The 113497-nt window shown below is 68.6% G+C and carries 112 protein-coding genes, 1 tRNA gene and 1 pseudogene (1 of these 114 cut by a window edge); 75 read left to right on the forward strand and 39 right to left on the reverse strand.

The genetic code is table 11. From position 1 onward, the window contains the following. Positions 1-558 (reverse strand): hypothetical protein (locus M2317_RS16335; protein WP_429461974.1); only part of this gene is annotated, 558 nt, incomplete at its 3' end. On the opposite strand from M2317_RS16335, the gene M2317_RS16340 reads away from it, so the two are divergent. The 17 genes from M2317_RS16340 (at position 511) to M2317_RS16420 (ending at position 16968) form a co-directional block, all read left to right on the forward strand. Beyond that, entirely contained in the window at positions 511-1482 is a 972-nt protein-coding gene (locus M2317_RS16340) for a hypothetical protein (protein ID WP_429461975.1), read from the forward strand. The two genes, M2317_RS16335 and M2317_RS16340, sit on opposite strands and share 48 nt — an antisense overlap. Next, positions 1482-2513 carry an HAD-IIA family hydrolase gene (locus M2317_RS16345; protein ID WP_429461976.1) on the forward strand — a complete coding sequence of 344 codons (1032 nt, stop codon included), beginning with the start codon at positions 1482-1484 and terminating at the stop codon, positions 2511-2513. The genes M2317_RS16340 and M2317_RS16345 overlap by 1 nt, the downstream gene beginning before the upstream one ends. 9 nt (positions 2514-2522) lie before the next feature. Beyond that, the gene (locus tag M2317_RS16350) at positions 2523-2699 is read left to right on the forward strand and encodes a hypothetical protein (RefSeq protein WP_429461977.1); all 177 of its coding nucleotides are present in this window, start codon (positions 2523-2525) and stop codon (positions 2697-2699) included. Continuing rightward, positions 2696-3493: a TlyA family RNA methyltransferase gene (locus M2317_RS16355; RefSeq protein WP_429461978.1), complete on the forward strand. Its 798-nt coding sequence runs from the start codon at positions 2696-2698 to the stop codon at positions 3491-3493. The genes M2317_RS16350 and M2317_RS16355 overlap by 4 nt, the downstream gene beginning before the upstream one ends. Next, complete coding sequence (locus M2317_RS16360) at positions 3490-4410, forward strand: NAD kinase (RefSeq protein ID WP_429461979.1); 921 nt, start codon at positions 3490-3492, stop codon at positions 4408-4410. Before M2317_RS16355 ends, M2317_RS16360 begins: the two co-directional genes overlap by 4 nt. Further along, on the forward strand, positions 4407-6101 hold the full coding sequence (gene recN, locus M2317_RS16365; protein ID WP_429461980.1) for a DNA repair protein RecN: 1695 nt from the start codon (positions 4407-4409) through the stop codon (positions 6099-6101). Before M2317_RS16360 ends, recN begins: the two co-directional genes overlap by 4 nt. Before the next feature lie 14 nt (positions 6102-6115). After that, positions 6116-7810 (forward strand): CTP synthase, encoded by a 1695-nt coding sequence (locus M2317_RS16370; protein WP_429461981.1) that lies wholly within the window; start codon positions 6116-6118, stop codon positions 7808-7810. Then, positions 7803-8399, forward strand: a complete 597-nt coding sequence (locus M2317_RS16375) for an NUDIX domain-containing protein (RefSeq protein WP_429461982.1) — start codon at positions 7803-7805, stop codon at positions 8397-8399. The genes M2317_RS16370 and M2317_RS16375 overlap by 8 nt, the downstream gene beginning before the upstream one ends. Before the next feature lie 2 nt (positions 8400-8401). Continuing rightward, positions 8402-9304, forward strand: a complete 903-nt coding sequence (gene xerD / locus M2317_RS16380) for a site-specific tyrosine recombinase XerD (RefSeq protein WP_429461983.1) — start codon at positions 8402-8404, stop codon at positions 9302-9304. A 151-nt stretch (positions 9305-9455) separates the two neighbouring features. Then, positions 9456-10289 carry a ParA family protein gene (locus M2317_RS16385; RefSeq protein ID WP_429462422.1) on the forward strand — a complete coding sequence of 278 codons (834 nt, stop codon included), beginning with the start codon at positions 9456-9458 and terminating at the stop codon, positions 10287-10289. After that, positions 10273-11088: a segregation and condensation protein A gene (locus M2317_RS16390; RefSeq protein ID WP_429461985.1), complete on the forward strand. Its 816-nt coding sequence runs from the start codon at positions 10273-10275 to the stop codon at positions 11086-11088. Before M2317_RS16385 ends, M2317_RS16390 begins: the two co-directional genes overlap by 17 nt. Next, positions 11078-11689: an SMC-Scp complex subunit ScpB gene (gene scpB, locus M2317_RS16395; protein ID WP_429461987.1), complete on the forward strand. Its 612-nt coding sequence runs from the start codon at positions 11078-11080 to the stop codon at positions 11687-11689. Before M2317_RS16390 ends, scpB begins: the two co-directional genes overlap by 11 nt. Then, complete coding sequence (locus M2317_RS16400; RefSeq protein WP_429461989.1) at positions 11686-12498, forward strand: pseudouridine synthase; 813 nt, start codon at positions 11686-11688, stop codon at positions 12496-12498. The genes scpB and M2317_RS16400 overlap by 4 nt, the downstream gene beginning before the upstream one ends. Next, positions 12495-13613 (forward strand): prephenate dehydrogenase, encoded by a 1119-nt coding sequence (locus M2317_RS16405; RefSeq protein ID WP_429461991.1) that lies wholly within the window; start codon positions 12495-12497, stop codon positions 13611-13613. The genes M2317_RS16400 and M2317_RS16405 overlap by 4 nt, the downstream gene beginning before the upstream one ends. After that, positions 13606-14292 carry a (d)CMP kinase gene (gene cmk / locus M2317_RS16410; protein WP_429461993.1) on the forward strand — a complete coding sequence of 229 codons (687 nt, stop codon included), beginning with the start codon at positions 13606-13608 and terminating at the stop codon, positions 14290-14292. The genes M2317_RS16405 and cmk overlap by 8 nt, the downstream gene beginning before the upstream one ends. Then, on the forward strand, positions 14282-15805 hold the full coding sequence (gene der / locus M2317_RS16415) for a ribosome biogenesis GTPase Der (protein WP_429461995.1): 1524 nt from the start codon (positions 14282-14284) through the stop codon (positions 15803-15805). Before cmk ends, der begins: the two co-directional genes overlap by 11 nt. A gap of 86 nt (positions 15806-15891) precedes the next feature. Further along, entirely contained in the window at positions 15892-16968 is a 1077-nt protein-coding gene (locus M2317_RS16420) for a Glu/Leu/Phe/Val dehydrogenase dimerization domain-containing protein (protein ID WP_429461997.1), read from the forward strand. A 12-nt stretch (positions 16969-16980) separates the two neighbouring features. Here M2317_RS16420 and M2317_RS16425 read toward each other — a convergent pair whose 3' ends face one another. Then, on the reverse strand, positions 16981-17538 hold the full coding sequence (locus M2317_RS16425) for a nucleoside phosphorylase (protein WP_429461999.1): 558 nt from the start codon (positions 17536-17538) through the stop codon (positions 16981-16983). A 77-nt stretch (positions 17539-17615) separates the two neighbouring features. Between M2317_RS16425 and M2317_RS16430 the strand changes: the two genes are divergently transcribed. Next, positions 17616-18515 carry an NUDIX domain-containing protein gene (locus M2317_RS16430; protein ID WP_429462001.1) on the forward strand — a complete coding sequence of 300 codons (900 nt, stop codon included), beginning with the start codon at positions 17616-17618 and terminating at the stop codon, positions 18513-18515. A 108-nt stretch (positions 18516-18623) separates the two neighbouring features. On the opposite strand, the gene M2317_RS16435 is transcribed toward M2317_RS16430, so the two are convergent. The 3 genes from M2317_RS16435 to M2317_RS16445 are packed head-to-tail and all read right to left on the reverse strand — an operon-like array spanning position 18624 to position 20333. Next, on the reverse strand, positions 18624-19028 hold the full coding sequence (locus M2317_RS16435) for an RNA-binding S4 domain-containing protein (RefSeq protein ID WP_429462003.1): 405 nt from the start codon (positions 19026-19028) through the stop codon (positions 18624-18626). Beyond that, entirely contained in the window at positions 19025-19699 is a 675-nt protein-coding gene (locus M2317_RS16440; RefSeq protein ID WP_429462005.1) for a lysoplasmalogenase, read from the reverse strand. Before M2317_RS16440 ends, M2317_RS16435 begins: the two co-directional genes overlap by 4 nt. Before the next feature lie 40 nt (positions 19700-19739). After that, a complete protein-coding gene (locus M2317_RS16445; protein WP_429462007.1) occupies positions 19740-20333 on the reverse strand; it encodes a GNAT family N-acetyltransferase in 594 nt (197 codons plus the stop codon). 106 nt (positions 20334-20439) lie between these two features. Here M2317_RS16445 and M2317_RS16450 point away from each other — a divergent pair. Together M2317_RS16450 and M2317_RS16455 are read left to right on the forward strand one after the other, a co-directional pair. After that, positions 20440-20513, forward strand: a tRNA-Pro gene (locus tag M2317_RS16450). Between the two features lie 163 nt (positions 20514-20676). Continuing rightward, positions 20677-21399 (forward strand): group I intron-associated PD-(D/E)XK endonuclease, encoded by a 723-nt coding sequence (locus tag M2317_RS16455; protein ID WP_429462009.1) that lies wholly within the window; start codon positions 20677-20679, stop codon positions 21397-21399. Positions 21400-21625: 226 nt separating this feature from the next. Here M2317_RS16455 and M2317_RS16460 read toward each other — a convergent pair whose 3' ends face one another. The 12 genes from M2317_RS16460 to M2317_RS16515 form a co-directional block, all read right to left on the reverse strand. After that, positions 21626-22447, reverse strand: a complete 822-nt coding sequence (locus tag M2317_RS16460; protein WP_429462011.1) for a hypothetical protein — start codon at positions 22445-22447, stop codon at positions 21626-21628. 83 nt (positions 22448-22530) lie between these two features. Then, positions 22531-23850 (reverse strand): sensor histidine kinase, encoded by a 1320-nt coding sequence (locus M2317_RS16465; protein WP_429462013.1) that lies wholly within the window; start codon positions 23848-23850, stop codon positions 22531-22533. Beyond that, positions 23843-24520, reverse strand: a complete 678-nt coding sequence (locus M2317_RS16470; RefSeq protein ID WP_429462015.1) for a response regulator transcription factor — start codon at positions 24518-24520, stop codon at positions 23843-23845. Before M2317_RS16470 ends, M2317_RS16465 begins: the two co-directional genes overlap by 8 nt. 190 nt (positions 24521-24710) lie before the next feature. Next, a complete protein-coding gene (locus M2317_RS16475) occupies positions 24711-26177 on the reverse strand; it encodes a glycoside hydrolase family 5 protein (protein WP_429462017.1) in 1467 nt (488 codons plus the stop codon). Positions 26178-26229: 52 nt separating this feature from the next. Further along, positions 26230-27861 carry an FAD-dependent oxidoreductase gene (locus tag M2317_RS16480; protein WP_429462019.1) on the reverse strand — a complete coding sequence of 544 codons (1632 nt, stop codon included), beginning with the start codon at positions 27859-27861 and terminating at the stop codon, positions 26230-26232. After that, positions 27858-28946, reverse strand: coding sequence for a LacI family DNA-binding transcriptional regulator (locus tag M2317_RS16485; RefSeq protein ID WP_429462021.1), 1089 nt, complete (start codon positions 28944-28946; stop codon positions 27858-27860). The genes M2317_RS16480 and M2317_RS16485 overlap by 4 nt, the downstream gene beginning before the upstream one ends. Further along, complete coding sequence (locus tag M2317_RS16490; protein ID WP_429462023.1) at positions 28943-30016, reverse strand: ABC transporter ATP-binding protein; 1074 nt, start codon at positions 30014-30016, stop codon at positions 28943-28945. Before M2317_RS16490 ends, M2317_RS16485 begins: the two co-directional genes overlap by 4 nt. Next, positions 30013-31053: an ABC transporter ATP-binding protein gene (locus M2317_RS16495; RefSeq protein WP_429462025.1), complete on the reverse strand. Its 1041-nt coding sequence runs from the start codon at positions 31051-31053 to the stop codon at positions 30013-30015. Before M2317_RS16495 ends, M2317_RS16490 begins: the two co-directional genes overlap by 4 nt. Position 31054: 1 nt before the next feature. Continuing rightward, positions 31055-31963, reverse strand: coding sequence for an ABC transporter permease (locus tag M2317_RS16500; protein WP_429462027.1), 909 nt, complete (start codon positions 31961-31963; stop codon positions 31055-31057). 4 nt (positions 31964-31967) lie between these two features. Continuing rightward, positions 31968-33047 carry an ABC transporter permease gene (locus M2317_RS16505; protein ID WP_429462029.1) on the reverse strand — a complete coding sequence of 360 codons (1080 nt, stop codon included), beginning with the start codon at positions 33045-33047 and terminating at the stop codon, positions 31968-31970. After that, positions 33044-34687, reverse strand: a complete 1644-nt coding sequence (locus M2317_RS16510) for an ABC transporter substrate-binding protein (RefSeq protein ID WP_429462031.1) — start codon at positions 34685-34687, stop codon at positions 33044-33046. The genes M2317_RS16505 and M2317_RS16510 overlap by 4 nt, the downstream gene beginning before the upstream one ends. A gap of 158 nt (positions 34688-34845) precedes the next feature. After that, a complete protein-coding gene (locus M2317_RS16515; protein WP_429462033.1) occupies positions 34846-35442 on the reverse strand; it encodes a TetR/AcrR family transcriptional regulator in 597 nt (198 codons plus the stop codon). Positions 35443-35476: 34 nt separating this feature from the next. On the opposite strand from M2317_RS16515, the gene M2317_RS16520 reads away from it, so the two are divergent. Together M2317_RS16520 and M2317_RS16525 are read left to right on the forward strand one after the other, a co-directional pair. Continuing rightward, positions 35477-36418 (forward strand): DMT family transporter, encoded by a 942-nt coding sequence (locus tag M2317_RS16520; RefSeq protein ID WP_429462035.1) that lies wholly within the window; start codon positions 35477-35479, stop codon positions 36416-36418. A gap of 7 nt (positions 36419-36425) precedes the next feature. Further along, a pseudogene (locus M2317_RS16525) lies at positions 36426-36761 on the forward strand (glycosyltransferase family A protein); the annotation flags it as partial. A gap of 120 nt (positions 36762-36881) precedes the next feature. On the opposite strand, the gene M2317_RS16530 reads toward M2317_RS16525, so the two are convergent. Next, positions 36882-37778: an alpha/beta fold hydrolase gene (locus M2317_RS16530; protein WP_429462037.1), complete on the reverse strand. Its 897-nt coding sequence runs from the start codon at positions 37776-37778 to the stop codon at positions 36882-36884. 109 nt (positions 37779-37887) lie between these two features. After that, positions 37888-38460: a DUF1992 domain-containing protein gene (locus M2317_RS16535; RefSeq protein WP_429462039.1), complete on the reverse strand. Its 573-nt coding sequence runs from the start codon at positions 38458-38460 to the stop codon at positions 37888-37890. Positions 38461-38530: 70 nt separating this feature from the next. Here M2317_RS16535 and M2317_RS16540 point away from each other — a divergent pair, with 70 nt between their 5' ends. Beyond that, on the forward strand, positions 38531-39133 hold the full coding sequence (locus M2317_RS16540; RefSeq protein ID WP_429462040.1) for a TetR/AcrR family transcriptional regulator: 603 nt from the start codon (positions 38531-38533) through the stop codon (positions 39131-39133). A 15-nt stretch (positions 39134-39148) separates the two neighbouring features. Here the strand turns inward: M2317_RS16540 and M2317_RS16545 are convergent, their stop codons facing one another. Continuing rightward, positions 39149-39784, reverse strand: a complete 636-nt coding sequence (locus M2317_RS16545) for an FMN-binding negative transcriptional regulator (RefSeq protein WP_429462042.1) — start codon at positions 39782-39784, stop codon at positions 39149-39151. Between the two features lie 57 nt (positions 39785-39841). Here M2317_RS16545 and M2317_RS16550 point away from each other — a divergent pair, with 57 nt between their 5' ends. After that, entirely contained in the window at positions 39842-40156 is a 315-nt protein-coding gene (locus M2317_RS16550; protein WP_429462044.1) for a hypothetical protein, read from the forward strand. Between the two features lie 13 nt (positions 40157-40169). On the opposite strand, the gene M2317_RS16555 is transcribed toward M2317_RS16550, so the two are convergent. After that, positions 40170-40331: a hypothetical protein gene (locus M2317_RS16555; protein WP_429462046.1), complete on the reverse strand. Its 162-nt coding sequence runs from the start codon at positions 40329-40331 to the stop codon at positions 40170-40172. 185 nt (positions 40332-40516) lie between these two features. On the opposite strand from M2317_RS16555, the gene M2317_RS16560 reads away from it, so the two are divergent. Further along, positions 40517-40828 (forward strand): hypothetical protein, encoded by a 312-nt coding sequence (locus M2317_RS16560; RefSeq protein ID WP_429462048.1) that lies wholly within the window; start codon positions 40517-40519, stop codon positions 40826-40828. On the opposite strand, the gene M2317_RS16565 is transcribed toward M2317_RS16560, so the two are convergent. Together M2317_RS16565 and M2317_RS16570 are read right to left on the reverse strand one after the other, a co-directional pair. Next, on the reverse strand, positions 40809-41735 hold the full coding sequence (locus tag M2317_RS16565; protein ID WP_429462050.1) for a methyltransferase family protein: 927 nt from the start codon (positions 41733-41735) through the stop codon (positions 40809-40811). The two genes, M2317_RS16560 and M2317_RS16565, sit on opposite strands and share 20 nt — an antisense overlap. 68 nt (positions 41736-41803) lie before the next feature. Further along, positions 41804-42445, reverse strand: a complete 642-nt coding sequence (locus M2317_RS16570) for a DedA family protein (protein ID WP_429462052.1) — start codon at positions 42443-42445, stop codon at positions 41804-41806. Between the two features lie 120 nt (positions 42446-42565). Between M2317_RS16570 and M2317_RS16575 the strand changes: the two genes are divergently transcribed. From M2317_RS16575 to M2317_RS16585, 3 genes are all read left to right on the forward strand, one after another. Then, positions 42566-43192, forward strand: a complete 627-nt coding sequence (locus M2317_RS16575; RefSeq protein WP_429462054.1) for an SGNH/GDSL hydrolase family protein — start codon at positions 42566-42568, stop codon at positions 43190-43192. Positions 43193-43265: 73 nt separating this feature from the next. Continuing rightward, positions 43266-43475 (forward strand): hypothetical protein, encoded by a 210-nt coding sequence (locus tag M2317_RS16580; RefSeq protein WP_429462056.1) that lies wholly within the window; start codon positions 43266-43268, stop codon positions 43473-43475. A 39-nt stretch (positions 43476-43514) separates the two neighbouring features. After that, the gene (locus M2317_RS16585) at positions 43515-43895 is read left to right on the forward strand and encodes a hypothetical protein (RefSeq protein ID WP_429462058.1); all 381 of its coding nucleotides are present in this window, start codon (positions 43515-43517) and stop codon (positions 43893-43895) included. Between the two features lie 12 nt (positions 43896-43907). Here M2317_RS16585 and M2317_RS16590 read toward each other — a convergent pair whose 3' ends face one another. The 3 genes from M2317_RS16590 to M2317_RS16600 are packed head-to-tail and all read right to left on the reverse strand — an operon-like array spanning position 43908 to position 49581. Next, complete coding sequence (locus M2317_RS16590) at positions 43908-47297, reverse strand: error-prone DNA polymerase (RefSeq protein WP_429462061.1); 3390 nt, start codon at positions 47295-47297, stop codon at positions 43908-43910. Continuing rightward, positions 47297-48823, reverse strand: coding sequence for a DNA polymerase Y family protein (locus M2317_RS16595; protein WP_429462063.1), 1527 nt, complete (start codon positions 48821-48823; stop codon positions 47297-47299). Before M2317_RS16595 ends, M2317_RS16590 begins: the two co-directional genes overlap by 1 nt. Continuing rightward, positions 48820-49581, reverse strand: coding sequence for a hypothetical protein (locus M2317_RS16600; RefSeq protein ID WP_429462065.1), 762 nt, complete (start codon positions 49579-49581; stop codon positions 48820-48822). The genes M2317_RS16595 and M2317_RS16600 overlap by 4 nt, the downstream gene beginning before the upstream one ends. 132 nt (positions 49582-49713) lie before the next feature. Here M2317_RS16600 and M2317_RS16605 point away from each other — a divergent pair, with 132 nt between their 5' ends. From M2317_RS16605 to M2317_RS16630, 6 genes are all read left to right on the forward strand, one after another. Continuing rightward, entirely contained in the window at positions 49714-50187 is a 474-nt protein-coding gene (locus M2317_RS16605) for a prepilin peptidase (protein ID WP_429462067.1), read from the forward strand. An 18-nt stretch (positions 50188-50205) separates the two neighbouring features. Beyond that, positions 50206-50421, forward strand: coding sequence for a response regulator (locus M2317_RS16610; protein WP_429462069.1), 216 nt, complete (start codon positions 50206-50208; stop codon positions 50419-50421). Positions 50422-50423: 2 nt separating this feature from the next. Continuing rightward, positions 50424-51056, forward strand: a complete 633-nt coding sequence (locus M2317_RS16615; protein WP_429462071.1) for a CYTH domain-containing protein — start codon at positions 50424-50426, stop codon at positions 51054-51056. A gap of 75 nt (positions 51057-51131) precedes the next feature. Beyond that, positions 51132-52289, forward strand: coding sequence for a type III polyketide synthase (locus tag M2317_RS16620; RefSeq protein WP_429462073.1), 1158 nt, complete (start codon positions 51132-51134; stop codon positions 52287-52289). Beyond that, the gene (locus M2317_RS16625) at positions 52282-52986 is read left to right on the forward strand and encodes a methyltransferase domain-containing protein (protein WP_429462075.1); all 705 of its coding nucleotides are present in this window, start codon (positions 52282-52284) and stop codon (positions 52984-52986) included. Before M2317_RS16620 ends, M2317_RS16625 begins: the two co-directional genes overlap by 8 nt. After that, on the forward strand, positions 52979-54094 hold the full coding sequence (locus M2317_RS16630; RefSeq protein WP_429462077.1) for an FAD-dependent oxidoreductase: 1116 nt from the start codon (positions 52979-52981) through the stop codon (positions 54092-54094). The genes M2317_RS16625 and M2317_RS16630 overlap by 8 nt, the downstream gene beginning before the upstream one ends. Before the next feature lie 54 nt (positions 54095-54148). Here M2317_RS16630 and lpdA read toward each other — a convergent pair whose 3' ends face one another. Together lpdA and M2317_RS16640 are read right to left on the reverse strand one after the other, a co-directional pair. Continuing rightward, positions 54149-55546, reverse strand: a complete 1398-nt coding sequence (lpdA, locus tag M2317_RS16635) for a dihydrolipoyl dehydrogenase (protein ID WP_429462079.1) — start codon at positions 55544-55546, stop codon at positions 54149-54151. A 9-nt stretch (positions 55547-55555) separates the two neighbouring features. Further along, on the reverse strand, positions 55556-56221 hold the full coding sequence (locus M2317_RS16640; protein ID WP_429462081.1) for a copper resistance protein CopC: 666 nt from the start codon (positions 56219-56221) through the stop codon (positions 55556-55558). A 102-nt stretch (positions 56222-56323) separates the two neighbouring features. Here M2317_RS16640 and M2317_RS16645 point away from each other — a divergent pair, with 102 nt between their 5' ends. From M2317_RS16645 to M2317_RS16655, 3 genes are all read left to right on the forward strand, one after another. Continuing rightward, positions 56324-56809, forward strand: coding sequence for an FHA domain-containing protein (locus M2317_RS16645; RefSeq protein WP_429462083.1), 486 nt, complete (start codon positions 56324-56326; stop codon positions 56807-56809). Then, positions 56809-57501: a MerR family transcriptional regulator gene (locus M2317_RS16650; RefSeq protein WP_429462085.1), complete on the forward strand. Its 693-nt coding sequence runs from the start codon at positions 56809-56811 to the stop codon at positions 57499-57501. Before M2317_RS16645 ends, M2317_RS16650 begins: the two co-directional genes overlap by 1 nt. A gap of 99 nt (positions 57502-57600) precedes the next feature. Continuing rightward, positions 57601-58146 carry a MerR family transcriptional regulator gene (locus M2317_RS16655; protein ID WP_406245664.1) on the forward strand — a complete coding sequence of 182 codons (546 nt, stop codon included), beginning with the start codon at positions 57601-57603 and terminating at the stop codon, positions 58144-58146. A gap of 48 nt (positions 58147-58194) precedes the next feature. Here M2317_RS16655 and M2317_RS16660 read toward each other — a convergent pair whose 3' ends face one another. Then, on the reverse strand, positions 58195-59007 hold the full coding sequence (locus M2317_RS16660) for a ParA family protein (RefSeq protein WP_429462087.1): 813 nt from the start codon (positions 59005-59007) through the stop codon (positions 58195-58197). A gap of 92 nt (positions 59008-59099) precedes the next feature. On the opposite strand from M2317_RS16660, the gene M2317_RS16665 reads away from it, so the two are divergent. The 3 genes from M2317_RS16665 to M2317_RS16675 are packed head-to-tail and all read left to right on the forward strand — an operon-like array spanning position 59100 to position 65144. Further along, positions 59100-62507, forward strand: coding sequence for a pyruvate carboxylase (locus tag M2317_RS16665; RefSeq protein ID WP_429462089.1), 3408 nt, complete (start codon positions 59100-59102; stop codon positions 62505-62507). 40 nt (positions 62508-62547) lie between these two features. Next, a complete protein-coding gene (locus tag M2317_RS16670; protein ID WP_429462091.1) occupies positions 62548-64653 on the forward strand; it encodes an AAA family ATPase in 2106 nt (701 codons plus the stop codon). Beyond that, positions 64653-65144, forward strand: a complete 492-nt coding sequence (locus M2317_RS16675) for a peptide deformylase (protein WP_429462093.1) — start codon at positions 64653-64655, stop codon at positions 65142-65144. The genes M2317_RS16670 and M2317_RS16675 overlap by 1 nt, the downstream gene beginning before the upstream one ends. A 7-nt stretch (positions 65145-65151) precedes the next feature. On the opposite strand, the gene M2317_RS16680 is transcribed toward M2317_RS16675, so the two are convergent. After that, entirely contained in the window at positions 65152-66981 is a 1830-nt protein-coding gene (locus M2317_RS16680; protein ID WP_429462095.1) for an AMP-dependent synthetase/ligase, read from the reverse strand. 118 nt (positions 66982-67099) lie between these two features. On the opposite strand from M2317_RS16680, the gene M2317_RS16685 reads away from it, so the two are divergent. Then, on the forward strand, positions 67100-67798 hold the full coding sequence (locus M2317_RS16685) for a lysophospholipid acyltransferase family protein (RefSeq protein WP_429462097.1): 699 nt from the start codon (positions 67100-67102) through the stop codon (positions 67796-67798). A gap of 39 nt (positions 67799-67837) precedes the next feature. Beyond that, positions 67838-69178, forward strand: coding sequence for a class II 3-deoxy-7-phosphoheptulonate synthase (locus M2317_RS16690; protein WP_429462099.1), 1341 nt, complete (start codon positions 67838-67840; stop codon positions 69176-69178). A gap of 16 nt (positions 69179-69194) precedes the next feature. On the opposite strand, the gene M2317_RS16695 is transcribed toward M2317_RS16690, so the two are convergent. The 3 genes from M2317_RS16695 to M2317_RS16705 all read right to left on the reverse strand — a co-directional run bounded on the left by M2317_RS16695 (position 69195) and on the right by M2317_RS16705 (position 72770). Beyond that, positions 69195-69572, reverse strand: a complete 378-nt coding sequence (locus M2317_RS16695) for an HNH endonuclease (RefSeq protein WP_429462101.1) — start codon at positions 69570-69572, stop codon at positions 69195-69197. Further along, a complete protein-coding gene (pknB, locus tag M2317_RS16700; RefSeq protein WP_429462103.1) occupies positions 69569-71515 on the reverse strand; it encodes a Stk1 family PASTA domain-containing Ser/Thr kinase in 1947 nt (648 codons plus the stop codon). Before pknB ends, M2317_RS16695 begins: the two co-directional genes overlap by 4 nt. A gap of 79 nt (positions 71516-71594) precedes the next feature. Next, positions 71595-72770, reverse strand: a complete 1176-nt coding sequence (locus M2317_RS16705; protein WP_429462105.1) for a LysM peptidoglycan-binding domain-containing protein — start codon at positions 72768-72770, stop codon at positions 71595-71597. Positions 72771-72893: 123 nt separating this feature from the next. Here M2317_RS16705 and M2317_RS16710 point away from each other — a divergent pair, with 123 nt between their 5' ends. Further along, the gene (locus M2317_RS16710; protein ID WP_429462107.1) at positions 72894-73253 is read left to right on the forward strand and encodes an Rv2175c family DNA-binding protein; all 360 of its coding nucleotides are present in this window, start codon (positions 72894-72896) and stop codon (positions 73251-73253) included. A gap of 16 nt (positions 73254-73269) precedes the next feature. Here the strand turns inward: M2317_RS16710 and M2317_RS16715 are convergent, their stop codons facing one another. Continuing rightward, positions 73270-74358: a polyprenyl synthetase family protein gene (locus M2317_RS16715; protein WP_429462109.1), complete on the reverse strand. Its 1089-nt coding sequence runs from the start codon at positions 74356-74358 to the stop codon at positions 73270-73272. Positions 74359-74462: 104 nt separating this feature from the next. On the opposite strand from M2317_RS16715, the gene M2317_RS16720 reads away from it, so the two are divergent. From M2317_RS16720 to M2317_RS16850, 27 genes are all read left to right on the forward strand, one after another. Continuing rightward, positions 74463-74849, forward strand: coding sequence for a DUF3040 domain-containing protein (locus M2317_RS16720; RefSeq protein WP_429462111.1), 387 nt, complete (start codon positions 74463-74465; stop codon positions 74847-74849). A 281-nt stretch (positions 74850-75130) separates the two neighbouring features. Then, the gene (gene mraZ, locus M2317_RS16725) at positions 75131-75562 is read left to right on the forward strand and encodes a division/cell wall cluster transcriptional repressor MraZ (RefSeq protein WP_429462113.1); all 432 of its coding nucleotides are present in this window, start codon (positions 75131-75133) and stop codon (positions 75560-75562) included. 100 nt (positions 75563-75662) lie between these two features. Continuing rightward, entirely contained in the window at positions 75663-76601 is a 939-nt protein-coding gene (gene rsmH / locus M2317_RS16730; protein WP_429462115.1) for a 16S rRNA (cytosine(1402)-N(4))-methyltransferase RsmH, read from the forward strand. After that, complete coding sequence (locus tag M2317_RS16735; RefSeq protein WP_429462117.1) at positions 76598-77194, forward strand: hypothetical protein; 597 nt, start codon at positions 76598-76600, stop codon at positions 77192-77194. The genes rsmH and M2317_RS16735 overlap by 4 nt, the downstream gene beginning before the upstream one ends. A 10-nt stretch (positions 77195-77204) precedes the next feature. After that, positions 77205-79001, forward strand: coding sequence for a peptidoglycan D,D-transpeptidase FtsI family protein (locus tag M2317_RS16740; protein ID WP_429462119.1), 1797 nt, complete (start codon positions 77205-77207; stop codon positions 78999-79001). A 29-nt stretch (positions 79002-79030) separates the two neighbouring features. Next, entirely contained in the window at positions 79031-80446 is a 1416-nt protein-coding gene (locus tag M2317_RS16745) for a UDP-N-acetylmuramoyl-tripeptide--D-alanyl-D-alanine ligase (RefSeq protein ID WP_429462121.1), read from the forward strand. Continuing rightward, positions 80443-81555 (forward strand): phospho-N-acetylmuramoyl-pentapeptide-transferase, encoded by a 1113-nt coding sequence (mraY, locus tag M2317_RS16750; protein ID WP_429462123.1) that lies wholly within the window; start codon positions 80443-80445, stop codon positions 81553-81555. Before M2317_RS16745 ends, mraY begins: the two co-directional genes overlap by 4 nt. Next, on the forward strand, positions 81548-83083 hold the full coding sequence (murD, locus tag M2317_RS16755) for a UDP-N-acetylmuramoyl-L-alanine--D-glutamate ligase (RefSeq protein ID WP_429462125.1): 1536 nt from the start codon (positions 81548-81550) through the stop codon (positions 83081-83083). Before mraY ends, murD begins: the two co-directional genes overlap by 8 nt. Further along, positions 83052-84251 carry an FtsW/RodA/SpoVE family cell cycle protein gene (locus M2317_RS16760; RefSeq protein ID WP_429462127.1) on the forward strand — a complete coding sequence of 400 codons (1200 nt, stop codon included), beginning with the start codon at positions 83052-83054 and terminating at the stop codon, positions 84249-84251. The genes murD and M2317_RS16760 overlap by 32 nt, the downstream gene beginning before the upstream one ends. Continuing rightward, positions 84248-85327 carry a UDP-N-acetylglucosamine--N-acetylmuramyl-(pentapeptide) pyrophosphoryl-undecaprenol N-acetylglucosamine transferase gene (locus M2317_RS16765; RefSeq protein WP_429462129.1) on the forward strand — a complete coding sequence of 360 codons (1080 nt, stop codon included), beginning with the start codon at positions 84248-84250 and terminating at the stop codon, positions 85325-85327. Before M2317_RS16760 ends, M2317_RS16765 begins: the two co-directional genes overlap by 4 nt. A gap of 12 nt (positions 85328-85339) precedes the next feature. Next, the gene (gene murC / locus M2317_RS16770) at positions 85340-86740 is read left to right on the forward strand and encodes a UDP-N-acetylmuramate--L-alanine ligase (RefSeq protein WP_429462131.1); all 1401 of its coding nucleotides are present in this window, start codon (positions 85340-85342) and stop codon (positions 86738-86740) included. 3 nt (positions 86741-86743) lie between these two features. Next, positions 86744-87673 (forward strand): FtsQ-type POTRA domain-containing protein, encoded by a 930-nt coding sequence (locus M2317_RS16775; protein WP_429462133.1) that lies wholly within the window; start codon positions 86744-86746, stop codon positions 87671-87673. Positions 87674-87872: 199 nt separating this feature from the next. Next, on the forward strand, positions 87873-89018 hold the full coding sequence (gene ftsZ / locus M2317_RS16780; protein ID WP_429462135.1) for a cell division protein FtsZ: 1146 nt from the start codon (positions 87873-87875) through the stop codon (positions 89016-89018). Positions 89019-89037: 19 nt separating this feature from the next. After that, positions 89038-89715 carry a YggS family pyridoxal phosphate-dependent enzyme gene (locus M2317_RS16785; RefSeq protein WP_429462137.1) on the forward strand — a complete coding sequence of 226 codons (678 nt, stop codon included), beginning with the start codon at positions 89038-89040 and terminating at the stop codon, positions 89713-89715. A 41-nt stretch (positions 89716-89756) separates the two neighbouring features. Further along, positions 89757-90233 (forward strand): cell division protein SepF, encoded by a 477-nt coding sequence (locus tag M2317_RS16790; protein ID WP_429462139.1) that lies wholly within the window; start codon positions 89757-89759, stop codon positions 90231-90233. 3 nt (positions 90234-90236) lie between these two features. After that, positions 90237-90548 carry a YggT family protein gene (locus tag M2317_RS16795; protein ID WP_429462141.1) on the forward strand — a complete coding sequence of 104 codons (312 nt, stop codon included), beginning with the start codon at positions 90237-90239 and terminating at the stop codon, positions 90546-90548. A gap of 125 nt (positions 90549-90673) precedes the next feature. Continuing rightward, entirely contained in the window at positions 90674-91297 is a 624-nt protein-coding gene (locus tag M2317_RS16800; RefSeq protein WP_429462143.1) for a DivIVA domain-containing protein, read from the forward strand. Between the two features lie 9 nt (positions 91298-91306). After that, positions 91307-91999, forward strand: coding sequence for a signal peptidase II (gene lspA, locus M2317_RS16805; protein ID WP_429462145.1), 693 nt, complete (start codon positions 91307-91309; stop codon positions 91997-91999). A gap of 2 nt (positions 92000-92001) precedes the next feature. Beyond that, a complete protein-coding gene (locus M2317_RS16810) occupies positions 92002-92922 on the forward strand; it encodes an RluA family pseudouridine synthase (RefSeq protein ID WP_429462147.1) in 921 nt (306 codons plus the stop codon). A gap of 231 nt (positions 92923-93153) precedes the next feature. Beyond that, positions 93154-93741, forward strand: coding sequence for a GNAT family N-acetyltransferase (locus M2317_RS16815; RefSeq protein WP_429462149.1), 588 nt, complete (start codon positions 93154-93156; stop codon positions 93739-93741). Positions 93742-93772: 31 nt separating this feature from the next. After that, positions 93773-94378 (forward strand): RNA polymerase sigma factor, encoded by a 606-nt coding sequence (locus M2317_RS16820; RefSeq protein WP_429462151.1) that lies wholly within the window; start codon positions 93773-93775, stop codon positions 94376-94378. Next, a complete protein-coding gene (locus M2317_RS16825; RefSeq protein ID WP_429462153.1) occupies positions 94353-95402 on the forward strand; it encodes a hypothetical protein in 1050 nt (349 codons plus the stop codon). Before M2317_RS16820 ends, M2317_RS16825 begins: the two co-directional genes overlap by 26 nt. Positions 95403-95461: 59 nt before the next feature. Beyond that, on the forward strand, positions 95462-98980 hold the full coding sequence (dnaE, locus tag M2317_RS16830) for a DNA polymerase III subunit alpha (protein WP_429462155.1): 3519 nt from the start codon (positions 95462-95464) through the stop codon (positions 98978-98980). Between the two features lie 126 nt (positions 98981-99106). After that, positions 99107-100330 (forward strand): hypothetical protein, encoded by a 1224-nt coding sequence (locus M2317_RS16835; protein ID WP_429462157.1) that lies wholly within the window; start codon positions 99107-99109, stop codon positions 100328-100330. A 1-nt stretch (position 100331) separates the two neighbouring features. Then, positions 100332-101651 carry a histidinol dehydrogenase gene (gene hisD / locus M2317_RS16840; protein WP_429462159.1) on the forward strand — a complete coding sequence of 440 codons (1320 nt, stop codon included), beginning with the start codon at positions 100332-100334 and terminating at the stop codon, positions 101649-101651. An 18-nt stretch (positions 101652-101669) separates the two neighbouring features. Then, on the forward strand, positions 101670-102146 hold the full coding sequence (gene nrdR / locus M2317_RS16845) for a transcriptional regulator NrdR (RefSeq protein ID WP_429462161.1): 477 nt from the start codon (positions 101670-101672) through the stop codon (positions 102144-102146). Between the two features lie 10 nt (positions 102147-102156). After that, complete coding sequence (locus M2317_RS16850; protein WP_429462163.1) at positions 102157-103182, forward strand: quinone-dependent dihydroorotate dehydrogenase; 1026 nt, start codon at positions 102157-102159, stop codon at positions 103180-103182. 126 nt (positions 103183-103308) lie between these two features. On the opposite strand, the gene M2317_RS16855 is transcribed toward M2317_RS16850, so the two are convergent. Then, positions 103309-103872 carry a DUF3043 domain-containing protein gene (locus M2317_RS16855; RefSeq protein ID WP_429462165.1) on the reverse strand — a complete coding sequence of 188 codons (564 nt, stop codon included), beginning with the start codon at positions 103870-103872 and terminating at the stop codon, positions 103309-103311. 46 nt (positions 103873-103918) lie between these two features. Between M2317_RS16855 and M2317_RS16860 the strand changes: the two genes are divergently transcribed. The 5 genes from M2317_RS16860 (at position 103919) to M2317_RS16880 (ending at position 108962) form a co-directional block, all read left to right on the forward strand. Continuing rightward, entirely contained in the window at positions 103919-105334 is a 1416-nt protein-coding gene (locus tag M2317_RS16860) for a dipeptidase (RefSeq protein WP_429462167.1), read from the forward strand. A 74-nt stretch (positions 105335-105408) separates the two neighbouring features. Then, on the forward strand, positions 105409-105771 hold the full coding sequence (erpA, locus tag M2317_RS16865; RefSeq protein ID WP_429462169.1) for an iron-sulfur cluster insertion protein ErpA: 363 nt from the start codon (positions 105409-105411) through the stop codon (positions 105769-105771). Between the two features lie 95 nt (positions 105772-105866). Beyond that, positions 105867-106775, forward strand: coding sequence for an aa3-type cytochrome oxidase subunit II (gene ctaC / locus M2317_RS16870; RefSeq protein WP_429462171.1), 909 nt, complete (start codon positions 105867-105869; stop codon positions 106773-106775). A gap of 5 nt (positions 106776-106780) precedes the next feature. Continuing rightward, positions 106781-108526 carry an aa3-type cytochrome oxidase subunit I gene (ctaD, locus tag M2317_RS16875; protein WP_429462173.1) on the forward strand — a complete coding sequence of 582 codons (1746 nt, stop codon included), beginning with the start codon at positions 106781-106783 and terminating at the stop codon, positions 108524-108526. 1 nt (position 108527) lies between these two features. Beyond that, entirely contained in the window at positions 108528-108962 is a 435-nt protein-coding gene (locus tag M2317_RS16880) for a cytochrome c oxidase subunit 4 (RefSeq protein ID WP_429462175.1), read from the forward strand. A 67-nt stretch (positions 108963-109029) separates the two neighbouring features. Here M2317_RS16880 and thrS read toward each other — a convergent pair whose 3' ends face one another. The 4 genes from thrS to qcrA all read right to left on the reverse strand — a co-directional run. Continuing rightward, entirely contained in the window at positions 109030-110232 is a 1203-nt protein-coding gene (gene thrS, locus M2317_RS16885; RefSeq protein WP_429462177.1) for a threonine--tRNA ligase, read from the reverse strand. Between the two features lie 179 nt (positions 110233-110411). Then, positions 110412-110831 (reverse strand): rhodanese-like domain-containing protein, encoded by a 420-nt coding sequence (locus M2317_RS16890; RefSeq protein ID WP_429462178.1) that lies wholly within the window; start codon positions 110829-110831, stop codon positions 110412-110414. 134 nt (positions 110832-110965) lie between these two features. Continuing rightward, a complete protein-coding gene (qcrB, locus tag M2317_RS16895) occupies positions 110966-112780 on the reverse strand; it encodes a cytochrome bc1 complex cytochrome b subunit (RefSeq protein WP_429462180.1) in 1815 nt (604 codons plus the stop codon). Further along, on the reverse strand, positions 112777-113497 hold the 3' portion of the coding sequence (gene qcrA / locus M2317_RS16900) for a cytochrome bc1 complex Rieske iron-sulfur subunit (RefSeq protein ID WP_429462182.1). The gene runs 356 nt beyond the window's last position; 721 of the gene's 1077 nt are visible here — the last part of the coding sequence; its start codon lies beyond the right edge, outside the window; the stop codon is at positions 112777-112779. Before qcrA ends, qcrB begins: the two co-directional genes overlap by 4 nt.

A 113497-nucleotide genomic window follows, 5' to 3' on the forward strand; every position in this document is an offset into this window, starting at 1 on the left:
GGTGATCGTCCGTCGGGTGGGTACCAGCGTCGTGATGGTGATCGTCCGTCGGGTGGGTATCAGCGTCGTGATGGTGATCGTCCGTCGGGTGGGTATCAGCGTCGTGATGGTGATCGTCCGTCGGGTGGGTATCAGCGTCGTGATGGTGATCGTCCGTCGGGTGGGTATCAGCGTCGTGATGGTGATCGTCCGTCGGGTGGGTACCAGCGTCGTGACGGTGATCGTCCGTCCGGCAGTTACCAGAAGCGCGATGGCGACCGTCGTGAAGGCGGGTATCAGAAGCGTGAGGGCGGCTACGAGCGCCGTGACGACCGTGGCCGCAGCCCGCGTCCGACCCGTGGTGGCGCTGAGCGTCCGCACAACGACCGGCCCTATGACGACCGTCCGCGCCCCGAGCGCGGTCCCGACATTCCCGACGAGGTCACCGCTCGTGATCTGCAGGGGCCTGCACGCAACGAGCTCAAGACCCTGAGCAAGGAGAACGCCGAGCAGGTGGCTCGTCATCTGGCGATGGCGGCGAAGCTGATCGAAGAGGATCCTGAGCTGGCGCACGAGCACGCCCTCGCGGCATCCCGTCGGGCCGGACGCATCGCCATCGTCCGCGAGACGCTGGGCATCACCGCGTATGCGACCGGCGACTTCGCTCTGGCGCTGCGCGAATTGCGCACCTACCGACGGATCTCCGGCAAGGAGGATCAGATCGCGCTCATGGTCGACAGCGAGCGCGGCGTCGGCCGCCCCGATCGCGCGCTCGAGGCCGGTCGTGCCGTCGACCGTTCGGCACTGCCGGTCGACGTCCGCGTCGCTCTCGCCATCGCGATGTCCGGTGCACGTCTGGACCGCGGCGAGACCGAACTCGCCCTCGGCGAACTCGAGATCCCCGAGCTCGATCCGGATCGCGCCTTCAGCTGGAGCCCTGCGCTCTTCGCCGCGCGCGCCGCCGTGCTCGAGGACCTCGGACGCAACGAGGAAGCCGAATTCTGGGCTCAGCGTGCCGAGGTCGCGCTCGAAGCGCTCGGCCTCGACGAGGAGGGCGATGAGGAGCTCATCGTCGAAGACAGCCTGATCGAGGGCGAGTTCCCGGAGGACTCGGCGGCCGAGGAAACGGCAGCTGCGCCCACGGAATCGGCCGTCGTGGAGGCCGATGCGACTGAGTCTGAAGCCGCGCCAGAGCCCGAGGAAGCCGACGAGCTCGATGCTGCCGAGGCCGCCCCGGAGACAGAGACTGCACTCGAGCAGGATGCCGCTGACGATTCCGCGTCTGCGTTCGAGCCTGCGGTCGAGTCCGTGGCTGAGGCCATGCCGGCGTCCGACGCGCAGACCGAGATCGAGCCTGCAGCCGACCTCGAGCCCGCGGCCGCGGTCGACCCCGCTCCGTCCGAGCGGGAGCAGATCGAGCAGGAGGTCGCCGAGCTCCTCGGCGAGTCCGACGAGGACACCGACGCGAACAGGGACGCCGAGGACGAAGAGGACCGCGCCTGATGGGCCTGTTCGCCAAGAAGCATCCCACTCCTCTCGACGGCATCGACGTCGTCCTCGCCGACCTCGACGGTGTCGTGTACGCCGGACCGTCGGCGCTGCCGTACGCCGTCGACAGTCTGAACGCGGTTGCGACCGGGCGGCGCCTCGGCTACATCACGAACAACGCCTCGCGCACCGATGCATCCGTCGCCGAGCATCTGACCGAGCTGGGGCTGACGGTGGCGCCGCGTGAGGTCGTCACCAGCCCCCAGGCGGCGATGCGCCTGCTCTCGACCATGGTGCCGGCGCCTGCGACGCTTCTCATCGTCGGCGGCGAGGGCCTCGTCGTCGAAGCGGAGAAGGCCGGCTACACCGTCACCCGCAGTGCCGAGGATGCGCCGGATGCCGTCGTCCAGGGTTTCGCGCCCGACGTCGCGTGGACCGACCTCGCCGAGGCGGCGTTCGCCCTCAAGCTGCCCGAGGAAGAGGGCGGGATCCCCTGGATCGCGACGAACAACGACTGGACGATCCCGCGGGAACGCGGCATCGCGCCGGGAAACGGGACGCTCGTCTCCGCCGTGCACACCGCTGTCGGACGCCTCGCAACCGTCGCCGGAAAGCCGGAGGTCCCGATCTTCGAAGAGGCCATCGCGCGCTTCGGCGGTCGGCGCACGCTTTTCATCGGCGATCGTCTGGACACCGACATTCTCGGCGCCAATCGCGCGGGAATCGACTCGATCCTCGTGCTCACGGGCATCGATCGTCCCAAGCACGTGCTCGCCGCGCCCGAGGGATCACGGCCGACGTTCGTTCTGTCGGACCTGCGTGAGCTCCACGCGCCGTATCCTCAGGCCGTCCGCACGGACGGCGCCGTGACGGTCGGGGGTGCGACGGTGCGCGTGAACGGCGGCGACGTCGAGATCCTCGCCGAAGGCACGAGCCAGATCGAACTGCTGCGCGCCGGCGCTCTGGCGATCTGGGAGTCCGGAACGCCGATCTTCGTCCTCCGAGTGCCAGAGCGCCTCTACGAGGATCCGTTCCATCGGCCGTAGGCTGGTCAGGTGAGCGACGACAGCACGACAGGTCCGACCGACGGTCTCTGGAGCCGTCTGCGCCTGATCGAGGGTCAGCCGCTCGCGGCCCGCGCCGATGCCTATGCGAGCCTGCACGACGAGCTGTCGCGACGGCTCGAGTCCGGCGCGCGGATCGACCAGCGAGAGAAGTCGTCGGAACGGTGACGCGTCTGGACGCAGCCCTCGCGGCCCGTGGCCTCGCCCGGTCCCGCACGCACGCGGCATCCCTCATCGCGGACGGACTCGTCCAGGTCGCCGGGCGCACGGTGATCAAGGCATCCACCGCGGTCGACGACGGCGCCGACATCACCGTCGCCGGTGCCGACCACTACGTCAGCAGGGCGGCGCACAAGCTGATCGCCGCACTCGACGGATTCGAGGTGCCCGTGGCGGGGCGGCTCGCGCTCGACATGGGCGCATCGACCGGTGGATTCACCCAGGTGCTGCGCGAGCGCGGCGCAGAGCGCGTGCTGGCCGTCGACGTCGGCCACGACCAGCTCGCGCCCGTCATCGCCGCAGACCCCGCCGTCACGGTCGTCGAAGGCTACAACGTCCGGCACATGACGCCGGAGAATCTGGCCGCCGCGACGGGGGAGACCCGCGCCCCCGACCTCATCGTCGGCGACCTGTCCTTCATCTCCCTGGAGCTCGTGTTCGGCGCGATCGCGCTGGTCGCGGCATCCGAGTCCGATGTGATCCTGCTCATCAAGCCGCAGTTCGAGGTCGGACGCACGGCTGTGCGCGGCGGGCTCGTCACGAACCCCGTCATCCGAGCGGATGCCGTGGCGCGCACGCTCTGGCGGGCATGGGACGCCGGGTTCGGGATGCACGGCATCCTGCCCTCGCCGATCCTGGGCACCCACGGCAACGCCGAGTACCTTGTCCACATCGCGCCCGGCCGGGGGACGTCTCCGGCAGAATGGACGCAGCAGATCGACGAACTGGCAGGAGGACGATGAACGAGCGCTACATCCTGGTCGTCGCGCACGCCGGCCGCGAGGACACCGTTGCAGCAGCTCGTCGAGTCGTCGAATCCCTGCGCGGTGCCGGCGCTCGTCCGGTCCTGGCCGCCGAGGACCGTACCGAGCTGGCCGCCGTCGACGGGGATTTCGCGAACGTGGACGTCCTCGGTGACGGCATCGCGGTCGACGACCTCGAACTCGCGATCGTGCTCGGCGGCGACGGCACCATCCTGCGTGCGGCCGAACTGGTCCGCGACAGCGGCGCACCAGTGCTCGGCATCAACATGGGCCACGTCGGCTTCCTCGCCGAGATCGAGCGCGACGACATGGACAACGCCGTCCGACGCGTCATCGAACGCGACTACGAGGTCGAAGAGCGCATGGCGCTGGCCGTCCGGGTGAAGGATGCCGCCGGCGACGTCGTCTACGAGACCTGGGCGCTCAACGAGGCGACCGTCGAGAAGGCGAGCCGCGAGCGCATGATCGAGGTCGTCGTCGAGATCGACGGACGCCCTCTCACCAGCTACGGCTGCGACGGCATGGTCGTCTCGACCCCGACCGGATCGACCGCCTACAACTTCTCCGCGGGGGGTCCGGTGATCTGGCCGGGTGTCGAGGCGATCGCGGTCGTGCCGCTGTCCGCGCACGCACTCTTCGCCAAGCCGCTCGTCGTCAGCCCTCAGGCCTCGGTCGCGATCGAGATGCTGGAGAGCACCAGCGGCACCGGCATCCTGTGGTGCGACGGCCGCCGCTCGCACGAGCTGCCGCCCGGCGCCCGCGTCGTCGTGCGCCGTTCGTCGCGCCCGGTCCGCCTGGCGCGGCTGCACCCCGCAGCTTTCACCGACCGGCTCGTCCGCAAGTTCCGCCTTCCGGTCGCCGGCTGGCGCGGCAACGGGACGGAGGCTCCCGCATGATCGAGGAGATCCGGATGCAGCACCTCGGCGTCATCGCCGACGCCGTGCTTCCGCTCGGCAAGGGTTTCACGGCGATCACCGGCGAGACCGGAGCGGGCAAGACCATGGTCGTCACCGGCCTCGGGCTTCTCCTGGGGCAGCGCGCCGACTCCGGCGCGGTCCGCGCCGGCGCAGCGCAGGCCTCAGTCGCCGGGGTCTGGGTCGTGCCCGATCAGGGCGCCGTCGCCGACATCGTGACGGATGCCGGGGGAGAACTCGAACCCGCAGGAGCAGGTCGGTCCGAACTGTACGTGTCGCGCACTCTCAGCTCCGAAGGACGCAGCCGTGCCAGCGTCGGCGGACGCGCGGCCCCAGCCGGAGTGCTGTCCGCCCTGGCAGAGCAGCTCGTCGTCGTGCACGGGCAGTCCGAGCAGCTGCGGCTGAAATCCGCCGCCGCTCAACGGGACGCGCTGGATCGCTTCGCCGGCGAGCCGGTGTCCGCCGCGCTGCGCGTCTACACGGAGGCGTGGGAGACCTGGCGGACGCTGGATGCAGACCTTCGCGACCTCACCGAGAATCGCGACCGGCGAGCCGAGGAGGCGTCCCGGCTGCGCGAGGCACTCGCGTTGATCGAGGCCACCGCGCCCGAGCCGGGCGAGGACGACGCCATCGCGGAGCGCGCTGAACGACTCGCGAACGCCGAGGAGCTGCGGCAGGCGGCCGCCCTCGCACACGGTGCGCTCTCCAGCGAGGACGATGCCCCGGATGCCTCAGAGCTCGTGGCCGACGCTCGTCGGGTTCTGGAGCGGGTGACCGACCCCGCCCTGTCCGCGGTGGCCGAGTCCCTCGCCGACGTCGGCTATCGGCTGACGGATCTCGCCGGCCAGCTCGCCGGCTACCTCGCCGATCTCGACGAGGCCGGGCCGCACGAACTCGCCGCCGTCGAGGAGCGCCGCGCGGCGCTCGGCGCCCTGGTGCGCGCCCACGGCTCGCTGGATGAGGCCCTCGCCGTCTGGGAGACGGGTTCCGCCCGCCTCGCCGAGCTGGATGACGACAGCGGCCGGGTCGAACGGCTCGAAGCCGAGCGCGCCGCCGCACGAGCGGCACTCGACGCGGCGGCGGAGCGGCTCACCGCCGCCCGCACGGAAGCCGCAGGCCGCCTGGGCGCCGCGGTCTCCGAAGAACTCCATGCGCTGGCCATGCCGGATGCCCGGCTCGAGGTCGCGGTGACACCGGGCGCGGAGAGCGCCCACGGGCGCGACGACGTTGCGATCCTGCTCGCGCCGCACCCTGGCGCCGAGCCCCGCCCCGTGGCGCGCGGAGCGTCCGGAGGTGAACTGTCGCGCGTGATGCTGGCGATCGAAGTCGTCATCGCAGGGACGGATCCGGTCCCGACGTTCGTCTTCGACGAAGTGGACGCCGGCATCGGGGGAGCGGCGGCGATCGAGGTCGGGCGGCGACTCGCCCGACTCGCCGAACGATCTCAAGTCATCGCCGTCACGCATCTCGCTCAGGTCGCCGCCTTCGCCGGAAACCATCTGTCGGTCGTGAAAGCCAGCGATGGCGCGGTCACGGCATCCAGTGTGCGTCGTCTGGACGGCGCCGATCGCGAGGCCGAGATGGCCAGACTCCTGTCCGGATTGACCGATTCGGATGCTGCAATCACCCACGCCCGAGAACTTCTCAGTCTCGGCGCCGCCGCTGCCTGTTAGGATAGAAGCCCGTGATGAACTCTTCTTCTGCGGGGCCCAAGAACGACACCACCAAGCACATCTTCGTGACCGGCGGTGTCGTTTCGTCTTTGGGCAAGGGGCTCACCGCCGCAAGCCTCGGCAACCTTCTCACCGCCCGCGGACTGCGGGTCGTCATGCAGAAGCTCGACCCGTATCTGAACGTCGATCCGGGCACCATGAACCCGTTCCAGCACGGCGAGGTCTTCGTGACCGACGACGGCGCGGAGACCGACCTCGACATCGGCCACTACGAGCGCTTCCTCGACATCAACCTGTCCGAGGCCGCGAACGTCACAACGGGCCAGATCTATTCGCAGGTGATCGCGCGCGAGCGCCGCGGCGAGTACCTCGGCGACACCGTGCAGGTCATCCCGCACATCACCGATGAGATCAAGCGCCGCATGCGCCTGCAGGCCGACGAGTCGCCCAAGCCCGACGTGATCATCACCGAGGTCGGCGGCACGGTCGGCGACATCGAGTCGCAGCCCTTCCTCGAGTCCGCCCGTCAGCTGCGCCACGAGCTCGGCCGCGACAGCGTGTTCTTCGTGCACGTCTCGCTCGTGCCGTTCATGGGGGCGTCGGGGGAGCAGAAGACCAAGCCCACGCAGCACTCGGTGGCGGCTCTGCGCCAGGTCGGCATCCAGCCGGACGCGCTCGTGCTGCGCAGCGACCGGCCGGTGAGCGAGTCGAACCGCAACAAGATCGCGCTGATGTGCGACGTCGACGCCGAGGGCGTCATCAACACGGTCGACCTGCCGAGCATCTACGACATCCCGTCCACGCTGAACGAGCAGGGACTCGATTCGTACATCGTGCGTCGCCTCGGACTCGCCGAGAAGGCGGCCGACGTCGACTGGACGCGCTGGAACAAGGTCCTGCACGCCGTGCACAACCCGAAGCACGAGGTCACGATCGGCCTGGTCGGCAAGTACATCGACCTGCCGGACGCCTACCTGTCGGTGACCGAGGCGCTCAAGGCCGGCGGCTTCGCGCAGGAGACCAAGGTCAACATCCGCTGGATCCCCTCCGACCTGTGCGAGACGCCCGAGGGCGCCAAGGAGCAGCTCGGCGCGCTCGACGGCATCTGCGTTCCCGGCGGCTTCGGCATCCGCGGCATCGAGGGCAAGCTCGGCGCGCTCACCTTCGCGCGCGAGCAGGGCATCCCGACCCTCGGTCTGTGCCTGGGGCTGCAGTGCATGGTCATCGAGTACTCGCGCAACGTCGCCGGCATCGACGGCGCCTCGTCGAGCGAGTTCGACCCGCAGACGCAGGCTCCGGTCATCGCGACCATGGCCGAGCAGGTCGACATCATCGATCACGGCGACCTCGGCGGCACCATGCGGCTCGGGCTGTACCCGGCGCACCTGGCCGAGGGCTCGATCGCCGCCGAGGTGTACGGCGCCACCGAGGTGCAGGAGCGCCACCGGCACCGCTACGAGGTCAACAACACGTACCGCGATCGCATCGCCGAGGCCGGCATGGTGTTCTCGGGGCTGAACCCCGAGCTCGACCTGGTCGAGTTCGTCGAGCTGCCGCGCGACGTGCACCCGTACTACATCGCCACGCAGGCGCACCCCGAGCTGCGTTCGCGTCCGACCGCCCCGCACCCGCTGTTCCGCGGCCTCGTCGGCGCCGCTATCGATCGGCACCGCGCGAGCGAGCTGTTCGACGTCGAATCCGATGACTGACGTGCAGGACGCGTCCGTGCTGCACGACGAGCCGTTCGAGCCGGAGGTTCTGCAGAGCGACCTCGTCCACAAGGGCTGGGTCTGGGACGTCCGCTCCGACCGCGTCGCCTACGGCGACGGTGAGATCATCCGCGAGTACGTCGCCCATACCGGTGCGGTCGCCGTCGTTGCGATCGACGACGACGGACGGGTTCTGCTGATCCAGCAGTACCGGCATCCGATCCGGCATCGGGACTGGGAACTGCCCGCCGGACTGCTCGACATCCCGGGTGAGGAGCCTCTGCTGGCCGCACAGCGCGAGCTCGCGGAGGAGGCCGACCTGGTCGCCGCGACCTGGGAGCCGCTGATCTCGGTCTGGACGACGCCGGGCGGCAACGACGAGATGATCCACGTGTTCCTCGCGACGGGCGTGTCGGCGGCCTCCGCCGCGCACGCACGCGAGGACGAGGAAGCCGACATCCGCATCGAGTGGGTTCCGCTGTCGGATGCCGTGGACGCGGCGCTCGAGGGGCGCATGCACAACGGCATCCTGTCGGTCGGCGTGCTCGCAGCCGAGCGGCGGCTCCGGGGCGCAGGCGCCGGGCAGTAGTCGTGCAGGTCGCACGCGCGGTCGACGCCTATCTCAGGCACGTCACGATCGAGCGCGGTCTGTCCACGCACACCGTGGCGGCCTACCGTCGCGACCTCGAGAGCTATACGCAGTGGCTCGCGGATGCCGGGATCGACGACACCGCGGCGATCACCGGTTCGATCGTCAGCCGCTTCATCGCGGATCGCTCGGCCGTCGTGCCCGCCCCTGCGGCGACGAGTCTCGCTCGGCTGCAGTCCTCGGTGCGCGGGCTGCACCGGTATCTGGTGCGCGAGGGCGTGGAGCCGGAGGATCCGACCGGGCGTCTGCGCCCGCCCAAGACGCCGCAGCGTCTGCCCAAGGCGCTCACGATCGATCAGGTCGAGCGGCTGCTGGCCGCGCCGTCGCCGGACGATCCGCTCGGGATCAGGGACCGCGCACTCCTGGAGCTGCTGTACGCCACCGGCGCGCGGGTGTCGGAGGCGATCGGCCTCGACGTCGACGACCTGTCGTACGGCGAGGTGCTGCGGCTGCGCGGCAAGGGATCCAAGGAGCGGATCGTGCCGGTGGGCTCCTACGCGCGGGCCGCGGTCGACGCCTACCTGACCCGGGTGCGTCCGGGGCTCGCGGCCAAAGGCCGCGCCACGGCGAAGCTGTTCCTCGGTACCAGGGGGGCGCCGCTGTCGCGCCAGAGCGCGTGGCTCATCATCCGCTCGGCAGCAGAGGCCGCCGAGATCACATCCGAGGTGTCGCCGCACACGCTGCGTCATTCGTTCGCGACGCATCTGCTGCAGGGCGGCGCCGATGTCCGCGTGGTGCAGGAGCTGCTCGGACATGCGTCGGTCGCCACGACGCAGATCTACACCCACGTCTCTGTGGACGCGCTGCGCGACATCTACGCCACGTCGCACCCTCGGGCGCGGTAGCCCCCGACCCGATTCGGCAGATCGCCGGGGGCCGGCGGCGTGTCCGCGCCCGTGCCGACTAGAATCGAGCGAGCACAAGGGAGCAGGAGAACCGGTGGCTGACAAAGCGGCGAAGTCCAAGGGAAAGACGTCGAAGGCGGACGAGACCCCGATGGGACCCACCGGCCGTCCCTATCACGGCTTCCCCACACCCGCACCGCTGGACTCCCATGGCCCTGCGCGCATCATCGCGCTGTGCAACCAGAAGGGCGGCGTCGGCAAGACGACCACCTCGATCAACCTCGCCGCTGCCCTCGCCGAGTACGGGCGCAAGGTCCTCGCCGTCGATTTCGATCCGCAGGGTGCGCTGTCCGCCGGCCTCGGCATCCACACGCACGACATGCTGACGATCTACGACCTGCTGCTGGACACCAAGCGCGATGTGCACGAGGCGATCGTGCCGTCTTCGGTCGAGGGTCTCGATGTGATCCCTGCCAACATCGACCTTTCGGCGGCGGAGGTCCACCTCGTCAACGAGGTCGCGCGCGAGACGATCCTGTCGCGGGTGCTGCGCCAGGTCGCCGGCGAGTACGACGTCATCCTGATCGACTGCCAGCCGTCGCTGGGCCTGCTGACCGTGAACGCGCTCACCGCGAGCCACGGCGTGCTCATCCCGTTGGAGTGCGAGTTCTTCGCCCTGCGCGGCGTCGCGCTGCTGATCGAGACGATCGACAAGGTGCGCGACCGGCTGAACCCCGCGATCCAGCTCGACGGCCTCCTCGCCACCATGTACGACCCGCGGACGCTGCACTCCCGCGAGGTGCTCGAGCGCGTCGTCGAGGCGTTCGGCGACGACGTCCTCGAGACGGTCATCGGTCGCACCGTGAAGTTCCCGGATGCCTCGGTGTCCGGCGTCCCCATCACCGAGTTCGCGCCGGAACACGCCGCCGCTCAGGCGTACCTGCGGCTGGCGCGGGAGCTGGTCGCCCGTGGCGCCGTCGCCTGACACCGATTCGACCGAGGACTCCGGGTTCCGGGTCTCCCTGGGCAACTTCGACGGACCGTTCGATCTGCTGCTGAACCTCATCACCAAGCACGAGCTGGACATCACCGAGGTCTCGCTGAGCAAGGTCACCGATGAGTTCATCGCCTACCTGAAGGACCTCGGTCCCGAGGAGGAGCTGGACCAGGCATCCGAGTTCCTCGTCGTCGCGGTGACCCTGCTCGATATGAAGGTGGCGGGTCTGCTGCCGCAGGGCGAGCTCGTCGACGCGGAGGCTGTCGCCCTGCTCGAGGCGCGCGATCTGCTGTTCGCCCGTCTGCTGCAGTACCGCGCCTTCAAGGAGGTCTCCGCGTGGTTCGCGCGGAGTCTGCAGCGCGAGGACCGCAGGCACGTCCGCGCCGTGCGACTCGATGAGAAGCATCGCAGGCAGACGCCGGAGCTCGTGTGGAGCCTCAGCGCCGCGGACTTCGCCGCTCTCGCCCTGCTCGCGTTCGCGCCGAAGGAGATCCCGCACGTCGGTCTCGATCACCTGCACGCACCGCTGGTGAGCATCCGCGAGCAGGCCGCGATCGTGGTGACGCTGCTGCGCAACACCGAATCGCTGACGTTCCGCGAGCTCGTCTCCGGGGTGAACGAGCCCGGCATCGTCGTGGCGCGGTTCATCTCGGTGCTGGAGCTGTACCGGCACGCCGCGCTGTCCTTCGAACAACTGGAACCGCTCGGCGAGCTGACGCTGCGCTGGGCCGCCGACACCTGGTCGGATGAGATGCTCGCGACCCTGGGGGCCGACTATGACCGATGACGTGACCGACGAGATGTCTTCCTCGCTCCCTGAGCCCGTCGAAAGCGCCCCGCTGACCGAGAAGCTCGAGGCGATCCTCCTCATCCTCGAGGAACCGCTCGGCCTCGTCGCCCTCGCCGCCGCCGTCGGCGCACCAGTGCCCGCGGTCCGGCAGGCGATCGAGACGCTCGTCGACGATTACGACGGCCGCGGCGCAGGCCCCCGGCGCGGCTTCGAGCTGCGCGAGGTCGGCGGCGGCTGGCGGCTGTACGTCCGCGAGGACCATGACGGCCTCGTCGCGGAGTTCGTCGGCGGGCAGGCGCCTGCCCGGCTCTCGCAGGCGGCGCTCGAGACGCTCGCCGTGATCGCCTACAAGCAGCCCGTCACGCGCGGCCAGGTCGCGTCCATCCGTGCCGTGAACGTCGACTCGGTGGTGCGCACTCTGCTCGCGCGAGGACTCATCACCGAACTGTTCGCCGACTCCGAGACCGGCGCCATCAACTACGGCACCACCGATGCCCTGCTCCAGAACCTCGGCATCAACTCGCTCGACGAGCTTCCCCCGATCTCTCCGCTGCTCGACGATGGGTCGAACGGCTTCGAAGAAAGCAGCATCCGATGATTCCCACGACCGATCCAGCCGCTGACGGCATCCGACTGCAGAAAGTCCTCGCCAACGCGGGCGTCGCGTCCCGGCGGGTGATCGAGGACTACATCGTCGAGGGGCGCATCCGCGTCAACGGCGAGGTCGTCACCGAACTCGGCCGTCGGATCCACCCGGACAAGGACCTCGTCGACGTCGACGGCACGGCGGTGCAGTTCGACGTGTCCAAGCGCTACGTCATGCTGAACAAGCCCGTCGGCGTCGTCAGCACCATGCGCGACGAGAACGGGCGGCCCGACCTGCGCCGTTTCACGAAGGACTACGAGGAGCGGCTCTACAACGTCGGACGCCTGGATGCCGAGACGAGCGGTCTGCTCATCCTCACGAACGACGGCGAACTGGCCCACGTGCTCGCGCATCCGTCGTTCGGCGTGACGAAGGTGTACATCGCAAAGGTCGAAGGCGCGGTCACCGCGCAGACGATCGCCACGCTGACCAGGGGCATCGAGCTCGAGGACGGGCCGATCGCCGCCGACAAGGCGCGGCTCCTCGACGTGTCGACGAGCTCCGCGAGCGGTGAGCAGTCGAGTCTGGTGGAGCTCACGCTGCACTCCGGGCGCAATCGGATCGTGCGTCGGATGATGGCGGCGGTCGGGCATCCCGTCACCGAACTCGTGCGCCGTCAGTTCGGCCCGCTGCACCTGGGAACGCTCCCGGCGGGGAAGTCGCGGGAACTGAGTAAAATCGAACTCGGCGCGCTGCTGACTCTCTCGCGCCAGGATGCCCCTGCGGATGCGACGCCGGGAGACGTGCAGGAGACGCAGTGACCGAACAGTTCCGTGGTGCCGTGGTGCCCCCACGGCTGTCGGGGACCGTCCGCGTCGTCGGATCCGGCCTGCTCGGGGCGAGCATCGGCCATGCACTGCGGGCCAAGGGCGTCGACGTCGTCCTCGCCGATGCGTCGCCCGCGCAACTGCGCCTCGCCATCGACTACGGCGCCGGCCGCGCAGAGCACGACGACGATCGCCCGGTGCTCGTCGTCGTCGCCGTTCCGCCGGATGTCACCGCCGACGTCATCCATGCCGAGCTCGATCGCTACCCGGATGCCGTCGTCACCGACGTCGCGAGCGTGAAGCTCGAGCCGTTCCGTGCGCTGCAGCAGCGCGGCGTCGACCTCACGCGCTACATCGGATCGCACCCGCTCGCGGGACGCGAACGCGGTGGTGCCATCTCTGCCAGAGCCGACCTCTTCGTCGGCCGCCCGTGGGTGGTGTGCCGGGATGAGCAGACCCGCCCCGCCGATCTCGCGCTCGTCGAGGCGCTCGCTCTCGACGTGGGCGCGATGCCGCTGGAGATGACGCCGGAGGAGCACGATCGCTCCGTCGCGCTGACTTCGCACGTCCCGCAGGTCGTGGCGAGCCTGCTCGCGGGCCGTTTCACTTCCGCCGACGAGGATGCCCTTCGCCTGGCAGGACAGGGGGTGCGCGACACCACGCGCATCGCGGCATCCGCTCCGGAGCTCTGGGTCCAGATCCTCGGCGCGAACGCGCAACCCGTCGTCGAGATCCTCGACCAGCTGGCCGAGGATCTGCGCGATGTCTCGGATGCGCTGCGGGATCCCGCAGCGCCCGGCGCGCGCCGTGCCGTGGCCGACGCCATCCGGCAGGGAAACGAGGGCGTCGAGAGGCTTCCGGGCAAGCACGGTCAGAACCGACGCTACGAGCAGCTGGTCGTCATGGTCGACGACACCGCAGGTCAGCTCGGACGACTCTTCGGCGAGCTCGGCGAGCTCGGCGTCAACGTGGAGGACCTGCGCCTGGAGCACTCGCCGGGCGCACAGTTCGGCCTCGCCGAGATCAGCGTCGCCCCGGCGGCGCTGCACGGCGCGATCACCGGACTGCGGGAGCGCGGGTGGCGGATTGCAGGGACGACCAATGACTAGTGCGCTCAAGTTCATCGCGATCGACGGACCGGCGGGCTCGGGCAAGTCCAGCGTCTCCAAGGCCGTCGCCCGCACGCGCGGTTACGGCTACCTCGACACCGGCGCCGCGTACCGGGCGCTCGCCTGGCACGTGCTCGATCGCGGCGCCGACACGGCGGATGCCGAGGCGGTGCGCACCGCGGCATCCGATTTCCCCCTGGTGATCGGACTCGACCCTGACGACCGCTCGGTGCGCGTCGGCGAGGTCGACGTGACGGACGCGATCCGCGAATCCCGGGTCTCGGGCGCGGTGAGCGGCGTCGCGCGCGTGCCCGAGGTGCGCGCCCAGGTCAACGAACTGTTCCGATCCCTCGTGGCGGATGCCGCCTTCGACGCCGTCGTCGTCGAAGGCCGTGACATCACCACCGTCGTCGCACCGGACGCTCCCGTGCGCATCCTGCTCACCGCTGCTCCCGAGGTGCGCGCTGCGCGCCGCGCCGGCGAGCTCGCGGGCGAGAACGCCGCAGCGGTCGCCGACGCGCTGCATCGTCGCGATGCGGCGGACAGCACGGTCGTGGACTTCCTCAACGCCGCAGAGGGCGTCGAGGTCGTCGACTCGACCTCCCTCGATTTCCCCCAGACCATCGACGCCGTGCTCGCGGTGATCGACCGAAAGCAAGGAGCGGAACATGCCCGCTGAAGACGAGTACGAGGGCGGCCCTGACCGCCTCGAAGAGAAGATGAACGACCTGGATGAGGTGCTCGCCGAACAGCGGGCGGAGGCGCTGCGCGCCGGCCTCGCCGAGTACGACCTGGACGAGGACGACGCGCAGCTGCTCGCCGGACTCGCCGGTGAAGAGGGCGGCATCGAGTTCCTGCCCGCGCTGCCGGTCGTGGCGATCGTGGGTCGCCCGAACGTCGGCAAGTCCGCGCTCGTGAACCGCATCCTCGGTCGCCGCGAGGCGGTCGTCGAGGACACCCCCGGTGTCACGCGCGACCGCGTGACGTACAAGGCCGAATGGCTGGACCGTCGCTTCTCCGTCGTGGACACCGGCGGCTGGGAGCCGGATGCCAAGGGCATCGACCGGTCGGTCGCAGCGCAGGCCGAGGTCGCGATCGACCTGTCCGACGTCGTGCTGTTCGTCGTCGACGCGAAGGTCGGCGCCACATCCACCGACGAGCACGTCGTGAAGCTGCTGCGCAAGAGCGGCAAGCCGGTCTTCCTCGTCGCGAACAAGATCGACGACGCCCGCCAGGAGCCCGAAGCCGCCGTGCTGTGGAACCTCGGACTCGGCGAGCCGTATCCGGTCTCCGCGATCCACGGCCGAGGCGTGGCCGACCTGCTGGACGCCGTGATGAAGAAGCTACCGAGCGTCTCCGCCGTCGCCAAGGCCGAGATCGGCGGACCGCGCCGCGTCGCGATCCTCGGTCGCCCGAACGTCGGCAAGTCCTCGCTGCTGAACAAGGCGGCGGGGGAGGAGCGCGTGGTCGTCAACGACCTCGCCGGCACCACCCGCGACCCGGTGGACGAGGTCGTCGAGCTCGGCGGCAAGCTGTGGCGTCTCGTCGACACCGCCGGCATCCGTCGTCGGGTCCACCTGCAGCAGGGCGCGGACTTCTACGCCTCGCTTCGGACGTCGGCCGCGCTGGAGAAGGCGGAAGTCGCCGTCGTCGTGCTGGACGTGTCCGAGTCGATCAGCGAGCAGGACATCCGCATCATCGACCTGGTGCTGGAGTCCGGCCGGTCGCTCGTGCTGGCGTTCAACAAGTGGGATCGCCTCAACGACATCGATCTGGAGAACCAGGATCGTCGTCGTTACCTCGAGCGCGAGATCGAGCAGGACCTCGCGCACGTGGCATGGGCGCCCAGGGTGAACATCTCGGCCAAGACGGGCCGTCACCTCGACAAGCTCGTGCCTGCGCTGGAGACCGCGCTGGAGAACTGGGATCGCCGCATCCCGACCGGCAAGTTCAACGCATTCCTGTCCGAACTCGTCGCCGAGCACCCGCATCCGCTCCGTGGCGGCAAGCAGCCCCGCATCCTCTTCGGGACGCAGGCGGCGACGCGCCCGCCGACGTTCGTGCTGTTCACGACGGGGTTCCTCGACCCCGGCTACCGGCGCTTCATCCAGCGCCGCCTGCGGGAGATCTACGACTTCGAGGGGACGCCGATCGTCATCAACATGCGGGTGAGGGAGCGCCGCCAGCGCTGACCCTCCGGCGGTACCATGGGAGGTGGATGCCGCAACGCCGTGGCATCCACCGAGCACGCCCACAAGGCCCGCCGAAAGAGGATGCGATGACGCACACCCTGCCCCTGCCCGATTTCACCCACGAACGCGTGGAGGTGATCACGGGACGGCGCAGCGGTCTGTTCATCGCCGTCGCCCTGCACTCCTCGGCGCTCGGCTCCGCTCTCGGCGGCGCGCGCCTGTGGACGTATCCGCACTGGAGCGACGCTCTCGGCGACGCGCTGCGCCTGTCGGCCGCGATGACGCTGAAGAACGCAGCGGCCGGTCTCGATGCCGGTGGCGGCAAGTCCGTCATCGGACTCTCCGAGGGGACCGTGCTGGATTCCGAGCGTCGACGTGCGGCTTTCCTCGACCTCGGCGACGCCGTCGAATCCCTCGGCGGTCTCTACCGTACGGCCGAGGATGTCGGGTCCACGACCGAGGACATGCTCACGGTCAGTGAGCGCACGTCGCATGTGGTCGGCCTTCCGGATGCGGTCGGCGGTTCGGGTGAGCCGGCAGGCCCCACGAGCCTGGGCGTCTACGAGTCGCTGCGCACAGTGCTGGAGCGTCTGACCGGGTCGTCGGATGTCGCGGGCCGACGGATCACGATCTCCGGTCTCGGTCAGGTCGGCGGACGACTCGCCGTCCGACTGTCCGCCGAGGGCGCGATCCTCACGGCTACCGATGTCAACCCCGCGCGTCGCCAGTTGGCTGCCGACCTCGGCATCGCCTGGGTCGAGCCGGGTACCGAGCATCTGGTCCCCGCTGACGTGTTCGTTCCGGCTGGCATCGGCGGGCTGCTGACGGATGACGTGATCGATGCGCTGGATGTGCGCGCGGTGTGCGGGCCGGCGAACAACCCGCTGGCCGCGCACGATGGCGCACAGCGACTTGCCGACCGTGGCATCCTGTACGCGCCCGACTTCGTCGTCAACGCCGGCGGCGTCATCTACCTGGATCTCGAGGCGAAGCACGGCGGCACGCGGGCCGCGATCATGGAGCGCGTGTCCGGCATCGGAGACACGGTCCGCGGCATCCTCGATGATGCGGCCGAGCGCGGCATCACGCCGCTGCAGGCGGCAGAGGAACTCGCCGAAGCGCGGCTCCGTGCGGCGCGGGCGTCGCAGAGCGTGCTGTCGTAGACCGCTGACGGGTCAGGCGTCGAGCTCGGCCTGCAGTCGCGCCCAGAGGTCGCGGCTGCAGGCCGCGACGGTGACCTCCCAGGTCTGGTTGGCACCGTCTTGAGCGGTGTCCGAGACGGCCTTCCAGATCCGGATGGGGACCCCGAACTGCTGGGCGACCCATGTGTAGACGTACGCCTCCATGTCGACGAGGTGCCCGCCGAGCGCGTGGATAGCGCGCACGGTGTCCGCGTCGTCGACGAAGCTGTCGCCGGTGGCGATGACCACGTCGCCGTCGCCGAGCGTGAGACTCTGCGGCATCGACACGTGGTGGCCCGCGACGCCGTTGTCGTCGATGACGTCGTACTGGAATGCCCGGTCGATCGAATGCACGCCGGGGGCGATCTCCTGGTCGATCGCGCCGGCGGTCCCGACCACGAGGACCTCGTCGTAGTCGCCGGCATCGAGCGCACGGGTCAGCGAGTAGGCCGCCTTGATCTTGCCGGGGCCGGTCACCAGCCGTTCGTAGCCGGGCACGTGGTCCGGGAAGGCGCTGAGTTCGGATGCGAGGGCGGCGACGAGAAGCTTCACGGATCAATCTTCGCAGAGGCGTTACGCCGCTGGTCGCGTCGGGTGCCCTGATCGGGATGCTGTGACAGGCTGGAGGGGTGACGATCGTTCCTCCGAGTGCTGGTGAGCCGCGTCGACCCGAGGGTCCGCGCGACCCGGGGGATGCCTGGGTCGTCGCGCCGACGGGTGAGCGGTACTGGGGCCGGTTCGGCGCCGCCGGCCTGCTCGCGCGGGATGCCGAGCGCGGCGTGCTGCTGCAGCACCGGGTCTCCTGGAGCCATTTCGGCGGGACGTGGGGTCTGCCGGGTGGCGCCCTGCACGAGGGTGAGTCCGCGATCGACGGCGCGCAGCGGGAGGCGACCGAGGAGGCGGGAGTGCCCGAGGGGGCGCTGCGTCCGCGGTTCACGAGTGTGCTGGACCTCGGCATCTGGTCGTACACGACGCTCGTGGCGGATGTGACCGTGCCGTTCGAGCCGGTGATCAGCGACCCCGAGAGCGTCGCGTTGGAATGGGTGGCGGTGGAGGACGTGGCGAACCGTCCGCTGCATCCCGGGTTCGGGGACGCGTGGCCGCGGCTGCGTTCTCTGCTCGAAGTTCAGCCCGCGGTCGTCGTGGACGCCGCGAACGTCGTCGGCAGCGTGCCAGATGGGTGGTGGCGCGATCGGGCGGGAGCCGCGGCGCGGCTGCATGGCTCGTTGGCGGGATTGGCGGTTCCGGCTGCCGATCTCGGTCTCGACGGCGACGTGTGGTTCCCCGATGTCAGCTTCGTCGTGGAAGGTCAGGCCAAGGCGTTCGACCCGGATGCCGAAGGCGGAGCGGTCCGGGTCGTTCGCGCCCCCGGCGAGGGCGACGAAGAGATCGTCGCCGAGGCGTCGCGCCTGATCGACGACGGGCGTCCGGTCACGGTCGTCACGAGCGATCGTGAGCTGCGCGAGCGTGTCGAGAGGGCCGGGGCGCGGGTGCAGGGTGCGGGCTGGTTGCGGGGGCTGATCGGCTGATCGCGCGTTGCGTGGGAATCGCGGATGACCAGCCGCGCGGTCAGTGCATCCGCGCGCGACATGCCGCTGCAGTCCCGGTTCTCCCGGCTTGCAGGGCATGCCGCGGGCTCAGTCGTCGCGGCCGCGGAGCCGATCGATGTCGCGTCGCTCGCGCTTGGTCGGGCGACCTGCGCCGCGGTCGCGGACGCCGAGGGCGGCGACGGGGTCGCGCGGCGGCGTGCGGTCTTCGTACGCGAGCGCCGCGACCGGCGCTCCGACGCGCTTGACGAGGGTCTGACGGACGACGAGGTGACGGTCGAATCCGCTGATGCGCACGCGGAGCTCGTCGCCGGGCTTCACGGTCTGAGCGGCTTTCACCTTGTCGCCGTTGACGCGGACGTGTCCGGCGCGGCAGGCGGTCGTCGCGGCCGAGCGCGTCTTGTACACGCGGATCGCCCACAGCCAACTGTCGACGCGGACCGGCTTCGAGAGGGCCGGGTTCGCGGCGTGTGCGGAGTTCACGGCATCCGTCATCGTTGGATCTTCCCTTCGCGCAGTGTCGTGAGGGCGCCGGCCACGATGAGTCCCTGCCCGAGCGTGTAGGTCGCCATGACGACGGGGCTCGTCCAGTCCGGCATCGCATCCGGGACGAAGAGCCGGAACGCGAGGACGGTGTCGCTGGTGAGGAAGAAGATGCTGCCGACCATCACGAGCGGGTGACAGCGGGTGGCCACGGCCGCGGTGGCACCGAGGACGAGCCCGTACGCGCCGACGGCGATCAGCAGGTCACCGGTATGCGGTCCGAGGAACAGGATCATCGCGATCCACCAGGCGGCGTAGACGAGCGCCCACCACGGCATCCGCTGGCGTCGGAGCACGCGCAGGAACAGAACGATGTAGGCGACATGCGCGAGGCCGAAGAAGCCGAGCATGAGCGGGAGCTCCGGTGCCGACGGGAAGAGGGCGCCGGCGCCGTCACCGAGCCAGGAGAACAGCAGTGCGGCCAGCAGCAGGATGATCGCCAGCATCGGACGCAGCCGGGCGGAGACTACGACCGGGATCGCGAGCAGCGGCATGAGCCACAGCTTGGTCGGGGGAGCGAGGTCGCTGCCGACGGCGAGCGCGCCGACGTGCAGGACCGACATCAGCGCGTAGGGGACGAACGTCCACCAGATGGTGGGCCGACCGAAGACGCTGCGTTGCATCCTCCCATCGTATGTTCGTGCGCGTGCAGGCGCGCGTCTCTCAGACGTTGGCGGTTCGCAGTTCGAGGGCGACGATCGCGCGCCCTGGCTTCGGCGCGGCCGTCTCGGTGAAGCCGGCGGCCAGGAATGTCGTCAGCGCGCCGTGGTAGAGATCGTTCGACGGGACCGTGCCGTTCGAGGTGTCGATCGGGTATGCCTCGATCACGCGCGCGCCTGATTCGCGGGCGAGGTCGATCGCGGAGCGCAGCAGCTCGGCGTTCAGGCCGAGCCCGCGGTGCTCCTTGCGGACGACGAAGCACGTGATCGCCCAGACCGATTCGTCGTCGAGGGGCTCCGGCGTGCCCGTGACGATCATGCGGGTGCGGGCGATGCGCCGTTGGGCGGTGCGGGGGCCGACGCGGACCCAGCCGGCGGGTTCGCCGTCGACGTACGCGATGAGACCCGGAGGCGGGGCAGCGTCGACCTCGCTGTGCAGAAGTTCGCGGCGCTCGTCGACCGTCGTGCGGTCGAACTCGGCATTGGTGAGGGTGAACCAGGCGCACTGGCAGCTGCGTCCGTCGCCCCCTCCGGAGAGGGCGTGCTGCACATCGTCCCAGCGGTTGGCAGTGGCGGGTTCGGTGGTGATTGCGGGCATGTCGGCACGCTACGCTCCACCTCCGACACGGGCAAGGGATGCCGGTTCGCGAACGCCCGTTCGTCCGGCTAAGATAGTGGAGTTGCCTGCGCGAGAGCGAAGACAACGGGCTGTGGCGCAGCTTGGTAGCGCACCTGACTGGGGGTCAGGGGGTCGCAGGTTCAAATCCTGTCAGCCCGACGAAATGCAGAAGAGGGACCGGCCGGAGGCTGGTCCCTCTTCTGCATTCACGAGCACTTTCAGCGCGGCCACGAGGCGCAGCAGGTTCCGCATTTGCACGCCGGCATCGGGTGAAGACGATGAACGTCGTAAGCATGTCCGTGGTGCGGATTACCGTAAGCGAATGACGCGTCGAACACGCTACTCGGACGAAGAGCTGGTCGCAGCGGTTCAGGCCGCCGGATCTTGGCGCGACGTGTTGCGTCGGCTGGGCGCGGCAACGACATCTGGTGGCAGTATCAAAGCTGTCCGCGATCGCGCCGATTCCCTGGAACTGGACTACTCGCATTTTCGGGGCAGAACACGTTGGCGAGAGGAAGACCTCGAGTCGGCGATTGTAAACGCTACCACTTGGGAAGGCGCGGTCTCAGCGTTGCGAATGACTGACGTTCCGTCGGTCGCCAGTCTGAAAGGACATGCGGCGCGACTCGGTGTGAATGTAGGCCATCTAGCATCGGACCAGATCGAACCAGTCGCCGAGATGCTGCCCGACCTCGGTCGACTCAATCGTGCAGGCCCGATGCTCGCGGCAGCTTGGTTCACCTTGTGTGGTCTTGATGTCGCGTGGCCGCTTGAACCATGCCGATACGATCTCGTTGTCACGAGCCGCACCGGTGCCCGACGAGTTCAGGTGAAAACGACCACGACGCGTGTGGACGGCTCGTGGAAGGTGTTCCTGTCAACGACTTCGGGGGCGAGACACCCGTACTCACCGGATGAAATCGACGACTTCTTCGTGATCGACGGCGATCTCAAGTACTACCTGATTCCGATTGAGGTGGTGGGCGGACGGCACGCTCTCCATTTGACTGCGTACGAGCGTTTCGGAGTCGCCACTCGATCGTGACTGTGATTGAACCGTCTCGTCGGACACATGCGCGTTGGCCAAGACCGCGCCTCTCGTTTCGCCGCCGTATTCCCACTGCGGGATGTGATGGATCAGTGGCCGGTACCGCCCTGTTCGACCATCTCTAGGAGGGCGTCGGCATTCTCGCCTTGCAGGAACACGACGCTCATTCAGCGCAGTTCGGCCGCACACCCGGTGCTCGCTCGACAGGCGGGAGACGTCCCGCTCAGTCGTCGATGTCCGTACCGACGACGACGAAGTCCGCGCCGAAGTCGATGTCGATCGAGCGGTTGTCCGACGTGAGGACCGAGGCGTCGTACGGGCTCACATCGTCGCCGTCGACATCGAGGTCGGTGATCATCCCGTCGGCTTCGGCGAGTGCGGCGGCGACCAGTGCGCGGATCGTCTCGTCATCCAGGCTCAGGCTGGCGGCAGTGTCGTCGCCGTCACCCGGGTCGGTCGAGATGACCGATGCCGTGAGCCCCTCGTCGACGCGGACCTCGGTCTCGTCGCCTGCGGCGTTCGTCAACTGCACCTCCCAGGTGCCGTCGCGTTTCGCGTCGATCGATGTGACATCGCCCTCGGCGGCGTCGCGCGCGGCATCCGCGATCTCGATCAACTCGTCCGCCGACGCCGTGCCGATGCCGGTGACCGGGCCGCCGCCGGTCGAGGATTCACTCCGGTCATCATGCTCGTCGTCGCTGTCACCGTGGTCCCGGTCATCGTGGTCCGTGTCGTCGCGGGCCGTGTCGTCGTGGCGCGAACCGTCGGACGCCGATGAACTGTCGTCATCGCCGAACTCGTCTCCGATCGCCGCGCCGACCGCGATGCCGCCGCCGGCGAGCAGCACGGCCGCTGCGATACCGCCGCCGATGAGGAGCGCTCGCTTTCGTCCGCGCTTCGCCTCGGCGGGAGCGGGTGCCGCTGCGGGGGCCGCCGAATGCGGTGCCTCGCCGGACGCCGGTGTCACGGGACCCGCCGGAGCGCCTGGTGCGGAAGCCGGGGTCTGGTGAGGCGTGTTGTCGGGAGTGGGTGTCTTGTCGTCCATGTCTCGATGGTGTCGCAGTGGTGCTGAAGCCTCCCTGAAGCGTCCTGAAGGCTTCTTCAGGAAACGACGATCCAGGCGTCCGATCAGTCGCGGAGGGGGAGCGCGAGCACGAAGCGCGCGCCGCCCCAGCGGGAATCATCGACCGTCAGGGAGCCGTGGGCGGACGCTGCGATGCCTCGCGCGATCGCCAGACCGAGTCCGCTGCCTCCGGCGTCACGACTGCGCGCCTCGTCGAGTCGGACGAAGCGTTCGAAGATCCGCTCGCGCTCCTCTGCGGGGACGCCGGAGCCGTCGTCCTCGACCGTGACGAACACGTACCGATCCGACGGGGTCACGCCGATCGCGACCCGGCCGCGACTGTGGCGGGCGGCGTTGTCGGCGAGGTTGCGCACCAGCTGTCCCAGCAGGCGCGGGTCGCCGTGCACCCGCGCGGCGTGGATGCCGGAGCCGTCGACCTCGAGCCCTGCCGCGCGCAGGCGCCGCACTTCGCCGAGCGCGACGTCGTCGAGGTCCATCGCCTCGTCGTGCGTTCCAGCGCCCTCGTCGAGTCGGGCAAGCAGCAGCAGGGATTCGACGATGCCCTGCAGACGCAGCCCCTCCTCAGACACGACCTCTGCCAGCTCGTCGATGCTCGTCACCTCGGGATGGGCCTGCGCGAGCTCCGCGTGCTGACGGATGGTCGCGAGCGGGGAGCGCAGTTCGTGCGACGCGTCGGACACGAACCGCCGCTGCGCGGTGGCGGCGGCATCCAGCCGATCGAGCATGCCGTTCATGGTGATCGCGAGCGCGGCGATCTCGTCGGCTGTGTCGGGCACCGGCACGCGCTGGTGGAGGCGATCAGCGGTGATGTCGTCGACGCGCTCACGGATCCGCTCGACCGGGCGGAGCGCACGGCCGACGACGAGCCAGGTGGTCACCGCGACGAGGAGCAGCAGCAGCGGGACGGCGATGGCCAGCAGGATCGAGACCGTCGCCAGCGTCTCCGCGTCGTCGTCCATCGAGACGGCGGCCACGAGAGTCTGGTCGTCGTCGAGGCCCTCTGAGACGACGAGCATCTGCTCCTCGTCGACGATCAGCGTCCGCGGGTCGTCGGAGAGGGGCAGAGCGTTCGATCCCAGCGCTTCGCGGGCTTCCTCGCTGGCCGCGCGGACGGACCCGTCCGGCCCGATGATCTGAACGATCTCATCGTCGATCGCGTTGATCGCGTCTCCGCCGCCAGGGCCGTCGAGGCGTTCCGCGAGCACTTCGAGGCGCTGCTCGGCCGCGCGTTCCGTGCTGCCATGGATGCTGCTGCTGAGGACTCCATAGAACGTGAAGGCCCCGATGAGCAAGGCGACCGCGACGACGACAGTCGCTCCGAGCGTCGTCCTGCCTCGCACCGAGCGCCACCCGCGGTCAGCCACCGTCCGCCGCCAGCCGGTAGCCCGCACCGCGGACGGTCTCGATCGCCTCGCGGCCGAAGGGCTTGTCCAGCTTGCGGCGCAGATGCCCGACGTAGACCTCGACGATGTTCGGATCGCCGTCGAAGTCGTCGTCCCAGACGCCGTCGATGAGGGCGCGCTTCGACAGAACCTGACCGCGATGACGCATCAGATATTCCAGGACGGAGAACTCGCGGGCGGTGAGAGCGATGGCGCTCTCACCGCGCCAGACGCGATGCGCGGCGGGGTCGAGCCGCAGATCACCCGCTTCCAGAATCGCCGGACGGGCGACGGCTCCCCGCCGGACGAGCGCGCGCAGTCGAGCCACCAGGATCGCGAACGAGAACGGTTTCGTGACGTAGTCGTCGGCCCCCGTCTCGAGGGCCTCGACCTGATCCCACTCGCCGTCCTTCGCGGTGAGCATCAGCACCGGTGTCCAGTTCTCCTCTGCGCGCAGCGCCTCGCACACCTTCCACCCGCTCATGCCCGGCATCATCAGGTCGAGCACGATCGCGTCGTAGCGCGTCTCCCGCGCCCGCCAGAGTCCGTCGACGCCGTTGTGTGCGACATCGACGGCGAATCCCTCGGCCTCGAGGCCGAGGCGCACGCCCTCGGCCAGGCGCACCTCGTCGTCCACCACCAGAATCCGCATCCTTCCAGTGTGGCCGCTCGATGCTGAATCCGGGCTGAAGCGACGGGCGCAGCGGCGCGTCCGCGAAGCGTTTCGAGGGGCAGAACGCTGCGCCCGCCGCACCACGTGAAGGATCCGGCATCCTCATGCCAGACCGGACCGAGAGGACCCGGAGACTCGCAGGAGTCCCCGGGCCCCATGTCTACGTGTGTCAGCCGCGCACGGCCAGTTCGTAGACGCGCGCGATCTTCGCCTCCGTCGTCGAGGCCGAGGGGTTCGTGACCACGAGGCGGATCTGATCGACTCCGCTCACGCCGACCGGAACATCCCGAGCTGCCTGCGTGTTGCCCGTGACCGCGGCCACTTGCTGCCAACCAGCGGAGGTGTGGACCTCGATCGTGAAGTCCACGAGCACGACTCCCGTCCCGCCGCTGTAGCCGCTGTAGACGCCGACGGACGAGACATCCTGGGCCGCCGCGAGCGTCACGGTCGCCGTCGGTGTCGTGTCGCCGATCGCCGAGATCCAGCGGCCGGCATCGGTGCAATCGCCGTCGGTGAGGTTGTCGCCCGTGAACGTCTGGTATACCGAGGACACCTGCACGCTCGCGCCGACGGCGTCGTGCGTCTGGCACGGCGACACGTTCGGTTCGCCAGCGAGCCAGGACTTGATGAACTGACCCTGATACTCGCCGCCCATCAGGTTCCAGTCGTAGTCGAACATCTGCGGCTTCCAGAAGTTGTCGAGGATCCACGCCTGCCATCCGATCCACGGATGCGCGTCCACGTACTCGCGGAACGGAACGCCCCAGTTGGACGTCGTGCCGCGCGTGACGGCGTCGGAGAACTCGCCTTCGGGGTTCCAGCCGAACTCGGTGATCACGACAGGGACCTGATCGGCGGCATTTCCGAACTTCGCGTCGAGCAGCGCCGCGGTCGGCGAGCCCTGGTTGGGGTAGATGTGATAGACGTACGCCAGGTTGTCGTCCTCGACGGGGTTCGTGGTCGCGCCGTTGAGCATGGTGCTCCACTGCGGCGAGCCCATCAGGAGCAGCGTGTCGGGAGCGGCCGTCCGGAGGGAATCCACGACGGGCTGGATGTAGTTCTTCCACGTGTTCCAGTCGGCCGGGTTGATGGGTTCGTTGAACACCTCGAAGATGACGTTCGACGTGCCGCCGTATATCGGCGCGATGTAATCCCAGAACCGCTTGACCATCGACTGCGGGACCGCACCCGCCGTGTCACCGTAATCCCGCACGAGGTGCAGGTCGATGATGATGTAGATGCCGAGATCGACGGCCTGCTGGACGTACGGCGCGATGTACTGCGCATCGTACGCGGCGAGATCCGTCGTGGAGCTGATCTCGGTGACGGGTAGACGCACCACGTCAGAGTTCCAGCCGGCCCCGGCATCCGCCGCCAGGTCGATGAGCTCAGACGTGGGGCGGGAATTGCAGTACTCGCACACGTCGTTCTGCTCCGGTGCGAGGACGGAGACTCCCTGGAGCGTGACGCCGTTGCCGTTCGCGTCGCGGATCCAATTGCCGTCCACCTGAAGAGCCGGAGCACTCCCGATGGGGGCTGCCGTGGCCGTCGCCGGCACCGCCGCGAGCGCGAGCACCGTCGCGACGAGGCCGGTCAGCGCGAACGCGACCCGGCGAGATCGATGTGGTCTGAACATTGTTCTCCCTCTCATCCGTCCGCCGCCTCGTTGCGGCGCACGAGTCCCGGTCTCAGCGGACCGGGACGTCCTGGGCATCCACCGGATCCGGCTTCCAGTGGTGCGTGCGCACCTCTTCCGACCACTGCAGCGTCACGCCGAGACGGTCGGAGAGGAGCCGCCGGTAGTCGTCACGCAGGTCGGCATCCGCACGCACGGCACGCGGCGGGCAGCCGCGCTCGAGCGCGAACGACGCCAGCGCCCCCACGGCCTCGCCGATGGCCCACTCCACCGGATGCAGCCGGTAGCAGCCGTTCGTGATGTGCGTCGAGCCGATGTTCTTCGCCGCCGGCAGCAGATTTTCCACCCTCACCGGCAGGAGTGCGCCGAGCGGAATCTGGAACGGGTACGCCTCGATGTCGACGTACGTGCGTCCCGACGTGCTCGGGTGCAGGTCGATGCGGTAGTGACCGATCCCGACGCTGTCAGCGAAGATCTCGCTGCCGACTCCGGGGCCGCGCGCCTCGACCCCCACGTGCTGTTCGAGCACGCGGAACTCCGTGATCGCTCGGCGCGCTTCGCGGATGTACGGCGTCTTGGCGAAGCCGTCGTCGGTGCCCGTCACGTCGCCGCGCAGGCGCAGCCCTCGGTAGCCGGTTCCGCCATCCTCTCGGGGTGCCTCGGTCTGCATCCAGTAGAGAAAGGATGCCGAGAGCTCACGGCTGGCCGCGAGCGCGCGCGCGGCGGCATCCTCGTCGACGCCGAGGACCGGCGCCTCCCAGTAGTCGATCTGCGGCCAGTTGACGATGGTGACATCCGAGTCGATCGTGCCCTCGCGGAAGTTCTCCGCAGCGAGGATCCGACGGAAGCGCCAGAGATCGAACGGCATGTCGGGGGTCGGGCGCAGGTGGAAGAGCGGGCGCGTGTGCACCCGCAGGCTGATCGGATCCACGTCGGTCCAGGACAGCTGCGGGCCGGGCCAGAACGGAGACACGTGCGTGCGCCAGTGCTCGTAACGCGCCGGGCGATCACCCACGTGGTCCTCTCCGGGGCGATGTTCGAGCGCGAAGCACCAGGAGATCGCCTGCTGATCGAGCGGGTTCGCCGTCTCCGGGGCGTGCAGCTCCCCTGTGTCGTCGCGACCCTCCGCGCCGATCACGTGCTCCACGTCGCCGAGCGCCAGCAACTCACCGAGTTCCGTCGCGTCGACGACGATCGGGGCGGAGAGCTCGCGCTCGGTGCCGTCGGCGCGACGGACGGTCACCGATCGCACGTGGTCTCCGTCCATTTCGACCGCGACAGGACGATATCGCAGAAGCACCTCGAGCCGGCCGGATGCGACCCAGGGCGCCAGCATCTCCTCGATCACCGCGAGGGCGACGCGCGGCTCATGGCACAGCCGGCTCACGACGCCCAGTCCCGGGTTGAGGATGGGGGCCGCCGCGGCCGCGGACGTGAGCGGATAGTTCCGCCGGTAGTAGTCGCGGACGCGGCGGCGGAACTCGGCGTAGCCGGGGCTCGTGGAGGGTTCGTCGATCCACGCATTCTCGTCCGGAGGCACGGCCTGACTCGTCAGCTGGCCGCCGAGCCAGTCGGTCTCCTCCGTGAGGACCACGCGGCGTCCGAGGCGGACGGCGGCGAGAGCGGCGGCGACGCCGCCGATGCCGCCGCCGACGACGAGGAGGTCGGGCGCGACCGGGGTCATCGTTCGTCTCCCTCCGCCGTCGTGGGCGCGACAGCGGTCGGCACCGCGCCGCGCGGCCCGGTGATCGTCTCGCCCGGCATCACCGTGCATGCGACGAGCACGCTCTCCCGCGGGGCATCCGGATCGTCGACCATCTCGATGAGCCGCTCGACCGCGATCCGTCCGATCTCCTTGCGCGGGATGCGCAGGTCGTCCCAGCGCACACCGGCACCGGAGGTGTCCTCGAGGACGGCGACGGACACATCGTCCGGAATCGACAGTCCGCGAGCGACCAGCTGCCCGCGGAGCGTCTCCGCGATCCGTTCGCTCTCCACCACGGCAGCGGTCACGGTGCCGTCGACGAAGCCCTCGATGACGGCATCGGAGAGCCCGCTCTCGTCATAGAGGAACCCGGGGGAGACATCACGGATGCCGAGCTCGGTCACCGCGGTCCGGTAGCCGTCGCGACGGTCCTCATACGGCTCGCCCTCGATCGACTCGCGGATGAAGGCGAAGGACCGGTGCCCGTGGTCGTGCAGCCGACGGACGATCTCGGCGGATGCCCGCCGATAGTCCGGGATGATGCACGGGAACGGGGCGCCGAGCACCTCGCGCCGGCCGATGTGGACGAAGGGGTAGCCCTCGTGCCAGAGCCGCGCGAGCTCGTCGCGATCGGGAGACATGCCGAGCAGCACGCTGCCGTCGGCGATCGTGAGTCGGTTGGTCTCGTCGCGGTAGATCTTCCGCGCACCGCCGCCGTCGCCCGTCGAGCTGAACAGCACGAGGTCGTGACGAGTCTCCTCCGCGCGCTCCTCGATGCCGAGGAGGAACTCGAAGTAGAAGCTCTCGCGGGCGTTGGGGAACAGCGCCTCGAACGTGTGCACGCCGAGCAGCTGCGTGCGCTTTCCGCGGAGGTTCCGCGCGATCGGGTTCGGCACGTAGCCGAGCGTCGCGATGGCATCGAGCACGCGACGGCGCGTCTCCTCGGGGATCCGCGAATCCGCATCTCCGCTGATCACGCGGGACACCGCCGACTGAGAGACCCCGGCGAGCGCCGCGACATCCGATTGCCTGGCCGCGCGCTGGCGTCCGTTGGTGCTGGTCATCGGGGTTCCTCCGTCAGTTTTCGTGTGATGCGTTCCGTCATCGTGGCGTGGGCGAGTTCATCGGCTCGTCCCTCGTCGTGCAACCAGCAGTCGGCCCATCGGCCGTCGGCCAGCTGCGCGCGGGGAGGGGGAGTCGTGCGGCACTTCTCCATCGCGAAGGGGCATCGCGGATGGAACCGGCATCCCGGCGGCGGGTCGATGAGACTCGGCGGCTCGCCGAGCTCGTCGGCGGCCCCGAAGATGTCGTCGCGATCCGTGGCCGTGGTCCGGTGCGGATCCGGCGACGACTCGACGAGCAGCTTCGTGTACGGATGCTGCGGATCGGAGATGACGGCATCCTTCGGACCCGCCTCCACCATCTGGCCCGCGTACATCACGACGATGTCGTCGCACAGATAGCGCGCACTCGCGATGTCGTGCGTGATGTACAGGAGCGCGAGGCCGTCCTCGCGTCGCAGCTTGTCGAGCAGATTGAGCATCTCGAGTCGGATGGACACGTCGAGCATCGAAATGGGCTCATCGCCGAGCAGCACGCGCGGTTCGACCGCGAGCGCCCTGGCGATGACGACCCTCTGGCGCTGGCCACCGGAGAGCTCGTGCGGGAACTTGTCGAGGTAGTCGCTCGCCGGCGTGAGGCTCACGCGCTCGAGGAGGCTCGCCAGGCGGCGATCGACCTCCGTCCTGCCGAGGCGACCGTGATGCAGACGCACCGCTCGTTCGAGGTTGTGACGCACCCGGTGGAGCGGGTTGAGGGACCCGAAGGGATCCTGGAAGATGAGCTGCACCGCCTTCCGGTACGACTTCGGCACCGTCGACCTGCGGATGCCGTCTCCGGCGACGGTCACGCCGTCGAGGCGGATCTGCCCGGAGGTCGGCTCGTAGAAGCGGGCCAGGAGGCGCGCGAGCGTCGTCTTCCCGCTTCCGCTCTCCCCGACGACGGCGGTGATGCGGCCCGGCTCGAGTCGGATGCTGGCGCCTTCCACGGCGCGCACGACGGAGGAGTCGCCGACGGAGTTCGCGACGGCGAAGTGCTTCGCCACGTCGACGGCTTCGAGCACCGGTTCGGTCATCGGACGAGCTCCTCATCGTGGAGATGGCAGGCGACCGAGCGGTCGTCGCGCGGGGTCAGAAGGGGAAGATGCTCGTGGCATCGCTCCATCACCGCCGGGCAGCGCGGTGCGAAGGGGCACCCCGAGGGAAGGGCCCTGAGATCGGGTGGCGTTCCGGGGATTCCTTCGAGCCGCTCGAGCGGAGCGTGCAACGGGGGGAACGAATCGCGCAGGCCCCGCGTGTACGGGTGCATCGGCGTCCGGTAGAGGTCCTGTGCCGAGGCCAGTTCGACGATCCGTCCGGCATACATCACCGCGATGCGATCGGCGAGTTCGAGCAGCAGCGAGAGATCGTGGGTCACGAACACCACCGCGAAGTCGAACTCGCGACGAAGCCGCAGTACCTGCGCGAGGATCTGCCGCTGCATGACGACGTCGACAGCGGTCGTCGGCTCGTCCATGACCACGAGCTCCGGTCGGCATGCCAGAGCGAGCGCGATCGTCGCGCGCTGGCGCATGCCGCCGGAGAGCTCGTGCGGATAGCTCCTGGCGCGATCCGCGGAGATGCCGACCAGGCCGAGCAGGCGCCTGGCCTCGGCCCATGCGGCCGCGCGGCTCATCGAGCGGTCGTGGACGCGGAGGACGTCGACGAACTGCTCGCCAACGCGCATCACCGGATTGAGTGCGTCCATCGCGCTCTGCAGCACGATCGAGAGACTCGTCCATCGCAGCGACCGCAGCGCGCGCGGCTTGAGCTGCACGAGGTCGATACCAGGCCTGCCGGATTGCGGATGGAACACGATGCGACCACTCGTGGTGACCGCCGGTGGTCGCTGCAGCCGCGTCAGTGCCGTGATGAGGGTGGATTTCCCCGAACCCGACTCGCCGACGACACCGAGGATCTCCCCGCGGCGCAGTTGGAAGGTCACGTCGGTGCAGGCGCGGACCGGTGCCCCGGCGGTCGCGTACTCCACCGAGAGCCCGTCGACGTCGAGCACGATGTCGGATGCCGTCGTGACGGCTGTCCCGCCGTCGCGCATCGTCTGGGTGAACGTCATGTTAGACCCCTTCCGGGACGAGGGCGGCGCGCTGCACGGCGGCCGTGCGCTTCGCCACGCGGCGGGACGCCGAGCGGAGCTTCGGGTTCGCGAGCTCATCCACCCCGAAGTTGATGAGGGCCGCTGCCGTGCCGACGAGTGCGATGCACAGCCCAGGCGGGACGAACCACCACCACAGGCCGCGGAGCACGGCGCTCTGCTGCTGGGCGGCCTGGATCATCGTCCCCCAGCTGATCGCGGACGAGTCGGAGACTCCGAGGAACGCGAGCCCCGCCTCCGCCATGACCGCCCCGATCAGCCCGCCGAGGAACATGGACGCGATCCAGCCGTAGAGGTGGGGCATCACCTCGGTGAAGATGAGGCGGCGGTCGGATTCGCCGAGCATGCGCATGGCCTGCACGAAGTCGCGGTTGCTCACGCTCATGGCCTGGGCGCGCAGGGTGCGAGCGCCCCCGGCCCAGCCGAACACGCCGATGATGAACGCGATCATGACGAGCCCCGTTCCCTGCAGGTAGCCGGCGAGGACGAAGATGAGCGGCAGAACCGGCATCACGAGGAACAGATTGGTCAGGAAGTTCAGGAAGTTCCCCGTGGTGCCGCCGAAGTAGCCTGCGGGGACGCCGATCAGCACGGCGATGGCCGTGCCGATGGTCGCACCGAGGAATCCGACGAACATCGAACCCCGTGCGCCCTCGATCACCTGGGCGAGCACGTCCTGACCGAACTGGGTGGTGCCGAGCGGGTGCTCGGCGCTCGGTGGAGCGGCGATCGCCGAGATGTCGTTGGCACGCGCATCGAGGCCCAGGACGGAGCCGGTGAACCACGGGCCGAACACGGCGAGGAGCACGAAGAACGAGAGCAGGATCACCCCGAAGGCGACCTTGCCGTTGCCGAAGATGTTGTACTTCACGACCTCAGCCCTCCTCTCGGACACGGGGATCGAGCCAGACGTACACGGAATCGGCGATGAGGTTCGCGACGAGCACCGTGAAGGTGACGAGCAGGAAGACTCCCTGCATGACCGGGTAGTCGCGCTTCTGCAGCGCAGAGAAGAGGAGGTACCCGATGCCGGGATAGCTGAACACGATCTCCGTGAGCAGGGCTCCGCCGACCACACCGCCCAGGGCCATCGCGAAGCCCGTGAACTGCGGCAGCATCGCGTTGCGGGCGGCGTAGCGCCAGCGCACCCTGGCGGGGGAGAGGCCCTTCGCCTGAGCGAGGAGGACGTAGTCCTCTCCGACCGTCGTGACCGTCATGTTGCGCATGCCCAGCATCCAGCCGCCGAAGGCGGAGAACACGATCGTTGCTGCGGGCAGCGCACCGTACTGCAGCACGCTCGCGATGAAGGCCGGATCGAACGAGATCGGGATGTTGGGGTCGTAGCCGCCCGCGAGCGGGAACCAGCCGAGGACGAAGCCGAAAGCCCAGAGGGCGAGCAGCGCCACCCAGAAGTACGGGACGGAGGAGAGGAAGGTCGTGAGCGGCGTGACGATCGCGTCGAAGCGGGTGCCGGCGCGCCAGCCCGCAGCGACGCCGAGGGCTGTCCCGAGGATGAACGCCACGACCGTGGTGGTGCCGACCAGCAGCAGTGTCCAGGGGAGGCCCGCCGCCACGAGATCGGCGACGGGCACCGGGAAGTTCACGATGGATACGCCCAGGTCGAAGCGCGCCAGTTGGGCGAGGTACGCCACGTACTGCTCGAACAGGTTGTCGTCCGGGTTGCCGAAGAGGCCCTGGATCGAGACGAGCGTGTCCGGCGGCAGCGACTGCCCGCTCACGCGCTCGAGCTGATCGATGATCGCGGCCGACGGGTCGCCGGGCATCAGACGCGGGATGATGAAGTTGAGCGTGATCGCCGACCACGCGGCCACGAGGTAGAAGCCGAGGCGGCGGAACAGGAACCGTCCGCGCTTGCGCTTCTTCGGCGTGCGTGGAGCCTCGGCGGGCGCGGCGTCGGCCGCGGCCGCCGAGACCTGACCGGCGGTGGTCGTCATGATGCGGGCTCGAGCGAGAGCAGCGTCAGCACCGTGTCCGGGCCGAGGCTCGGGAACGGCACGGCCGTGAAGTCCTCGGGCGTCGGCCAGCCGCTCCAGTTCGACGCGTTCACATCGACGAACCAGTAGGAGTTGTAGAGCGGCGTGAACGGAACCTCGTCGACGACGATCTTCTGCATCTCGAGCGCGAGCGACTTCATCGTCTCCACGTCGGAGGCCTGGGTCATGCCCGTGAGGATCTCGTCGGTCTCCGGATCGTTCCAGCGGCCGATGTTCGTCGCGGCGGACGTGCCGATCGGTTCCGCGTAGCGGCTGTCGAGGAAGCTGTAGACGCCGTACACGCCCGCACCGCCGGTCGTCGCGATCGTGAGATCGAACTCTCCCGTCTTCTGCTGGTCGTAGAGCGTGGCACCTGGGGCCCCGGCCGGCGCCACGGTGATGCCGAGCACCTTCTGCCAGCTGTTGATCATGATGTCCGCGTAGGCGTTCCAACCGAAGTCCTGATTGAAGGAGAGGCGGGGCGTATAGGTCTGGCCATCCTTCACGAGAGCGCCGTCGACCACCTCGTAACCGCTCGCTGCGAGGGCGGCCTTCGCGGCATCCTCGTCGACCTCCTGCACGACCCCGCGGTATTCCGGGGCGATCCACTCCTCGTAGATCTCGTCGACGAGGCCCGTCGGTCCGGCTTCGGTACCGGGGCGGTTGAGGGTCGCGGTGATGTCGGAACGAGGGATCGACAGCGCGAGCGCCTTCCGCAGGTTCGCATCGTCGAAAGGTGCCTGTGCCGTGTTGTACATCATCGAGTACGCACCGCCGGTGGCGTAGAGCTGATAGAGATTCGTCTCCGGGTTCTTCGCCACGAACTCGTCCTCGGCCCCCGGCCAGCCGGTGGGCGCCCAGTCGACGTCTCCCCGCAGCAGTTGCGCCTTCACGGTCTCGCCGTTGGTGGCGAGGATCTTGAAGTACGTCATCGGCATCTCGCCGCCCCAGTACCCGTCGCGCGCCTTGAGCGTGACCTGCTGCGCGGCGAAGGCGTCGAGCGTGAACGGCCCGGTGCCGATCGGTTCGGGGTTCGTCCAGGTCGTGAGGTCCTGCTCCTCCCAGATGTGCTTCGGCACCATCGGAAGCGAGCTCGATGCGAACTGGTTGAGGGCGGCGAAGGAGGGAGAGTCGAAGATGACGGCGACGGTGAGGTCATCGATCTTCTCGACCGAGGTGTAGGTGACGCCCGCGAGGTTGAGCGCCGGGTTCTCGAGCGGGAGCGACAGCGAGTAGGCCGCGTCGTCGGCGTCGAACGGGTCGCCGTCCGAGAACGTCACGTCGTCGCGCAGGCCGATCGTGAGCGTCGTGCCGGAGTCGTCGAAGTCGAGCGATTCCGCGAGCCACGGCTTCACCAGGGCGCCGTCGCTGTAGTCGACGCGCGCGAGGGGCTCGTAGATGAGCTCGGAGTTCGGAGCCTTCTCAGTGGCCGGCCCGAGCACGTTGTAGTTGCGCACGTACGTGGTGCCGCCGTCCGACTTGCCGAACACGATCGTGTCGGTACGAGCGCTCGAGGCCGCTGTCCCGGGCGAGCACGCGCTCATTCCTGCGGCAAGCGCGAGCGCCGTGAGCGCGGCGACGGTGCGTGACGTTCTGGACATTCCTGTCTCCCTTGACTGGATGTGCCCGCCGATGGTCCGGGAATGCTCATACGTATGACCGGTCGGGCGTTGAAGAATTCACATTGCTTCTACGTATGAGCAATACGGTAGCGAGGCCTCCGGAAGGTGTCAAGAGCGGAAGTCGCCTGCCTCGGCCGTCAGCCGATCTCCTGCTCCAGCATCCCCTTCGCCAGACGCCGCGCCGCCTCGAACGGCTGCGGGAAGGTCTCCATGCCGACAGTCACGATCGCGCCCTCATAGAGCAGCATCATCGCCTGCGCCGTCGTCTCTGCATCGGTGACGTCGGCCTCGCGGCACAGTTCGTCGAACAGCTCGAACAGCCACTTCTTCTGGCGAGAGACCTCGGGGAAGACCGGATGCCCATCGTGTCCGTCGCCGATCTCGGCGCGGGCATTGATCGCACTGCATCCCTTCGGGCTGTTCTCATCCGACCAGCTGATCGCCGCATCGAACACGGCGAGGATGCGATCCGGCCCAGGGCTGGGCGCAGCAGCGAGATGCTCGGCGACGTGCGCGCGCCAGCGAGCATCCCGGTGCTGCAGATACGAGACGACGAGCGACTCCTTCGAACCGAATCGGTCGTAGAGCGTCTTCTTCGTGACGCCGGCGGCCTCGGCGATGGTGTCGACGCCCACCGCGTGGATGCCGCGCTCGTAGAAGAGCCGCGAGGCGGCGTCGAGCACGCGGGTGGCACCCGGCGTGAGCGGGGCGAGTTCGGGAACGGTGACGACCATGGACTCGACTATACCAATCTGTATAGTCGAAGCCATGAGTAAACAGATCGGTGTACTTCATGGGGGAGTGACGGCGGCGGCCGCCATCGCCTTCGTCGTGAGCTGGAGTTCCGGGTTCCTCGTTCCAGCGATCGCCGCGGACGACGTCTCGCCGCTGACGCTGCTCGTGTGGCGATTCATACCGCTCGCCGTGGTCCTGCTCGTCGTCGTGGTCTCCACGGGCGCCGCCCGCGGGGTCGCCCATGCGGACGTGCGCCGACAAGCACTCATCGGTTTCTTCGCGCAGTTCGGCTACTGCACCGCGGTGTACGCGGCGATCGCGGAAGGTGTCGCCACCGGCACCACGGCTCTGATCGATGCCGTGCAGCCCCTCGTGGTCGCGATGCTGGTCGGCCCGCTGCTGGGTCTGCGCGTCCGCGGAGCGCAGTGGGGCGGGCTCCTCGTCGGAGCGGTCGGGGTCCTGCTGGTCGTGCGCTCTCAGCTCGATGACTCGACCGCACACCCGGCCTCCTATCTCTGGCCGGCCCTCGCGATGGCATGCCTGATCATCGGAACATTCCTCCAGCGCCGCTCTGCGCCCAGAACCGGGACGCTCCTCACCCTGACCATCCACGTGACCGCGACCGCCGCGGCACTGGTGCTGGTCGCCGCGATCTTCGGCGTCCTGGCGCCGCCGGCATCCACGGCGTTCTGGGCCGCGGCCGGCTTCGCCGCCGCGTTTCCCACCCTCACGGCATACGGACTGTACTGGTGGCTGCTGCGCCGAATCGGCATCACGGCACTGAATGCGCTGCTGTTCCTCGTCGCTCCGACGACCGCGGCCGCGGGAGCGCTCCTGCTCGACGAGCCGCTGACGATCGTGACGCTCCTCGGGTTCGCCCTCTGCGGCGCAGGCGTGGCGATCGTGTTGACGAGCGAGACGCGTGGGACGCGCGAGGCCGGTTCTCCCGCCGCAGCGGCCGGGCGCGCACAATAGGAGGACGATGACGACCGATCGCCTCTCCGTCTCCGTGGTCATACCGGTTCGGAACGACGCACCTCTGCTGGAGGCGTGCCTCCGGGCCCTCGAACAGCAGACCCGTGCGGCGGACGAGATCGTGGTGGTCGACAACGGCAGCACCGACGAGACGACGGCGGTCGCCGAGCGGCATGGCGCACGCGTCGTCACCGAGCCCGTCCCCGGCATTCCTCAGGCCGCATCCGCAGGTTACGACGCGGCGACGGGCGACATCATCGCGAGGCTGGATGCCGATTCCCGACCGGGTCCGCAGTGGATCGAGCGGATCGCACGGTCGTTCGAGGCCCGTGCCGAACTCGACTTCGTCGCGGGGGATCCGCGCTTCTACGGGGCGTGCGCCTCCACCTGCCGCACGAGGCGCCGCTTCGGCGACGACGGGCGCGTCGCAGGGCGCGCGCGGCGGCATCCGCTCGCCGATGACTCAACGGCGAGCGTCGGCGAACAGGTCCAGCAGATCCGCGCTGAGCTGGTGCGGCGTCGTCTCGCTCGGGCTGTGTCCGGTCGGATAGATGCGGAACTCGGCGCCGATGTCGCGCGCGAACCGTTCGTGGGCGGATGGTGGCCACAGATCCCGCGATCCGGCCGCGACGAGCTTCGGCAACGGCAGCCGCCGAAGCCGGTCCCGCAGATCCGGAGACGCCATCATCAGGCCGACGATCTCGTCGACGCTGCGGCGGCTGGTCAGCGCGAACCGAGAGCGCACGAACTGGAGCCGTCGGGGCGGTACGCGATTCTTGTTCGTCACGATGCCCCAGATCATGAGTCCGGCACCGTGCCGCGCGCTCGCGACAGGAGCGATCGGGCCCAGCCACCGCATTCGTGCGAAGACGTTGCCCGAGCCCGGCGGCGTGCTCAGCAGCGTGAGGGAGAGCAGCAGCTCCGGTCGGCGGACAGCGACGAGTTGAGCGATCGTACCCGCGAATGAATAGCCCAGAAGATGGGCGGGGCCTCCCGCCTCGAGGAAAGCGACCAGATCGTCGATGAAGAGCTGATACGTGTAGGTCGAACCCTCGCCGGCGAGGTGCGACTGGTACTGACCGGCGAGGTCGAACGACTGCACGAAGTAGCCGGCCCGGGCCAGGATCGGCAGCATCAGCGCGAAGTCCTCTTTGGAGCCCGTCGCGCCGGGCACCAGGACGACGCGCGGCTGCGTCGGATCGCCCAGTGATACGACTGCCAACTCACCGCTCGGCGCGCGGAACCGTGACAGCACCGATCCGGAGGGAGGGATCGTCCAGTCGATGTCGCCGAGGGCGGCATCCAGGGCGGCAGCGGAGACCGATGCGCCCCTGTTCCGAGATCCTGTCGACACGATCACAAAATAGCTGCCGAACGTGCATCGGGGGAGCTCCGGATGGGTGAGTCACACGGAATCGGATAAGTCGGACGCACCGGCGACGGCAGCCACGACATCCTGCCGGTGCCGCCTACGTTTCCGTGCCGCGATGCGGCGATCGGCCTGCACGGGTGCCGAGGAATCGACGGCGACGGCGGCTCTTCGGCCTCTCTTCCTCCTGCGCCCTGGCCTCTTCCGCTCGACGGCGGGCCTCCTCGGCTCTGGTCGTCCGACGAGCGGCCCAGGCGGACACCGCGGCCTCGACGTCGCGCGGCATGGTGATCAGTGGCGGCCCTGCGGGGAGTTGATAGCGCGCCTGGATGACCCGTTCGTTGAACTGCTCCACCTCATGGCGGACGGCGGGCTCGTTCGAGAGCTGATCGAGTTCGGCGTCCAGCGCGGCATCGTCCTTGCGGAGCTGGATGGACGGCGGCAGCATGACGATCTGCTCCCGTCGCATGAGGCTCTTCAGCCACCAATCCGGGTCATGGTGGTCAGGCAGATCGAGCGGCTCGCCGCTGCCGGGCAGGTCGTCGAACTCCCCGCGTTCGATGGCCTTGCGTATCTGCATATCGGCGATCAGCGCGATCGCCACCTCGGGGTCGAAGGCGAAAGCAGCGGGGTTGTAGAAGGAGAGAGGGGGTCTCGATTCCGGGAATGTCATCGGCCTCACGTCCGTCCGCACGTTTTCGGTCAAGTGTATTGTTTAAATCGTACGGGAACGAGGAGGCAGTGTGCCCAAGCAGGTCGACCATGCCGAGCGACGCGAGTCCATCGCGCAAGCGCTGTGGTCGATCACCGATCGGCACGGGTGGGCGAAGGCGACCATGCGCGAAGTCGCCCGCGAGGCCGGCGTCTCACTGGGCCAGCTGCAGCACTACTTCTCCTCCCGCGCCGAGATGCTGACCTTCGCCGTGGATCTCGCCGCCGACCAGACCTCTCAGCGGGTCGCGCAGGCCATCGCCTCACTGGAACAGCCCCCGCATCCTCGCGACGTGCTGCGAGTGGTGCTCATCGCGATGCTCCCGCTCCGCCCGGACGCCACGGCGGCGAGCCGTATGCATGCGGCCTACGTGCTCGAAGCGCTGCATGACACAGCGCTGCACGAGCAGGTCGCCGTCGGATTGCGCGAAGGCCGGGCCATGGTCGAACGCCTCATTCGGCAGGCGATCAGCAAAGGTCAGATCGCAGCGGACCGCGATCCAGAGGTCGAAACCGACCTCGTTCTCGCCCTGACCGGCTTCGCACCGCTTCTCGAGCTCGACGTCATCGCACCGGAAGCGGCACTCGCCGCCATCGACCATCATCTGGAGCGGCTCTTCCGCCCCGTGCCGTGACGGCTACTGCAGGCCTCAGCGCCCCGCATCCTCGATCCCGGCGCGCATCGCCGCCGTAACCTCGGCGGCGCCCGCGAACGACTCGCCCTCCAGCCCGTCGATGACCCCGAGCCGGTCGACTTCGCTGCGGTTCTGCGAGAGCTTCGCCTTTCCCTCGATCTTCGTGACACTGATCTCGATGCCCACGATCCCCGGCAGCTGCTCGTCGATGAAGTCCGCAGGCGCATCGGTGATCGCCCACGGCTGCGCGCGCTCGGACTCGTGCATCTCGGTCAGGTCGGCGACGGCATCCCGCAACCACTCGGCATCCGTGTGGACGACCGCCGTTCCGCTGAGGTGGACGGCGGAGTAGTTCCACGTCGGGACGACCTTGCCATGCTCCGCCTTGGACGCGTACCAGCTCGGGCTGATGTAAGCCTCGGGTCCCGCCACGATCAGCAGCGCCGGGGCGGCATCCGGCAAGGTCCGCCACTGCCGGTTCGCGCGGGCCATGTGCGCGATCACCGTGTCGCCTCGCCAGATGATCGGCAGCAGCGTCGCCACGGGCACGCCATCGGCATCCGCGGTCACGAACCACGCCGTGCGCGCGGCTGCGACCATCGCCCGGATCTCATCCTCATCGGGCACGTGGTTGAACCGCGGCGTGTACATGGACCCAGAGTAACGAGCCTCCGCCACGCGATTGCCCGGATGAGGTACCGTCACCCCATGGGCACACTTCACTATGGCGCGTCGGCTGACGCCATCCACATTGAGGACCGCGCCCTCGCGCACCTCAAGGTCGTCATCGCGACGAAACTGCGCAGGCAGGAGTCCTTCACGCTGTCCTGGCGTCATCCCGACGGCGAGCCGGTCGGCCGTTCCACGATCTGGATCCATCCGTCGATACCGCTGCGGTTCACCTTCGAAGAACCGGAGCCTCCGGAGCTCAATGCGAAGTGGATCGAGGCGCTCATGCACTCCCTGAACTCCACGGGTGGCATCACCCTGGTCGACGAGGTCCTCGACGCGCCGGACGCCTGAGATCTCAGTGCGTCTACGGCAGATCCTCGACCTCGATCGTGTCCTCGTCCGCATCCTCCTCGGCAGGGGAGGTATCGTCCGGATCCGGGCGGGCATCTGTCGTGGGGATATCCGGATCGAAGCCGTCGGCATTCACGCGGCGCTCGTCGTCCGGTAGAGCATTCGGGTCGGACATCATCTTCTCCCATCGTCGTTCCGGCCAGCGTGATCCTCTTCGCGGATGCGTTCACACCCGTTGACAGCGACCCGCTGCGACGGGAGAATCGCCGGCCCGGCGAGCCCTCGCCGTGACGTATGACGGCTGTGGAGCCGACGGCGTTGCCCCTGGCGCACGCCGGTCGGCGAGCGTAGCGTGCGGATATGGGTCGACTCATCTATGACGGCGAGCATCGTCCGATCGTCCTGGACGATCGCACCCTCGCGCACCTGAAAGTCGTCGTGACGACCAAGCTTCGTCGCCACGAGGGCTTCACGATGTCCTGGCGGCATCCGGACAACCAGCCTCGGGGCAGATCGACGATCTGGTTGCATCCGTCGATCCCGCTGAAGTTCATCTTCGACGCTCCCGAACCCCCGGAGCTGAACCAGCGGTGGATTCAGGATCTGATGGACTCGGCGAACTCCTCTGGCGGCATCGCGCTCGTGGACGAAGTCATCGACGGCCCGCAGTAGGTGCTCCGCTGACCGGCAGGGAAGGGATCCAGCACCGCACACGCCTCCGGTAGTCCTCGAACGCCGCGCCGAACCGACGCGCGAGATCCGCCTCCTCGTGCGGACGGATCAGGAAGTTCCACACCAGCGATCCGCAGAGCGCGCAGAGCACGACCAGCCACGATCCCAGCAGCATCCCGACCGCGACGCCCTGGGCGATGCCGGCGAGCGCCATGGGGTTGCGTACGAATCGGTACGGCCCCGAGATCACGAGCCGATGGGGCATCGCCGACGGCAACGGCGTGCCGTCGCCGCGCTTCGACATCGTCACCGCTGACCAGAGTCCCAAAGCGCTCATGGCGATCAGGAGGACGGCTCCGACGATCCGCACCGGTGGCCCGACCTCGAGCGTCAGAACCCAACGGTGCTCCACCGCGGCGATCACAGCCGGCAGGACGACGAGGAACAGCCCCCAGAACACGATGATCTGCGCGAACGTGCGACCGAGATGCGAGCCGCGCTCCGGAGCCGTCCGGAAGCGGAACGGCCCGGTCAGCAGCCATTCGCTGGGCAGGCGCCCCCTCAGCACCAGCAGACCTGCAACGCCGCTGCCACCCGCCGCGGCGATCATGAGCAGGGCACCCCATCCTGCGGATCCCGCGATCGTCGCGTACCCGGCCATGCCAGCCGCTACGAGAATCGTCCAGGACATGACGATCCATACCGCCCACCGCAGGCCGCACGCGGCGAGCGCGGAGGCGATCACGAACAACGGGAGGTCGAGCATCGCCACGAGCACCGGGTCGAGCGTTCCGAGCGTCGCTGTGCGGATCGTGGGGCTGGCCCCGACCATGATCCACCAGACCGCTCCGGCGACTGCCTGCAGTGCGAAATAGGTGCGCCCGGTGCGCGCCGTCGGATGGATCACGTCCTCATTCTGCCGGGTCGATGGAGATGCGCCGCTCCCATCGTGAGCCGGACGTGGACCCTCTCCGATCAGACCGCCGCGCGATCGCGGCGGGACTGACGCACCCGAAGCACGATCCACACCACGGCGGCGATCACGACGACCGCGATCACCAGCTTCTGGAAGATGCCGGCATAGTCCTCGACGATGTGCCAGTTCGCGCCGAGGAGATAGCCGGCCATCACGAAGATCGTGTTCCAGATGGCGCTTCCCGCCGCGGTCAGCAGCGTGAAGCGCAGCAGCGGCATCCGTTCGATGCCGGCCGGAATCGAGATGAGGCTGCGGAAGATCGGGATCATCCGGCCGAAGAACACCGCTTTCGAACCGTGTCTGAGGAACCAGGATTCGGCTCGTTCGACGTCCTCGACCTTGATCAGCGGCATCCGCTCCGCGATCGCGAACAGCCGTCGTCTGCCCAGCCACGCGCCGAGGCCGTACAGGGCCAGAGCGCCGACGATCGAGCCGACGGTCGTCCAGATCAGCACGGACACCAGACTGAGCGAGCCCTGGTGCGCCGTGAAGCCGGCCAGGGGAAGGATGATCTCGCTCGGCAGCGGAGGGAACAGGTTCTCCAGGGCGATCGCGAGACCGGCTCCCGGTCCACCCAGCGTCTCCATCAGGGAGATCGCCCAGGCGGCGATGGCGTTGAGATTCTCGGCGCTCGACGTCATGGCATCCACGCTAGGCGAGCGAAGCTGAAGGATCGCGCAGAGCGTCCCGACCGCCGGATAGGATGGCCGCGGCTCGCTCGAGCCCACCCGTACCAACCACGAAAGATCGGACCCTTCTCGATGAGCAGCGACGCTCGCCCGCGCACCATCCTCTTCTTCGGCGACAGCATCACGGATGCCGGACGACGAAACGACCCGGAGCAGCTCGGTGACGGGTACGTCCGGCTGATCGCGGCGCGCCTCGCCGATGCACGTCCCGATCTGCGCGTCGTGAACCGGGGGATCGGCGGGGACCGCACGGGCGATCTGATCGCGCGCCTCGATGTCGACTGCATCGATGAGAACCCGGATGTCGTCAGCATCCTGATCGGAATCAACGACGTCTGGCGCCGCTACGACGACGACGACGCCACCAGCGCCGAGCAGTTCGAGGCCAACCTGCGCACCATCCTGACAGCGATCCGCGAACGCACCGACGCGGCCATCGTGATCCTCGAGCCGTTCCTTCTCCCGGTGACGGACAAGCTGCGGTTCCGTGAGGACCTCGACCCGAAGATCGAGATCGAACGACGTCTTGCCGACGAGTTCGGTGCGACGTTCGTCCCGCTGGATGCCGTGCTCGCTGCCGCCGCGCAGACCGATGGGCCGGAGAGCATCGCCGGCGACGGCATCCACCCGACGGCGGACGGCCATCGCATCGTCGCGGAGACCTGGCTGGCCGGGGCGGGCGAGCTGCTCCGCGACTGATGCGCTCTTCCGCTCTCGTCGCGGGCGCGGCATCCTGGAAGCAGGAGGAGACGAGCCCGGAGCGGAGGATGCGATGAGCGATCCGAAGAATTCCATCGACGATGACACGCCGCTGCCCGATCGCTGGGATCAGGAGCGCGACCTGCGAGCCGATCCGGATGACGTGGAGGAGCCGCTCGGCGATGCGCTCCCGGATGCCGCGGGTGTCGACGCTGATTTCGCCGACGTGTTCGAGCAGTCGCTCGACGTGCCCGACGAGGAGCGCCGCGAAGACGACGACTGACCGAGTGCGCCGCACAGGCGAAGTTCCTAGAGTGGTGTCATGGACAGAACCCTCGTGCTGGCGGCTTCGGCGCCCATCCCCGTCGGTCACCGCGTCGAGGTGGCGGAGCAGCTCGACCTCGCGAGCGGGACGAGCACGGTCGTCGCGATCACGGATCTCGAGAGCGGGGTGCGCTATCAGCGCGCTGAAGAGCCGTCCGGCGAGCTGTCGGTCTGGCAGGGCAAGGTGCTCACCACGACCATCACTGCGACCGCGGACGGTCCGCGGACGGCCGTGAAGGTCGATGCGGTCCGGTCGGCCGCGTTCGATGCCGACGTCGCGCTGCGCGGAGCGGATGCCGCGGTGGACGCCGCGAAGGACGAAGCCGTCCGGTGGGGATCGGACCCGTTTCCCGAGAAGGAGCCCGACCGCTTCTGGTGAGGTCGGTCGCCGTCAGCGGAAGTCCCGAGATCGGTGCTGGATGCCGGTGCGCAGGTCCTCGAACGCGTCAGCGAGCACGTTCACCACGCCCTCGGCCGAGCGCTCGAGGATGCCGCGGACGATGAGCGCCGGCGAGTCCCTGGCGACCCGTTGATAGCGCTTCCACACACCGGGGGAGCAGACCACGTTGACGAGGCCCTGTTCGTCCTCGAGGTTGAGGAACGTGATGCCGGATGCCGTCGCCGGTCGCTGCCGGTGCGTCACGAGACCCGCCACCTCGATGCGCCGACCGACCTCATGATCCGCCAATCGCGCGGAGGGGATCACACCTCGCTCGTCCAGTTGCGCACGGAAATGCGCCAGAGGATGATCATCGGTCGCGACACCCGTCGCCCAGAGATCGGCGGAGAGCTGCTCGTATCCGGTCTGATCGGGGAACAGCGGCGGCTGCACGGCCAGGACCGTGCCGGGCAGATAGCGGGCGCGATCCTCGGCGGCGGCGCCTGCGAGCCAGGCCGCCTCCCGGCGTTTCATCCCCATGCTCTCGAACGCCCCGGCCGTCGCCAGCGCCTCCACCTGTGCGGCGGTGGCATCCGTGCGGCGCACGAGGTCGTTCAGATCCCGGAAGGGGCCGTTCGCGTCCCGTTCCGCGACGATCCGTTCGGCGAACGGCAGCCCGATGCTGCGGACATCCGAGAGCCCGAGCCGGACGGTGAAGGCGCCGTCCCGGCGGTGAGCCGCTGATTCGTCCGGTTTCGACCGGTCGAAGCGGACCGCGGCATCCGGATCCCCGTCGACGAGACAGCCGGGCAGGCCCGTAGCGGCGTGATCGTCACCGACAGGCTCGAGCGAAGCCTGCGCGCCGGAGGCATGCAGGTCGGGCCGGTGCACGCGCACGCCGTGCCGGCGGGCATCGGCGGTGAGCGTCGCCGCCGAATAGAACCCCATCGGCTGGGAGCGCAGGAGCCCGGCGAGGAACGCGGCCGGATAGTGCAGCTTCAACCACGAACTGGCGTAGACCAGCAGCGCGAACGACAGCGAATGCGACTCGGCGAAGCCGAAGTTCGAGAACGCCTGGATCTGCGCGTAGATCCGGTCCGAGGTGGCCTCGTCCAGGCCGTGCCGCCTCATACCCGCGTACAGCTTGCCGCGGATGCGATCGATCTTCTCCAGCCCGCGCTTGGACCCCATCGCCCGGCGCAGCAGATCGGCCTCGTCGGCCGTGCAGTCTCCCAGCGCCGTCGCCATCTGGATGAGCTGCTCCTGGAATACGGGGATGCCGAGTGTGCGCTTCAGAATCGGCTCCAGCGCCGAGTGCGCGTAGGCGACCTTCTCCTGCCCGAGCTTGCGACGTACGAACGGATGCACGGCCCCGCCCTGGATGGGGCCTGGGCGGATGAGGGCGATCTGGATGACGAGGTCGTAGAACTCTCGGGGCTGCAATCGCGGCAGCAGCCCCATCTGCGCCCGGGACTCGACCTGGAACACTCCGATCGAATCGGCCCGGCACAGCATGTCGTACACCGCCGGTTCCTCCTTCGGGAGGGACTGCAGCGTCCAGCGTTCTCCGGTGGCGTCTGCGATGAGATCGAAGCAGTGCTGCAGTGCCGCCAGCATCCCCAGCCCCAGCAGATCGAACTTCACCAGCCCCATCCAGGCCGCGTCGTCCTTGTCCCACTGGATGACCGTGCGGTTCGCCATCCTGGCGTGCTCGACGGGGACCACCTCGCCGACCGGCCTGGCGGTGAGCACCATGCCGCCGGAGTGGATGCCGAGATGCCGGGGCGCCTTCAGCAGGTCGCCGGCATAGGCGAGCACCTGCGCGGGGATGTCGTGTCCTTCGGCGGGCTGCAGATCGGCGCCCCACCCCTCGACCTGCTTGGACCAGGCATCCTGCTGCCCGGCGGAGTGACCGAGAGCCCTCGCCATGTCCCGGACGGCGTTCTTGGGGCGGTACTGGATCACGTTCGCCACCTGAGCCGCCCGCTCGCGTCCGTACTGCTGGTACACCCACTGGATGATCTCCTCGCGGCGGTCCGAGTCGAAGTCCACGTCGATGTCCGGCTCTTCCTCGCGCGTCGTCGCGAGGAAGCGTTCGAAGGGGAGCCGGTACAGGATCGGGTCGACCGCGGTGATCCCGAGCAGATAGCAGACCGCGCTCGCCGCGGCCGACCCTCGTCCCTGGCACAGGATGCCGCGGCGACGCGCCTCGGAAACGATGCCGTGCACGATGAGGAAGTACCCGGGGAAGTCCTTCTCCTCGATGACGTCCAGTTCGCGCTCGATGCGGCGGCGGCCGTCGTCGTCCAGACGGGGGTAGATCCGGGGGACCGCCTCCCAGACCAGAGCGCGCAGATGGCTCATCGGGGTCTCTCCGTCGGGGACCGTCATGCGGGGCAGAGCGGGGCGGGCGCGGCGCAGCTCGAAGGCGCTGTCGCGGGCGATGGCGAGTCCGTGGCTGATCGCCCCGGGGAAGCGGCGGAAGCGGTCGGTCATCTCGGCGCCGCTGCGCAGATGCGCCCAGCCGTGCACGGGGAGCCAGCCGTCCAGCTCGTCCATGCCACGGGTGGCGCGCACCGCGGCGACCGCCTCGGCCATCCCGACGCGCTCCGGGGCCGCGTAGTGCACGTTGTTGGTCGCCACGACCGGCAGCCGTTCGGCGCGCGCCAGGTCGGCCAGGGCATCGTTGCGACGGGAATCCAGGGGATCGCCGTGGTCGATGAGCTCGACGGCCACCCGATCACGGCCGAACAGGTCGACGAGGCGGCGCAGGGGCGTCGCGGCGTCGCCCGCGGCGAGCCCGCGCCGCACAGCGCCCTTGCGGCAGCCCGTGAGGATCGTCCAGTGACCGTCCGCGCTCGCTGCGAGCTCGTCGATGTCGTACTGCGGGCGTCCCTTCTCGCCACCGCGCAACTGAGCGCGGGTGATCGCGCCGGACAGCCGGTGGTAGCCCTCGATGCCGCCGGCGAGGACCAGCAGATGCTCCCCGGGAGGATCGGGGGAGCCCTTCCGGGGGGCGGTGAGATTCAGCGACAGCTCGGCTCCGAAGATCGTCTGCACGCCGAGCCTCGCGGCATCGGCGGTCTCGGCGAAGCGCGCCGCGCCGTAGAAGCCGTCGTGGTCGGTGATCGCCAGAGCGGTGAGCCCGAGTCGCTCGGCCTCGAGGAGCAGATCCTCGGGGGTGGACGCGCCGTCCAGGAACGAGAACGTGGAATGCGCGTGCAGTTCGGCATAGGGGACGGCGTCCTCCGGGCGGACGATGGGCGCTGGCGGCTCGGACTGCCTCTTCCGGCTGATCGGGCCTGGATCGGGGCGGATGGGGACGCCGTCTGCCGGTTCGCGAGCACTGAGGGTCTCTTCGAGTTCGCTCCAGCTCATGCCGGGGTGATTCTGCCAGCCCATCAGACGTACCTCCCCTCGGCCCACCAGGCCTCGCGCTCCCACAGCACGAGCCATGCCCGCCCGCCGGCATCGACGATCTGGAAACGATGCGCGTTCTGCGCGGCATCCGGATCCCAGCCGTGCTCACGCAACGGCCAGGGGCCCGCCCAGGAGATCACCTCCGCATCCGCGATGAAGGCGGGGGCGGCGGAGAGCGCGCCTCTCGCGTCGACGGCGGGGACGGACCGATCGGCCGAGACGACGGCGATCGGCCGCGGAGGCGTGAAGACCTCGGCGGGGTGCGGCGCCGGCAGGCTCCCCGGCCAGGGGAGAGCCGGGTCGCGATCGATCGGAGCGCGATCGCCCCAGGGCTGCAGCTGCTGCCGATCGGCCAGGCGACGCCCGCCGACGATCACCGGGGTGACGACGCCTCGGTGGCCGAGCAGCGCCTGCACCCGGGAGACGGCATGATGCAGACGCTCCTCCGGCCCTTGGCCGAAGAGCCCCGGTTGATGGTGACGGCTGTCGTCCGTACGGGTCGGGATGATCCGCACGGTCACGATCCCGGCCGGCACCCGGTCCGAGGTGCTCGATTCGGCGGGACGCAGCGTCTCGAGCTGCCAGCGCACCCGGTCGACGAGGTCCGCGGCTTCGAAGGAGGTCGGATGCATCCACACCCGCGAGCCGACCGCTCCGTCGTCGTCGGTGAACTCGATGCGCACCTCGGTGCAGACCAGCGACGCCTCGGCGAGGCCGGCGAAGACGGCATCCGCGGTCTGCCTGACCGCGAAGGCCACCTGATCGGCCTGGGCGAGGGGCGTCTCGAACGACACCTCTCGAGAGAGCTCGGGGGGCGCGGACCTGGTTGGCAGGGGGCGGGAGTCGGCACCGGCGGCCAGCGCGTGCAGGCGGGCGCCGCGCTCGCCGAAGCGGTCGCGGATCATGTTCTCGCCGAGACGGGCGAAATCGGCGAGGCGCCTGACCCCGAGCCGATCGAGCAGCGCGGTGATCTCCTCGTCCCCGAGGACCTGGACGGGCAGGGGAGCGAGGAAGTCGGCCGCGCCCCCCGGCGGCACGACGAAAGCCGGGTCTCCGAGGCGCGCCGCCTGTTCGGCGGTGAACAGCCCATCGGCGACGCCGGCCCTCGTGCCCGGGTACCCGTGCTCGGCGAGCACGCCGATGAGCACGCGTGCGGCTTCGGCTTCGCCGCCGTAGTAGCGGGCCGGCCCTCGGGCGCGCAGCGCGGCGAGACCTGGGCGCAGCGGCTGAACGCCGGGCACCTGATCCTCCAGCAGCCGCAGGACGGGCAGGAACGCGCTCTCGTCCCGCAGCGGATCGGCGTTCAGCAGCTGCAGCGCGGGGGAGCGGGACTGCGCCAGCCGCCGACGCTGTCCGCGGCGCACCCCCTGTGCTCTGGCCTCGGCGGAGCAGGCGATGATCGTGTTCGCCTGCACGACGGCCACGGGACCGTACGGCGGCGGGGCGCCGACGGCCGCGCGCACCGGCCAGTCCGGCAGCCACAGCACGAGATGGCGAGGCGGCATCATCCGGCCACCGCCCACTGATCGGGAAGAACAGGATGCTCGTCCGCCGTGCGGCGCAGCGGAGCGACCGGACGCAGCGGGGCCGGCGCGGCATCCACGCGCCCCAGGGAACCGGGCAGTCGCACCCGGATGCGGCGCTGCGTCTCCAGCCGGCGGGAAGAGCAGCTGAGCGTGACCGTGCGATCGGCGAGCAGCCCCCAGCCGTCACCGAGTCCGTTCCACTCGGTCTCCTCCACGCGCAGCGTCGCCTCGCTCTGCGGCCAGCGGGCCGTGACCAGGAGCGTGCACGCCCGATCGCGCAACCGTGCGCTCATGCGCTGGATATCGGCATCCGATGCCCGACTGCGCGGATGCACGGCGATGAGCGGGATGACCTCACTCAACGCGGAGGCGACGGTGAGCCAGCGCGGGCCGGGGTCCGGCACGAGGATGAGGCGCGACAGATCGACGCCGAAGTCGGCCATCGCCTCGATGCCGAGGGTCGGCATGCCGATGACGGCGCACCAGGAGCCCCTCTGCGAGGGAGCTGCGAGCAATGCGCCGAGCAGACTCGGCGACGGCATGAGGGAGTATGCGGCGCCGGTGCGCAGTCCGTCATCGGGCAGCAGGCCTTCGAGGGCGGGGTCGATCGGCAGAAGGGGCACGTCGCTGCGCCGGCGCTGCATGCGGGAGATCTCGCTGCGCAGTCGATGCAGTTCCTGCGCGCGGGAAGCGCTGCTCTCACGGGGGAGAGCGGTCGGGGCGGGGAGTGCGGTGCCCATGCATCCATCCTCGAAGATATCTACGAATAAATCAAGTGGTGCTCCGATCGTAATTCGGACATCGGACATTCGCTGGGTGCGGTTATCCACAGGCCCGTCACGTCAGGATCGCCGATCGCCTAGCCTTCGGGGATGCCCGAGCTGCTGCGCACCGCGATCGTCATCGCCGTGCACGCAGGGCTCATCGGCATCGGCATCTGGCTGATCGTCATCGACGCGCGAACGCACCGCCTCCCGAACCGCATCGTCCTGCCCGTCGGAGCGGCGCTTCTCGCGCTCGTCGGCATCGAGGCGCTCGCCGCGGGCGACGTCTCCGTCCTCGTCCGCACCCTCGCGGGAGGAGCGATCCTCGGCGGCTTCTACGCCGCGCTGTTCCTCGCCGGCGGCGGAGTGGGCGGCGGAGATGTGAAGCTGGCGGCGGTGATCGGCCTCGTGCTCGCCTGGCACGGATGGCAGGCGCTGATCGTCGGCGCGGCAGCGGCGTTCGTCCTCGGCGCCGTCTACGCGCTCGCCCTGATGGCCCTGCGCAGGGCGCAGCGGAGCACCCGCATCGCCTTCGGACCGTGGATGATCGTCGGCGCGGTGCTCGGCATCGCTGCGGGCTGACAGGTCTAGGGTGAGATCATGGCACTCGCACGACTCCACGGCGGCCCGCTGGACGGGCAGATCCTTCCGCTCGAGGCGGACGTCGATGACAAGCTGATCGTCCCCTACGCCGAGACCCAGGTGGTCTACCTCCGCAGTGGAGAGCCGCAGAACACCGGTGACAGCGACGGGCCGACCGAGGTCGACTACTGGTACGAGGAATCCCTCGAGGACCTCACCCCGTCGGACGACTGAGAATGGCCGAGGCTCCGAACGCATCCGAGCCGTCGCGCACCGTCGAGGTCGAGCGCAAGTACGACGTCGACGGCGACACTCCGCTGCCGCTGTGGCAGGGGATCCCCGGTGTCGACGCGGTCACGACGGGGGAGCTGCGCGTGCTCGACGCGCGCTACCTGGACACGGCCGAAGCAGCCCTCGCGCGCTCCGGAGTCGCGCTGCGCCGCCGGACCGGTGGACCGGATGCCGGCTGGCACATCAAGGGCCCTCGCGAGGGAGACGGGCGGCTCGAGATCGGCTGGCCGCTCGGTGACGACGAGGCGGTTCCGGATGCCGTGGCCGACGTGCTCGCCCGCTGGACGGCCGAACCTCTGACGCCCCTCGCCCGGATCGAGAACGATCGCACCGCCTATCTGCTGACCGGGCCGGACGGTGTCGTCGCCGAGTTCGTCGACGATCGCGTCCGCGCGACCGATCTCCGCCAGGGCACCGAGCGCCGGTGGCGCGAGTGGGAGTTCGAACTGGGCCCCGCCGCTCCGGTCGACCCCGACGAGCGCGAGCGGCTCTTCGCCGCGGCGGAACGGGCGATCTTCGCCGCGGGCGGCCGGCACGCGGCATCCGGATCCAAGCTCGCGCGCGCCCTCGGATTCTGAACCGCTCCGATACCCGGGCCGGCGTGCACTGACAAGCCCCTGGTGCTCGGCGCGCCGACGTGCGAGCGTGTGCTCATGAGCGCCTATCTCCGAGTGCCGCAGACCGTGCTCCCGTCGACTCCGCTGCACCAGGACGAGGTGCGCGAGGTCTTCGCGTCCCAGCCGGACATCGATCGACGGGCCGTCCGCATCGTGAACGCCTCCTTCGGCGGCTCCGGCATCGAGACCCGCCACACGGCGATCGCCGAACTCGGAACCGAGTACACGGGCGACGCGACCTTCTACGATCGCTCATCGAATCTGCTCCTCGCTCCGGGGACCGCGGTGCGAAACGAACTGTACGTCCGGGCCGCGACGCCGATGTTCGTCGAGGCGGCACGACAGGCGCTCGACGCGGCCGACGACATCGCCCCGGAAGACATCACGCACGTCATCACCGTTTCCTGCACCGGATTCCATGCGCCAGGACCCGATTTCGCGATCGTCACCGAGCTGGGGCTGCGCCCCGGCGTCGAGCGGTATCACTTCGGGTTCATGGGCTGCTATGCCTCGATTCCGGCGCTGCGCGCCGCAGCCCAGTTCTGCCATGCGGATGCCGACGCCGTCGTCCTCGTGGTCAGCGCCGAATTGTGCACGCTGCATCTGCGCTCGTCGAGCGATCCGGACACGATCATCGCCTCCTCCCTCTTCGCGGACGGAGCAGCCGGCGCACTCGTGACGGGGCGGCCGCCGGAACCCGGCATCCCCGGTGCCGAGCTGGACTCGTTCGCCACGGCGATCGCCCCCGACTCCGTGGAGCACATGGCCTGGACGATCGGAGACCACGGCTTCGAGATGATCCTCTCCACCGCCGTGCCCAAGGTGATCGAGGCGAACATCGACGACGCGCTCGGGGCCCTGTGCTCGGCGGACGAGGAGCTCGCCTACGCCCGCGACTGCGCGGATCTCGCCGGCACGGTCACGCACTGGGCCGTGCACCCCGGAGGTCGAGACATCCTCGACCGGGTGCAGCACGCGGTCGGTCTCGCCGATACCCAGCTGGATGCCGCGCGAGAGGTGCTGCGCACCTGCGGCAACATGTCCAGTGCGACGGTCCTGTTCGTCATCCGGCGCATCCTGCTCGACGACGCGACGCGGACGGGGGAGCGTCTGATCGCGATGGCGTTCGGCCCCGGACTCACGATGGAGGGCGGTGTCATGACCGTGCTCGGCGGTGCGGGGGACGGTGCCTGACCTGAGCTCGCGCGACATCTCTGCGCGTGAGCTCATGGACGACCCGGATGCCGACCCGGTCGCTCTGGAGGCCACCTATCAGCGATTCCGGATGATCAATGCGCTCGTCGGCGGCTGGCGACGCATCTACCTGCATCGGATCAGGACGCGGGTGCGCGCCGCCGACGTGCGGATCCTGGACATCGGATCCGGTGGCGGTGACGTCACGCGCAGGATCGCGCGATGGGTCAGGCGCGATGCATCGCGAACGGTCGTCACAGCGCTCGACGCGGATCCCCGAGCCACCGCGTGGGCCGAGCGTCAGGGCGGACCGGCGAACATCCGGTATCGCACCGGAACGACTGCCGACCTCGTCGCGGCGGGAGAGCGCTTCGACGTCGTCGTGTCGAACCATCTGCTGCACCACCTCGACAGCGTGCCCGACCTGCTGCGCGAAACGGAGGCGCTGCTGGCCGAAGACGGCATCGCCGTGCACGTGGACATCGCCCGCAGCGGGCGCGCGTACACGTTGTTCGACGCCCTCACCCGCGTGCTCCAGCTCTTGCTCGCCGGATCGTTCATCCGAGCGGACGGGCTGACCAGCATCCGCCGCTCGTACACCGTGGCAGAACTCGCCGAGCTCGCGCCGCAGGGCTGGACAGCGGTCGCGTCGTCTCCCCACCGCGTCGTTCTGCTCAGGGGCGGCGTGCGTGCCTGAATGCGATGTCGCCATCGTGGGCGCCGGGCCGGCCGGGCTGCTGCTGGCCTGCCTGCTCGCACGACGCGGGACGAACGTGCTCGTGCTCGAGCGGGGGACCGGTCACGAGGATCGATCGAGGGCGATCGGCATCCACCCGCCCGGCCTCGCCGCGCTCCGGGTCGCCGGAGTCGACGAGGCGTTCCGCGCGGAGGCGCTCCTTCTCGCCGGGGGAACCGTGAGTTCGCGAGGACGCGCACTGGCGGAGCAGGACTTCGCCCCGGGGCGGGAGGTCCGCACCCTCGCGCAGTCTCGGACTCACGCGCTGCTCCAACAGCGACTTGCGGCGCTGGCTCCGGATGCCGTGCGCACCGGCGTCCACGTGAGCGATGTCGTCGGGTGCGCCGGAGCCGTCCGCGTGCTCGCGGTGCGCGACGGGCGGGAGCAGGAGTTCTCCGCACGACGGGTCGTCGTCGCGGACGGCGTGCACAGCGGCATCCGCGCTCGGCTGGGGCTGTCCTGGCGGCGGGTTCCCGGCGCCGGGGACTACACGATGCTGGATGTGGTCGATGCGCCGTCGGACGACCGGGCGCGGCTGCATCTCGAGCCGGACGGAGTGGTCGAGTCGTTCCCGCTCCCGCGCGGCGGGCGACGCTGGGTGATCCGTGAGCACGAGCAGATGCGACGCACGACGGCGTCCTTCGCGCGGACCGTCCTCGCCAGGACCGGCCTCGACATCGGCGAGCCGGGTGGAGCTCACCCCCAGAGCTTCCGTGCCGGACAGCACCGTGCGAGCCGGCTCGTGCACGGGCCCGCTGTCCTGCTCGGCGACGCGGCGCATGAGATCAGCCCGATCGGCGGGCAGGGCATGAACCTCGCCTGGATCGCGGCCTGTCGACTCGCCGTGGCGCTGACCGAGCGATCCGATCAGGATGCCGCACTGCGAGCGTACGAGCGGGTGTCGCTGCGGGCGGCGGCGGTCGCTCAGCGGCGAGCCCGTTTCAACATGGCGATGGGCGCGCCCGTCGGCGACGCGGTCCGCGCCGTGCGCGACGGCGCGATCGTGCTCCTCGACCAGGGCGTCAGCGGACGCCGAGTGCTCGGGGCGATGACGATGAGCGGACTGTGAACGACGACGGCCCGGCCCCCGAGAGCGGGGACCGGGCCGTCGAACGACGATCGATCAGAGGTTGATCATGTGACCTGAGAGGCCGTGGAACGCCTCCTGCAGTGCCTCCGACAGCGTCGGGTGCGTGTGCACGTTGCGTGCGGCTTCGAGAGCCGTGAGGTCCCACTTCTGCGCAAGCGTCAGCTCGGGGAGCAGCTCGGAGACGTCGGGGCCGATCAGGTGGCCGCCGATGAGCTCGAGGTGCTCGGCATCCGCGATGAGCTTGACGAAGCCGATCGGCTCGCCAAGGCCGTTCGCCTTGCCGTTCGCGCTGAACGGGAACTTCGCGACCTTGATCTCGCGGCCTTCGGCGCGTGCCTGCTCCTCGGTGAGGCCGAAGCTGGCGACCTGGGGCTGGCAGAACGTCGCACGCGGCATCATCCGGTAGTCGCCCAGCGTCTGGGTCTCGGCGCCGGCGATGGTCTCGGCCGCGACGACGCCCTGCGCCTCGGCGACGTGCGCCAGCTGGAGCTTCGCGGTGACGTCACCGATCGCGTAGATGCCTTCGACGTTCGTCCGCATGTGGTCGTCGATGTCGATCGCACCGCGCTCGGTCAGCGCGACGCCCGTGTTCTCCAGGCCGTAGCCGTTCACGTTCGCGGCGAAGCCGACCGACATGAGCACCTTGCCGGTCTCGATCGAGGTCTGCTGCCCGTCCTGACCCGTGTAGGTCACCGTGGCAGACGAGCCGTTGTCGACGATCGTCTCCACCTTGGTGGAGGTGAGGATGTCGATGCCGTACTTCTTGTACTGCTTGGTGATCTCCTTGGACACCTCGACGTCCTCGTTGGGCAGGGCCCGGTCGAGGAACTCGACGATGGTCACCTTGACGCCGTAGTTCGACAGCACGTAGGCGAACTCCATGCCGATGGCGCCGGCGCCGACGATCACGATCGACTCGGGCAGCTCGCGCGAGAGGATCTGCTCCTCGTACGTGACGACGTTCTCGCTGAGCTGCACACCGGGCAGCAGTCGAACGGTCGAACCAGTGGCGATGATGACGTTGTCGAACGTGACCTCTTCGGTCGTGCCGTCCGACTTCGCGACCGAGATCGCCTTCGGACCCGTGAATGTGCCTCGGCCGTCGTACTCGGTCACCTTGTTCTTCTTCATCAGGAAGTGGATGCCCTTGACGTGAGTGTCCGCCACCTTGCGGCTGCGGTCGAACGCCGCACCGAAGTCGAAGTGCACGTCACCCGAGATGCCGAAGAACTCGGCCTTGTGGTTGAAGGTGTGGGCGATCTCCGCGTTCTTGAGCAGCGACTTGGAGGGGATGCACCCGACGTTGAGGCACACACCGCCCCAGTACTTCTCTTCGATGATCGCGGTGGACAGTCCGAGTTGAGCGCTGCGGACGGCGGCGACGTATCCGCCAGGGCCCGCGCCGAGGATGACGACATCGTAATGTGGCATGGCTCCAGCCTATCCCTCTGCGGGGGTATCCGAATCGGTGCCGGGCGCGGACCGCCTTCCGCGCAGCCAGAACCAGACCATGGCGACGACGATAGCGAGGATGCCGACGATCGAGAGACCCCAGATCCAGGCGGATGCCGGGGAGGATTCGGTCGCGTCCGGGTTCTGCGTCGCGGTGGCGGCCGGCGTCGCATCCTCGGTGGGCGCCGCCGTCTCGGAGACCGAGGGGGTCGGCTCACTCGTCGCGGTCGGCTCCGTCGTCGCGGATGCTGCGGCCTCGGTCACGGTGAAGGCGAACTCGCCGTCGGTCGGGTGGCCGTCGCTGGAGACGACCTGCCAGATCACGGTGTACTCGCCGGCGGCCGCGGCATCCGCCTTCAACGGCTGGATCAGGACCGCGCCGTCGATCTCGGGTGCTCCGTCGGCGACATCGTTCCCCGCCGCATCCGTCACGACGACCGCCGTCCCGCCGTCGGACGCGATGAGGGCGGCGCTGAACGTCAACGTCATCTCGTCGGGCAGCGTCTGCACCGTGGATCCGGCCGGCGGATCCGACGAGACCAGTTCGTCGTGTGCGGATGCGCGGGTCGACGGGAGCAGGACGAGCAGAGCAGCCAGCATCCCGGCGGCGATCACAGCGGGCAGGAGTGGACGTTTCAGAGCAGCGGTAGGCACGCCTCCACCCTATGGTCGGCACCTCGACGGCGCCCGAGAGCGGATTCGCCCTCCCGTCGCCCCCGCTCGATCAGTTAGGCTGGGACGTCTAGGGAGGGCACCGTGACAGACAGCGAGAGCCGACACAGCGGAAACGCAGCGATCCATCGCGATGGTGAGCAGAAGCACGATGTGACGCAGACGTTCGGACATGATTCCGACCTCTCCTTCGTGCCGTTCGGCGTGGAGCTGAGTGAGGCGGAGCAGACCGCGATCGCGGCGCTGCCGTCGGGGTCGGCGCTGCTGCTCGTCCGCTCCGGCGCCCTGGCCGGCGCCCGCTACCTGCTCGACACCGACGTCACGACCGTCGGACGCCACCCCGAGGCGGACATCTTCTTCGATGACGTCACAGTGTCCCGTCGGCATGCCGAGGTCACGCGCAGCGGCACGACGTTCGAGATCATCGATCAGCGCTCCCTCAACGGCACCTACGTGAACGGCGAACGCGCGGATCGCGCCGTCCTCGCCAACGGCTACGAGGTGCGCGTCGGCAAGTTCCGGCTCAACTTCTTCGCCTCTCCCGTCGACCTCGCGGCGGCGAACGACTGATGGCGTCCGCCAGCCCCACCCGGGAACGCACGGCGTCTCCGGGTCTTCTGAGCATCGGTCAGGTGCTGGCGAGACTCACCCCCGAGTTCCCCGATGTGTCGGCCAGCAAGCTGCGCTTCCTCGAGGTGCGCGGCATCGTCACCCCGGCTCGGACCGAATCCGGCTATCGCAAGTTCTCCACGGGCGATGTCGAGCGGCTGCGCCTCGCGCTGACCCTTCAGCGCGACCACTACCTGCCGCTCAATGTGATCCGCGAGCAGCTCGACGATGCCGAGGCGAACGGCGATCTGTCCGGAGCGCTGAATCCGCCGCCGTCGATCGCACCGACGGCGCGCCGCTACCGGCGCGATGAGCTGCTGTCCGCGGCCGGCGCCGCCCCGCAGCTGCTCAACGATGCGATCAGCACCGGCATCATCGCGGCGGGGGAGTCGTACTCTGAGAACGTCGTCACGCTGCTGCGCGGTCTGGTCGCGCTCGACCGGCACGGCATCGAGCCGCGGCATCTGCGCTCGGTGCGCCAGAGCGCCGAGCGCGACGTCGCCCTCATCGAGTCGGCGATGTCCGCACTGCTGCGCCGGACGGATGCTGCATCGCGCGGCAAGGCCGGCGAACTTGGTCCGGAGCTCGCCTCGAAGATCGACGAGGTGCGCGCACTTTTCATGAAGGATGCGCTCTCGCGCATCCTTACGTAACGAACTGGTTGCGACACACCTTCGGCACAGCCGGGATGTCATTGCCGGGCACCGGGCACTGCTCTAGCGTGGAGGTAAGCGCTCCAGGGAGGAATTCAAATGAATGCGGACGAGCTGACAGGCGACCCGCGGTTCGTGTCCGAACTCCTCTTCACGGACGGTCTGCCCGCGATGGACGACGAGGTGGGCTACCGCGGCGCGGTGGCAGCCCGTGCCGCCGGGATCACGTACCGCCAGCTGGATTACTGGGCCCGCACCGAACTCGTCGTTCCGACCGTGCGCGGCGCGAGCGGATCCGGTTCGCAGCGTCTCTACGGCTTCCGCGACATCCTTGTGCTCAAGCTCGTCAAGCGCCTGCTCGACACCGGGATCTCGCTGCAGCAGATCCGCACCGCCGTCGATCAGCTGCGTGCTGCCGGCATCCGCGATCTCGCCGGAACCACTCTGATGAGCGACGGCGCCTCGGTGTACCTGTGCACCTCGAACGACGAGGTCATCGACCTCGTCAGCCGCGGTCAGGGAGTGTTCGGCATCGCGGTCGGAAAGGTCCTCCGCGAGGTCGAGTCGACGCTGGTCGAGTTCGACCCGACCGCCCCTGATCCCGTCGACGAACTCGCCACGCGTCGAGCCAAGCGCTCCGCCTGAGACGACGAAAGCCCGGCCTCGGCCGGGCTTTTCGCTGTCGTCTCGGCGTCAGGCCTTCGGACCCGTCTCCGCGACGGCGATGCGACCCGTGCGGATGATGCGATCCAGCAGCAGATCGAAGTCGGCGGCCAGCTCCTGGGCCGAGTCTCCCGGCCAGATGTGCAACGGCTTGGCGGCACCCTGCGCCTGCTGGAGAGACGTTCGCTCCGGGAGCTGAGGCGAGAGGACGAGCGGACCGAACATGTCGCGCAGCTCCTTGATGCGGAACTGGTGCTCGATCGACTGGGGACGCACGCGGTTCACGACGATGCCGAGCGGCTGCAGGCGGGGGGAGAGACCGCGTCGGATCTCCTCGATCGCGCGGAGCGCCCGGTCAGCGGCGGCGACGGAGAACAGCCCGGGTTCCGTGACGACCATGACCCGGTCGCTCGCGGCCCACGCCGTGCGGGTGAGAGCGTTCAGCGACGGGGCGCAGTCGATGAGCACGAGGTCGTAGTCGGCCTCGACGGAGGCCAGGGCCTCCTCGAGCTTCCACACGTCTCGGACGCTGGGGTGAGGGCCGTCGAAGTTGATCGCGGACGGGCTTCCGATGAGCACGTCGATCGTCCCCGGGTGTACCTTCGCCCAGCCGCTGGAGGTGATCGCCTGACGGACGACCTTCTCCTTGGGATTCGCCAGGACGTCGGCGACGTTGAGCCGCCCGGCGACCTGGATGTCCATCCCCGTGGAGACATCGGACTGCGGGTCGAGGTCGACGACGAGGGTCCGGACACCACGGGCGAAGGCCGCTGAGGCCAAGCCGAGGGTCACGGTCGTCTTGCCGACGCCTCCCTTGAGAGAGCTGACGCTGAGTACGTGCACGGACTCCACGTTACCTTGCCCTAGTCTGGGGAGACACTCAGCCCCGCCCTTGCACGCGGATCCGCACGTGCATCGAGCAATCAGAGGTGCGCATGTTCCAGAAGATCCTTGTGGCCAATCGCGGCGAGATCGCGATCCGTGCCTTCCGTGCGGCGTTCGAAGTCGGGGCGAGGACGGTCGCCGTCTTCCCCCATGAGGACCGCGGTTCCGTGCACCGGCTGAAGGCCGACGAGGCGTACGAGATCGGCGAACGCGGGCATCCGGTCCGCGCGTATCTCGATGTCGACGAGATCATCCGCGTGGCCCGCGAGTCCGGCGCCGACGCGATCTACCCCGGTTACGGATTCCTCTCCGAGAATCCGGAGCTGGCCGAGAAGGCGGCGGCGAACGGCATCGTCTTCATCGGGCCGCCGGCCGCGGTCCTCGAGATGGCGGGCAACAAGGTCGAGGCCAAGCGCCACGCCGTCGAAGCCGGGGTTCCCGTGCTGCGGTCGACCGAGGCATCCGATGACGTCGATGCACTCCTGGCGCAGGCCGACGGGATCGGCTTCCCGTTGTTCGCCAAGGCCGTCGCGGGTGGCGGCGGTCGCGGCATGCGCCGCGTCGAGACCAAGGCCGAACTCGCGCCCGCTCTCGCTGAAGCCATGCGCGAGGCGGCCAGCGCGTTCGGCGACGCGCGCATGTTCCTCGAGCAGGCGGTCGTGCGGCCCCGGCACATCGAGGTGCAGGTCCTGGCCGACAAGACCGGTGAGACCGTGCACCTGTTCGAGCGCGACTGCTCGGTGCAGCGTCGCCACCAGAAGGTCGTCGAGATCGCTCCGGCTCCGAACCTGGACGACAGCATCCGTCGTGATCTGCACGCCTATGCGACGGCTTTCGCCCGATCGATCGGCTACGAGAACGCCGGCACCGTGGAGTTCCTGCTCGAGACGGCGGGGGAGAACGCCGGCGACGTCGTCTTCATCGAGATGAATCCGCGCATCCAGGTCGAGCACACCGTGACCGAGGAGGTCACGGATGTCGATCTGGTGCAGACGCAGATGCGGATCGCCGCAGGGCAGACCCTGGCGCAGCTGGGCCTCGTGCAGGATCGGATCCAGCTGCGCGGCGCCGCACTGCAATGCCGCATCACGACGGAGGACCCCACGCAGGGCTTCCGTCCTGACACCGGAAAGATCACGACGTACCGTTCTCCCGGCGGCGCCGGAATCCGCCTGGACGGCGGGACCGTGCACCAGGGGGCGCAGATCAGCCCGCACTTCGACTCCATGCTGTCCAAGCTCACCTGCCGCGGGCGGGACTTCCCTGCTGCCGTCGCCCGTGCGCGTCGCGCCCTGGCGGAGTTCCGCATCCGCGGGGTGTCGACGAACATCCCGTTCCTGCAGGCACTGCTCGAAGACGAGTCGTTCATCGCGGGCGACGTGAGCACCTCGTTCATCGACGAGCGCCCCGATCTGCTCAAGGGCCGGGTCTCGAAGGACCGCGGGACGAAGATCCTCAACTGGCTCGTGGACGTCACCGTCAACAAGCCGAACGGCGCGCACCCGGGAACGGCCGACCCGCGGACCAAGCTCCCGACGCTGGACCTCTCCACGACGCCGGAGCCGGGATCCCGGCAGCGTCTGCAGGAGCTCGGACCGGATGCCTTCGCCGCCGCGCTGCGTCAGCAGAAGGCTCTGGCGATCACCGACACGACGTTCCGGGACGCGCATCAGTCGCTGCTCGCGACACGGGTCCGCACGCGCGATCTCGTCGCCGCGGCGCCGTATCTGGCCCGCCTCACCCCCGGGCTGCTGTCCGTGGAGGCGTGGGGCGGCGCGACCTACGATGTCGCGCTGCGGTTCCTCGGGGAGGACCCGTGGGAGCGCCTGGACAAGCTGCGGGAGGCCCTGCCCAACGTCGCGATCCAGATGCTGCTTCGGGGACGCAATACGGTCGGGTACACCCCGTACCCGACGGCGGTGACGGACGCCTTCGTGCAGGAGGCCGCGACCAGCGGCGTCGACATCTTCCGCATCTTCGACGCGCTCAACGACGTCGCGCAGATGCGGCCGGCGATCGACGCAGTGCGTGCGACCGGCACCGCCGTCGCCGAGGTGGCGCTGTGCTACACCGGTGATCTGCTGAACCCGGCAGAGGATCTGTACACGCTCGACTACTATCTCCGGCTGGCCGAGCAGATCGTCGAGTCGGGCGCGCACATCCTCGCCATCAAGGACATGGCGGGGCTCCTGCGGCCGGCGGCCGCGGCGAGGCTCGTCTCCGCGCTGCGCGAGCGCTTCGACCTCCCGGTCCACCTCCACACGCACGACACCCCCGGTGGCCAGCTGGCGACGCTGCTCGCGGCCAGTGCCGCCGGTGTGGATGCCGTGGATGCCGCGTCCGCACCGCTGTCCGGGACCACGAGTCAGCCGTCGTTGTCCTCTTTGGTCGCCGCTCTGGTGCACACCGAGCGCGACAGCGGCATCGATCTCGATGGCGTCAGCGACCTCGAGCCCTACTGGGAGGCGGTCCGTCGGACGTATGCGCCCTTCGAGTCCGGGCTCCCGGGGCCCACGGGCCGCGTGTACCACCACGAGATCCCGGGTGGACAGCTGTCGAACCTGCGCCAGCAGGCGAAGGCGCTGGGACTGGCCGATGACTTCGAGCTCATCGAGGACATGTACGCCGCCGCAGACCGCATTCTCGGACGCGTGCCGAAGGTCACGCCGTCCTCGAAGGTGGTCGGCGACCTGGCGCTGCACCTCGCTGCGGTGAAAGCGGATCCGGCCGACTTCGAAGCCCACCCGGAGAAGTACGACGTTCCGGATTCGGTCGTCGGCTTCATGGCCGGTGAGCTCGGCGATCTGCCCGGCGGGTGGCCGGAGCCGTTCCGTTCCAAGGTGCTCGCGGGGCGCACGGTGCGCCCGGTCCTCGCCGAGATCACCGCGGAGGACGAGCAGGAGCTCGAAGGGACCCGCACGCAGCGACGCGCACGCCTGAACCAGTTGCTCTTCCCGGCGCCGACGCGCGAGTTCGCCCAGAAGCGCGAGCTGTTCGGCGACCTGTCCGTGCTCGACACCAGTGACTACCTGTTCGGCCTCGTGCAGGGGCAGGAGCACCTGGTCGAGATCGATCGGGGAGTGCAGCTGTACGTCGGCCTCGAGGCGATCGGCGACGCAGACGAGCGGGGCATCCGGACCGTCATGACCACCCTGAACGGGCAGCTGCGTCCGGTGTTCGTGCGGGATCGGTCGATCGCGGTCGAACTCCACGACGTCGAAAAGGCCGACACCTCCAAGCCCGGTCAGGTGGCGGCTCCGTTCTCGGGCGTCGTGACGCTGAAGACCGAGGTGGGGGAGGTCGTCAGGGCCGGAGAGCCGGTCGCTTCGATCGAGGCGATGAAGATGGAGGCGGCGATCACCGCACCCGTCGACGGGGTCGTGGACCGCCTCGCCATCGCCCAGACCGCGCAGGTGGATGCCGGGGACCTTTTGGTCGTCATCCGCCCAGCCCAGTAACCTTGACCGGGCGTGCATGCTGCACGACTGGGAGTGAGACATGACCGCGAAGAACACCGATCGACCCGACGACGATGATTCGCTCGGGGTGCTGGACGACGCCGCGTCGCTGGACACGGCCGGCATCGGCATCCTCGGCGGCACCGCCCAGGTGAATCTGACGATCCCCACGGGCGACGACGACGATCTTCTCGACGACGACGCCGTCGTGGACGGCGAGGTCGCCTCCGAGCTGATCATCGACCCCGTGCCAGCGCTGGAGCCGGCGTCCGCCGCCGATGCGGTCGGACGCATCCTGGACGGCGGCATCGACATCGTCATCGAGATCCCGGCGGACGAGCTGCCGCAGGTCGCGGCCTCGGATGACGAGGACGCTGTGACCGCGGAGGTCGTGCTCGATCAGGACGAGCTGGCTGACCGCGTCGCCGCACAGGACGCCGAGGCGGACACGGTTGCGGACGCCGTCGTCATCGAGAAGGACGCCGAGACGACTGAACCCGAGGTCGAGGCATCCGTCGACGATGCCTCGGACGCGCCGGACACAATTGATGAACCGGATGTCGCGGGTCCGGAGCCCGTTGAATCGCTCGTGCCGGTGGTGGATGCCGACGGGTTGCCGGAAACGGATCAGACCGTGCCCGCACCGGCAGTGAAGCCTGCGAAGAAGCCCAAGCAGGCCAAGCAGACGAAGACCAAGAGCAAGCCGGTGCCCGTCGTCCACGACGTGGAGCCCGTCGAACCGACGGAGCCCGAGGAAACCGAAGCACCGGAACCGAACGAGGTTTCCGCGAAGCCGGCTGCCGCGGCGGCGGCGACTCCGACCGCACCCGCCGCCGTGCCGGTCACGCACTCCGCTGCGCCGGCGCCGGTCGCCGCGCCGGCGAAGCCGTCGGTCGCTCCATCGACGCCCGCTGCCGGGACGAAGCACACCGCTCCGGCTGAGTCGGCGCCCGCTCCGACTGAGTCGGCGCCCGCTCCGGCCGTCGCACGTTCCGCATCTGCGTGGGTCGCGACAGTCGAGCGCGCGGCAGCAGGCGAAGCATCCGATCCCGCTGAGGAACAGGACGAGACCGTGAGCACAGAGAAGGACTCCCGAGACAGGGCGACCGAGACGTCGCTCGCGCCGCGCTCAGCGGCCGTGTCGGCGAAGACCGACGTCGAACTGACCTCGAAGCGGCTGGGGGACCAGCTCGGACAGGCGTCGCGCGAGTCGGCAGATCTGCTGACGGCCGACCGGCTGCTCGACCCTCACCAGGTCACCAAACCCGAACCCGAGGGCGCCTGGAGCCACTTCCTGTACACCGTCTCCGGTCGACGCATCAACATCGGCGACGGCAAGAAGGCCACGGCGCGCAAGGCGCTGTCCGCGAAGATCGCGGCGCCGCTGAGCGGTGGCGCGCGCTTCGTCCCTGTGCTCTCGCGCAAGGGCGGCGTCGGCAAGACCACCATCACGGCGCTGCTGGGCATGGCACTCGCCGATGCCAGGGACGACCGTGTGATCGCCGTGGACGCGAACCCGGATCGTGGCACGCTCGCCGAGCGCATCGTCCGCTCGCACAACAAGTCCGTGCGCGACCTCGTGCGCATCCACGACGAGGTTCGCGGATACCACGACATCTCGGCGATCGTCGCGCGCGACACCACGCGCCTCGACGTGCTCGCCTCGGACTCGGATCCGCGCATCGCGGACGCGTTCGGCGATGCCGACTACCGCGACGTCGCTGATGTCGCTGCGCATTACTACTCGCTGGTGCTCACCGACACCGGTACGGGCATCGTGCACTCCGTCATGGGGGCGACCCTCGAACTCGCCGACCAGCTCGTGATCGTGTCCGGGCTGAGCGTCGATGAGGCTCGCCTCGCCTCCGAGACGCTCACCTGGTTGGAGACGAACGGATACTCAGCTCTGGCTCGTGACGCGATCGTCGTGCTCAACCAGTCCACCCCCGGCAGCCCGCTGGTCCGGCTGAACGAGCTCGAAGCGCACTTCGGCACGCGTGCCCGCCACGTGGTGCGGATGCCGTACGACCCTCAGATCGCCGGTGGGGGACCCATCGTGTACACGTCGCTGCAGCCCGAGACCCGGCAGGCGGCCCGTGAGCTCGCCGCCCTGGTCGTCGAGGACCTGCGGGCGAGCGCCGCCTGATGGCCGTCCGCGAGATCCGTCTGTTCGGCGACCCCGTGCTGCGCACCGTGTGCGCTCCGATCGACGACATCGACGACGGCGTCCGCGCCCTGGTCGCCGACCTCGTCGACACCGTGGAGCTCCCGGGGCGTGCGGGGGTCGCAGCGAACCAGATCGGCGTCGCGCTCCGCGCGTTCAGCTACAACATCGACGGAGACGTCGGCTACGTGCTCAACCCCGTGCTCGTCGAGGTGCGGGGCGAACCCGTGCCGACGGGGGAAGGATGTTTGTCCGTTCCCGGTCTCTGGCACGATGCCCTGCGGCATCCGTGGGCGCGGGTCGAGGGCATCGATCTCGACGGCAACCCGGTCGTGCTGGAAGGCGAGGGGCTGCTCGCCCAGGCTCTGCAGCACGAGACCGACCATCTCGACGGCATGGTGTACCTGTCGCGGCTCGCGCCCGAGACCCGCAAGGTCGCGATGCGCGAGGTCCGCGAGAGCACCTGGTTCTAGAAGCCGCTCAGCCCCCGATGGCGACGTTCGTCGTCTGCACCGGCTCGTCGTAGATCGCGGCGATCTCGTCGGCGAAGTCCGTCAGGATCACATTCCGCTTGATCGACATCTTGGGCGTCAGGTGTCCGGATGCCTCGGTCCATTCGGACCCGAGGATCGTGAACTTGCGGATCGACTCGGCACGGGAGACGCTCGCGTTGGCGACGTCGACCGCACGCTGCACCTCGGCCCGCACAGCCTCGTTCCTGGATGCCTCCGCGAGCGACATCGATCCGTTCAGGCCGTTGTTGGCGAGCCAGGTCGGCAGCATCTCAGGGTCGAGCGTGATGAGCGCCGAGATGAACGGCTTCTGGTCTCCGACCACGACGACCTGTCCGACCACCGGATTGGCGCGGATCGGGTCCTCCAGAGCCGCAGGGGCGACGTTCTTGCCGCCGGCGGTGACGATGATCTCCTTCTTGCGACCGGTGATCGTGAGGAATCCTTCGCTGTCGAACGATCCGATGTCGCCGGTGCGGAACCATCCGTCGTGGAAAGCCGCGGCCGTGGCCTCCGGGTTGTTCCAGTACTCCTTGAACACGTTGACGCCCTTGACCTCGATCTCGCCGTCGTCGGCGAGACGCACGCTGACTCCTGGCAGTGCGGGGCCGACGGTGCCGATCTTGGACTTGTCCCCCTGGTTGACGGTCGCGGGGGCGGTGGTCTCGGTCAGGCCGTAGCCCTCGAGGATCACGACGCCGAGGCTGTGGAAGAAGTGCCCGAGGCGCGCGCCGAGCGGAGCGGAGCCGGAGATCGCGTAGGCGATGTTGCCGCCCATGGCCGCGCGGAGCTTCGAGTAGACGAGCTTGTCGAACAGCGCGAACTTGATCTTCAGGCCGAACGGGATCTTCCGCCCCTCCTCCAGGAGCCGGGAGTGCTCGATCGCGGCGGCGGCCGCGGCGTGGAAGATCTTGCCCTTGCCGCCGGCCTCGGCCTTCTGCTCTGCGGAGTTGTAGACCTTCTCGAACACGCGCGGCACGGCGAGCAGGAAGGTCGGCTTGAACGAGCCGAGCGCCTGCAGCAGCTGCTTCGTGTCCGGCTGGTGGCCGGTGCGCACACCGGCATGGATGTTGAGGATCGAGATGAAGCGGGCGAACACGTGCGCCGTGGTGATGAAGAGCACGGTCGAGGCGCCGGGCATGGTCAGCACCGAGTTCAGCGACAGGAAGGAGTTGCGTGACAGCTCGACGAAGTTGCTGTGCGTCAGCACGCATCCCTTCGGCCGGCCGGTCGATCCCGAGGTGTAGATGAGAGTGGCGATGTCGCTGCCGACCGCGAGCTGACGACGGCGTTCGATCTCGGCATCCTCGACCGACGCGCCCTGCGCCGTGAGCGTGTCGATGGCACCGAGGTGCAGCTGCCAGACGTCGCGGATCAGCGGCAGGTCGCCGCGGACCTCGTCGAAGCGCTGGAAGTGATCGGTCGACTCGACGATGAGCGCGACCGCTCCGGAGTCCTCGAGGATCCAGTGGATCTGCGCGGGGGAGCTGGTCTCGTACACCGGCACCATGACCGCACCGGCGTAGAAGAGCGCGAAATCGACCAGCGTCCACTCGTAGGTGGTGCGGGCGATGAAGCCCACCTTGTCGCCCGGCTGGACGCCGCCGGCGACGAAGCCCTTGGCGAGAGCGACCACGGCCGTCTGGAAGTCCGCAGCGCTGATGTCGCGCCATCCGTCGCCCTGCGGAACAGAGAAGAGGGCGAGATCCGGCGTCGCCTTGACCCGCTCGACGAGCAGGTCGGCGATGTTGGCATCTGGGTCGGCGGGGACGATCGCGGGAACATCGAACTGGACCACGGCAGCTCCTTCGGTACCGGTCGGGCACGGGCGTGCACCGAGTCTACGGCATGGGATTCAGTCGCACGACAACTGACACTGCGTCGCATCGATTCCGCGGGCGCTAGACTTCACCTCGATGTTCTACTGGCTGATGAAGTATGTCGTGATCGGCCCCATCGTCAAGGCGATCTTCCGCCCCTGGATCGTGGGCCGGCGCAACGTGCCGACGACGGGTGCGGCGATCCTCGCCAGCAACCATCTCTCGTTCGCCGACTCCATCTTCCTGCCGCTGATGATCGACAGGCCGATGTCGTTCCTGGCGAAGAGCGACTACTTCACCGGGCGAGGCATCAAGGGCTGGGCGACCCGCTTCTTCATGAAGGCCACCGGCCAGATCCCGATCGACCGCTCCGGCGGCAAGGCCTCGGAGGCGTCGCTCAACACCGGCCTGCAGGTGCTCGGGCGCGGCGACCTGCTCGGCATCTACCCCGAGGGGACGCGAAGCCCCGATGGCACGCTCTATCGCGGACGCACCGGCATCGCGCGCATGGCGCTGGAAGCGAAGGTCCCGGTGATCCCGGTCGTCATGGTCGACACCGACACGGCCATGCCGATCGGAAAGCGACTGCCGAACATCGTTCGCGTCGGGATCGTCATCGGCGAACCGCTGGACTTCTCCCGCTACGAGGGCATGGAGAACGATCGCTACATCCTCCGCTCCGTCACGGACGAGATCATGATCGCCCTGCAGCGGCTCGGCGAACAGCACTACGACGACGTGTACGCGTCCACCGTCAAGGACCGCGCACCGGCCGGCGTCACACGGCGCTCCTGAGGCGTCGCGGGGCATTCGCGCCCCAGTAAGCTGGGACTCATGCCGAACCCGCATGACGCCGCACTCGACGCCTGGCGAGCGCTCCCCATCAAGCAGCAGCCCCAGTGGCCGGATGCGGATCGGGTGGCCGAGGTCTCCCGCCAGATCGCAGGGCTTCCGCCGCTGGTCTTCGCCGGCGAGGTCGACAACCTGCGCGACCGGCTGGCGCGCGCGGCATCCGGCCAGGCGTTCCTGCTGCAGGGCGGCGACTGCGCCGAGACCTTCGCGGGCGCCACCGCCGAGCAGATCCGCAACCGCATCAAGACGGTTCTGCAGATGGCCGTCGTACTCACCTACGGCGCATCCATGCCTGTCGTGAAGATGGGACGCATGGCCGGGCAGTTCGCCAAGCCGCGCTCCAGCGACTCCGAGACCCGCGGCGACGTCACCCTGCCCGCGTACCGCGGCGACATCGTCAACGGCTACGACTTCACCGAGGCCTCCCGCACGGCGGACCCGGGCCGTCTGCTGCAGGGGTACCACACCGCGGCATCCACCCTGAACCTGATCCGTGCGTTCACGCAGGGTGGTTTCGCCGACCTGCGCGAGGTGCACTCCTGGAACAAGGGCTTCGCGCAGAACCCTGCCAACCAGCGGTACGAGCGGATGGCGGGCGAGATCGACCGCGCCATCAAGTTCATGGAGGCGGCCGGCGCCGACTTCGACGAGCTCAAGCGCGTCGAGTTCTTCACCGGTCACGAGGGCCTGCTCATGGACTACGAGCGCCCGATGACCCGGATCGACTCGCGCACAGACACCCCGTACAACACATCGGCCCACTTCCTGTGGGTGGGCGAGCGCACGCGCGAACTCGACGGAGCGCACGTCGACTACTTCTCCAAGATCCGCAATCCCATCGGGGTCAAGCTCGGTCCGACCACGACGCCCGAGACGGCGCTGGCGCTCATCGACAAGCTCGACCCGGAGCGCGAGCCCGGACGGCTCACGTTCATCACGCGCATGGGCGCGGGGAAGATCCGCGACGCGCTTCCGCCCCTGCTCCAGGCCGTGAAGGATGCCGGTGCGGCACCGCTCTGGGTCACCGACCCCATGCACGGCAACGGCATCACGACCCCGACCGGGTACAAGACGCGGCGCTTCGACGACGTGGTCGACGAGGTGCGCGGCTTCTTCGAGGCGCATCGTGCGGTCGGAACGTTCCCCGGCGGCATCCATGTCGAGCTCACCGGTGACGACGTCACCGAATGCCTCGGCGGGTCGGAGCACATCGACGAGGCCGACCTCGCGACGCGCTACGAGTCGCTGTGCGACCCGCGGCTGAACCACATGCAGAGCCTGGAGCTGGCGTTCCTCGTGGCCGAGGAGCTCGAGAAGCGCTGAGTCGGCCCTCGGGCGGTCAGTCCGCGGTGCGGAGCGTCGCGAGGATCGTGGCGTGCCGGACCAGGAATGCGCGCTCGTCGAGCTTCTTGCGCCGCAGCCAGCCGGTGACCTCGCTGTTGTGCTTGCTCGCGTTGCAGGACGCGCACGCGGGCACGACGTTCTCCAGTGTGTACCGGCCGCCGCGTGAGACAGGCTGGACGCAGTCCCGCTGGAGGGCAAGGTCCGTCTCCTGACAGTAAGCGCACCCGCCCCAGGCCTCCAAGAGAGCATCCCACTGCACCGGAGTGAGGTCGTTGTCGACGCGGGCGAGGCGTCGCTGTCGCCGCTTGGCGTAGCGCGCTCGAGCAGCGGGTGAGGCGGTGCGGAAGGGGCGGCGGGGGCGCTCCTCGGTCACTGGCGGACGTCGATCGAGATGGTCACCGTGGTACCGGAGCGCTCCATGGAACCGGCTTCCGGGTCCTGCGTCTGGACCTCTGTGAGACCGTCCTGTGCGATGTTCCACGGGAAGACGATCCCGGCGACGTCGAACCCGGCCTCCTGGAGCGTCTGCGAGGCTTCGTCACGGGTCATGCCGACGACATCCGGCACCTCGAACAGCTGCGGTCCCTTGGAGACCACGAGCGATGTGGAATCCCCTGGGCGCCAGTTGCCGCTCGGGTCGCGCTCGGCCATGGACAGCACGATGCCGGCCTCGACGGTGTCGCTGAACTCCTCGGTCTGCTCGGTGACCGAGATGCCCTTCTCGTCGAGGGCGGCGACGGCATCGTCCGCGGACATGCCGACGACGTCCGGCAGCCCGCCCAACGAGACGTAGAGCTCGACCGTGTCGTCCTCGAAGACCTCGCAGCCTTCGCCGCACTCGTAGCTGTCGTCCGCGCCGCGCGGAGTGACGTAGGCGTTGATGACGATGCCGGCGTCCGCGGACGAGTACAGCTCGAGCGTCTCGTCCTTCGCGTTGACGTGCAGCGAGGCGAGGTAGTCCCTGGCCTCCTGCTCGGTCCGCCCGTTCAGCGGCTCCAGCGTGTGCGCGGCGGGGCCGTCGGAGATGAACACCGTCACCTCGGCATCCTTCTCCAGCCGTTCGCCCGGCGTCGGCGTCGTCCGGATCGCGAGACCCGCCTCCACATCGATCGCGTTCTCATGCGCTTCGACGGCGATCAGATCGTGCTCGGCGAGTTCGGCCTGCGCCTCGGCGAACGTCTGGCCGGCCACCTCGGGGACGGCGACGAGCGAGCCCGGTCCGGAGCCGAACCACCAGCCGACGCCACCGGCGACGGTCGCCAGCAGGAGGACGAGTGCGAGCAGGAACGCGCCACGGGCCCGACGCCGCGAAGTGCGGCGGCGCAGCAGCGTCGCGTTGTCGACCGGCTGATCGACAGGGCCCGTGGGATCTGCGATGACGGCCGTGTTCGGCAGGACCTTGGTGACCTCGCCCGACTCGAGCTGCGAGCGCGCCGGGGGAGAGGTCGCGGCGGCGACCTGCGGCGCGATGCCGAGCTGCTTCTCGATCTCGCGGAGCCGGTTGAGCATCGCCTGCGCGTCATCAGGACGCTCCTCCGGGGAGCGCTCCGTCGCCCACAGCACCAGCTCGTCGAGCGGCTCGGGAACGGCCGGGTTGCGCACACTCGGCCGGGGCACCGATTCCGTGGCGTGCTGGAACGCGATCTGCATGGGCTGCTCGCCCTTGTAGGGCTGCTCCCCGGTGAGCATCTCGTAGAGCATGATGCCCAGGGCGTAGATGTCGCTGCGGGCGTCGGCCGTGCCGCGCGTGACCAGCTCCGGGGCGAGATAGGCGATCGTTCCGAGCAGCTGTGCGCCCGTCGCCGTGTTCGCGGTCGTCGCGCGCGCCAGGCCGAAGTCACCGATCTTGATCCGGCCGTCCTCGGCGAGCAGCACGTTCTCGGGCTTCACGTCGCGATGCACGATGCCGCCGCGGTGCGCGGCCGCGAGGCCGGCGAGCACGGCATCCATGATCGTGATGGTCTGCGGGATGGTCAGCCGCCGCTGTTCGCGCATGAGCTCGCGCAGCGTGATGCCGGGCAGGTACTCCATCACCAGATAGGCGAGTTCGCCGTCCTGACCCTGATCGAACACGTTGACCACGTGCGGGTCGGCGAGGCGCGCGGCCGAGCGAGCCTCCTGGATGAACCGGCTCTGGAAGTTCGAGTCGTCGCTGAGATGGGCGTGCATGACCTTCAGGGCGACGCGCCGCTCGAGCCGCAGATCTGTGGCGACGTACACGGTCGCCATGCCGCCGCGGGCGATCCGCGCGCGCACGCGATAGCGACCGTCGACAAGCCGCCCGATGAGAGGGTCGGCCTGCTGATTCGTCGTCACGGAGAAAGTCTACGGAGAACAGGCTGAAAGCCCCGGCAACGGCTCACCCCTGCGGGCATCTCGGCGCGGGATTCCGCCGTCATCCGAGCTGCGCGAGCCACTCGTGAGCCGCCTGCTCCCACTGGCCGTAGCGTTCGGGGAAGGCGGACTTCTGCACGGCCTGCGCCGCGTCCGTGAAGCGCATGGACTCCCACCCGCCGACGTCCAGCAGCCCGTGGGTCATGGTGCCGTCCGGGTTCGTCGTCCCGAGATAGAACGCGCGGATCGCGTAGTCGCGGTGGCCGATCTGCTCGGGCGTGCCCCATCCGGTGCTGGGGCGCTGCTGGAAAAGTCCGATGGAGTCGCGGTCGCCCCAGTCCAGGTTCCGCATACCGGATTCCACCATGCTCGTCGCGAGAGCGATGGCGATGCCGCGATCCGAGACGCCGAGCTCGCGCCCGATGCCGATGATCATGAGCGCGTTCTCGGTCTGCGGGGCGTTGAGCACCGCGGTCTTGGGGCCGACGTCGGTGGGCGCGGTCTCCGGCTGCTTGCCGGGGATCGCGATCTTCTGGCCGGGGTAGATGATGGACGAACCGGACAGCCCGTTGGCGGCGAAGATCGCGCTGATCGTCGTCGCGTGGGTCGCCGCGATGCCCGTGATCGTGTCGCCGGCGACGACCGTGTGCGTGGTCGCGGTGCTCGATGCCGGCGCGGGAGTCGGATTCGCCGCTGGAGCAGGAGCCGAGGCGGCCGCACCTGCGATGCGGATCTGCTGACCCGGGTAGATGATCGAGGCGCGCGAGAGCCCGTTCGCCGCCAGTACTGCGTCGATCGTCGTGCCGTACTTCGCCGCGATGCGCGAAATCGTGTCGCCCGCGACCACTGTGTGCGTCTGCGCGGACGGTGCAGGGGGTGCGGGTGCGGCCGGCGCGGTGCCCGTCGGGGCGGACGCCGGTGTCAGTCGCAGCACCTGCCCTGGGCGGATCATGGCATCCGCGCCCAGGCCGTTCCAGGCCACGAGGTCGGCCGAACGCAGGCCGTAGGTCCGTGCGATCGCCCAGACCGTGTCACCGGACTGCACGGTGTGCGTCGACGGCGTCGGAGCTGCGGCCGGGACGGCGCGCACGACGTGCACGCGTTCGATCGCGCCGGTCTCCACATCGGATGCCGAAGCCGGCGCGGCCGCGAAGGCACCGGACAGCGTGCTGAGGATCGCAGCCGGAATCCCCACCTGGAGGTGGCGGATGCGGCGGCGCATGGTCTGCTGGCTCACGGTGGGGCCCCCTTTGATCGCCCATCCACGCTGACACGGATGTATACGGAAGTCAACAGAAGTGGTGAATGGGACAGTTGTGACTGATGTGGCGACATGCGTCTGTCAGCCGGAGGTGAGATAGTGAACAACGTGTCTGAGACTGCCCCCGCATCGACCCCCACCGACTGGCTGACCCTCCCCGATCTCGTCGAGGTTCTCGACGAGACGCAGAGCCGTGTGCGCCGCCTGATCGACGATCATCACCTGATCGCGTCGAAGCGAAGCGGAGTGCTCGCGGTGCCGTCGGTCTTCATCGTCGACGGACACCCGCTTTCGTCGCTGCGCGGCACGATCATCGCGCTGCAGGATGCCGGGCTCACGGACGACGAGGTCATCGACTGGCTGCTCGAGGATGATGACACGCTGGGCCGCGCGCCGATCGCCGCGCTGCTCGCCGGTCACAAGAGCGAAGTCCGGCGCGTCGCACGCACCCTGGCCTGACCCGGCCCAGCGGGGCTCAGGCGACGCGCGTCGTCGCCGCCCTGGCGAGATCGCGCAGCTCGCCGACGGCCGCGTTGTCCAGTCGTGCCCCGGTGAGGGCGCGGTCGGCGGTCTTCGCGTAGTCGGTGATGAGGTCCTCGACCCGGTCCAGCGCTCCGCTTTCCCGAACAGTGGCCTGCAGCGCGGCGATCTGGGACTCGTCCAGGTCGTCGTCGCCGAGCATCTCGTCGAGCACTGCGCGTCCGGGAGCGGCGAGACGCTCGCGAGTGAAGGCGATCAGCACCGTTCTCTTGCCTTCGCGCAGGTCGTCGCCGCTGGGCTTGCCGGTCACAGCAGCGTCGCCGAATACGCCCAGGACATCGTCCCGCAGCTGGAACGCCATGCCGAGCGGCATCCCGAAGTCATCCAGGGCGCTCAACTGCGCGGCGTCCGCGCCCGCCAGAAGGGCGCCGAGCCGTAGCGGCTGCGCGATGCTGTACCTCGCCGACTTGAAGGAGATCACCCGCAGTGCGCGCTCGGCATGCTCGGCGAGCGGGCTGACGCTCCACGCCGACTCCTCGGCGATGTCGAGAAACTGGCCCGTCGTCACATCCCGGCGCATGCGCGCGTACTCGGCTCGAACAGCCGGCGCGTTCGGCAGATCCCGCAGGGCATCCTCGAGCAGGTCGTCGCTCCAAGCCACCAGCAGGTCGCCCAGCAGCACCGCCCCCGAGCGTCCGAAGTCCTCGGCGTCTCCGCTCCACCCGGCATCCCGATGCTCGGCCTCGAGTGCGCGGTGCGCGGCGGGGCGCCCTCGGCGGGTGTCCGAGTTGTCGATCAGATCGTCGTGGACGAGAGCGGCCGCCTGGAACACCTCGAGTGCCGCGCACAGGCGCCAGAGCGCTTCGGGCTCCGCTGCCGCGCGGTCCGAGGCGCGTGCGACGGCGGTCCAGCCTGCATGGCAGAACCGTGCCCTCAGGCGCTTGCCTCCGGAAAGGGTCGCTGCGGCTGCGTCGAGGAACCGCCGGCCGTCCGGCCCGTAGTCGGCGGATTCCGCGCGCATGCGACCCAGGAACTGGTCGAGTGCGCGGGTGATGGCGTCGGCAACTGGAGAGGATGAGGGCACCGGTCCAGCCTACGGCGGCGGAGTGCGACTCCTCTCAGCCGATCTCTAGCCTCTGACGCCTGTGCGCGGGTAGACTGGAGTACACGAAACCCGAGGGGGACGGAATGCCACTGTCCGAACAGGAGCAGCGTCTGCTCGACGAGATGGAACGCCATCTCCTCCAGAACGACGCGGATGTTGTCAGCGCGCCCTCGGGCGACCGCGTGCTGAGTTATCGGAACCTCGTCTACGGCGCGGTACTGCTGCTGGTGGGCATCGGCGCTCTCGTCGTCGGTGTGGCACTCGCGAACGACCTCGGCGGGTTCGCCATCGCGATCGGCGTGGTCGGCTTCCTCGCGATGCTCGGTGGCGTGATGCTGGCCGTGACTCCGGTTCGCCGCACCGGTGGTTCACTTCCCAAGGCGCCGCGTGAAAAAGGCGCGCCCACCTCTTCCGCGGGCTTCATGGACCGCATGAACGATCGATGGGATCGGCGCCAAGAGGGCCGCTGACCCCACTTCTCTCCACTTCGAGAACCCGGATGCTCTGAGCATCCGGGTTCTTCGCGTTTCCGGGGGGTGTTCTCTCCCTGTGGCCCCACCCGCCCTCCACTGACGCTCCACTTCACTCCACACGTCGAGATCCGCGTCTTCCCGCGGATCTCTTCGGCGTGCCCGCGGCGTAGACGCCTGCATATGGCATCATCGACGGGATTGGTCGTAGGAATGTGGAGCAAAGTGGAGTAAAGTGGGGCGTACCTCGAGTTGGCCGGACGGAGAGGGGGTGAAGGCCGATGTTGCTGGGGACGCACTCACCGAAGCTCGACGACAAGGGCCGAGTCATCCTGCCCGCCAAGTTCCGCGAGGATCTCGCCGGCGGCATCGTCGTCACGCGCGGTCAGGAGCGCTGCCTCTACGTCTTCAGCACGGCCGAATTCGAGGAACTGCACGAGCGGATCCGCCAGGCACCGCTCAGCAACAAGCAGGCCCGTGACTTCCTGCGCATGTTCCTCTCCGGGGCGAGTGCGGAGATGCCGGACAGCCAGAACCGCATCACCATCCCGGCGCACCTGCGCCAGTACGCAGGGCTCGAGAAGGAGCTCGTCGTGACCGGTGTCGGCGCACACGCCGAGATCTGGGATGCCGCGGCCTGGAACACCTATCTCGACAGCAACGAAGAAACCTACGCAGAACTGGAACAGGAGGTGATTCCGGGATTGTTCTGACCTCGACTGTGATGCCCCGCCGCTCCCGCCCCGACACACTTCCCCGGTGCCGGGTCGTGAAGCGGAGGGGGATCAGGGTCGAAGGTCTCCCGAAGACATCATGAGCATCCGAGACATCCACACCCCGGTACTCCTGGAGCGCTGCATCGAACTGCTCGCCCCGGCGCTGCAGCACGACGGCGCCGTCCTCGTCGATGCCACGCTCGGCATGGGCGGTCACGCCGAGGCATTCCTCGAGCGCTTCGAGAACATCCGCCTGGTCGGCCTCGACCGCGACACCGACGCGCTGCGGATCGCTGCGGAGCGACTTGCTCGTTTCGGCGAACGCGTCTCGTTCGTGCACTCGGTGTACGACGAGATCGGACTGCACGCGCAGGGCGCCGACGGCATCCTGTTCGACCTCGGGGTCTCGTCGCTGCAGCTCGACGAGGCGGAGCGCGGCTTCGCGTACTCCAAGGACGCTCCGCTGGACATGCGGATGGACCAGACCAAGGGCACGACCGCTGCCGACGTGCTCGCCACGTACAGCGAGGGCAATCTCCGGCGCATCTTCGAGCGCTACGGCGAGGAGAAGCTCGCCGGGCGATACGCGCGCTTCATCGTGCAGGCACGCCAGCAGACTCCGCTGGAGCGATCGGGGCAGCTCGTCGAACTGCTCATCGAGGCCACTCCCGCCGCCGCTCAGCGGGCGGGGCACCCGGCCAAGCGGGTGTTCCAGGCCCTGCGGATCGAGGTCAACTCGGAGCTCAGCGTCCTCGCGGATGCGATCCCGTCCGCCATGGACGCGCTGAACATCGGCGGGCGCATCGTCGTGATGTCGTACCAGTCGCTGGAGGACCGCCTGATCAAGCAGGCGTTCGCCGCGGCATCCGCGTCGACGGCCCCCGCGGGTCTGCCGGTCGAGCTTCCGGAGCACGCCCCCCGCTTCCGGATGCTGACCAAGGGCGCCGAGCTCGCCGGAGATGAGGAGCGAGCGCGCAATCCGCGCGCGATCCCGGTGCGGCTGCGTGCCGCCGAGAAGCTGAGGGAGCGGTCATGAGTGCCGAAGCCACCGCCCGCGTGCGGCCGATTCCGCAGGCACCGACACGCGAGGAGCGAGGCCGACGTCTTCGCCCCGTCGAGCAGTCGGAGTCGCGTCGTCGTCCGAAGCTCGTCTACGCTCTCGTCGCGCTGGCCGGCGCGCTGGTGATCGGTGCGGCGCAGATGGGGCTCACGCTTGCGACTACGCACGACTCGTTCGTCGTGGCCGATCTGAAGAGCCAGCAGCGCTCGCTCGGTCTCGAAGCCCAGGCACTCGAGGAGCAGCTGGCCGGTGCCAACTCGCCGCAGGCGCTCGCGAACAAGGCGAGCGAGCTCGGGATGGTGGTCGCCGGAACCGCTTCGTACCTGCGACTCAGCGACGGGATGGTCGTGGGCGCGGGTTCGGCAGCGGACTGGTCTTCGACGATCAATCCGCACGGAGCGGGTTCCGTCGCGAACTCGCTGCTCGAGGAGCGGGACACGGTCGCGGCGACACCCACCGCGACGGAGGAGACGGTCGATACCGCAACCGCTGAGGATGCCGTCGTCCAGGCGGAATCCGACACGCCGCCCGCCCTGACCGAGGGGCTGCCGACCCCGAGCACACACTGAGACCGGAGACATGATGACGACGCGCGCAACCCGAGGCCCCCGACGGCGTACCGTCGTCGCACTCGCCGTCGTACTCATCGTGCTCACCGCGTTCGTGGTGCGCCTGGTGGACATCCAGGTCGTCTCGGCGGACGATCATGTCTCGGATTCGCTCGAAGTCGGAAACCTCGGCTCCACAACCGCCATCGCAGGCAACCGCGGCAGCATCGTCGATGCCGACGGCACCGTTCTCGCAGCGAGCACGCTGGTGTACGACGCGCAGCTGTCGCCCTCGCTCATCGCCGTCGTCGACGACAACGAGAAGAACCCGCCCGAGTATCTGTGGGCGGAAGCGTCCGACAAGATCGCAGCGATCATCGGGACGACGGGTGAGGAACTGCGCGCCGACGTTGCCGCGAACCTCGAGGAGAACCCCGAGTCGCAGTACCTCTTCTTGAAGAGCGGGCTCAACACCGAGAAGTATCTGCAGCTCAAGGAGCTGAAGGACGACGGCCTCGCGTATCTCGCGATGAAGTCCCGCAGCGTCCGCGTGTACCCGAACGGTGCAGTCGCAGGCACGATGGTCGGTTTCCTCAACGGCGACGGCGAGGGACAGTACGGCGTGGAGCGCATGGCCGGCGAGTGCCTGGCACCGACCGACGGATCGCAGACCTATCGGACGGGCAAGGACGGCGTCGTAATCCCCGGCAGCGAGACCACGACGGATGCCGTCGACGGCGGCACCGTGCAGCTCACGCTCAACAGCGACCTGAACTGGTACCTGCAGCAGATGGTGGCCGAGGAAGCGCAGCGGCAGGGAGCCGAGAGCGCCACGGCGACCGTGGTCGAGGTCAAGACCGGCAAGATCCGAGCCGCAGCCGAGTGGCCGTCCGTGGACCCCAACAACGTCGACGGCACGCCTCAGGACTACTGGAAGTCGCAGATATTCTCGAAGACGTTCGAACCGGGCTCCACGTTCAAAGCCGTGACCGCCGCGACGATCATCGACCAAGGCGTTGCGGACTGGTCCACAGGTGTGACGGCCGAGAGCCGCGAGTACTTCCCCAACGGGGCGGAGATCAACGACCCGTTCTCGCACCCGAAGTACAGCTACACGCTCGCGGGCGCACTGATCGATTCGTCGAACGTCGCGCTGTCGAAGTACGGCGAGATGGTGGCACCGGAGGTCCGCCACGACTATCTGGCGAAGTTCGGCGTCGGTCAGAAGACACCGATCGCGTTCCCCGGTGAGGAGCCGGGAGAGCTCCACCCCGCCAGCGAATGGGACAACCAGTCGCTCTACACGACCACGTTCGGCCAGCACTTCACGATCACGGCCGCGCAGCTCGCGAGCACCTACCAGACCTTCGCGAACGACGGCGAGCGCATCGACCTGTCGCTCATCGAATCCTGCACGCAGGCCGATGGCACCGTCGTCGAGGCGGACGCTCCCGAGCACGAGCAGGTCGTCAGCGAGAACACCGCCGCCCAGGTGCAGCGCATGCTGGAGAACGTCGCGGTCCAGGGCGGGCTGTCCGAGCGCATCGAGGTCCCGGGCTACCGGATCGCGACCAAGACCGGCACGGCGCAGACCCAGGACGGGCACGGCGGCTACAAGTCGGGACTCTACGACGTGAGCATCGTGGGCTACGCTCCGGCCGAGGATCCTGAGTACGTCGTCGTGGTCACGATGGACGAGCCGACTAAGCTGAGGACGTCTGCCGCCACCGCCACAGCCTTCCAGAAGGCGATGACGCAGGTGCTCAAGACCTACCGGGTGAAGCCGTCCACGGAACCGATGGACGAGCTGCTCCCCAAGTTCAAGTAAGCCGGCTCACCGCCGCGCGTGGAGAAGTCATGATCGCCCTGTCGCTCGCCGAGATCGCCGCTGTCCTGAAGGGGGAGCTGCGCCCGTTCGGCGATCACACCGCCGACACCGTCGTGGACGGCGTCGTGGACACCGACTCGCGTCAGATGGCGCCGGGAACGATCTTCGTCGCCAAGCCGGGCGCCACGACCGACGGGCACGCCTTCGTCGGAAAGGCCGCCGAGCTGGGCGCAGTCCTCGCGATCGTCGAACGACCCGTCGATGCTCCGATCAGCCAGATCGTCGTGGCCGATGCCGTGGGCGCGCTGGCGGATCTGGCCCGCGAGGTCGTGGCGCGAGTGCGCGCCCTCGGCCGGCTGCAGATCGTCGGTATCACCGGATCCAACGGCAAGACCACGACCAAGAACATGCTCGCCCGCATCCTCGAGGCGGAGGGCGAGACCGTCGCGCCGATCAACTCGTACAACAACGAGGTGGGCGCCCCGGTCACCATGCTCCGGGTCACGGACGGCACACGCTTCCTCGTCAGCGAATTCGGCGCCAGCGCGCCAGGGCGCATCGCCCACCTCGCCGGCCTCGTCGAGCCCGACCTGTCCATCGTCCTGATGGTCGGCATGGCGCACGCCGGCGGCTTCGGCGGCATCGAGGAGACGGCAAAGGCCAAGGCCGAGCTCGTCGCGGCGACGCGCCAGGGCGGCACGACGGTGCTCAATCTCGACGACCCTCGGGTCGCGGCCATGCGGTCGGCGGCCGAGGAGCGCGGGATCACCGTGATCGGATTCGGACAGGCGCCGACCGCCGACGTCCGCTCGCGCGACGTCGAGGTCTCGGCATCCGGTACGCGCTGCGTCGTCGAGGTCGACGGTGAGCCGGCCCACCCACTGGCGCTGCAGGTCCTCGGTGCGCACCACGTCTCCAACGCCCTCGCCGCGATCGCCGCCGCGCGGGCGCTGGGTGTGCCGACGGCCACTGCGATCGAGCGTCTGCAGACGCTCGAGATCGCAGAGCGCTGGCGCATGCAGCCGATGGGCAACGACGACGTGCGCATCATCAACGACGCCTACAACGCCAGCCCTGACTCGATGGCCGCCGCCCTGCGCACGCTCGCGCAGATCACCGGCCCTGGCGAGCGCACGGTCGCCGTGCTCGGCGCCATGACCGAGCTGGGCGAGGACGCGGGGGAGGAGCACGACCGCGTCGGGCTGCTCGCCGTGCGCCTCAACATCCAGCGCATCGTGGTGGTGGGGCCGGAGGCAAGGCGCCTCTACATCTCGGCCATCGGCGAGGGGTCCTGGGACAGCGAGGCAGTGCACCTGCCCGACCAGGATGCTGCTTTCGACTACCTGAAGAACGAGTTGCGCACGGGGGACCGCGTGCTCGTGAAGTCATCCAATTCCGTGGGGCTCCGGCACCTCGGTGATCGTCTGGGAGAATTGTTCTCGTGAGGTCCCTGCTTATGGCGGCGGCGATATCGCTCGCCTTCACACTCTTTCTGACGCCGGTCTTCCTGCGGCTGTTCCGCAAGTGGGGCTGGGGGCAGGTTATCCGCACCCCCGACGCGATCGAGAATCCGAGCCACGAGGCCAAGCGCGGCACCCCGACGATGGGCGGCGTGATCTTCATCGTCGGCACGATCGTCGGCTACTTCACCGGCATCTACGCCGGCGGCAGCGAACCGACGCTCTCGGCGATGCTCGTGCTCTGGCTCATGGTCGGTTTCGGCGCGGTCGGCTTCATCGACGACTTCATGAAGGTGCGCTCGCAGCGCAGCCTCGGCCTGTCCGGCTGGCGCAAGATCGTCGGTCAGCTGATCGTCATGATCCCGTTCGGTATCCTCGCTCTGAACTTCCCGAACGACTTCGGCAACACCCCGGCGAGCGGCTACGTGTCGCTGTTCCGCGACATCCCGTGGCTGAACCTCATGGCAGGCGGCCTGGTCCTCGGCTGGGCCCTGTACCTGATCTGGATCTCGGTGATCGGCGTGGCGACCTCGAACAGCGTCAACCTCACCGACGGCCTCGACGGCCTGGCCGCCGGCGCGGGCGTCTTCGTCGTGGGCGCGTACAGCCTCATCGCCTTCTGGCAGTTCAAGCAGGTGTGCGGCGAGGGCGTCGACCCCTCCGTGCTGTCCGCCTGCTACGAAGTGCGCGACCCGTTCAGCCTCGCGATCGTCGGAGCGTCCTTCGCAGCCGGCCTCATCGGGTTCCTGTGGTGGAATGCGCCGAAGGCGAAGGTCTTCATGGGCGATGTCGGTTCCATGGCCATCGGCGGCGTCATCACCGCCATGGCGATCCTCAGCCGCACCGAGCTGCTGCTGTTCGTGATCGCCGGCGTCTTCGTGCTGTCGTCCGGTTCCGTGATCCTGCAGCGCGCCTACTTCAAGATCACCCGCGGCAAGCGCCTGTTCCTGATGAGCCCGTTCCATCACCATCTCGAGATGCGGGGCTGGCCCGAGGTCACGATCGTCGTGCGCCTCTGGATCATCGCCGGGCTGCTCGCGGTCTCGGCCGTCGGTCTGTTCTATGTCGAGTGGTTGAGTCAGGTCAATGGCTGAGGCCCGCCTGGACGGGCTGACCAGCTGGCATGCCGACTGGAAGGGCCTGCGCGTCGCGGTGCTGGGTCTGTCGGTCACCGGATTCTCGGTCGCCGACACGCTCACCGAACTCGGTGCCGAGGTCCTGGTGCTCTCCGAGAGCGCGAGCGAAGAGTACGAGCGGCTCGTGACGGTCATCGGCGCGGCGCTCGAGATCGGCCCGCTCTCCGAGGTGCCTGAGGCTCTGCGCGCGTTCGACCCCGAGGTCGTCATCGCCTCGCCGGGGTTCTCACCGTTCCATCCCGTGATCCGCTGGACGCAGGATGCCGGCATCGCGCTGTGGGGCGACGTCGAGCTCGCGTGGCGCGTGCGCGACAAGGTCGTGCGCCCCGACGGCACGCCGGCCGACTGGGTGCTCATCACCGGCACGAACGGCAAGACGACGACCACGCAGCTGACCGCGACGCTCCTCGTCGAGGGCGGCCTCCGGGCGGCACCGTGCGGCAACATCGGCATCCCGGTGCTGGACGCCGTCCGCGACCCTGCCGGCTTCGACGTTCTCGTGGTCGAACTCTCCAGCCATCAGCTCTGGTACCTGGGGCAGAGCTCGGCCGCTGCCGAGCTGCACCCGTACTCCGCGGTCTGCCTCAACCTCGCCGACGACCACCTGGTCTGGCACGGCAGCGCTCAGGCCTACCGCGATGCCAAGGCGATCGTCTATCGCAATACCCGGGTCGCGTGCGTGTACAACAAAGCGGATGCCGCGACCCGCGTCATGGTCGAAGAGGCCGAGGTCACGGAAGGCGCCAGAGCGATCGGATTCGATCTCGGCGTGCCGGGGCCCAGCGACTTCGGCGTGGTGGACGGGATCCTCGCCGATCGCGCCTTCCTCGATGATCGGGCGAACAGCGCCCTGGAGCTGACGACGCTCGCCGACCTCGAACAGGCGGGGCTCTCGGCACCGCACGTCGTGCAGAACATCCTCGCCGCGTCCGCCCTGGCACGTTCCCTCGGCACCGAACCGGAGGCGATCAGACGGGCGCTGAGCGCATTCCGCATGGATGCGCATCGCATCCAGATCGTCGCGCGTCATCGTGGCATCACCTGGATCGACGATTCCAAGGCCACCAATCCGCACGCGGCCGCCTCGTCGATGCGCGCGTACCCCGGCGCCGTCTGGGTCCTCGGCGGCGACCTGAAGGGCGTGGACATCGCGAACCTCGTCGCGGATGTCGGTCCGACGGCTGGAGCCGCCGTGGTCATCGGGGTCGAGCGCGCCGAGGTCGTGGCGGCATTCGCACGACACGCGCCGACGGTCCCGGTGTTCGAGGTCGTCACTGGCGACACTGGAGAGGTCATGAACCGCGTCGTGGAGATCGCGACCGGGATCGTCGATGGGGAGGGTACGGTCCTGCTGGCCCCCGCCGCGGCATCCTTCGATCAGTTCTCCAGCTATGCGGATCGCGGCCACCGCTTCGCCGAAGCAGTGCAGGGATGGATCGACCGGGGGAGCGCCGATGACGCAGGTGGCTCGCCCGAAGCGCACTGAGTCCGGCTCCGGCCTCGCCGCCCGCGTCTCGCTGGGACGACTTCTCACTCCACCGTCGACGGAGTTCGTGCTCATCGCCTCTGCGGCTCTGCTGCTGACGATCTTCGGGATCGTGATGGTGGTCTCGGCGACGGCAGCCACGGAGAGCGGCAGCATGAGCACGGCCATCAAGCAGGGGCTGTTCGCGCTCGTCGGCATCCCGCTGATGTTCGTCGTCAGCCGGATGCCGCTCGACTGGCTCAAGAGACTCGCGTGGCCTGCTCTGATCGCGGCGACCCTGATGCAGCTGCTCGTCTTCACCCCGCTCGGGGTGGACTCGGGCGGCAACCGCAACTGGATCGAGATCGCCGGCTTCACACTGCAGCCGTCTGAGTTCCTCAAACTCGCGCTCGCCCTGTGGATCGCTTACGTCCTGCTGCGCAAGCAGACCAGGCTCGCCGTGTGGCATCACGTCTTCATCCCTGTGGTGCCGGTGTCCGTGCTCGTGATCGGGTCGGTCATGGCCGGTGAGGATCTCGGCACGGCGATGGTGCTCGTTCTGATCCTGCTCGCGTGTCTGTTCTTCTCCGGCGTCAAGCTGCGCCTGTTCATCCTGCCGCTGCTCGCCGGCGCCGGCGCCGTGCTGTTCTACGCGCTCTCCAGCGACAACCGCATGAAGCGCATCACGGCGCTGTGCGCGAACGTCGATCCGGTGGTGGATCGCGAGACGTTCGACAACATCTGCTATCAGGCGATCCATGGCTTCTGGGGCATGGCCACCGGCGGCATCTTCGGCCTCGGCCTCGGCAACTCGCAGGAGAAGTACGGCTGGCTGCCCGCCGCGGCGAACGACTACATCTTCGCGATCGTCGGAGAAGAGCTCGGTCTCATCGGCTGCATCGTCGTCATGGCGCTGTTCACCGTCTTCGCGGTCGGAGCGTTCCACATCATCCGCAAGACGGACGACCCGTTCATCCGGGTCGCGGCCGGCGGCATCACGGTCTGGATCATCGGTCAGGCCCTCATCAACATCGGCGTCGTGATCGGCGTCTTCCCCGTCATGGGCGTGCCGCTGCCCTTCATGTCGCAGGGCGGTACCGCGCTGCTTTCCGTGCTGCTCGCGTGCGGCGTCCTGCTGGCCTTCGCGCGCACGATCCCCGCAGACGGACGGGGTAGGGTCACCAGGTGACCACGTACCTGCTCGCCGGCGGAGGCACCGCCGGACATGTCAATCCCCTGCTCGCCGTGGCCGACGGCCTCCGTCTGCGCGATGCGGACGCCGACCTGCTGGTGCTCGGCACCGCGGAGGGCCTCGAGGCCCGGCTGGTACCGGAGCGCGGCTACGAGCTGCTCATCGTCGACAAGGTTCCGTTCCCGCGGCGTCCGAACAAGCAGGCCGCCGCGTTCCCCGCGAAATTCCGCAGGGCCGTCCGTCAGGTCCGCGATCACATCCGCACGCGCGGTGTCGACGTCGTGATCGGCTTCGGCGGGTATGCGGCGGCTCCCGCGTACGTCGCGGCCCGTCGTGAGGGCGTGCCCTATGTCGTGCACGAGGCCAATGCGAAGCCCGGCCTCGCGAACAAGCTGGGTGCGCGCCGTGCTGCGTCCGTCGGCGTCGCCTTCGACGGGACGCCGATGCGCGGCGCCGAGGTCGTCGGCATGCCGCTGCGGCGTGAGGTCATCGAGCTCGACCGGCAGGCGGCTCGTGCCGAGGCCGCGGAGGCGTTCGGGCTGGACGCCGATCGTCCTGTGCTGCTCGTATTCGGCGGCTCGCTCGGTGCGCAGCGGCTGAACGACGCCTTCGCCGACTCCTGGCAGGACGTGCTGGACGCCGGATGGCAGCTGCTGCACGTGACGGGGGAGCGCAGCGACCTCGCAGATCCCGGCGCACCGGGCTACGCGATGCGGCGCTACGTCGACCGGATGGACCTCGCCTTCGCGCTGGCCGACCTGATCGTGTCCCGCTCGGGAGCCGCCACCGTGAGCGAGATCAGCGCGCTCGGCATCCCGGCCCTCTACGTGCCCTATTCGGTCGGCAACGGCGAACAGAGGCTCAACGCGGCATCCGCCGTCGCCGCCGGGGCCGCCCGCCTGCTCGACGACCCGACCTTCTCCGGGAAGACCGTGCGGGAGGTCGTCGTTCCGCTGCTCAGCGATCCCGATCGGATCGCCGCCATGGCTGCGGCCGCCGACCGTGTCGGCACGCGCGCAGGCACGGAGAACGTCATCGCCCTGGTCGACCGTGCACTCGGCACCCCGAACTAAACTGAGAACGACATGATCAGACCTGACCTCACCCTCCCGATTCCGGAGTCCATCGCCGCCGCGCACTTCATCGGCATCGGCGGCTCCGGTATGAGCGGACTCGCCAAGATGTTCCTCGACGCCGGCATCCGGGTGTCCGGTTCGGACCGCGCCGACAGCGCGGCTCTGCGCGCCCTGGCGGATGCCGGGGCGACCGTCCACGTCGGCCACGACGCGGCCCACCTGGGCGACGCGGACACCGTGATCCACACCGGCGCGATCTGGCCGGAGAATCCCGAGTTCGTCCTCGCCAAGGAACGCGGTCTGCACGTCATCCATCGGTCGCAGGCGCTGCACTGGCTGATCGGTTCGCGCCGGCTCGTGTCGGTCGCCGGTGCCCATGGCAAGACCACTTCGACCGGAATGATCATCACCGCTCTGCGCGAACTCGGAGCCGACCCGAGCTTCGTCAACGGCGGTGTCATCGAGCAGTTGGGCGCCTCCAGCGCAACCGGCTCCGATGAACTGTTCGTGATCGAGGCCGACGAGTCGGACGGCACTTTCCTGCTGTACGACACGGCGGTCGCGCTCATCACCAACGTTGACCCGGACCACCTCGACTTCTACGGCTCCGACGAGGCCTTCCACGACGCCTTCGTCCGGTTCGCGGATGCCGCGACCGAAGCCGTGGTGATCTCGAGCGACGACCCAGGTGCGCTGCGCGTCGCCGCCGGCATGTCGCATCCGAATGTGATCACCTTCGGCCTCGCCGAGGACGCGGATCTCCGGATCACAGACATCGACGCGACCGGGTCCGTCTCTGCGACGCTCACGCGCGAAGGCGAGTCCGTCCGGTTGCGGCTCGCGGTACCCGGTGCGCACAACGCGGTCAACGCCGCCGGCGCCGTCGCGGTGCTGCAGTCGCTCGGCTACCCGCTCGCCGACGCCGCGCGTGCTCTCGAGGGATTCGCCGGCACGGTGCGGCGCTTCGAGCTGCACGGCACCGAGCGCGGCGTGAGCGTGTTCGACGACTACGCGCATCACCCGGCGGAGGTGCAGGTCGCCCTCGCGACCGCCCGCAGCGTCGTCGGCACCGGACGCGTCATCGCGATCCAGCAGCCGCACACGTACTCGCGCACGCAGCACATGTTCCGCGAGTTCGCCGAAGTGCTCGAACAGGGTGCCGATCACACGGTCATGCTCGACGTCTACGGTGCGCGCGAGGACCCGGTTCCCGGAGTCACGGGCGAGCTGGTCAGCGGTGCGTTCGCCGACCAGGGCAACGTGCACTACGTCGCTGACTGGCAGGATGCCGCGGACTACACGGCGAGCATCGCGCGCGAGGGCGACTACGTCATCACCCTCGGCTGCGGCAACGTCTACCAGATCATCCCGCAGGTGCTGGACGCGCTCCGGCAGACACCAGAGGACTGACGCATGCGCCGGCCAGCGCCCCTCCCGGTCGCACCGGACGAGCAGCCGTCCGACGACCAGCCGGTCCGCCGAGGCCGACGCGCGCGCGACGAGACGCCGGAAGCGGTCGTCACGACGATCGCGCCGGCCGCCGATGGCGTCGACGGGGCGGATCCCGGCATCCAGGATCCGGACGAGCCCCCGCTGACCCAGCGGGATGTCTGGCGCGCCGCCCGCGCACGTCGCAAGGCGCTCAAGAGCGAGATCCGGCGGTTCACCCAGCGTTCCCGCCGTCGGCGCATGATCTGGCTCAGTGCGCTCGGCGCGCTCGTGCTGCTGATCAGCGGCACGGCGCTGGCCGCCTACAGCCCGCTGTTCGCCGTCGAGAAGGTGACCGTGATCGGTGCGTCATCGCTCGATCCGACGCAGATCGAAGCCGCGCTGGCGGATCAGGTCGGCACGCCCTTGGCTCTTGTGGATGCGGGCGAGGTCAAAGCCGCGCTCATCGCGTTCCCGCTCATCGAGACGTACGCACTCGAGGCGAAGCCGCCGCACGAGCTCACCGTGCGGATCGTGGAGCGCACACCTGTCGGCGTCCTCAGCTCGGATGTCGGGTACACGCTCGTGGATGCCGCAGGCGTCGCTCTGGCGACGACCGATGCCCAGCCTGCGGGGCAGCCGCTGCTGGAGATCGAGGGCGGGACGGAATCGGCGGCCTTCGAGTCCGCCGGGCTCGTCGTGCGCTCGCTGCCGGCGGATCTGCGCGCGCAGCTCACGCGCGTGCAGGCGTCCTCGACGGACGACGTGACGCTCACGCTGGGGGAGAAGACCGTCGTGTGGGGGAGCTCGGAGCAGTCGGGGGAGAAGGCGCTCGTGCTGACGCGACTCGTGGCGGCGAACCCCGATGCCGAGACGTTCGACGTTTCGACTCCTGCCGTCGGCATCGCCGGCTGACCGCTCCCGGAGCGCGCAGAGCGGCTTCTGCACGGGCGATTGCCAGACACGCCCGTGTCGTTGCGCGCGCACACCGAATGGGCGCATACCTTCGATCAAGAGAACGCAATACCGGGAAATACTTTACACCTCTAGTTGAGGTTTAAGGTTCACACACTCGCAGAACAGATTTTCAGGCTCGACATATCGGAGGCCGGCCATGAGCCAGAACCAGAACTACCTCGCCGTGATCAAGGTCGTCGGCGTCGGCGGTGGCGGTGTCAACGCCGTCAACCGCATGATCGAACTCGGCCTGCGCGGCGTCGAGTTCATCGCCGTCAACACCGACGCGCAGGCGCTGCTGATGAGCGACGCCGATGTCAAGCTCGACGTCGGCCGAGAGCTCACCCGCGGACTCGGCGCCGGAGCCGACCCCGAGGTGGGCCGTCGTGCTGCGGAGGACCACGCGGAGGAGATCGAGCAGGCGCTCACCGGCGCCGACATGGTCTTCGTCACCGCAGGCGAGGGCGGTGGTACCGGAACCGGTGGCGCCCCCGTCGTCGCCCGCATCGCGAAGTCGATCGGCGCACTCACGATCGGCGTCGTCACGAAGCCGTTCTCGTTCGAGGGCCGCCGTCGCCAGAGTCAGGCCGAGGCGGGCGTCGTGAAGCTGAAGGAAGAGGTCGACACCCTCATCGTGGTGCCGAACGACCGACTCCTCGAGATCAGCGACCGCGGGATCTCGATGATCGAGGCCTTCGCCACGGCCGACCAGGTGCTCCTCGCCGGTGTGCAGGGCATCACCGATCTCATCACGACGCCGGGTCTCATCAACCTCGACTTCGCCGACGTCAAGTCGGTCATGCAGGGGGCGGGTTCCGCGCTCATGGGCATCGGCTCCGCACGCGGTGCCGATCGGGCCATCAAAGCTGCCGAGCTCGCGGTCGAGTCGCCGCTGCTTGAGGCATCCATCGAGGGCGCGCACGGCGTGCTTCTGTCGATCCAGGGTGGCTCCAACCTCGGCATCTTCGAGATCCACGACGCCGCCGACCTGGTCAAGGAAGCCGCCCACCCCGAAGCGAACATCATCTTCGGTACCGTCATCGACGACACGCTCGGCGACGAGGTGCGCGTGACGGTCATCGCGGCCGGCTTCGACAGCGGTGAGCCGTCGCTGCGACTGGACCCGACGTTCCTCGCCCGCCCGGAGCCGCTGACCGAGCAGACGGTCGCCGAGGAGAAGAGCATCGAGGTTCCGGTGGTCGAGGAGAAGCGCGAGCCCGTCGCTCCGATCTCGGCGACCAGCAGCTACGAGCCGGCCTTCGCCGACGACAACGACCTCGACATCCCCGAGTTCCTCAAGTGACTTCGAGGACGACCGCACGATGACCCTGGCGGCACGGCTGTCGGCGATCGATGAGCAGATCGCCGACGCCGCGCGCGAGGCAGGCCGTGACGTCGATGACATCACGCGCATCGTCGTGACGAAGTTCCACCCGGCATCCCTTGTCGCCGATCTCGCAGCTCTCGGCGTGACCGACGTCGGCGAGAACCGCCAGCAGGAGCTCACGTCGAAGCGGGCCGAGCTCGAAGGCGTCCCCGTGCGCTGGCACTTCATCGGCCAGGCGCAGACGAACAAGGCCGCTGCGATCCGCCGCAGCGCCGACGTGGTGCATTCGGTCGATCGGGATCGTCTCGCCGACGCGCTGCACCGGGCCGCGGAATCGGACGCTGTGCTCGATGTCCTCGTGCAGATCAACCTCACCCAGGATGCCGGTCGTGGCGGTGTCGCGCCGGAGGGCGCCGTGGGTCTCGCCGACCACATCGCCGGACTGCCGTCGCTGCGGCTGTGCGGCGTCATGGCTGTGGCACCGCTGGACGAGGAGCCCGCGTCGGCGTTCGCCCGACTGAGGTCGGTGGCGGATGCCGTGCGCGCGCAGCATCCGGATGCCTCCTGGATCTCGGCAGGCATGACGGCCGACTTCGCCCAGGCCATCCAGGCCGGCGCGACACACCTGCGGATCGGCTCCGCAATCACCGGTCCCCGCCCTGTGCGGGGATAACCTCGAACCAGACCAGCCCCGATACGTTTCCGGAGGACACGATGGGAAACCCGCTGAAGAAGACCATGGTGTATCTCGGCCTCGCCGATGAGGAAGAGGTCTACGAAGAGGAGGCGTCACAGGCGCCTGCTCGAGCACACCGCGAGCGCGACCGCGAGGTCGAGGAGCAGGCACCGGCACCGGTGACCCCGCTTCGTCGTCCCGTCGCCGTGCGTCAGCCGGCTGGAGGCGCCGTGAACGAGATCCTCACCGTGCACCCGAAGCAGTACCGCGATGCGCAGCTGATCGCGGAGAGCTTCCGCGAGGGCATCCCGGTGATCATCAACCTGTCGCAGATGTCGGATGCCGAGGCTCGTCGCCTCATCGACTTCGCGAGCGGTCTCTCCCTCGGCCTGTACGGTCGTATCGAGCGCGTCACCTCCAAGGTGTTCCTGCTCTCGCCGGAGAACATCGCCGTGTCCGGTCACGGGGGAATCGCGCAGGCGGACGCGGAGTCCGCCGCCTTCGATCACGCATAACCCGTGGGTTCGCTGGTCTCTCTCATCGCCGGCATCGTCCATACGGTGCTGCTGATCTACATCTTCGTGCTCTTCGCACGTCTGATCCTCGACTACATCCCGCTGTTCAATCGGGAGTGGCGGCCGAAGGGCTTCGGTCTGGTGGTCGCCGAGGCGATCTACACCGTCACGGATCCGCCGATCCGGTTCTTCCGTCGAATCATTCCGCCGCTGCGGATCGGCGGGCTTTCCCTGGATTTCGGGTTCGCACTGACGATGTTCATCGTCCTCATCCTCATGGCCGTCGTGCGCGCGATTGGCGGCGCCGCGAGCTGAGCACAGGCACGCCGGAGTGAACGTCCGCCGTCGCGGCGATCAGGTCCGGGGACTATGCTTGGCTCCCAGGTGCGCCCCCAGGGTCCGCGCCAGATCCACAAACTCATCGAAAGAGGAGCCTACCCATGGCACTGACCCCGGATGACGTCGTCACCAAGCAGTTTCAGCACGTCCGCTTCAAGGACGGCTTCGACCCGGACGAGGTGGATGACTTCCTCGACGAGATCGTCGTCGAGTGGCGCAAGGCCCTCGAGGAGAACGCAGAGCTGAAGGCGAAGCTCGCCGCCTACGAGTCCGGCGAGAAGAAGGCCGCTGAGGCACCGGTCGTCTCCGAGGTTCCGGCTCCCGTCGCCGCGGCCCCCGCGCCCGTCGAGTCGCCCGCACCCGAGGCGGCCCCCGCCCCCGCGGCGGCTCCCGTCGCGACGACCACCACCGCCGGCATCATCGAGCTGGCGCAGCGCCTGCACGACGAGCACGTCGCCGAGGGCGAGGCGAAGCGCGCTGCGCTCATCGCCGAGGCCGAGACCGAGGTCGAGAAGATCCGCAGCGAGGCCGCGGCCAAGCAGCGCGAGGAATCCGCACGCCTCGAGCGCGAGCGCAACACGCTCGAGGCTCGCATCACGGAGCTGCGCACGTTCGAGCGCGACTACCGCGCTCAGCTGCGCGGCTACATCGAGGGCCAGCTGCGAGACCTCGATGCGAAGGCGACCTCGGCGGATTCGACGCCGGTCTCCGCCATCGGTCTCTAAGGCATCCTCTTGTCAGGACGTCGTCCCCTTCGTCGGTCGGCGGCCGGCGCGATCGTCGCGATTCTCGCGATCGTCGTGCTGGCCGCCGATCAGTTCGTGAAGTACCTCACTGTCGAGAACCTGCCCTACCGGGAGCCGGTTCCGGTGCTGGGGGAGTTCCTCCAGCTGTACTACGTGCGCAATCCCGGTGCCGCGTTCTCGATCGGCGCCGATCACACCTGGATCTTCACACTCGCGCTGAGCGCCGTCGCCGTGGTCATCATCTGGAAGGCCGTCGGCGTGCAGTCGCGGCTGTGGGCTGTCGTCCTCGGCTGCCTGCTGGGTGGGGTGCTCGGCAACCTGGGCGACAGGTTCTTCCGAGACCCCGGCTTCGCCATGGGCGAGGTCGTTGACATGATCTCGATGCCCTGGATGATGCCGGCGATCTTCAACGTCGCGGACATCTTCATCGTCACTGGCATGATCTCGGTGGCACTGCTCGTCGTGCTCGGCCTGCGCCTCGACGGCACGCGGGAACGGGATCACGTCGAAGCGGAGAAACGGGCTGCGACCGATACGGAACAGCGGGCTGAAGCCGCAGCGGCCGATACGGCGGACGAGGCGGATGCCGACCGCCTGGATGCCGCGGACGTCACGGCTTCTCCCGCGCTCGGCGAAGACGACGAGGCCGGTCGACCCGCATCGTCCGGCGCGGCATCCTGATCGTGGAATCCCGTCAACTTCCGATTCCGGACGGCCTCGAGGGCGTGCGGGTCGACGCCGCCCTCGCCAAGATGCTCGGGTTCTCGCGCACGTTCGCGGCCGAGGTCGCCGAAGCCGGCGGCGTGAGCGTCGACGGCATGACACTCGGCAAATCCGACCGGCTGCGCGCTGGCGGCTGGCTGAGCGTCGAATGGCGGCCGAAGGAAGAGCCGCGCATCGTCCCCGTCGATGTGCCGGAACTCGACATCATCCATGACGACGACGAGATCGTGGTCGTCGACAAGCCCACCGGCGTCGCCGCCCATCCGTCCCTCGGATGGGACGGACCTACCGTGCTCGGCGCGCTGGCGGGCGCCGGCTTCCGCATCGCCACGAGCGGTGCGTCCGAGCGAGCCGGGATCGTGCATCGCCTCGACGTGGGCACGAGCGGCCTCATGGTGGTCGCCAAGACGGAGCGCGCCTACACGCTGCTCAAGCGCGCTTTCAAGGAGCGCACGGTCGAGAAGATCTACCACGCCGTGGTGCAGGGGCACCCCGACCCGCTGGCGGGGACGATCGATGCTCCGATCGGGCGGCATCCCAGCCACTCGTGGAAGTTCGCCGTCACGCCCGAGGGCAAGGATTCGGTGACGCACTACGAGACGCTCGAGGCGTTCCCCGGAGCATCGCTGCTGGAGATCCATCTCGAAACAGGGCGCACGCACCAGATCCGCGTGCACATGGCGGCCCACCGGCATCCCTGCGTCGGAGATCCGCTCTATGGAGCCGACCCGACCACGGCCGCTCGGCTGGGTCTGACCAGGCAATGGCTGCACGCGCACAAGCTCGCGTTCGCGCATCCCGGGTCGGGCGACTGGGTCGAGTTCGAGTCGCCGTACCCGGCGGACCTGGCCGGCGCGCTGGAGATGCTGCGCGGGGATTGATCGGCCGTCGGTGGACTCGGGGTGTCGCCCACGATTCGGGTCACGTTTCGGGCGGCCTCTGGATGCCGGATGCCGCCGTGGCTGTGCCGAACCCGCGATCGGTCACAGCAGGGGCGACTTGCGCCGTCGCCTGGTCGCACGAAGTGTGACCCGACGTGACGAGGGTCTCCCGATCCCGACTCGATGCAAGACAGAGACCGGATGTCGGCGGCATCCGGCACACTGTTGGGCATGAGCATCGAGGTGCGCCCCGCCACCGTCTTCGACGACGTCGCGACGCTGGTAGGACCGAAGAAGCCGACATCGAACGTGTGCTTCTGCCTGAGCTACCGGATCGGCAACAAGGAGAATGTCGCGCTGAAAGGCGAGGCGCGGGCGAATCGTGTGCGGGAGCTGTGCGAGTACGACCCGCCGCCCGGCGTGATCGCGTACCTCGACGGAGAGCCCGTCGGGTGGGCTGCGCTGCATCCGCGGCGGGACACGAGCTTCGCGCGCAACCGGCTCATCCCGCATGTGGACGATCTCGACGTCTGGTCGCTGTGGTGCTTCCGTGTGCGACCCGGGTACCGCAAGCAGGGTGTCTCGCATGCGCTGATCGAAGGTGCCATCGCGTACGCGCGAGAGCGGGGGGCGCCTGCGATAGAGGGCTATCCCGTCGACAACGACGGGGCGAAGGTGAATCTCACGATGGCGTACGTGGGAACGCGGGCGCTCTTCGAGAGTGCGGGGTTCGAGTTCGCGGCCGAGACAGACTCCGTGCTCGACGGCTTCCCGCGGGTGCTGATGCGGCTCGATCTGACTGATTCGGAGGATTCGTGAACCGAATCGCCATGGGCGGGCAATACCTGATGTGAGCACAGACAGCGAGATCATCCAGCGGTCGCTCGAAGAACCAGGAGTCTTCTCCGAGATCTTCGAACGGCACGTCCGGCCCGTCGGCGGCTACATCCGGCGACGGATCGGGGCGGATGCCGTCGACGACGTCCTGAGCGAGACGTTCCTCGTCGCGTTCAAGCGCCGTGCGGCGTTCGATCCGGCGTGGGAGTCGGCGCGGCCATGGCTGCTGGGCATCGCGACGCGGCTCGTGAAGAGCCACCGCACGGCTGAAGCCCGGCAGTGGCGTTCGTTCGCGGCGTCGGCCGGTGCGGATGCCGTGGCCGAGGAACCGCCGCACGCGGCATCCGACGCGCGCATGGATGCGGGTGCAGCGCTGAAGGCGCTGACACCGAGGATCGCCGCGCTGTCGGCGAAGGACAGGGACACGCTGCTGCTGTACGCCTGGGCGGATCTGACCTACGAGCAGATCGCCGAGGCGCTCGGCGTGCCCGTCGGGACCGTGCGGTCCCGGTTGAATCGCGTCCGTCGCAGGCTCGCACCGCCGGGCTCGCATTCCGCGACCCGGCTGACCTGGATGGTGAAGGAGGAGACCGATGCTGCTTTCGGAACGCATTCGTGAGATCGGGGCCGATGAGGCCCGGATCACCGAGGAGAACGTCCGGGTGGCGCGCCAGGCGCTCACACGTGAAGTTGCGCGCAGCGCTCGGCCGGAGCGTGCGCGGCGGCGACGGCGCGCATGGGCGGGAATCGGCATCGGGGGACTGGTCGCCGGTACCGCGGTGACCGCGATCGTCGTCGGGTCGGTGTTGGCGCCTGTCGAGGCACCGACTGCATCCGCGGCCGAGGTGTTGAACCAGGCAGCTGAGGCGACTCTGACCGCCGCCGTTCTGGATCCCCGGCCCGGGCAGTACATCCGGATCCAGGAGGTGTCGACGCAGCGACTCGGCTGGCGGGTGGATGAGTCGAGCCCCGACGGAGGGTACTGGGACAGCAACGACTCGGCGACCACGGCCGTGGTTCGTCAGGCGCGATCGATGTACGTCCCGGCGGATCGCTCGGGGGACTGGGTGCAGGACTACGGCGAATCGACGGAGCTTCTGGAGATCGATGGACCCGACGCAGCCGTGGCCGAGGAAGGGCTCGATCAGCTCGAGTTCCAAGTTCGGGTGGAGGTCTACCCCGGGGGGATGTACAGCGTGACCGGTGTCGGAGCGGAGGGCGTCGAATCGGAGGACGTCCACACGTTCTCACGCAACCCGCTGGCGTGCTACTACGACGAGATGCCGCGTGACCCGGGGGCGCTCGTCGACTGGCTCGACGACTCGTCCTACGAGTACCTGTCGGACTGCCCGCCGCCGAGGCTCGGCGACCCCATCGGATTCAACCTCGCTCCGGCCGACCTCCGCGCGGTGATGTTCCAGGCGCTGGCACTCGTGCCCGGGGCCCACGTCGAGCGCGTCGAGGGCGACATCACCACGATCGCCTTCCCCGAGGGGGGCGAGAGCGACTGGATGGAGACCGTCGACGTCGACACCTCGAAGGGATTGATCGTCGGCCACGGCAATCTCGACGATGACCGCTGGTCCAGCCGGATTCACGTGACTGTCGTCGACGAGATCCCGGCCTCCGTTCCCATCCCGTAGACCGTCATTCGGCCCCGGCATCGGATCCCGATGTCGGGGCCAGCTCGTAGACTCGAAGCATGGCATCCGACTCCTTCGTGCACCTCCACGTCCACAGCGAGTACTCGATGCTGGACGGCGCTGCGAAGATCGGCGCGATGACCCAGGCGGCGGCGGATTACGGCATGCCGGCCATCGCGGTGACCGACCACGGCAACACGTTCGCGGCCTTCGAGTTCTACCGTGCCGCGCAGAACGCCGGCGTCAAGCCGATCATCGGTCTCGAGGCGTACGTGACTCCCGGCACGCACCGCAGCGACAAATCGCGCGTCCAGTGGGGCTCCCCGGATCAGAAGAGCGACGACGTGTCCGGTTCCGGCGCCTACACCCACATGACGATGTGGAGTCAGAGCACCGAGGGCATGCACAACCTCTTCCGGCTCAGTTCGCTTTCGAGCATCGAGGGCTACTACTTCAAGCCCCGCATGGACCGCGACCTTCTGCAGACGTACGGCAAGGGACTGATCGCGACGACCGGATGCCCGTCCGGCGAGATCCAGACCCGCCTGCGTCTGGGCCAGTACGACGCCGCGCGCGCGGCCGCGGCAGAGTTCCAGGATCTGTTCGGCAAGGAGAACTACTTCGCCGAGATCATGGATCACGGCCTTTCCATCGAGCGCCGCGTCATGACCGACCTGCTGCGCCTGTCGAAGGATCTCGGCATCCCGCTGGTGGCGACCAACGACTCGCACTACACGCACCAGCACGAGGCCGATGCGCACGCGGCGCTGCTGTGCGTGCAGTCGGGCTCGACCCTGGACGATCCGAACCGGTTCAAGTTCGACGGCGACGGCTACTACGTCAAGACCGCGCAGGAGATGCGCCAGCTGTTCCGCGACCACCCCGAGGCGTGCGACAACACGCTGCTGATCGCCGAGCGCTGCGAGGTCGAATTCAACACCTCGGCGAACTACATGCCGCGCTTCCCGGTGCCGGACGGCGAGACCGAGGACAGCTGGCTCATCAAGGAGGTCGAGGCCGGCCTGCACTACCGGTACCCCAACGGCATCCCGGACAAGGTCCGCAAGCAGGCCGAGTACGAGACCGGCATCATCCTGCAGATGGGCTTCCCCGGGTACTTCCTCGTCGTCGCCGACTTCATCAACTGGGCCAAGGACAACGGCATCCGCGTGGGGCCGGGTCGCGGCTCCGGTGCCGGCTCCATGGTCGCGTACGCCATGAAGATCACCGACCTCGACCCGCTCGAGCACGGCCTGATCTTCGAGCGATTCCTGAACCCTGACCGCGTCTCGATGCCTGACTTCGACGTCGACTTCGATGATCGTCGCCGCGGCGAGGTCATCGACTACGTGACCGAGAAGTACGGCTCGGAGCGCGTCGCGCAGATCGTCACCTACGGCACGATCAAGTCCAAGCAGGCGCTGAAGGATGCCGGACGCGTGCTGGGCTTCCCGTTCAGCATGGGCGAGCGTCTCACGAAGGCCATGCCGCCGCCCGTCATGGGCAAGGACATGCCGCTGGACGGCATGTTCGACTCCGCGCACCCCCGCTACAAGGAGGCCAGCGAGTTCCGGGCACTCATCGAGACCGACCCCGAGGCGAAGACGGTCTTCGACCGCGCGCTGGGTCTGGAAGGCCTGAAGCGCCAGTGGGGCGTGCACGCAGCCGGCGTCATCATGTCGTCCGAGCCACTGCTCGACATCATCCCGATCATGCGCCGCGAACAGGACGGGCAGATCGTCACGCAGTTCGACTACCCGTCCTGCGAGACGCTCGGCCTCATCAAGATGGACTTCCTGGGGCTTCGAAACCTCACGATCATCTCGGACGCGCTCGACAACATCCGCCTGAACAGGGGAGAGGAGCTCGATCTCGAGCACCTCGCGCTCGACGACCGCGCCGTCTACGATCTGCTCGGCAAGGGCGACACGCTGGGCGTGTTCCAGCTCGACAGTCCGCCGCTGCGCTCTCTCATGCGCCTGATGAAACCGGACACCTTCGGCGACATCTCGGCCCTCATCGCCCTGTACCGACCGGGGCCCATGGGGGCGAACTCGCACACCAACTACGCACTGCGCAAGAACGGCCTGCAGGAGATCACGCCGATCCACCCCGAGCTCGAAGAGCCGCTCGCCGAGATCCTGCAGGAGTCCTACGGCCTGATCATCTATCAGGAGCAGGTCATGGCCATCGCGCAGAAGGTCGCCGGCTTCAGCCTCGGCCAGGCCGACATCCTCCGCCGCGCGATGGGAAAGAAGAAGAAGTCCGAGCTGGACAAGCAGTACGAGGGCTTCTCCGGCGGCATGAAGGAGCGCGGCTTCGGCGAGGCCGCGATCAAGGCGCTGTGGGACATCCTGCTGCCGTTCTCGGACTACGCCTTCAACAAAGCGCACTCCGCGGCTTACGGTCTCGTGTCGTACTGGACCGCCTATCTCAAGGCGCACTATCCCGCCGAGTACATGGCGGCGCTGCTGACCAGCGTCGGCGATTCCAAGGACAAGATGGCGCTGTATCTGAACGAGTGCCGTCGCATGGGGATCCGAGTGCTCCCGCCGGATGTGGGGGAGTCGATCAACTTCTTCGCCGCCGTCGGCGAGGACATCCGCTTCGGTCTCGGTGCCGTGCGCAACGTCGGCAGCAACGTCGTCGACGGCATCGTCCAGGCGCGCAAGAAGGAGACGTTCGGCTCGTTCCACGACTTCCTGCACAAAGTTCCGCTGCATGTGGCGAACAAGCGGACGGTCGAATCCCTGATCAAAGCCGGTGCCTTCGACTCGATGGGCGACACCCGCCGTGCGCTGATGGAGGTCCACGAGGATGCCGTCGAGGCCGCCGTGGATCGCAAACGCAACGAGGCGCAGGGTGCCATCGGCTTCGACTTCGACAGCCTCTACGACGACATGGAGGAGGCGGCACCTGCCAAGGTGCCGGAGCGTCCGGAGTGGACCAAGAAGGACAAGCTGGCGTTCGAGCGCGAGATGCTCGGTCTCTACGTCTCCGATCATCCGCTCGCGGGGCTCGAGGTGCCGCTCGCCAAGCACGCATCGATCTCGATCCACAACCTGCTGGCGTCCGAGGATCTTCAGGACGGCGACCAGGTGACGGTCGCAGGCCTCGTGACGAGCGTCCAGCACCGCGTCGCCAAGGCCAGCGGGAATCCGTACGGCATGATCACCGTCGAGGACTTCAACGGCGAGGTCACCGTGATGTTCATGGGCAAGACCTACACCGAGTTCCAGCATGTGCTGCAGCAGGATGCGATCCTCGCCGTTCGCGGGCGCGTGTCCCGCCGCGACGACGGGCTCAACCTGCATGCCCAGTCGGCGTTCGCCCCCGACGTCGGCTCGTTCGACGCCGCAGGACCGCTGGCACTGGTCGTGGCCGAGCAGCGCGCCACCGAACGCGTGATGAACGACCTCGCCGAGGTGCTGCGCAGACACAACGGCGACACCGAAGTGCTGCTCCGCGTGCATCGAGGACAGACCGCCAAGGTGTTCGAAGTCCCCATGCCGGTCAGGGTCTCAGCGGACCTCTTCGGCGATCTGAAGTCGCTGCTGGGACCTGCCTGCCTCGGCTGACGCGCTTCATGAGAAAGTCATGACGGTTACGGTCTCGATAAGGGCGGCGCGGGCACCCGCAGGTAATATCGGGACGCGTTAGGGACGTCGGCCGGCACGGTCGCGCCCCGTGACGAAAGGAACAGGATGAGTACCCAGCACCCGTTCGAGGACGACCCCGAGTCCACGACACCCGCGGCCGATGCCGAGACGTTCACCGTGGAGGACGGATCCGTCCTGTACGAGGACCAGGTCACGCCGGAGTACGGAATCCTCGGATTCACGCTGCGCGAGCTCATCATCGTCGGCGCCTGGCTCGTCGCATTCGTGGTGTCGTTCTTCCCGCTCGTCGGCGGCAGCGGCTCGGTCTGGGCCCAGGGGATCGCCTGGGTGCTGCCCATCGGCCTTCCGACGGCCGCCGTGTTCCTGATCGTGCTGCGCCGCTTCTCCCCGGACGGCATCCGGCGCGTCGGCTCCTTGGGCATCGATCAGTTCGCCTCGGTGGCATTCGCTGTCGCAGCGATCTCGTGGGCGCAGGTGAGCTGGTCGCTGGTGGGTACCTGGATCGCCACCGGCATCGCCCCCGCGGCGTGGGTTCCGTGGGTCGAGCTGGTCGCCGCACTCGGCCTCGTCGTGCTGACGGTGTTCGCACCGCTGATCCCCGGTCTGCGCGAGGACTTCATCGGCCGTCTCGAGACGCTGGCCCACCGAAACGCCAACCCCGTCCGTCCGGTGATCGCCCGGCCGCGTGCGCCCAAGCCCGCCGCGGATGCGCCGGAAGCCCCCGCAGCTCCTGTGCTGGATGCCGAGCTCTCCGGTGAGAACACCACCGACGAGATCGCCGCGCTCGGTCTCGCAGGTCAGGTGCCGCTCTCCGCACACGCATCAGGCGGCGACACCGGTTCCGTGCTGACGCAGGACGAGTACGCGCCCGGCTACGCGCGCCGCTCGCGCGGAGCGGATGCCGAGGACGCGCGTATCGATGACGATGCCGCCGGAATCGAGCCGATCAGCGAACTGGGTCTTGCGCCGGAGTCCGCCGAGCCCGACATCGACGAGCCCGAGGTCGAGGTCGAGGTCGTCGAATCCGACGCTGCCGAGCCGGTTGAGGTCGTCGAAGAGCAGGTCGTCGTCGAAGAGGTCTTCGACGTCGACGCGACCAACCCGCGTTTCGCACCGGTCGCCCAGCCGTTCTGGGCGCTCGCGCCGAGCGAGCGCGACGTCGTGGACGAGCGGGGCGAGCCGCTGTTCCGCATCGGCCCTGACGCGTGGGCGCTCGTGATCGAGGATCGCGGTGGCGCGTTCGTCGTGCGACATGATGATGGCCGGATCGGCTATCTGCACGACATCGACGACATCACGAAGGGCTGACATGCGCACCATCGATCTCCGAGGGCGAGAGCTCTCGGCATCCGACATGCTCGCGGCCGTGCCGCGCGCCGCGCAGGCGCGCGCCGAGGCGCTCGACGCGGCCACCCGCATCGTCGAAGCCGTGCGCACCGACGGCGAGGCGGCGCTGCGCGGCCAGGCCGAGAGCTTCGACCGGGTCACGGGGCACGCCATCCGTGTCCCAGGCGAGCACATCACGGAAGCCGTGACGGCGCTCGAACCGGAGATCCGCGCTGCGTTGGAGGAGACCATCCGACGCGTGCGACAGGCGTCAGCGGCCCAGGTCCCGGCCGAGCAGATCACCGACATCGGTCCCGGCGCCCGCATCGTGCAGCGGTGGCAGCCGGTCAGGCGCGTCGGCGTCTACATCCCTGGCGGCAAGGCCGTCTACCCGTCCAGCGTGATCATGAACGTGGTGCCCGCGCAGGTCGCCGGCGTCGAGCAGATCGCGCTCGCTTCGCCTCCGCAGTCCGATCAGGGCGGCCGCATCCACCCGACGATCCTCGCCGCAGCCGGCCTGCTCGGCATCGACGAGGTGTACGCGATGGGCGGCGCCGGTGCGATCGGGGCCTTCGCCCACGGAGTGGCCGGCATCGGACTCGACCCGGTCGATGTCGTGTCCGGACCCGGAAACAACTACGTCGCGTCCGCCAAGCGCGTCGTCGCCGGCGTCGTCGGTACGGATTCCGAAGCCGGTGCGACCGAGATCCTCATCGTCGCCGATGCCGCGGCGGACGCACGTCTCATCGCGGCGGATCTGATCAGTCAGGCCGAGCACGACGAGCAGGCATCGGCGGTGCTGGTGACCGATTCGGCAGATCTCGCCGAGCGCGTCGCGGCTGGCGTCGAGGAACTGGCTGCGTCGACCAGGCACGCCGACCGCGTCGCCGCCGCGCTGGGCGGGGAGCAGTCCGCGATCGTGCTCGTCGACGACCGGGCCATGGCGACCGCGTTCAGCAATGCCTATGCGCCGGAGCACCTCGAACTCCACCTGGAGGACGCGGATGCCGCGGCATCCGCCTTCACCAGCGCCGGAGCAGTATTCGTGGGCGATCAGACTCCGGTCAGCCTCGGCGACTACATGGCCGGCAGCAACCACGTCCTCCCGACGGGCGGCCAGGCGCGCTACGCCCCTGGGCTCGGCGCGTACACGTTCCTGCGTCCGCAGCAGGTGATCCGCTACGACCACGCCGCGCTCGCGCAGGTGCGCGCCGGTGTGGTCGCGCTCGCGAACACCGAGGTGCTGCCAGCCCACGGCGAGGCGATCGAGGCGCGCTTCACCTCAGAGGCCGCCGCAGGCTGACCGAGTACGCTGGGTCAAATGCACTGTCCGTTCTGCCGGCATCCGGATTCCCGCGTCATCGATTCGCGCACCAGCGACGACGGTCTGTCGATCCGTCGCCGCAGGCAGTGCCCGGAGTGCGGCGGCCGGTTCTCGACGACGGAGACCGCGAGCCTGAACGTCATCAAGCGCAGTGGCGTCATGGAGCCGTTCAGCCGTGAGAAGGTCATCTCCGGAGTGCGCAAGGCCTGCCAGGGGCGTCCCGTGACCGATTCCGACCTGGCCGTACTGGCGCAGCGCGTGGAGGAGAACGTCCGGGCGACCGGAGTCTCCCAACTCGACGCCAACGAGATCGGGCTCGCGATCCTCGGTCCGCTGCGCGAACTGGACGAGGTCGCCTACCTGCGATTCGCGAGCGTCTACCGGGCGTTCGATTCGCTCGAGGACTTCGAGAGCGCCATCACCGATCTGCGAGCCGACCACGCGCGCGCGGGGACAGACGCCGCCGACCGGTAATCTGGCAGAGATGTATCCGCTGCTCTTCCGCGTCGTCCTGTCGCGCTTTGACTCCGAGTTCGCCCACCACGCCGGCATGGCGGTGATCCGCGTGCTCGGCGTTCCGCCGTTCTCGTGGGCGGCGCGCGCGCTGACCGCGCCGCCACTGGAGCAGCACGTGCACGCTCTCGGCCTGGTGTTCCCGTCGCCGTTCGGCATCGCCGCCGGGTTCGACAAGAACGCCGTCGGCGTACGCGGGCTCGCAGCTCTCGGCTTCGGACACGTCGAAGTCGGCACCATCACGGCGATTCCGCAGGACGGCAACCCCAAGCCGCGCCTGTTCCGCCTGATCCCCGATCGCGCGCTCATCAACCGGATGGGCTTCAACAATGCCGGAGCGGATGCCGCGGCGAAACGTCTCGCGAAGCTCCGCCGCCGCAAGCCCGCCACCATCATCGGTGTCAACATCGGCAAGAGCCGCGTCGTCGACGTCGAGAACGCGACGGCGGACTACGTCGCCAGCGCGACCAAGCTCGCCCCGCTCGCGGACTATCTCGCCGTCAACGTCTCCTCGCCGAACACTCCAGGTCTGCGCGGACTTCAGGCCGTCGATACGCTCGCTCCGCTGCTGCGCGCCGTCAAGGACGCGGCGGGCGACACGCCTCTGCTCGTGAAGATCGCCCCCGACCTGCCTGATGAGGAGATCACCGCGATTGCGCAGCTCGCCGTGGCCGAAGGACTCTCGGGGATCATCGCGCACAACACGACGATCGCCCGGGACGGGCTGATCACCGACGAGGCCACGGTCGAGGCCGCCGGCGCAGGCGGACTCTCGGGCGCCCCGCTCAAGGAACGTTCGATGGAGGTGCTGAAGGTCGTCCGCGCCGCCGTACCAGCCGACTTCTGCGTCATCGCCGTCGGCGGCGTGGAGACGGCCGAAGACGTGCGCGCGCGTCTGGATGCCGGTGCCACGCTCGTGCAGGGCTACACCGGGTTCCTGTACCGCGGTCCGTTCTGGGGTCGCCAGATCACCCGCGGCCTGCGCTCCGCTCGCTGAGAAACTCGCTGCCCCCGGGTTATGCGACACCTTTCTGAGTTCGCGCCAGAAAACAACAGGCGCGAACTCAGAAAGGTGTAGCAGAACGTGCGGTCGGCGCTGTGATGCGCGGTGCGGCGCTGCGGGTCAGGCGGGGTACTGGCGGCGCTTGACCTGCGGCTTCGGCAGGCGCATGAAACGCATCTGCAGGGCGCGCATGGCCGCGTACCAGCCGAGGCCCTTCTCGAGTTTGTCCTTGCCGAACTTCGCGGCGGCTTTGCGCTTCACACGGTTCGCGAGCAGCACCATGTCGATGATCGAGATGATCAGGTACGCCCACAGGCCGACGAACGCGTAGAACGAGACTGCGGCGTTGGGCACCAGCGAGACGAGGATCACGACCAGCATGAGCGCCATGATCCACTCGGACAGGTGCCATCCGGCATCCACGTAGTCGCGCACCCAGCGACGCTGCGGCCCCTTGTCGCGCGGAGGCAGGTACTTGTCATCGCCGTTCGCCATGCCGATGCGGGCCTTCTCGCGCTGCTCGTTCAGCTGCGCCTTGGCCGCGGCCTTGGCCTCCTTGGTGTTCGCCACCAGGGGGCGACGGCGGGCCGCTTCCTGCTCGGCGCGCGACGGAGTCGCGCGTCCCTTTCCGACGGCGGGCGTCTCTGCGGCGTCGTCGTTCGTCTCGGGGGTCGGATTGGCCACAAGGCTCCTCGGTCACGTGAAGGGGTTCGCCCTTAAGATTACCCGCATGACCTCTTCCGATTCGCAGATCCCTGAAGACCTCGCCGTCGAAGAGGCGGTGCTCGAATCCGTCGCGACCGGCCTGCCCCGCGCTCTGGGGGACCTGGGCGAGCTCGTCCGCATCCCCGGCATCGCCTGGCCGTCGTTCGATCAGACGCAGCTCGAGCGCAGCGCCGATGTCATCGCGGAGCTCGCGCGCGACACCGGCGTCTTCGACGAGGTGCGCGTGCTGCGGGCGGCGATCCCGGGGACCGACGAGGTCGGCCAGCCGGCGATCCTCGCCACGAAGGCCGCCAGCAACGGCCGACCGACGATCCTCCTCTACGCCCACCACGACGTGCAGCCCCCGGGGGATGACGCGCTGTGGGAGACGCCCCCGTTCGAACCGACCGTCCGCGACGGCCGCCTGTACGGGCGGGGCGCGGCCGATGACAAGGCCGGGATCATGGCGCACATCGCATCGCTGCGCGCCGTCGCGGATGCCGTCGGCGATGACTTCGATCTCGGCGTCGCCCTGTTCATCGAGGGGGAGGAGGAGTACGGCTCCCGCTCGTTCGGCCAGTTCCTCAGCGACAACGTCGACGCGCTCCGCGCCGACGCGATCGTGGTCGCCGACTCCGGCAACTGGGACGCACGCACACCAGGGCTCACCGTCTCCCTGCGCGGCAACGCCCGCTTCACCCTGAACGTGCGCACGCTCGAGCACGCATCGCACTCCGGAATGTACGGCGGCGCCGTCCCCGACGCGATGATGGCGACGATCAAGCTCCTGGACACGCTGTGGGACGCCGACGGCGCCGTCGCGGTCGAGGGTCTCGCGCAGCGGGACGCCGCCACCCCCGAGTACTCGGAGGACACGCTGCGCGACGAGGCGGGCCTGCCGGAGGGCGTGTCGCCGATCGGTCGCGACAGCATCCTCAGCCGGATCTGGAACAAGCCGGCCGTGACCGTCATCGGGATCGACGCGACCAGCGTCGACTCGGCCTCCAACACGCTCGCGCCGGAGGTGACCGTCGTCATCAGCGCGCGCGTCGCCCCCGGCCAGAGCGGTGCTGACGCGTACGCCGCGCTCGAGAACCACCTCAGGGCCCACGCGCCGTTCGGCGCACAGCTGACCTTCTCGGATGTCGATCTCGGCGATGGATTCCTCGTCGACACCAGCGGATGGGCGGTCGCCCTCACCCGTGAGGCGATGGCGGACGGCTACGGCGTCCCGCCGGTGGACCTCGGCGTCGGCGGGTCGATCCCTTTCATCGCCGATCTCGTCCGCGAGTTCCCGGAGGCGCAGATCCTCGTGACCGGGGTGGAGGATCCGCACGCCAGGGCGCACAGCCCGAACGAGTCGCTGCACCTGGACACGTTCCGGCACGCGGTCCGCACCGAGGCGCTCATGCTGACGCGCATGAACCGCATCGCGCGCTGACACGCCCGGCCGGTGCACCCGGCGGTAGAATCTGAACAACGCCGTGCCGCATGCGGCCCGTCCCTAGGAGTGAGATGAGCGACACCACACTGACCACCGAGACCACCACCGCACACGGGGTGAAGCTGACCGACGCCGCGGCGCTCAAGGTCAAGAGCCTTCTCGAGCAGGAGGGACGCGACGACCTCCGTCTGCGCGTCGCCGTCCAGCCCGGGGGCTGCTCGGGCCTGATCTACCAGCTGTACTTCGACGAGCGCTACCTCGACGGCGACGAGACCGTCGACTTCGATGGTGTCGAGGTCATCGTGGACAACATGAGCGTGCCGTACCTCGACGGCGCATCGATCGACTTCAAGGACACGATCTCGGAGCAGGGCTTCACGATCGACAACCCGAATGCAGCGGGCAGCTGCGCCTGCGGCGACAGCTTCCACTGACCCTGACCCACACGCCAACCTGCGTGGTTGGCGTGAATCAGGTGTGAGGTTGCCCTAGACTGGGTAGGCCCTGTCCGCGATCTGAAAGGTGCATCGTGCCCTCGAAACGCCGCCTTCGTTGGGCCGCCATTCCTCTGGGAATCGCGGCAGCCGTGGCCCTGGCGGGATGTACTCCCACCGAGCTGAACGGCTTCCTTCCTGGCTTCGTCGAAGACGGTACGGCCGCGACCAACCAGACCGAGCGGGTCTCCGGCCTCTGGGTCAACTCCTGGATCGTGCTCCTGGCCGTCGGCATCGTCACCTGGGGCCTCATGGCCTGGGCCGCGATCGCCTACCGCCGCCGCAAGGGCCAGACCGGCCTGCCGGTGCAGCTCCGCTACAACATGCCGATCGAGATCTTCTACACGATCGTCCCGCTGCTGCTGGTGCTGGGCATGTTCTTCTTCACGGCTCGTGACCAGACGGCGATCGAGACGCAGTGGGAGGAGCCCGACGTCGAGATCACCGCGATCGGCAAGCAGTGGTCGTGGGACTTCATGTACGCCGGCGAGGACGACGACATGTCGGATGCCGTGTGGACCATGGGCATCCAGGCCCAGCCCGACAAGGACGGCAACGTCGACCAGGAGCAGCTGCCCACGCTGGTGCTCCCCGTCGACCAGGATGTCACCATCCACCTCCAGTCGCGCGACGTCATCCACTCGTTCTGGATCATCGACTTCCTCTACAAGAAGGACATGTACATCGGGAAGGACAACACCTGGTCCTTCACTCCGACCCGGGTCGGCGAGTACGCCGGCAAGTGCGCCGAGCTCTGCGGCGAGTACCACTCGATGATGCTGTTCAATGTCAAGGTCGTCGAGCAGGACGAATACGACGCCTACGTCGAAGAACTGCGTGAGAAGGGCAACACCGGCGACATCGCCGACGCCTACGATCGCCTGTCGAACCTCCCGGGCACCACTGGCTCGCCCGAGGCGGGCTCCGAGGAAGAGGGAGAGTAATCCTCATGTCCACCACTCCCGCATCCGGTGACGCCGCAGCTCACCGCCCCAACGCTCTGCCCGCCCGTCAGGCCGCTCTGATGAGCTCCTCGCGCGTCGAGCAGAAGGGCAACATCGTCGTCAAGTGGATCACCTCCACCGACCACAAGACCATCGGGTACATGTACCTGATCGCCTCCGTGCTGTTCTTCCTCCTCGGCGGCGTGATGGCCCTGGTCATCCGCGCCGAGCTCTTCGCGCCGGGAATGCAGATCATCCCGACGAAGGAGCAGTACAACCAGCTGTTCACGATGCACGGCACGATCATGCTGCTGATGTTCGCGACGCCGCTGTTCGCCGGCTTCGCCAATGCGATCCTGCCGCTGCAGCTCGGCGCTCCTGACGTCGCCTTCCCGCGTCTGAACGCGTTCGCGTTCTGGCTCTTCCTGTTCGGTTCGACGATCGCGGTCGCCGGCTTCCTCACCCCGCAGGGAGCGGCGTCGTTCGGCTGGTTCGCATACCAGCCGCTCGCCAACGCCTCGTTCTCGCCGGGTGCCGGTGGAAACCTGTGGATGGTCGGCCTCGGCATCTCCGGTTTCGGAACGATCCTGGGTGCCGTGAACTTCATCACCACCGTCATCACGATGCGCGCCCCCGGCATGACGATGTGGCGCATGCCGATCTTCAGCTGGAACACGCTCATCACCAGCCTGCTGATCCTGATGGCGTTTCCCGTGCTGGCCGCCGCGATCTTCGCCGCCGCCGCCGACCGCATCCTCGGCGCGCACATCTACGACCCGGCCAACGGCGGCGTGCTCCTCTGGCAGCACCTGTTCTGGTTCTTCGGTCACCCCGAGGTGTACATCATCGCGCTGCCGTTCTTCGGCATCGTCTCCGAGATCTTCCCGGTCTTCAGCCGCAAGCCGATCTTCGGGTACAAGACCCTCGTCTACGCGACGATCGCGATCGCCGCGCTGTCCGTTGCCGTGTGGGCCCACCACATGTACGTCACCGGCTCGGTGCTGCTGCCGTTCTTCTCGCTGATGACGATGCTCATCGCGGTACCCACGGGTGTGAAGATCTTCAACTGGATCGGCACCATGTGGCGCGGATCGGTGACGTTCGAGACGCCGATGGTCTTCGCTCTCGGCTTCCTGGTGTCGTTCGTCTTCGGCGGTCTGACCGGCGTGATCCTCGCCTCGCCGCCGCTGGACTTCCACCTCAGCGACTCGTACTTCGTCGTCGCCCACTTCCACTACGTGGTGTTCGGCACGGTCGTGTTCGCGATGTTCGCCGGCTTCTACTTCTGGTGGCCGAAGTGGACAGGGCGGATGCTGAACGAGCGTCTCGGCTACGTGCACTTCTGGATGCTGTTCATCGGCTTCCACATGACGTTCCTCATCCAGCACTGGCTGGGCGTCGACGGCATGGTCCGTCGCTACGCGGACTACTCCGCCTCCGAGGGGTGGACCTGGCAGAACCAGGTCTCGACGATCGGTGCGATCATCCTCGGTGCGTCGATGCTGCCGTTCTTCCTGAACGTCTGGATCACCGCGCGCAAGGCGCCCAAGGTCACGGTGAACGACCCGTGGGGCTACGGTGCATCGCTCGAGTGGGCGACCAGCTGCCCGCCGCCGCGCCACAACTTCACGTCCATCCCTCGCATCCGCAGCGAGCGTCCCGCGTTCGACCTGAACCACCCGGAGGCCGCAGAGCATCCGGTCGGGGCCCCAGAGCCGGTCCTGGTCGGCGCGAACGGAGAGGCCAAGTAACATGCGCGACAACGTCATCCTCTGGTGGGTGCTGACCGCCTTCTTCGCCGTCGTGGCCGTGATCTACACGGCCTGGAACATCCTGGAGCACCAGGACCGCCCGGTCGTCACGGCGATCGAGTGGGTCGGAACGATCGCACTGCTGTTCACCGCCTTCATGGGCGCGATGGTCGCCTTCTACCTGCACCGCACGCATCGTGCGCAGGGCGGCGAGCTGCCCGAGGACATCCTCACCAGCGACATCGACGACGGAGACCCGGAGCTCGGCGAGTTCAGCCCGTGGTCCTGGTGGCCGATCGTCCTCGCGGGCTCCGCGGCGATCTTCGTCATCGGCCTCGCGGTCGGACACTTCCTGCTGCCGATCGGCCTCGCGATCTTCGTGGTCGCGATCGTCGGGTGGGTGTACGAGTACTACCGCGGCAACTTCGCCCGCTGACGCGCTTTCCCATCACGATGGCCCCCGGAATCTCCGGGGGCCATCGTCGTGTCCGGGGCACTGCCGGTCACAGGCTGCGGTCGCGCGCTCTCGTCGCGATCTCCTCGGTCACCGCAGCGATGAACGCGGAGATCCCGATGCCGGAGCCGTTCACGGCGAGGGTCTCATCGGCGATCTCCTGATCGCCCAGCACGGCGACGTGGGCGACGTGATCGCGATGCGCGTCTCGGATGCGAGAACCGAGGCTGCCGTCGGCGCGGACTCGGGCGCGCACACCGACCGCCAGGAGACTGCGTACGACGGCCTGTGCCGCATCCATGTGACGCCGCGGATCGACCGGGAGCACGTCGACCTGGTGCGGTGCGAGCCAGGTGGGGAAGCGCCCCTTGTGCTGTTCGATGAGCAGGGCGACCAGGCGCTCCATGGAGCTGCGCAGGCCGCGGTGGACCATCACCGGGCGTTCTCGGACGCCCGCGGGGGAGATGTAGGTCAACCCGAAGCGATCGGGCATCACGCGATCGATCTGGATGGTGGAGAGAGTCTCTTCGCGGCCGGCCGCATCCCGCACCTGGACATCGATCTTCGGCCCGTAGAAGGCCGCTTCACCCGGCGCGCGTCGGTAGTGGACGCCGACCCGATCCAGTGCGCTCTCGAGCTCGGCCTCGGCGAGTCGCCAGTGCTCGTCGCTGCCCGCGTACGCGCCGTGCTCTCCGCGCAGCGACATCCGGTAGTTGTCGATCTCGATTCCGAGCGTCGCATAGGCGGAGCGGATCGCCTCGAGCGCGAGAACGACCTCCTCGACCACCTGATCAGGCAGGCAGAAGACGTGCGCATCGTCCAGCGTGATCTGACGGACCCGGCTGAGTCCACCCAGCACACCGGAGAGCTCACTGCGGAACATGGCGGCGTTCTCGGCATAGCGGACGGGAAGGTCGCGCCAGCTGTGCTGCTCGGCTGCGTACACCTGCACGTGGCTCGGACAGTTGGCGGGGCGCAGCACGAGTTCCTCGCCGCCGATGCGCATCGGCGGGAACATGTCGTCTGCGAACTTGTCCCAGTGCCCGCTGCGCTCGAACAGCTCGCGCTTCGCGAGGACCGGGGTGAAGATGCGCAGGCAGCCCGACCGTTCTGCCTGCTCGGCGGCGAAGCGCTCGAGCTCAGTGCGGATGGTCGCTCCATCCGGCATCCACATCGGAAGCCCGGCGCCGATCACCGGAGAGGTGTCGAACAGGTGCAGCGCGCGGCCGAGGCGTCGGTGATCGTTGTCCATGGGGTGCTCCTTGATTCTCGATCGAGGAGAAGCCCAGGAGGCGACGACGAAGCCCCGGGAACATCTCCCCGGGGCTCTGGTTTCGCTGAGTCTGCGCTAGCGAGCACGCCGGAGGGTATCCGGCGTCGTCGTCACGTTCTGCAGGCTCATGGCGAGAGGCTATCAGACGGACGCACTGATCACGCGCGGGTGCGGATGCGGGGGACACCCGTGAGCGGGTCGATCGGACGGCGGTGGACGCCATCGGCGTTCTCGACGGGATAGCCTTCGCGCACCCAGTACTCGAACCCGCCGATCATCTCGCGCACGACGTAGCCCAACTTGGCGAACTCCAGTGCGCCCTTCGCCCCGGCGTTGCACCCGGGGCTCCAGCAGTAGACGACGACCTCGGTTCCCGGCGGGATCTCGGCCGGTGCACGGCCGGCGATGTCGTTGTAGTGCATGTGCACGGCTCCCGCGACCCGGCCCTGCGCCCATGCCTCGTCGGAGCGGACGTCGATGACCACGACGTCGTCCCCGGCCCTCTGCCGGGCGTACAGGTCGCTGGCGTCCGTCTCGTAGGCGAGTTTGGCGGCGAAGAAGTCGGCACGTTCGATCATGATCCCAGCGTACGGATGCCGGGGTGATCGCGCCGCCGTGTTGCGGTCACCTCTCGCACGATTCGCGACACGTCGCCGGAGACGAAGAAGGCCCCGCCGCTGAACGCGACGGGGCCGGGGGAGAGCGGCGGTGTCTACTCGCCGTCCTCCGACTTCTTCGGGGACTTCTTCTTCACCGGGTCGGTCGCGATGACCGTGCTCGGCGTGTTGGCGGTCTCGACGACGTGGTCCTCTGAGGCGACGAGCGGCGCATCGGGCGCGCCGGCTCGGTCGTGGGCACCCTGGATCTCGGCGGCCTCGGTCTCGTCCATGTGGGCGGTGACGTGATGCTGATGGGCATCCGCGGCATCCACCTCCGTCTGCGTGAGCGGAGCGAGACGGTCCTCGTAGAACCAGCGCGACAGAGCCGAGCGCAGGTTCTGCGTCCACGGGATGCGACCCTTGGCGTTCGGGCGCACCACGAGGGGCTCGTAGCCGTCGACGTCGATGAGCTTCCAGCGGTCGTACTTGTCGACGGGCTGGTGCACCTCGATGAACTCGCCGCCCGGGAGCCGGACGATGCGGCCCGACTCGTAACCGTGCAGGACGATCTCGCGGTCCTTCTTCTGCAGCGCGATGCAGATGCGCTTCGTGACGAAGTAACCGAGGATCGGCCCGAGGATCAGCAGTGCCTGGAGCGTGTGGATCACACCTTCCATCGTCAGCATGAAGTGCGTGGCGATGAGGTCGGAGGATGCCGCGGCCCAGAGGACTGCGTAGAAGATGACGCCGGCGACGCCGATCGCGGTGCGCGTGGCCGCGTTGCGGGGACGCTGGGCGATGTGGTGCTCGCGCTTGTCGCCCGTGACCCACGCCTCGATGAAGGGGTAGATCGCAACCGCGACGAGGAACACCACGAGCACCAGCACCGGGACGATGATGCCGAACGACCACGTCCGGTCGAGGAAGACGATGTCCCAGTTCGACGGAGCGAGGCGCAGAGCGCCGTCTGCGAAGCCGATGTACCAGTCGGGCTGGGTTCCGGCGGAGACAGGAGACGGGTCGTACGGGCCGTAGTTCCAGATCGGGTTGATCTGGAAGAACGTCGCGATCAGCACGATCGTGCCGAAGACGATGAACAGGTAGCCGCCCATCTTCGACATGTACACCGGCATCATCGGGTAGCCGACGACGTTGTCGTTCGAGCGGCCGGGGCCGGCGAACTGGGTGTGCTTGTTGATCACCATGAGCATGAGGTGCAGCACGATGAACGCGATCACGAGCAGAGGCAGCAGCAGGATGTGCAGCGTGTACAGGCGTCCGACGATGTCGGTGCCGGGGAACTCGCCGCCGAAGACGAGGAACGACGTCCACGTGCCGATCAGCGGGAGGCCCTTCACCATGCCGTCGATGATGCGAAGTCCGTTGCCGGAGAGCAGGTCGTCCGGCAGCGAGTAGCCGGTGAAGCCCTCGGCGAGTGCCAGGACGAACAGCACGAAGCCGATCACCCAGTTCAGCTCGCGCGGCTTGCGGAACGCACCCGTGAAGAAGATGCGCAGCATGTGCACGCCGATGCCGGCGATGAACACCAGCGCCGCCCAGTGGTGGATCTGGCGGACGAGCAGGCCGCCGCGCACGTCGAACGAGATGTTCAGGGTCGACTCGAGAGCCGCCGACATCTCGATGCCGCGCATCGGGGCATAGGCGCCGGTGTAGTGCGTCTCGACCATCGAGGCCTGGAAGAAGAACGTCAGGAAGGTTCCGGAGAGGAACACCACCACGAAGCTCCACAGCGCGATCTCACCCAGCATGAACGACCAGTGGTCGGGGAAGATCTTGCGACCGAGCTCCTTGACGAAGCCGGAGAGGCTGGTGCGCTCATCGATGTAGTTCGACGCGGCGCCGACGAAGCGGCCGCCGAGGGGCGCCTTGGTGTCTTTGTCCTCGTTGGACAGCGTTGCGGTGCTCAATGGCGCTCCCAGAAGCTCGGGCCGACGGGTTCGTGGAAGTCACTGCGTGCGACGAGGTAGCCCTCGTCGTCGACGGTGATGGGCAGCTGGGGCAGCGGACGCGCGGCCGGGCCGAAGATGACCTTGGCGTGGTCCGTGACGTCGAACTGCGACTGGTGGCACGGGCACAGCAGGTGGTGCGTCTGCTGCTCGTACAGTGCGACGGGGCAGCCGACGTGCGTGCAGACCTTGGAGTACGCGACGATGCCGTCGTACGACCAGTCCTTGCGGTCCTCGGCCTCGGTGAGCTGCTCGGGGCGCAGGCGCATCATCAGCACGATCGCCTTGGCCTTCTCCTCGAGGTAGCCGTCGTGGTGCGACAGCGTCGCGAGATCCTCAGGGATGACGTGGAACGCCGAACCGAGGGTGACATCCGCCGCGCGGATGGGGGTGCCATCGGGGTCGCGCACGAGGCGCTGGCCCTCGGCCCACATGGTGTGCTGGAGCAGCACGACCGGGTCACCGGCCGTCGGGTCCTCGGGCGTCGAGTGCGGGGCGAGCCCGCGGAACAGCGTGACGCCGGGGATGATCGACGCGACGAGCGCGGCGAACAGCGAGTTGCGGATCATCACGCGGCGTCCGAACCCGGACTCCGCGTTCGCGTCCGCGAACGCCTTGATCGAGGCCTCGCGAGTGGAGTCCTTGCCGCGCGTGGGGTGCCGGTGCTCCGTGAACTCC

The organism is Microbacterium sp. ZKA21 (assembly GCF_050434165.1).
In the GTDB taxonomy this organism is placed as follows: Bacteria; Actinomycetota; Actinomycetes; order Actinomycetales; family Microbacteriaceae; genus Microbacterium.

Excerpts from the sequence above, each read along its gene's own strand:
- M2317_RS16650 (WP_429462085.1), top strand. The coding sequence starts at position 56,809 with ATGGCGTCCGCCAGCCCCACCCGGGAACGCACGGCGTCTCCGGGTCTT.
- M2317_RS16485 (WP_429462021.1), bottom strand. The coding sequence starts at position 28,946 with ATGACCAGCACCAACGGACGCCAGCGCGCGGCCAGGCAATCGGATGTC.
- mraZ (WP_429462113.1), top strand. The coding sequence starts at position 75,131 with ATGTTGCTGGGGACGCACTCACCGAAGCTCGACGACAAGGGCCGAGTC.
- M2317_RS16575 (WP_429462054.1), top strand. The coding sequence starts at position 42,566 with ATGAGCAGCGACGCTCGCCCGCGCACCATCCTCTTCTTCGGCGACAGC.
- M2317_RS16880 (WP_429462175.1), top strand. The coding sequence starts at position 108,528 with ATGCGCGACAACGTCATCCTCTGGTGGGTGCTGACCGCCTTCTTCGCC.
- M2317_RS16435 (WP_429462003.1), bottom strand. The coding sequence starts at position 19,028 with ATGACGGATGCCGTGAACTCCGCACACGCCGCGAACCCGGCCCTCTCG.
- M2317_RS16665 (WP_429462089.1), top strand. The coding sequence starts at position 59,100 with ATGTTCCAGAAGATCCTTGTGGCCAATCGCGGCGAGATCGCGATCCGT.
- M2317_RS16775 (WP_429462133.1), top strand. The coding sequence starts at position 86,744 with ATGCGCCGGCCAGCGCCCCTCCCGGTCGCACCGGACGAGCAGCCGTCC.
- scpB (WP_429461987.1), top strand. The coding sequence starts at position 11,078 with ATGACCGATGACGTGACCGACGAGATGTCTTCCTCGCTCCCTGAGCCC.
- recN (WP_429461980.1), top strand. The coding sequence starts at position 4,407 with ATGATCGAGGAGATCCGGATGCAGCACCTCGGCGTCATCGCCGACGCC.
- M2317_RS16385 (WP_429462422.1), top strand. The coding sequence starts at position 9,456 with ATGGGACCCACCGGCCGTCCCTATCACGGCTTCCCCACACCCGCACCG.
- M2317_RS16400 (WP_429461989.1), top strand. The coding sequence starts at position 11,686 with ATGATTCCCACGACCGATCCAGCCGCTGACGGCATCCGACTGCAGAAA.
- dnaE (WP_429462155.1), top strand. The coding sequence starts at position 95,462 with ATGGCATCCGACTCCTTCGTGCACCTCCACGTCCACAGCGAGTACTCG.
- M2317_RS16555 (WP_429462046.1), bottom strand. The coding sequence starts at position 40,331 with ATGTCCGACCCGAATGCTCTACCGGACGACGAGCGCCGCGTGAATGCC.
- M2317_RS16600 (WP_429462065.1), bottom strand. The coding sequence starts at position 49,581 with ATGGGCACCGCACTCCCCGCCCCGACCGCTCTCCCCCGTGAGAGCAGC.
- M2317_RS16510 (WP_429462031.1), bottom strand. The coding sequence starts at position 34,687 with ATGTCCAGAACGTCACGCACCGTCGCCGCGCTCACGGCGCTCGCGCTT.
- M2317_RS16340 (WP_429461975.1), top strand. The coding sequence starts at position 511 with ATGGCGGCGAAGCTGATCGAAGAGGATCCTGAGCTGGCGCACGAGCAC.
- murC (WP_429462131.1), top strand. The coding sequence starts at position 85,340 with ATGATCAGACCTGACCTCACCCTCCCGATTCCGGAGTCCATCGCCGCC.
- M2317_RS16800 (WP_429462143.1), top strand. The coding sequence starts at position 90,674 with ATGGCACTGACCCCGGATGACGTCGTCACCAAGCAGTTTCAGCACGTC.
- M2317_RS16670 (WP_429462091.1), top strand. The coding sequence starts at position 62,548 with ATGACCGCGAAGAACACCGATCGACCCGACGACGATGATTCGCTCGGG.
- M2317_RS16790 (WP_429462139.1), top strand. The coding sequence starts at position 89,757 with ATGGGAAACCCGCTGAAGAAGACCATGGTGTATCTCGGCCTCGCCGAT.
- M2317_RS16520 (WP_429462035.1), top strand. The coding sequence starts at position 35,477 with ATGAGTAAACAGATCGGTGTACTTCATGGGGGAGTGACGGCGGCGGCC.
- erpA (WP_429462169.1), top strand. The coding sequence starts at position 105,409 with ATGAGCGACACCACACTGACCACCGAGACCACCACCGCACACGGGGTG.
- M2317_RS16675 (WP_429462093.1), top strand. The coding sequence starts at position 64,653 with ATGGCCGTCCGCGAGATCCGTCTGTTCGGCGACCCCGTGCTGCGCACC.
- M2317_RS16470 (WP_429462015.1), bottom strand. The coding sequence starts at position 24,520 with ATGCGGATTCTGGTGGTGGACGACGAGGTGCGCCTGGCCGAGGGCGTG.
- M2317_RS16440 (WP_429462005.1), bottom strand. The coding sequence starts at position 19,699 with ATGCAACGCAGCGTCTTCGGTCGGCCCACCATCTGGTGGACGTTCGTC.
- ftsZ (WP_429462135.1), top strand. The coding sequence starts at position 87,873 with ATGAGCCAGAACCAGAACTACCTCGCCGTGATCAAGGTCGTCGGCGTC.
- M2317_RS16515 (WP_429462033.1), bottom strand. The coding sequence starts at position 35,442 with ATGGTCGTCACCGTTCCCGAACTCGCCCCGCTCACGCCGGGTGCCACC.
- M2317_RS16445 (WP_429462007.1), bottom strand. The coding sequence starts at position 20,333 with ATGCCCGCAATCACCACCGAACCCGCCACTGCCAACCGCTGGGACGAT.
- M2317_RS16460 (WP_429462011.1), bottom strand. The coding sequence starts at position 22,447 with ATGGACGACAAGACACCCACTCCCGACAACACGCCTCACCAGACCCCG.
- M2317_RS16835 (WP_429462157.1), top strand. The coding sequence starts at position 99,107 with ATGAGTACCCAGCACCCGTTCGAGGACGACCCCGAGTCCACGACACCC.
- M2317_RS16785 (WP_429462137.1), top strand. The coding sequence starts at position 89,038 with ATGACCCTGGCGGCACGGCTGTCGGCGATCGATGAGCAGATCGCCGAC.
- M2317_RS16745 (WP_429462121.1), top strand. The coding sequence starts at position 79,031 with ATGATCGCCCTGTCGCTCGCCGAGATCGCCGCTGTCCTGAAGGGGGAG.
- M2317_RS16480 (WP_429462019.1), bottom strand. The coding sequence starts at position 27,861 with ATGACCCCGGTCGCGCCCGACCTCCTCGTCGTCGGCGGCGGCATCGGC.
- ctaD (WP_429462173.1), top strand. The coding sequence starts at position 106,781 with ATGTCCACCACTCCCGCATCCGGTGACGCCGCAGCTCACCGCCCCAAC.
- M2317_RS16345 (WP_429461976.1), top strand. The coding sequence starts at position 1,482 with ATGGGCCTGTTCGCCAAGAAGCATCCCACTCCTCTCGACGGCATCGAC.
- M2317_RS16595 (WP_429462063.1), bottom strand. The coding sequence starts at position 48,823 with ATGATGCCGCCTCGCCATCTCGTGCTGTGGCTGCCGGACTGGCCGGTG.
- thrS (WP_429462177.1), bottom strand. The coding sequence starts at position 110,232 with ATGGACAACGATCACCGACGCCTCGGCCGCGCGCTGCACCTGTTCGAC.
- M2317_RS16690 (WP_429462099.1), top strand. The coding sequence starts at position 67,838 with ATGCCGAACCCGCATGACGCCGCACTCGACGCCTGGCGAGCGCTCCCC.
- lpdA (WP_429462079.1), bottom strand. The coding sequence starts at position 55,546 with ATGCCACATTACGATGTCGTCATCCTCGGCGCGGGCCCTGGCGGATAC.
- M2317_RS16760 (WP_429462127.1), top strand. The coding sequence starts at position 83,052 with ATGACGCAGGTGGCTCGCCCGAAGCGCACTGAGTCCGGCTCCGGCCTC.
- der (WP_429461995.1), top strand. The coding sequence starts at position 14,282 with ATGCCCGCTGAAGACGAGTACGAGGGCGGCCCTGACCGCCTCGAAGAG.
- nrdR (WP_429462161.1), top strand. The coding sequence starts at position 101,670 with ATGCACTGTCCGTTCTGCCGGCATCCGGATTCCCGCGTCATCGATTCG.
- M2317_RS16420 (WP_429461997.1), top strand. The coding sequence starts at position 15,892 with ATGACGCACACCCTGCCCCTGCCCGATTTCACCCACGAACGCGTGGAG.
- M2317_RS16825 (WP_429462153.1), top strand. The coding sequence starts at position 94,353 with ATGCTGCTTTCGGAACGCATTCGTGAGATCGGGGCCGATGAGGCCCGG.
- M2317_RS16655 (WP_406245664.1), top strand. The coding sequence starts at position 57,601 with ATGAATGCGGACGAGCTGACAGGCGACCCGCGGTTCGTGTCCGAACTC.
- M2317_RS16590 (WP_429462061.1), bottom strand. The coding sequence starts at position 47,297 with ATGGGCTGGCAGAATCACCCCGGCATGAGCTGGAGCGAACTCGAAGAG.
- rsmH (WP_429462115.1), top strand. The coding sequence starts at position 75,663 with ATGAGCATCCGAGACATCCACACCCCGGTACTCCTGGAGCGCTGCATC.
- M2317_RS16545 (WP_429462042.1), bottom strand. The coding sequence starts at position 39,784 with ATGTACACGCCGCGGTTCAACCACGTGCCCGATGAGGATGAGATCCGG.
- M2317_RS16455 (WP_429462009.1), top strand. The coding sequence starts at position 20,677 with ATGACGCGTCGAACACGCTACTCGGACGAAGAGCTGGTCGCAGCGGTT.
- murD (WP_429462125.1), top strand. The coding sequence starts at position 81,548 with ATGGCTGAGGCCCGCCTGGACGGGCTGACCAGCTGGCATGCCGACTGG.
- M2317_RS16860 (WP_429462167.1), top strand. The coding sequence starts at position 103,919 with ATGACCTCTTCCGATTCGCAGATCCCTGAAGACCTCGCCGTCGAAGAG.
- M2317_RS16605 (WP_429462067.1), top strand. The coding sequence starts at position 49,714 with ATGCCCGAGCTGCTGCGCACCGCGATCGTCATCGCCGTGCACGCAGGG.
- M2317_RS16585 (WP_429462058.1), top strand. The coding sequence starts at position 43,515 with ATGGACAGAACCCTCGTGCTGGCGGCTTCGGCGCCCATCCCCGTCGGT.
- cmk (WP_429461993.1), top strand. The coding sequence starts at position 13,606 with ATGACTAGTGCGCTCAAGTTCATCGCGATCGACGGACCGGCGGGCTCG.
- M2317_RS16490 (WP_429462023.1), bottom strand. The coding sequence starts at position 30,016 with ATGACCGAACCGGTGCTCGAAGCCGTCGACGTGGCGAAGCACTTCGCC.
- M2317_RS16370 (WP_429461981.1), top strand. The coding sequence starts at position 6,116 with ATGAACTCTTCTTCTGCGGGGCCCAAGAACGACACCACCAAGCACATC.
- M2317_RS16535 (WP_429462039.1), bottom strand. The coding sequence starts at position 38,460 with ATGACATTCCCGGAATCGAGACCCCCTCTCTCCTTCTACAACCCCGCT.
- M2317_RS16580 (WP_429462056.1), top strand. The coding sequence starts at position 43,266 with ATGAGCGATCCGAAGAATTCCATCGACGATGACACGCCGCTGCCCGAT.
- M2317_RS16505 (WP_429462029.1), bottom strand. The coding sequence starts at position 33,047 with ATGACGACCACCGCCGGTCAGGTCTCGGCGGCCGCGGCCGACGCCGCG.
- M2317_RS16570 (WP_429462052.1), bottom strand. The coding sequence starts at position 42,445 with ATGACGTCGAGCGCCGAGAATCTCAACGCCATCGCCGCCTGGGCGATC.
- M2317_RS16620 (WP_429462073.1), top strand. The coding sequence starts at position 51,132 with ATGAGCGCCTATCTCCGAGTGCCGCAGACCGTGCTCCCGTCGACTCCG.
- M2317_RS16735 (WP_429462117.1), top strand. The coding sequence starts at position 76,598 with ATGAGTGCCGAAGCCACCGCCCGCGTGCGGCCGATTCCGCAGGCACCG.
- M2317_RS16615 (WP_429462071.1), top strand. The coding sequence starts at position 50,424 with ATGGCCGAGGCTCCGAACGCATCCGAGCCGTCGCGCACCGTCGAGGTC.
- M2317_RS16495 (WP_429462025.1), bottom strand. The coding sequence starts at position 31,053 with ATGACGTTCACCCAGACGATGCGCGACGGCGGGACAGCCGTCACGACG.
- M2317_RS16610 (WP_429462069.1), top strand. The coding sequence starts at position 50,206 with ATGGCACTCGCACGACTCCACGGCGGCCCGCTGGACGGGCAGATCCTT.
- M2317_RS16815 (WP_429462149.1), top strand. The coding sequence starts at position 93,154 with ATGAGCATCGAGGTGCGCCCCGCCACCGTCTTCGACGACGTCGCGACG.
- M2317_RS16560 (WP_429462048.1), top strand. The coding sequence starts at position 40,517 with ATGGGTCGACTCATCTATGACGGCGAGCATCGTCCGATCGTCCTGGAC.
- M2317_RS16360 (WP_429461979.1), top strand. The coding sequence starts at position 3,490 with ATGAACGAGCGCTACATCCTGGTCGTCGCGCACGCCGGCCGCGAGGAC.
- M2317_RS16685 (WP_429462097.1), top strand. The coding sequence starts at position 67,100 with ATGTTCTACTGGCTGATGAAGTATGTCGTGATCGGCCCCATCGTCAAG.
- hisD (WP_429462159.1), top strand. The coding sequence starts at position 100,332 with ATGCGCACCATCGATCTCCGAGGGCGAGAGCTCTCGGCATCCGACATG.
- M2317_RS16475 (WP_429462017.1), bottom strand. The coding sequence starts at position 26,177 with ATGTTCAGACCACATCGATCTCGCCGGGTCGCGTTCGCGCTGACCGGC.
- M2317_RS16850 (WP_429462163.1), top strand. The coding sequence starts at position 102,157 with ATGTATCCGCTGCTCTTCCGCGTCGTCCTGTCGCGCTTTGACTCCGAG.
- M2317_RS16890 (WP_429462178.1), bottom strand. The coding sequence starts at position 110,831 with ATGATCGAACGTGCCGACTTCTTCGCCGCCAAACTCGCCTACGAGACG.
- M2317_RS16740 (WP_429462119.1), top strand. The coding sequence starts at position 77,205 with ATGATGACGACGCGCGCAACCCGAGGCCCCCGACGGCGTACCGTCGTC.
- M2317_RS16720 (WP_429462111.1), top strand. The coding sequence starts at position 74,463 with ATGCCACTGTCCGAACAGGAGCAGCGTCTGCTCGACGAGATGGAACGC.
- M2317_RS16550 (WP_429462044.1), top strand. The coding sequence starts at position 39,842 with ATGGGCACACTTCACTATGGCGCGTCGGCTGACGCCATCCACATTGAG.
- M2317_RS16375 (WP_429461982.1), top strand. The coding sequence starts at position 7,803 with ATGACTGACGTGCAGGACGCGTCCGTGCTGCACGACGAGCCGTTCGAG.